The following is a 113,864-nucleotide window of genomic DNA, read 5'->3' as shown; positions in this document are numbered from 1 at the left end:
GCGTCTGGCCGGTGATCGCGGTCTCGACCGGGGTGCGTTCGAGCGACGAGGCCCCGTAGAACCCGTGCACGCCGGTGGTGTGCTTGAGGACGTGGGCGACATCGCCCGGCTCGGCGAGCGGGCCGCCGTGACACAGCACGAGAACGTCGTCGCGGACCGCGTGTGCCGCGTCGGCCCATTCCTGCAACAGCTCCACGCTCTCGTCCAGCGTCGGACCGCCGACGGCGCCGATCGTGCCGCCGACCGTGAGGCCGAGGTGGCAGACGACGACGTCGGCGCCGGCCTCGGCCATCGCGGCGGAGTCCTGAGCGGAGAAGACGTACGGCGCGGTGACGAGGTCGAGCCGGCGAGCCGTCGCGATCATCTCCACCTCCACGCCGTAGCCCATGCCGGTGGCTTCGAGGTTGGCGCGGAAGTTCCCGTCGATCAGCCCGACCGTGGGGAAGTTCTGCACACCGGCGAAACCGAGCCGGGCGAGCTCCGGCAGGAAGACCTCCGGCGAGTAGAACGGGTCGGTGGCGTTCACACCGGCCAGGACCGGCGTGCGCGTCACGACGGGCAGGATCTCCCTGGCCATGTCGACCACGACCTCGTTGGCGTTGCCGTACGCCAGCAGGCCCGCGAGCGATCCGCGGCCCGCCGTCCGGTAACGCCCGGAGTTGAAGACCGTGAGCAGGTCGATGCCGCCGGCCTCCTGCGACTTGGCCGACAGGCCGCTGCCCGCACCGCCGCCGATGATCGCCGCACCGCGCGATGCCTTGGCGCGCAGGCGTTCCAGCACCTGCGCGCGAGTGAAGCCCACCGTCACTTCCCGCGGACGTGGTTGAGCACGGCGCTGATGTCGTTCTCCGCCAGGCCGTCCGCGACGGCCGCGGCCAGCTTCTCCTGGGCACCGGCGGCCACACCGTTCGCGACACCGCCCGCGTCGAGCACGAGCCGGAGGTCCTTCTCCGCGAGGCCCAGGGAGAACTGCGTGGAACCGGGGTTCTCGAGCTTCGCGCGCACGCGCGGGATGAGGGAGCCGACGGCGGTGCCCTCCAGTGCGGTGAGGGCGGCGTCGGTCTCGACGCCGAGCTCATCGGCGAGCGCCAGCGCCTCGGCCACCATGACGAACGACGACCCGAGCACCAGGTTCACCAGCAGCTTCACCGACGCGCCCGCGCCGGTGGGGCCGACGTGCTTGACCTTGCCCAGCACGGCGAGCACGTCCGCGGCCTCCGCGAGGTCGGCGTCGGCCGCGCCCGCGTAGATGCCGAGCTCACCGGAGCTCGCGGCGGGCAGGCTGCCCTTCACCGGCGCGTCGATGAGGCGGACGCCGTCGGGGAGGGTCTCCTTCAGCTCCGCGACGGCCTGCGGGCCGATCGTGGACATCTCGACGACGATCGTGCCGGGCTTCAACGCCTCCGCCGCGTTCGTGTACACCTCGCGCACGGCCTCGGGGCCGAACAGCATGGAGATGACGAGTTCCGCGCCCGCCACGGCCTGCGCCGGAGTGCCGGCCGCGGTTGCACCCGCCTCCACGAGCGGCGCGGTCTTGTCCGCGGTGCGGTTCCACACGGTGAGGTCATGTCCGGCTGCCGCCAGTCGGGTCGCCATGAGTGCGCCCATGCGGCCGAGTCCCAGAAACGCGATGCGAGTCACGTGGCCGGACAGTACAGGAGGGGTCCAGGCGTGCTACTGGATTTGGCGAACCTCATATGTCGCAACGACTCACGTCCCGTTCACCGGAACGTTCGAAGCACGTGCTCACTCTGTCACCGGCAGTCCGTGGTGGACTCGTTCTGCCGACCTATTCGTTTCCTTAATTGCCACGAATGGTCTATTGGGCGTTCACCTTCCGTTCACTAGCGTTTCTCCTCACGTGACGGTGGGGGGTCGCGCCGAGGAGGGGTGCTCGGGCCTGGGAGGGGCCGAGCACGGGTGGTGCAACCGTCATAACTGGGCTTTCAGGGGAGAATCGTGGCGTTTTCGGACGCGCGCAGTGGCTGCTGCGTGCCCGCACTCGTCCGTGCCCGGGTTGATCAACTTCCATCCGCTGAGGCGGTGGTCGACCCGGTGACCGGCGAATCCTTTACATATCAACAACTTTGGCACCTCTCCGGAGGGGTGGCCGCCGAGCTGGCTGAACTGGGAGTCGCTCGGGGAGAGATCGTCGCCGTCGGAGGTGGACGGTCCGTCGGCATGATCGTGGCGATGCTGGGAATCGCTCGCGCTGGTGCCGCGTACCTCCCGTTGGACGCGCACGCGCCCGCCGAACGTCTGAGCGTGCTGCTCGAAGAGGCAGGCACGCGGTTCCTGGTCGGCGGTGGCCCGGACCTGCCGGGCGTGCGCAGGGTGATCGTTGACGAGGGGAAGTCCTTCAGCGACAACGAAATCGATCAGGACGACCCGTTCTACGTGAACTACACGTCCGGTTCGACCGGGCGTCCCAAGGGTGTCGTGGTGCCGCATCGCGCGGTCGTGCGGCTCGTGTCGAACCCGGTGTTCTGCACGATCGAGCCTGGTGACCGCGTTGCGAACCAGTCCAACCCCGCGTTCGACGCGACGACGTTCGAGCTGTGGAACACGCTGACGTCGGGCGGCACCGTCGTGGTGCTGCCGTCGATCACCGAACTGCGCATCGACGACTGGATCGCGCTGGTCAGGGACTCAGGTATCGCCACGATGTTCCTGACCACGTCGTTGTTCCACCTGGTCGCGCGGGAACGGCCCGCGGCGCTGCGGGCGTTGAAGACGGTGATCGCGGGCGGCGAGCAGATGGACCTGGCCGCCACCAGGCGAGTGCTGGAGTCGGGACCGCCCGCGAGGCTCGTCAACGGGTACGGCCCGACCGAGACCACCACGTTCGCCACGTACTACGACTGCACGCTGGAGAGTCTGGCGGGCCTCGACCGGGTTCCGGTCGGGTTCCCGTTGCAGGACACGACGTTGCACCTGGTCGAGGGCGAGCTGTGCATCGGCGGGCCCGGTGTCGCGCTGGGCTACCTGCACCGGCCGGAGCTCACCGCGGAACGGTTCGTGCCCGATCCCGTGTCGGGAAAGCCCATGTACCGCACCGGAGATCTCGCCAGAGAACTGCCGAACGGTGCGCTGGAGCTGCTCGGCAGGCGGGACCGGCAGGTGAAGCTGCGCGGGTTCCGCATCGAGCTGGAGGAGATCGAGCAGGCCGTCCTCGCGACAGGGCTCGCCGACAGCGCGTTCGTGGAGAAGGTGGGAGAGGGGCCGGCGGCGTCGCTCGTCGGGTTCGTCCTGCCCAGGTCCACGGTGGACGGTGCGATGATCAGCGATGCCTTGCGCGCCAAGCTTCCCGCGTACATGGTGCCCGCGCGCTGGGTCCTGCTCACCGAGCTCCCGTACGGCCCGACCGGCAAGGTCGACAGAACGAGACTTCTTTCTCAAATTTCTGCGGACTCAGTGGTATCAGAGGCCGATGAAGTAGCTCCTACTGATGTGACGGAACACGTAGGGCTGATCTGGCGGGAGGTGCTGGGGGTTCCCGGCGCCGATCCGGCGGACAACTTCATCGACTCCGGCGGGAACTCGATCCTCGCGATCCAGCTGGCCTCGCGCCTGCGGGAACGACTCGCGATCGACCTCGGCCCCACCGACGTCCTGCTGGCCGACTCGCTCGCCGAACTGGCGGAGCGCGTCCGCGATGAAGTAGCCGCTCGGTAACCAACGGCTTTTCCCTTCAGCACACACCGGTCTCTCGGTCGTGTGCGGTTTCCACGCGCTCTTTTTCCGACTATCACGGAGTTTCGCGAGTGACTGAGACGCATCCGCTGTCGTTCGCGCAGGAACGGCTGTGGTTCATCGACGCCGCCGCACCTGCCGCGCCGACGTACAACGTGCCGCTGCTGCTGACGTGGCGGGAGAAGGTCGACGTGCCCCGGCTGACCGCCGCGCTGCACGCGGTCGCGGCCAAGCACGAGGTGCTGCGGACCCGCTACGAGCTGCGCGACGGCCGTCCGGTCCAGGTCGTCGGCGGGCCGGACGTGCCGCTCGAGGTCGTGTCCGATGTGGACGACGTGCGGGCCGACGCGCTGCGCAGGGCTCGCCTCGGGTTCGATCTCGCCGCGGCACCGCCGATCCGCTGCACGCTGTGGCAGGGCGACCAGAACGTGTTGCTGGTCAACGTGCACCACATCGCCATCGACGGCTGGTCGCTCGCCGCGTTCTTCGACGACCTCGCCGCTGCCTACGCCGGTGCCGCACTGCTGCCTCTCCGGTTGCAGTACAAGGACTTCGCGCGGCAGGACCGGGCGTCGTTCGACACCGCGGCGATGAAGAACCTCGTCGTGCGCAGGGTCGAGGAGCTCAGCGAGTTCCCGACCGACCTCACCCTCGGCTCGCCGCGCCCGGCCACCGGACCGGTCAGGCCGGGTGAGCAGCACGTCTTCGTGATCCCGGACGAGCTCTGGAACCGCGTGGGCGACCTGGCGAAGTCGTTGCGCGCCACGCCGTTCGTCGTGTTGTTCGCCGCCTACCAGGCGGTGGTGCAGCGCTGGTCCGGCCGCGACGAGTTCGTTCTCGGCACGGTCACCGCGAACCGTCCGCACGCCGACGCCGAGTCGCTCGTCGGGTTCTTCGTCAACACCGTGCCGCTGCGCTGCCTGCCGCAGCCGGACCAGACGTTCGCGGCGCTGTGCAAGCAGTCCCGCGTCGAGGCGTTCAAGTCGCTGACGTACCAGGGCATCCCGTTCGACCAGCTCACGGCCAACGGTGCCCGCGGTGTGGTCGACGTCGGCTTCGCGCTGCAGAACACGCACCCGCCCAAGGCCGGCACACCGTGGAGCACGCCGGAGTTGCTGCCCACCGGCACGGCGAAGTTCGACCTGATCCTCATCGTGGAGGACGACGCAGAGGGCAGGCGCGGGCGGATCGAGTTCGCGACGGACCAGTACACGGCCGAGATGGCCGCGTGTCTGGGTGACAACTTCCTCACGCTGCTGCGGGCCGCGGTCGACTCACCTGAGACGCCGCTCGCGAAACTGCCGTTGACAACTGATGGTTCCGTTGTTCTCGGTGCGCCGCAGGACCTCGATGGCGCCACCTCGGTGCTCGATGTCGTGGGCCGTGCGTACACATCGGACGCTCCGGCGGTGAGCGTCGCGGGTGACAGCGTGTCGTGGCGCGAACTGGACGAGTGGTCGTGGGCTCTTGCGGACCAGGTCGCCGGCGAGTTCGTACCGGTGCTGTCCGCACGCAGTCCCGCGCTCGTCGCCGCGTGGCTCGGCGTGCTCCGTTCCGGTGCCGCCTACGCACCGTTGAGCCTCGACACCCCCGCCGACCGCCTGGACCACGTCCTGGCGGAGCTGGGTGCCCGGATCGTGCTCGCCGACGAGGCAGGAGCGGACCTGATCGCCCGCCACGGCACCGACGTCGAGGTCGTGCGGATCGAGGACTTCCGCGGTGTGTCCGGCACTCCGCGCACGGTCGACCTGATCGGCCAGGAACCGGCCGTGGTGATCTACACGTCCGGCACGACCGGCCGCCCCAAGGGAGTGCTGGTCCCACACAGCGGCATGCTCAACACCTGCGTGTGGTGGGCGCGCGACATCGACCTCGGCCCCGGCGACCGGGTGCTGTGCACGTGGTCGACGTCGTTCGACGGCGCGACGCACGAGGTCTTCCGCGCCCTGATCGCCGGTGCGGAACTGGTGTTCGCCGACGACGTCGAACGACGCGACCCACCGGCGCTCGCCCGGTTGCTGCGCGAGGTCACCGTCACGTCGATGACGCCGAGCCTGCTGCGCGCGATCCTCGACGCCGACGAGGGCGGCCCGACTTCCCTGCGCACGCTGTACGTGGGCGGCGAAGGACTGCCGACCACGCTCGCCGAGGAGTGCACACGTCGCTGGGGCGTGCCGATGCGCAACATCTACGGCCCCACCGAAGCCAGCTGCATCAGCACGTTCGCCCCTGTCGAGCTCGACGGCCGCCCGCCGGCCATCGGTGTGCCGGTGCCGAACACCCGCGCGTACATCCTCGGGCCGCGACAGGAGGAACTGCCTGTCGGCGTGCCCGGCGAGCTGTGCGTCGCGGGTGCCGGGGTGGCGCTGGGCTACCTCGGTCAGCCGGAACGGACCGAGGCCGCGTTCCTGCTCGACCCGGCCGGTGGGCGGATGTACCGCACGGGTGACCGCGTGGTGTTGAGGGACGGGCAGATCGAGTACCTGGGCCGGGTCGACGACCAGGTGAAGGTGCTCGGGAACCGGATCGAGCTGGGCGAGGTCCGCAAGCTCCTGGAGGACCAGCCGTCGGTGAAGACGGCGGCGGTGAAGGCGGAGGGGACGCCGCTGAGGCTGGTGGCGTGGGTGGAGCTGGCAGCCGAAGCTCCGAATCGCGACGAACTCCTCAAACCCCTCCTCCGCTGGCTCCCGGCCGCCGTCCTCCCCAGCGAGGTCTACGTCGTCGACGCCATTCCCATGACCGGCAACGACAAGATGGACTTCACCGCGCTCGACAAGATGCGCGACACGCGACTGCCGGACGCCGTCCGCGGCACCGTCGAGCTCACCCCGGACCAGCACCGCGCGGCCGAACTGTTCGCCCAGGCCCTGGAACGGGACTCCGACGAGCTCCCACCGGACGGCGACTTCTTCACCCTCGGCGGCCACTCGCTGCTCGCGGTCAAGATGCTCGCCGACACCCCGGTGGCGTTGCGGGACTTCCTGGCCGATCCGACCGTGGCCGGGCTCGGCGCGTTGCTGGGCACCACCGCCGACAACGCAGTCGAGGTCGTCGGTGACGAGCACCCGGCGACCTCGGTGCAGCAACGGTTCTGGTTCATCGACAAGGTGTCCGCGTTGCGCACCGCCTACCTGGCACCGGTCCTGGCCGAGTTCACCGGCGAGGTCGACGTCGAACGCCTGCGCGAGGCCACCGAACTGGTGCTCGGCCGGCATCCCGCGCTGCGCTCGCGGTTCACGTTGAACGCCAAGCAGCGCAAGGTGTTCTACCGCACCGACGGCAGCGCGCCGGAGGTGCACGTGACCGACGCGGAAGACTGGCCGGAAGCGGACCTCGCCGAGCACCTCGCCCAGGTGTGCTGGACGCCGTTCGACCTCGCCACCGAAGCCCCGGCCTACGGCGAGATCGTCACGACGAAGGACCGCACGCTGCTCGTCCTCGTCACCCACCACATCGTCGCCGACGGGTGGTCGCACCAGGTGCTCGCCGAGCAGATCTCCCAGGCCTACCGCAACGAAGACCTGGCCGAACCAGTCCACCCGGCGGCCATCACCGCGGCCGAGACCAGCCCGGACGAGATCATCGCGAGCCTTAAGGACGCCCCGACGGACATCGAACTGCCGCACGACCGTTCGCGCGGCGCGATGCAGGAGACCGCGGGTCAGACCCGCACCACCACGTTGCCCGCGGACGTCACCGCGAAGCTGCGTGACCTGGGCAGCACGACGTTCATGACCGTGGCCGCGGTGCTCGCGGTCGCACTCGCCCGGCGCGGCACGCAGAAGGACTTCCTGCTCGCGTTCCCGTGGGCGGGCAGGGACAAGGCGCAGGACGCCGTCGGCATGTTCGTGAACACGCTGGTGCTGCGCGTCGACCTGCGCGACGAGCCGACGTGGCGGCAGCTGCTGGACCGGGTGCGCGAGCACAGCACCACCTGCTACCGCAACGCCGACGTGCCGTTCGACGCGATCGCCACGGCGCTGCACCCCGGCCGCGACCTCAGCAGGCCCGCCGTCACGCCCGTGTACGTGACGGCGCTGCCCGGCCACGCGGCACCGCCGGACCTCGGCGTGCCCGCGCGGTACCTGACGCCGGAACCGTTGCACATCAAGTACGAGCTCGAACTCACCGCCACAGACGCACCAGAACTGGAGCTGTCGCTGGCCTACGCGACGGGCCTGTTCGACCGATCCACTGTGGACGATCTACTCGCGTCGCTGGTCACCGCCGCGACCGACCTGGCCATCGATCCCGATGCGCCCGCACTGAAGGAGATCTGAGTGAACACAGCGACGCGCGACCAGGTGCGCCTGGCGTGGGCCGAGGTGCTGGACGTCGAGTCCGTACCGGACGACGTCAACTTCTTCGAGCTCGGCGGCGACTCGCTGCTGCTCATCGTCCTGCTCGAACGGCTGAACGGGATGACCGAACGTGACCTGGAGGCGGCCGACCTGTTCCAGCACAGCACCGTCACCGCGCAGGTCGAGCTGCTGACCTCACCGGAGACGAAGCGCGAGCTCGTGGAACTGGGCGCGACCAACCGGCGTGGCCTGATCGGCCGCGCCCGACAGGGGAACTGAACGTGAGCGACACCGACATCGCGGTGGTGGGCGTCGGGTGCCGATTCCCGGACGCCTGGACGCCGCAGGAGTTCTGGCACAACATCGGCAACGGCGTGGTGTCCACGCGTGAGCTGCCGGAGGAGGCGTTGCGCGCGGCCGGGGTGTCCGACGCGCTGCTGACCGACCCCGGTTTCGTCCGCGTCGGCGCCACCCTTCCCGGCGTCGCCGACTTCGCCGCGGAGTTCTTCTCCTACCCGCCCACCGAGGCCGAGCTGATCGACCCGCAGCAGCGGGTCTTCCTCGAGGCCGCGTGGGAGGCGCTGGAGACCGCAGGTCACCCGCCGCGCCTCGACGGACCCGTCGTCGGCGTGTTCGCGGGTGGTGCGTCGAGCACCTACACCTCGATGTTGTTCGCCGCCAAGGCACAGGCGGAGGGCCTGGCCGCGGCGATCGACGACGTCGACCTGCACCTCGGCGGCCTCGGCGACTTCCTGACCTCGCGGGTGGCCTACAAGCTCGGCCTGCGCGGACCCACCGTCGGCGTGCAGACCGCGTGTTCGTCCTCGCTCTACGCCGTGCACTACGCGACGCTGAGCCTGCTCTCGGGGGAGTGCGACATCGCGCTCGCCGGTGGCGCGACCGTGCTGGAACCCCTGGCGGGTTACCGGTACCAGGTCGGCGGCCTCATGTCGGCGGACGGCCTGTGCCGCGCGTTCGACGCGAAGTCCACCGGCACGTCGTTCAGCTCCGGCGTCGGAGTCGTTGCCCTGCGCAGGCTTTCGGACGCGCTCGCCGACGGTGACCGGATCCTCGCGGTGGTCAAGGGAAGCGCGGTCGGCAACGACGGCTCGGACCGGTCCGGCTTCACCGCGCCCAACCCGTCCGGTGTGGCCGAGGTCGTGGCCGGTGCGCTGCGGATCTCCGGTGTCAGCGCGGACGAGCTGCGGTACGTCGAGGCGCACGGCTCCGGCACGTCGCTAGGCGACCACATCGAGCTGCGCGGTCTCACCGAGGGCCTGCGGGCGAGCTCGAAGGGCACGAACTTCGTCGGCCTGGGCAGCGTGAAGGTCAACATCGGCCACACCGGCCCCGCCGCCGGCATCGCGGGCTTCATCAAGGCTGTCAACGTGGTCGCGACCGGCGACCTGCCCGCGCACCCGCTGTTCGAACGCCCGCGCGACCCCGGTGTGCTGGCCGAGAGCCCGTTCTTCCTGTCCTCGGAGGCAGGGCGCACGGACGATCGCGACCGGCACGTATTGATCAACTCCATGGGTCTGGGCGGCACGAACGTCGCGGCCGTCATCGCCCCCGCGCCCGCGCCCACGCGGCCGAGCGCCGAGGCGTCCGACGTCGTGCGGCTGGTGCTGTCCGCCCGCACCCGCACCGAGCTGGACGCGATGTCGAAGCGGCTGGCCGAGGCGATCGACCCGGCAGAGGCGGCCGACGTCGCGCACACGTTGCGGGTGGGGCGCAAGGCCTTCCCGGAACGCCGCGTGGTCACCGCGCCCGCCGGGAAGCTCGCCGCCGCGCTGAAGCTGCCGCGCCCGCCGTTCGCGAAGACGGTCAAGGCCGTGTCGCGCAAGGCCGTCGTGGTCGGCGCGGAGAACCTCGACCTGTACCGGCTCGCGTTCGGCGCGAACGTCGAGGTGCGTGCGGAGGAAGGCATGCTGCCGGAGGGCGTGCACGTCGTGTCCACTTCGGACGAATTCGACGAGGCCGTCACCACGGCGTGGCTCCACGGCGTCGAGGTGAACTGGGAGGCCCTCGCGGGTGACACCGGTCGGCGCGTGCCGCTGCCCGCGTACCCGTTGCCGCGCAAGCGGTACTGGGCGCTCGACCGGCTGCCCGCACTGGGTCAGGCGACCGCGGCTCCCGCGTGTGCCGTGGCGACCCCGCCGGTAGCGGCGTCCGACGACGTCGAGGCCCAGCTGCTGGACGTCTGGCGCGACCTGTTCGGTGCCGGCTCCATCGGCGTCGACGACGAGTTCGGCATGCTCGGCGGATCGTCGCTGCTGTCCGTCCGGATGGCCCTGGAGGTGCAGCAACGCACCGGCGTGCTGGTGAACGTCCACCGCGCCGGCGGCAGCAAGGCCACCGTGCGGCGCATCGCGGAGATCGTGCGCGGTGTCCAGGCCGGTGCCGAACGCGGTGCCGCCGACATCGACCCGATCGCGGACGGCGACGGCGACCTCGTCGACATCGACATGGCGCTGCCGTTGGGTGACCTGGCCGTGCACGAGGCGGCGGGCAAGGACGTGCTGCTCACCGGCGCGACCGGGTTCCTCGGCACGTTCCTGCTGCACGAGCTGCTCGCCGCGACCGAGGGCCGGGTCTACTGCACCGTCCGCGCGGACGACGAAGAGCACGCCCGCAAGCGGTTGCGCGAGGCGTCGGAGAAGCTCCTGCTGCCGGAACCGGACCGCGAGCGCGTCCGGATCGTGCTGGGCGACCTCAAGGACGGCGTGCTGGAGTCCTACCGGGACGGTGAGCTGTCCAGGCGGATCGGGTACGTCCTGCACTGCGCGGCGAAGGTCGTGTTCACCGAGCCGTACCGGGTGCTGCGCGAGGACAACGTGCTCGCCATGGTCGACCTGCTGCGGTGGATGCGCGGCCACGGCATCCGCGACTTCAGCTTCGTGTCGACGGTCGCCGCCACGCACTACGCGATGGGCACCGACAACAAGATCCTGGAGACCCGGCAGCAGCCGCTCGACCCGCAGCAGGGCGGGTACGGCGTCAGCAAGTGGGTCGCCGAACGGATCCTGGAACGCGCCGAGGAGGACGGCATGCGGGTGCGGATCTTCCGCCCCGGCTTCATCCTCGGGTCGACCAAGACGGGCGCCTGCAACGACAAGGACCTCATCTGGAACGTCCTGACCAGCGGCCTGGCCGTCGGCGCGCACCCGCTCGACGACCGCGCGATGCCGATGGCACCCGTGGACGTCGTCGCGCGCGCCATGGCCGAGCTGACGGTGTCGCCGGGCTCGGTCGGCCGGGTCTACCACCTCGTGGACCAGCTCGCGTACAGCCCGCGCCGGATGTTCTCGCTGCTCGACGAGGCCGGCCTCGCGACCGAGGCCGTCACGCCGAAGACGTGGCAGCAGCGCATCGCGGACAAGGCGCTCGACAGCGGTAGCGCGCTGCTTTCCACCATGGCGCTCTACGAGCTGGAGGGCCATGAACTGGCCGACGACGGTCTCGAAGCCGTCGCCTGGCGTCCGTGGCTGGAACGCGCGGAGCTGTCCAGCGCGCCGACGGGTGAGCTGCTGCGCCGCTGCCTGACCTTCCTCGCCGAACGGCACGACAAGTTCGGCGAGCTCATCACCGGCGTTCTCGGCGCCGACCTCGTGGAGGCATGAAGATGAACCACCGCATCGGTGTGCTCGGCGCGGGCGTCATGGGCGCCGCGATCGCCACGCTCGCCATCGGTCACGGCGTCCCCGTCGTGCTGGTCGACGTCGACGACGAGACGCTCGCCAAGGCGCGCAAGGAAGTCCGTCAGCAGCTCAAGCTGGCCCGGTTGATGGGCAAGCTGCCCCGCACCGGCGAGGCCGAGCTGATCACCACGACGGACTACGCCGACCTCGCGGACGTGACGTCGGTGATCGAGGCCGTCACGGAGAAGCCGGAGCTGAAGGCGAAGGTGCTCGCCGAGGTCTCCGGCGTCGTCGAGCCCGGCACGGTGATCGTGTCCAACACCTCGGCCATCCCCGTCGACGAGATGGCCGACTCGGTGGCGCGCCCGGAGGACCTGTGCGCCATCCACTTCATGAACCCGCCCTACCTGATCCGCGCCGTGGAGGTGATCCGCGGGCCGCGCACCGGCGACGAGACGATGAGCAAGGTCACCGACCTGCTCGCGGCACTCGACCGCGACGGTGTCGTCGTCGGCGACGGGCCCGGGTTCGTGATCAACCGCATCCTGCAGCGCTCGATCAACGAGGCCGCCCGCATCGTCGAGGAGGGCAGGGCGACGCCGGAAGCGGTCGACGCGGCCTTCGAGGGATGCCTCGGGCACCGCACCGGCCCGCTCGCGACGGCCGACCTGATCGGTCTGGACAACGTCGTGGACTCGTTGCGGGTGCTGCACGAACGCACTGGGGACCGGGGTTACGAGCCCTGCGACCTGCTGGTGGCGAAGGTCGCCGCCGGAGATTTCGGCCGCAAGACCGGCCGCGGATTCTACGAGCACGGAGGAGCACTGTGACCACGTCCGTCAACCACGCAGCCGAGATCGAGCGGCAGCTTCTGGGGTTCGTCGAGAAGCACACGAAGAAGACGTGGACGCCGGACGACGACTTCTTCGCGGCCGGTGCCGTGTCGTCCATGTTCGCGATGCAGCTCGTCGTCTTCATCGAGAGCACCTTCGACGTGGAGGTGTCCGGCGACGACCTGGTGATCGACAACTTCCGGACCGTCGGTGCGATGACCTCGCTGGTGTCGAGGTTGCGCGGTGAGTGACGAACTACGTGCGCTGGTCACCGGGCTGGTCGGTGACCGCGCGGACGAGTGGGACCGCGCCGGGGTGATCCCCGCCGACCTGGTCCGCAAGCTGGGGCGCGCGGGTGCGCTTTGCCCCGAGGTGCCGGTGAAGTTCGGCGGGCTCGGCCTGTCGAGCCTCGACAACGGCGAGTTCACGGCGCACGTCGGTGCCCTGTGCAGCTCGTTGCGCAGCCTGATGACCTCGCAGGGCATGGCGGCGTGGGCGATCCAGCGGTTCGGTTCCGCCGAGCAGCGGGCGCACTACCTCGCCAGGCTCACGTCGGGTGAGCTGGTCGGCATCGCGTTCAGCGAACGCGGTGCCGGCAGCGACCTCGCCGCGATGGGCACCACGATCCGGGCCGAGGGCGACGAGGTCGTCGTCGACGGTGCCAAGATCTGGGTCACGGGGGCGGGCTACGCCGACATGATCGTGGTGATCGGCCGGTTCGGTGACGGCGCCGCCGCGGTCGTCGTGCCGGTCGACGCGCCGGGCGTGAAGGTCAGCAGGGTCGCGAACCCCATGGGCTGCCGGGCCGCCGGTCACTCCAATGTGGACCTGCACGAGGTGAGGCTGCCCGCCGGCGCGTTGCTGCGCGGTGCAGGCCAGCCGTTGTCGATGCTGGTGACCTCGGCGCTCACCTACGGCCGCGTGTCGGTCGCGTGGGGCTGCGTAGGGATCCTGCGGGCCTGTCTGGGCGCCGCCGCACGGCACGCCAAGGCGCGTCAGCAGTTCGGCAAGCCGCTCGCCGAGCACCAGCTCGTCGGCCGTCACCTGGCCGAGCTGCTGGTGGCCGAGCAGATCGCGACCCGCGCCTGTGAGCACGCGTCGCGGTGCTGGGACGACAACTCGCCCGAGATGATCACCGCCGCCGTGGTGGCCAAGCACGTCAGCGCGGGCAACGCCGCGCGCGGTGCGTCCAGCGCGGTGCAGGTGCTCGCGTCCTCCGGTGCGCACGACGGCCACGTGGTCGCCCGCGCGTACCGGGACGCGAAGCTCATGGAGATCATCGAGGGCAGCAACGAGATCTGCCAGCTGGTGCTGGCGGAACACGCTCTGGCGGTGGCGTCGTGACCATCGGCATCGGTGCGATCCACTGCCTGCTGCCCGAGGAGCGGGCGAAGGTCGTCGACCTGCCCGAGTTCGGGTTGCTGGGCCACGACGAGCAGGAGTTCGCGCGAGCGTCCGGAGTGGACACCGTCTCGGTGTTCGAGGACGAGGCGACCACCGATCTCGCGGCCCGCGCGATCGCCGGGCTCGGCCCCGTCGACCCGGACGTGCTGATGGTCGTCGGCGCGCGCTCGCCGGAGGTGCTGCTCGGCTCGGACTCCGGTTCGGTCGAACACCAGGCAGGACTGAAGAAGGCGTTCTCGTTCACCGTGGACGGCCTGGGCTGCGCGGGTTCCAGCGCCGCGTGGGCGCTCGCGGCGGACCTGCTCAAGGCCGATCCGAGCCGCGAGTCCGTGGTGATCGCGCACGCCAGCCGGCCCACCGGCGCGGACCGGATCCGGTTCCCCGTCACGGTGATCGGCGACGGCGCGTACGCGATGACGATGGTGCGCGGCGGACGTCCGGTGCTGCGCGCACACCGGCAGGAGACCGACGGGTCGTTCCACGACCTGTTCCGCGTCGACTACAAGCAGGCGCCCTGGTACGAGTGGCGCGAGGAGTGCGACTCTGCGGACCGGTACCGCTTCGAACTGGCCATGCACAGCCAGAAGAGGCTCGGCCGGCTGGTGCGCGAGGTGCTCGCTGATGCGGGCGCGACGATCCCCCAGGTCGCCGCGACCATCATGCAGAACGTCACGGCCAGTGCGTACGGCTTCTACGAGACGTTGCTGGGCACGCCGATCCACCCGGTCTGCGGGCAGCACCTGAGCGAGCTCGGGCACCTCGGCGCGATGGACGTCGTGCTGAACCTCAACGCGCTGCTGCGTTCCGGTGAGCTGAACCAGGGGGATCTGGTGCTGGTGCTGAACAACAGCCCGGTCGCCGCGTGGGCGGTGACCCTGTGGGAGGTGTGACCGTGACCGAGACCGTCAAGTGCCTGGTGTGGGACCTCGACCACACGCTGTGGCAAGGAATCCTGCTCGAGGACGGCGATGTCGTGCTGGCCGACGAGATGCGCGCGGTGATCGTCGAGCTCGACTCGCGCGGCATCCTGCAGTCGGTCGCGAGCCGAAACGACCACGACAACGCGTGGGCCAAGCTGGAAGCGCTGGGTCTCGCGGAGTACTTCGTGCACCCGCAGATCGGGTGGGGCCGCAAGTCCGACTCGGTCAAGGTGATCGCGGACTCGCTGAACTTCGCGCTGCGCACCATCGCGTTCATCGACGACACGCCGACCGAACGCGCCGAGGTCGAGTTCCACCACCCCGAGGTGCGTTGCTACGAGGCCGAACGGGCGCTGGAACTGCCGAGCCTGCCCGAGTTCAGCCCCGCCGTCGTCACGGTCGACGCGCGCCGCCGCCGGGAGATGTACCAGGCCGGCTTCCAGCGCGAGGCCGCGCGGACCGAGCACGACGGGCCCGACGAGGAGTTCCTGCGTTCGCTGGGCCTGGAGCTGCGCATCCACCGCGCGGGCGACGAGGAGATCTCGCGCGTCGAGGAACTCACGTTGCGCACCAGCCAGATGAACGCGACCGGCGTGCACTACTCGGACGCGGACCTGCGCGCCCTGCTCGCCGACCCGCACCACGAGGTGCTGGTCACCACGCTGACGGACCGCTTCGGCCCGCACGGCGCGGTCGGTGTCATGCTCATCGAGAAGCACCGTGACGTCTGGAACCTCAAGCTGCTCGCGACGTCGTGCCGCGTGGTGTCGTTCGGCACCGGCGCGGTGATCCTGCGGTGGCTCACCGACCAGGCCGCCCGCGCGGGCGTGCACCTGGTGGCCGACTTCCGCAAGACCGACCGCAACCGCATGATGGAGGTCGCGTACCGGTTCGCGGGCTTCACCACGGCGGACTGTTCCTGCCGGGCAACGCTCGCGGCGACCGACGTCGAGCGGCTGCACCTCGTGCCGACGCGCCAGGTCGAGTCGACGACGATGACCGTCCACGCACCGGAACTGGGTGGCCGCACGCTCTACGAGTGGTTCACCGGATCCGTGCGGCGGTTCCCGGACGAGCCCGCGCTGGAGGTGCGCGGCGAGTCGATCACGTACGCCGAGCTGCACCGGCGCGTGGTGTCGCTGGCCGACCGCGTGCTGCGCGAGCACGGCAAGCCGCCACAGCGCCTCGGCCTGCTCGCGGCCCGCAGCCTCGTCGCGTTCACCGGCTACCTCGCGGCACTGCGACTGGGGGCGACGGTCACGCCGCTCAACCCCGGCTATCCGGGGCAGCGCAACCGCATGGTGGCCGAACTGGCCGGCATCGACGTGCTGCTGGTCGACGAGTCCGGTCTCGCGCAACGCACCGCGGAGCTGGACGAGCTGGTGCCGACCGTGCTCCCGTTGACGGAGACCGACATCGTCGACACCGGTGTGGACGAGGACGTGCTGCCGCCGTACGACGTGTCGCTGGACGACGTGGCGTACGTGCTCTTCACGTCCGGTTCGACGGGCAGGCCCAAGGGCGTGCCGATCAAGCACCGCAACCTCTCGCCGTACGTCGCGCACAACATCGAGCGGTACGAGGTCACGCCGGGCTGCCGGATGTCGCACACGTTCGACCTGACCTTCGACCCGTCGGTGTTCGACCTGTTCGTCACCTGGGGCGGCGGGGCCACTCTGGTCGCACCGCAACGCAACGAGCTGCTCAAGCCGGTCGACTACGTGGTGAACCACGGCATCACGCACTGGTTCTCCGTGCCGTCGGTGGTCTCGGTCAGCGCGGAGCTGGGCAACCTGCCCATGGGCCGCGTGAGCACGTTGCGCTACAGCATCTTCATCGGCGAGCAGCTGACCATGCGGCAGGCCGGCTTGTGGCACGGCGTCGCGCCGGACGCGATCATCGAGAACGTCTACGGCCCGACCGAGCTGACCGTGGCGTGCACCGAGTACCGGCTGCCGCAGGACCCCGGCGACTGGCCGCGGACGTCGAACGACACGGTCCCGATCGGTCCTGTCTACGACTTCCTCGAACACCAGGTCATCGACGAGGAGGGCAGGCCGGCGCAGGAGGGCGAGCTCGTCGTCCGCGGCTCGCAGCGGTTCGACGGCTACCTCGACCCCGGTGACAACCAGGGCAGGTTCGTTGATCTGACAGACGAGCTCACGCCGGAGCACTACTACCGCACGGGTGACCGCGTGCGCGTGGAGGACGGCGAGTGGGTCCACCTCGGACGGTTGGACAACCAGGTGAAGGTGCGGGGCTACCGCATCGAGCTCGGTGAGGTCGAGGCCGCCATGCGCAAGCACCCCGACGTGTCGCAGGCGATCGTGGTCGCGGTGCGCGAGGGGGACGAGACCGAGCTGGTCGGGTTCTACACCGGCGCACAGGTCGAGGCGACGAAGTTCCTGCTGTGGCTGCGCAAGCAGATCCCGGTGCACATGGTGCCGCGCAAGTACCGGCACCTGGAGGCGTTGCCGTTGAACGCCAACGGCAAGGTCGATCGGCCCGAGCTCCGCGACATGATCGCGGCGGAGAGGTAAGAAGATGTCGTTCCTCCGTCATCTGGTCCCGCCACCGGGACCGATCCGGATCCTCGCCGCCAGCAGCCTGGGCCGCAGCGTCGGCAACGGCATGCTGCTGTCGGTCAGCGTGCTGTTCTTCACCAGATCGGTGGGGCTGCCCGCGACCCAGGTCGGCCTGGGGCTCACCATCGCCGCCGTCGTCGGGATGCTCACCAGCATCCCGGCCGGGCACGCGGCGGACGTGCTGGGCGCGCGGAACACGGCGACGTTCTTCGTGGCGCTGCAAGGCGTTCTGATCTGCGGGTACGCACTGGTGGGCGGGTTCGTGGGGTTCCTGATCGCGGCGAGCCTCGTCGTGATGGCGGAGGCCGGCTCGGACGCCTCCCGCGGCGCGCTGGTCGCCGGGGTCGTGCCGAAGGAAGAACGCGTGCAGGCACGGGCGTTCATCCGTTCGGTCAACAACATCGGCATCTCGCTCGGCGCGGTGAGCGGTGGTGTCGCGCTGCACTTCGACACCAGGGCCGTGTACGTCGGCCTGCTCATCACGTGCGGCCTGATCTACGTCGCGGCCGGGTTGACCTACCTGGTCCTGCCGCAGGTCGAGGCCGCGGCGAAGAAGAAGGAAGACTCCGACGGCCCGCGCTGGGTCGTCCTGCGCGACCACCCGTTCGTCGTGGTGGCGCTCATCAACGCGGTGCTGGTGATGAACGGCGGCATCCTGACCGTCGCGCTGCCGATCTGGATCTCCCAGCGCACCAACGCTCCGACATGGGTCTACGCGGCGATCCTCGTGCTGAACACGGTGATGGTCGTGCTGTTCCAGGTGCGGGTCAGCCAGGGCACCGACACCGCCGCGGGTGGTGCGCGGGCATTGCGTCGCGCTGGTGTGGCCCTGGCGGCCTGCTGTGCGTTGTTCGCACTGGCCGCCGGACAGCCCGCCTGGGTCGCGGTCGTCGCGCTGGCGGCTGGGGCTCTGGTGCACGTGTTCGGCGAGCTGCTGGGTGCAGCCGGCGGCTGGGCGTTGGCCTACGAGCTGGCGCCAGAGCACGCGATGGGGCAGTACCAGGGTCTGTTCGGCATGACCGACCAGCTCGCGGCCGCGGTCACCCCACTGGCCGCGACCGTGCTGATCATCGGCATCGGCTGGCCGGGCTGGCTCGTGTTCGGCGCGCTGATGCTCGCCGCCGGTGCGGTCGCGCCGATCGCCGAGGGCTGGGCGTCGCGCACCCGCGAGCGGTTCGGGGTGGTTGTCCACAATGGATGAGAAGGGGAGAGAGTTGAACCGGAGCTGCTACGGGTTCCCGGTGGAGTGTTCGGCAGACCCGGACGCGGCCCACGTGATCGACGGGTTCTTCGGCACCGCGGCGGGACCCGTGGTGCCCGGTGCGCCGGTCGTCCGGGTCGAGGTCGGCGTCACCGAGGAGAGCGGCGACCAGGTGGAACCGCCGTACTTCCCGGAGGACTGGGAGACCGCCGACGAGATCGTCATCAACGTCGGCCGCACGCAGGCGCTCGTCGACCCGGCGGCCTGGACCGTGCGGATCTCGTTGGCGCGCCACGACCTGCACGACCAGATCGTGTGGGGCCGCTGGATCCTGGAGCGCGCCTTCATCTACCTGGTCTGCCGGTCGCAGCGGCACTACCCGCTGCACGCGGGCGCGGTGGCGGTCGGTGGCCGCACCGCCGTCGTCACGGCGGACAGCGGCGTCGGCAAGTCGACGTTCTCCGCGTGGGCGTTGCGCCGCGGAGCGGACTTCGCGGGCGAGGACATCGTGGTGCGGCACATGGACGACGAGTCCGGCACGCTGTGGGGCTACCCGCGCGTGACGTACCTGTCGCCGCAGCTGCTGGAGCTCTGGCCGCAACTCGACGGCGCGCAGAGCGCCGAGGTGCCGAAGCGCGACAAGTTCCGCGTGATCCTGCCGTCGTCGTTCGAGCCGCGGATGCTCGCCGGTTCGGTGCCGCACTGCCTGCTGTTCCTGGCGCGCGGTGACGGCTCGATGCGGGACGTGGACGTCGACGACGCCGTCGAGCGCACCCGGTCCGACTGGAACACCGGCAAGATCGGCACCTCGTTCGAGGCGGACGTCGAGAAGGACCTGCGCGGCCTGCTGGAGGGCATGCCGGTGTGGGAGCTCGCGCTGACCCCGGACTTCGACGCCAATCACGACACCCTGGTCGCCGCGCTGGAGAGGAGCTGACGGTGGACTTCAGCCTGTTCTACTTCGCCAACAACAGCCGCGAGCTCGACAGCAACCGTTACGGGTTGCTGCTCGACGGCGCGAAGTTCGCCGACCGCAACGGTTTCGCCGCCGTGTGGACCCCGGAGCGGCACTTCCACTCCTTCGGCGGCCTGTACCCGAACCCGTCGGTGACCGGTGCCGCGGTCGCCGCCGTGACCGAACGGATCCAGATCCGCGCGGGCAGCGTGGTCGCGCCGTTGCACAACCCGTTGCGCATCGCCGAGGAGTGGTCCGTCGTGGACAACATCTCCGGCGGCCGCGTGGGCCTCTCGTTCGCTTCCGGCTGGCACGCGGTGGACTTCGCGTTGAAGCCCGAGAACTACGAGAACCGCCGCCAGGTGCTGATCGACTACACCGAGCAGGTCCGCAGGCTGTGGCGTGGCGAGAAGATCGACGTCGTCGACGGCACCGGAAAGCCGCAGCAGGTCGGCGTCTTCCCTCCGCCGGTGCAGCCCGAGCTGCCGGTGTGGATCACCAGTGCCGGTGGCGTGGAGACGTTCCGCAACGCGGGTCGCGCCGGCGCCGGACTGCTGACCCACCTGCTCGGCCAGGACCTCGGCGAGCTGGAGGCGAAGATCGCCGAGTACCGCGCGGCCTCCGTCGAGCACCACGGCAAGGAAGGCCACGTCGTGCTGATGGTGCACACGTTCCTCGGCGAGGACGAGGACGAGGTGCGCGAGCTGGTGCGCGGCCCGATGTCGGACTACCTGCGCAGCTCGCTCGGTCTGCTGCTCGGTTCCCAGCAGGGCAGTGCGCGCAAGATCGACCCGTCCACGTTGCGGGAGAAGGACGTCGACTTCCTGGTGCAGCGGGCGTTCGAGCGCTACTACGAGGACGGCGCGTTGCTCGGCACGGTCGACAAGACCCGCAAGATCGTCGACAGGGCCGCGGCCATCGGCGTCGACGAGATCGCGTGCCTGATCGACTTCGGACTGCCGCAGCAGACCGTCCTCTCCGGACTGAACCACCTGAACGCCTTACGACAGTGCACGTCTTTTTTGGGCAAGTCGTGAGCAGCCGCTTCCGCAGCACCGCGGCGACGTTCCCGACCGGCGTGACTGTGCTGAGCACTGTGTCCGACGGCGAACCGCACGGCATGACGGTGAACTCGTTCGCGTCGATCTCGATCGATCCGTTGCTGGTGCTCGTGTCGGTGAACAGCTCGTCGCGCACCTACGAACGGATCGTGCAGTCGGGCTCGTTCGCGGTGACCGTGCTGAGCGACGGCCAGCAGGAGGTCGCCCGGTGGTTCGCGAACTCCCAGCGGCCGTCCGGCGCCGACTCGTTCGCCGGCGTCTCGTGGAAACCGGCGCCGCACTCGCGGTCGCCGGTCCTGCTCGACGGGATCAGCTACTTCGACTGCGAGCTCGACCAGGCGTACACGGCCGGTGATCACACGATGCTCATCGGTGCCGTGCGCGCGTACGACGTCTTGTCCGACCGGCCGCCCCTGCTGTTCGTGCGCAGCCGGTTCACCGAACTGAGGAAGTGAGCATGGAACTGGTCAAGGAGTGCTACGGGTTCCGGGTGGTCTGCTCGGTGCACCCGGAGGCGCGCGACGTCGTCGAGGCCTTCTTCGGCCCCGGTGAGCCACCGGCGGACGCTCCCGAGGTGCACCTGACGTTCGGCGTGGTCGACGGAGCCGGTGTGCCGTCCGAGAACCCGCCGCACACGTTGGAGGTCATCGCCTCGAACCCGATCACCATCGACACGGGCAACTCCCGCGCGGTGATCGTCCCGGACGAGTGGAAGGCGACCGTCACGCTGGCGCGGGGCGACCTCGACGACCAGATCGTCTGGGGCCGCTGGATCCTGGAGCGCCTGTTCCTGTACCTGGTGTGCCGTTCGCCGCGGCACTACCCGTTGCACGCGGGCGCGGTCGGCGTGGACGGCCGGACGATGATGCTGTCCGCGCCCACCGGCACCGGCAAGTCCACGTTCACGTTCTGGTGCCTGCACCGCGGTGCCGAGCTGTTCGGCGAGGACATCATGGTGCGGCACATGGACGATCCGTCGCGCACGGCGTGGGGCTACTCGCAGGTCGTGTACCTGGACGAGGAAACGATCACGCGTGCCGGACTCACCGGCGCTGACGTCAGTTCCGTCGCACCGGGCGAGAAGGCTCGTGTGCAACTGCCGGAGTCGTTCCGGGAACGGTTGCACACCAAGGCAGATCTCGACGCGGCGGTGTTCCTGGTCCGCGACGGTTCGACCGGCAACCGCCCGTTGTCCCTCGACGAAGCCGTGAAGCGGTGCTGGGACGACATCACGACGGGCAAGACCGACCAGGCCGTGCTCGACGCGGTCGACGCCGACCTGCGCACGCTGCTCGCAGACCTGCCACTGCACGAGTTCTCACTCGACGGCGACCTCGACTCCTGCTACGACAAGCTGCGCAACCTGCCCTGACACGCCCGCGATGAACGGCGCATTTGTCCACCTCAGGTGAACGAATGCGCCGTTCATCCATGTCGGCCCGGGGTGCCGCCGTGGGTGAGGAAGTACCGGAAGTTCGAACTTCCTGCCGGAACTTCTTCGTGGTGGCAGGATCGATCTTGTGATTACGTCGAGATCGTCCAACTCGGGACCAGCTGGCCGAGTCCTGAATTCAAGAGGGTGGATTCGGTTGTGACCGGAGTTGTTCCCCGGCGAGTCCTGTGGCCAGGCGTGGTCGGCGCCGTGCTGCTCACCGCCGGTGGTCTGGGGGCCGGTGCGATCGTCCGCAGGGATCCGTTGCTGAGTGGCACGATCCTGAACGCGTTGAGGTACGGCCACGGTCACGACCTGGCGTTCCTGGTTCTGTTCACCGGCCTGGCTTTCCTGGTGGTGTCGTGGGTCCGGCTCGGCCGTCTGGTCCTCAGGGGCGAGGCCGGTGGGCGGATCGTGGCGCTCGCCGCGGCGGCGTGGACCGCCCCGCTGATCATCGCGCCGCCGCTGTACAGCCGTGACGTGTACAGCTATTTGGCGCAGGGCGCCGTGGCGTTGCGCGGCTTCGACCCGTACGTGCACGGCGCGTCCGTCTTGGATCTTCCCTTGCGCGGCAACGTTGCGGGGCTGTGGCAGGAGACGCCGTCGCCGTACGGGCCGCTGTTCCTGTTGCTGGGCAAGGTGACTGTCTTCATCACCGGTGACAACGTGATCCTGGGCGCGATCTTCATGCGCCTCGCGGTGCTCGCCGGTCTGGTGCTCCTCGCGTGGGCGATTCCCGGTCTCACCCGTCACCTCGGTGGCCGCACGTCGATCGCGATGTGGCTCACCGTCGCCAACCCTCTCGTGCTCGCACTCGGCATCGGCGGCGCGCACAACGACATCCTGATGGTCGGGCTGATGGCGGCCGGTGTGCTGATGGTGCTCGATCGCAGGCACGTCACCGGGTTCGCGTTGCTCGCCCTCGCAACCGCGGTCAAGGCAACAGCTTTTCTCGTCGTGCCGTTCCTGGTGTGGGTGTGGGCGGCTCGGCTGTCCGGCCCGGCACGGCAGCGCTTCCTGACGGCGGCCGGGGCCGGGGGAGCGGCGTTCGTCGTCGTCTTCGCCGCGGCCACCGTCGTCGCGGGCGTCGACCTCGGCTGGATCGACGTGCTGCGGTCGCAGGGTCCGTTGCTGACGTGGATGTCGTTGCCCTGCGCGGCGGGGGAGTTGCTGTACTACTCGGTCGGCCGTTACGTTCCCGGCTTCACGTACCTGGGTGTCCTCAGCGTTTTCCGCGCGCTGGGAGTCGTCGTGCTCGCCTTCGTCCTGGTGCAGCAGTGGTGGCTGGCACGCGTCGGTGGTGTCGAGGCGATCAAACGGGCCACGATCGCCCTGCTCGCGGTGTCGTTGCTCGCTCCTTCCGTGCTGCCGTGGTACTTCACGTGGGCGCTGGCGCTGGGGGCCGCGTTCGCCTGGAAGGAACGCTGGATCGGGGTCTTCGCCGGCATCTCGGTCTGGATGGTCCTGGTGACGTTGCCCGACGGCACGATCGTCGCCCGCTGGACCTACGACTCGATGAACCCCTGGGTGTGGTGGCCGTACTTCGCCGCGACGGTCGCGGCCGGCGCGTGGGTCGCGCGGGAGCTGCGGCGGCCAGAGCCGGTGCTCACGCCCGTTGCTGGAGGAACCGGTGGTTGAGCAGTTCGAGAACCGGGTGCTGAGGTTCGCGCCACTGGTGCTGTGCCTGTCGCTGGGCGTCTACGCCTGGACGCTGGGGAATCCGGCCGACTGGGGAATGATCGACCTCAAGGTCTACTGGAGCCTCGCGCCGAACCTGCTGACCGGTCAGCTGTACTCGATCAACATGCCGTTCACGGCGGACTTCCCGCTGCCGTTCACCTATCCGCCGTTCGCGGCGATGGTGTTCCTGCCGATCTCCGCGCTGCCGTGGATCGCGGCACGCGTGCTGTGGCAGGTGGTGTCCCTGATCTGTCTGTGGTGGCTGGTGCGCACGGCGCTGAAGTTGCTGGCGGACAAGGTGGAGCAGCCGTTCGACGTGACGTGGTCGCGCCGCGCTCTGTTGTGGACGGCACTGTGCGTGTGGTGCGAGCCGGTGCGCAAGACCCTCGACTTCGGACAGATCAACCTGGTTCTGGTCGCCGGGGTGTTCGCGGCGATGGTGGCGGTCCGGCAGTCCGTGGCGGGACTCGGCGTCGGTGTCGGCGCCGGGATGAAGCTGACGCCGGCGATCTCCGGGCTGTACTTCCTCGTCACTCGACGGTGGCGGGCAGCGGCGTGGTCGATCGCGGGTTTCGCCTTCACCGTGGCGCTGGGCTTCGTCGTGTCGGCCTCGGATTCCTGGCGCTACTGGTTCGAGCTGCTCGGTGCCGCCGATCGCGTCGGGCCGGTGGGGTCGGCGATCAACCAGTCGTTGCGCGGTGCCTTGTCGCGCACGCTCGGGTACGACGTCGAGACGTCGTGGCCGTGGCTGCTCGCCGTGGCGGTGTCGGGCGCGCTGACGTTCTTCGCCCTGCGCAACGCCGTTCGCGCCGCGGACGCGTTGGCCGCTGTCGTCATCGTGCAGCTGTTCGGGTTGCTGGTCTCGCCGATCTCGTGGAGCCACCACTGGTTGTGGGCGATCCCGGTGGTGCTGTGGCTGATCTACGGGATCAGGCACCGGCGCGCGCTGGTGCTCGCTCTGGTGTGGGTGGTCGCGACCGGTTCGGACGTCATCACGTTCCTCATCAACCAGCAGCCGTCGATCTGGGAGATCCCGAGACCTTGGCCACTCGCGGCGCTCGGATGGGTTTACCCGGCGCTCGCGCTGATCACCCTCGCCGCCACGCCCGCGCTGCTCCGCGATCAGGAAAGGAGGCCGCAATGGGCACACTGATGAAGGTGGAACGGCGGCTGCTCGCCGTCGCCCCGTGGCTGCTCGCGATCTCCTCGGCCGTGCGCACGTGGGTCCTCGTCACCGGGTTCGGCAACGAGTCGATCGACCTCTACGTGTACTGGTCGCTGGCTCCGCACGTGCTCGACGGCGACCTGTACGCGGTGACGTCACCGCACTCGCCGCCGGACTTCCCGCTGCCGTTCACCTACCCGCCGTTCGGTGCGCTGGTGTTCCTGCCGATGACGTGGCTGTTCTGGGGCGCGGCGCAGTGGAGCTTCCGCGTGTTGTCCGTGCTGTGCCTGTACTGGATGGTGCGCGTGACGCTGCGCCTGGTCGCCGGTGACGCGTGGTCGAAGCTCTGGAACCAGCGGGCGATCCTGTGGACCGCGGTGCTGCTGTGGATGATGCCGGTCTTCCACACGTTCGAGTTCGGTCAGATCAACCTGGTGCTGGCGGCGCTCGTGCTGGCCGCGATGGTGGCCCGTGACTCGCGTGTCGCGGGTGCCGGGCTCGGCCTGACCGCCGGCGTGAAGCTCGTGCCCGCGATCTCCGGCCTGTACTTCCTCGCCACGCGCAGGTGGGCGGCCGCGGCGTGGTCCGTCGTCGCGTTCGCCGTGAGCGTCGGCCTGGGATTCCTCGTGGACTTCGGCCAGGCGAAGCGTTACTGGTTCGAGCTGCTCTTCGACCCGTCGCGGGTGGGCCCGCTCGCCACCGCGCACAACCAGTCCCTGCGTGGCGCGTTGTCCCGCACGCTCGGCTACGACGTCGGCATGACCTGGCCGTGGCTGATCGCCGCCGTGGTGTCCGTGGTGCTGTGCTGCTACGCCCTGCGGTCGGCCGTGCGGGCGGGTGACGCGTTGATCGGTGTGGTGGCGGTGCAGTTCCTCGGCCTGCTGCTCTCGCCGATCTCCTGGGACCACCACTGGGTGTGGGTCGCGCCGTTGCTGATCTGGCTGGTGCACGCCCGGTTGGTGCCGTGGGCGAAGACTACGCTGCTGGCGCTGTGGGTCCCGGTGATGTTCCTGGACGTCATCGCGTTCCAGCTCGACCGGCAGACGACGATCTGGACCATCAGCCGGCCGGGCTGGCTGTCGCTGGTCGGCTGGGCCTATCCCGCGCTGGCGTTGCTCACGCTGGTCGTGGCCGGGCTCGCGGTGAAGACCGCGAAACCGCGAAGCGTGCCCCGGAGCCCGGATCTCGCCCTGGCCAGTTAGGCCATTCGGGTGCTCACCCGCAACATTCGGTCCCGTTCCGGCGATTTCATCAACGGGCGGGGATCGAGGGGATGAGCGACCATCATTTTCGTCAGCTACACCAGGAAAGACGAGTCGACAGTGCAGGCGCTGCGAGAGGACCTCGAGCGACTGCACTGGCCGGTGTGGATGGACCACGAGATCCACGGCGGCGAACAGTGGTGGCGCGAGATCATCGAGACGATCCAGCAGACCAAGGTGTTCCTCTTCGCGCTGTCCGACGCCTCGTGGCGGTCGCGGCCGTGCCAGGAAGAGCTCGACTACGCCAAGAGGCTCGGGATCCCCATCCTGCCCGTGCAGGTCGGCCCGATGCTCCACACCCGCATCCCGCTCATGGAGACGCACGCGATCGACTACCGCGAGCGCACGCCCGAAGCCGTGCTGTCACTGGTGGCGGCCCTCGCGGACTTGGGACGGCGCCAGGTGCGGCTGCCCGAACCGCTGCCCGAACCGCCGAAGGTGCCGTTCGAGTACCTGTACCGCATGGCGGAACGGCTCGGGCCGAAGCCGATTCCCGCTGACGACCAGGAAATGCTCATCGTCCAGTTCCGCAGCAAGCTGAAGAACGAGGACGACGCCGTCGCGCGGGCCGACATCGTCAAGCTGCTGAAGGAACTGCGCGGCCGCAGGGAGCTCACCGTCGGCAACGCCGAGGAGATCGACTCGCTGCTGGAGACCGCGGAGTCCAAGGTGGCGGAACCGGACGACGGCGCGACCCGGTTGCCGCCGACCGACCACTGGCGCAAGGGCAGGGTGGAGACGGCGCCGCCCAAGCCGAAGCCGGAGCCGGAGACGCCCGTGCCTCCGCCCGCCGATCTACCGCCCCGCGTGCGCAAGCCGGATCCGCCGATCTCACCACCGGAGCCGGTGCACCGCTGGCCCGCGCCCGAGGCACCTCAGGCGGAGAAGGCCGAGCCCGTGGAGGAGCAGCCTGCTCCCACACCGCAGGAAGAGCCACAGGGGGACGCGGCACCGGCGTGGTTGCGGCAGCTCGTCGCGAACGGGCCCGCCGAACAGCCCCGCCAGAACGCTCCCGTCACGCCGCCCGCCGAGCCGACCCAGCGTTGGTGGGGAGCTCAGGAGCAGCAGCGCGAAACACCGCCACCGCAACCAGAGCCAGAGCCTTCCCCACAACCAGGGCCTCGCCCGCCGTCGAAGGGGCGCGGGCTGGCGTTCGCGAGCGCCGTGCTCGGCGCCACGGGTCTGCCGTTGCTGTACTTCGGACCGGCCTGGGGCAGCAGTGGAGCGCTGCGAGCGGGCGTGGTGATCCTGCTGATCGTCGTCGTGCTGGGGGTGTCGCTCGCCCTCGTCTCGGTGACGCGCAAGGAGAAGCACGCCCGAGCCGCCGTGACGATCGCCGTCGCCGGACTGCTCGGCGTCATCCTGTTCGCCGCGACTTCCGGCGTGTTCTAACCGGATCTGCTGCGCCGCAGGAATCCCACGATCATCGTGACGATCGCCGCCAGCACGCCGAACAGGGGTGTGACCTCCGTGTCCCCGTCTGCCGCGTCAAGCACGCTGTACGCCAGCGCGCCGACTCCGAAGTAGGCCGCGACGGCAAGAAGCAGGACGAGCCAGACAGCCGGTGTCTTCTTCTTCCGTTGCTGCGGTTGCGGCACGGATGCGGCCGGGCGCTGACCGGCCGCCTCCCACCAGTTGCCCGTCGCGGGCCTCTGGGGGACGGGCTGCGGTCGTTGTGGTGGTGGAGGTGGTATTTCGGGTATCTGCGGCGGTGGCGCCTGGTGCCTCGCACTCCCGGCGACCACGGTCGTCGTGCGCTGCCACCACGGCACCTCCACGGGACCGAGCAGCGCTTCGAGGCCGCCCGCCGCGACCCATCCCGGCGTGCAACAGCTCTGCAGCCGCAGCGCGAGCTCGTCGACCTGCGGGTCGCCGAGGCCCTTCAGGTGCCGCCACACCGGGGTGTCGAACGACCGGAAGTCCTGCTGGGTGAAGAGGAGGTTGTCGTCGGTGTTGAGGGTCGCCCACGTGGGGCGGCGCGCCAGGGCCGACAGCGACAGGTAGATGACGAGGCCGGGGAACGTGTCCATCCAGCGTCCCCACGGCCGGTCGGGCGGCTGGTAGTTGTGGTGCCCGGTCTCGGGCGGTGGCGGGTCGCCGGCGAAGTCCTCGATCCACGCGCAGTCGAAGTCGACCAGCCGCAGCCCGCCCCGCGTGTCGACGAGGACGTTGCCGTGCTGCAGGTCGCCGTGCGCGAAACCGGCCCGCTGCAACCGGTCGACGAGACCGCGCCACGAGTGCGCGAGATCGGTGAGGGCACCGACGTCCTGGCGCGTCACGAGGTCGTCGACGTGCCGGTTCAGCGTGTGCCCCTCGATCCACGGCATCTCGACCACGGGCCAGGTGCTGCCGTTGACGCGGATGCCGTCGTCGATCCAGCGCGGCAGTGCGACGGTGTCGGTGAGGCTCTTGGCGGTGAAGTACCCGTGCAGCGCGTCGTACCGTGCGCTGTCGCTCGCGTCCGCACGCGTGAAGAACCGCAACGCACGTGCCTCGGTGCCCGCCATCGCCTTGAACACCACCGCGCTCGCACCGGACGCCGGTGAGGGGATCTGGAAGATCGGGTGCACGACCAGTTCGAGAGCGCGCAGCTCCTCGGTGGTGAACGCGTCGGGCTTCTGCACCGCCTTCATGTAGTCGTCGAACCGGGGGAATCGCATCAGACGCACACCACCAGCTGGTCAGGCCACGAGGCCGCGACGCTGATCCGCATCAGCGTGACGTCGTCGTTGGTCATCTCCCGCGCGGCACGGCGGTCGTCGACGAGGGTCTGGAAGCGCTGCGGGTGGTTCAGTCCGGAAAGGACGGACCACAGCCGGCCCTCGTCCTTCTCGCGCTCACGCACCATCCAGTGGGCGAACGCGTCCGTCGCGAGGTAGACCAGGTCGCCGGGCGCCAGGTCACCCTGGGCGAACCGCATCTGGCCGATCACGCCCGGCAGCGCGTCGCGTGCGGTCGGCATCCCTTCGGGGTTGACGCCGAAGTCGTCCGCGGACATCTCCGGGAACTGGGCGACGAGCCGGTGGTGCCGCACGTGGAACAGCACGGTGTCGCCCAGCGCGACGGCCCGCCAGTGCGGGCGCCCGTCCAGATCGGCGAACTCGCAGCCCAGGAACGTGGCGAACGCGCCGACACTGTCCAGTTTGTACAGTTCGAGCCCGGACGCGCCCGACAGCAACGGATCGTGCCGCCACTCGTGCTGCGCGCGCGAGGCCCAGTCCAGCAGCGAGCGTCCGGTCAGCTCGACCTCCGGTGCGACGAACCCCTCGGCGAGCCGCATCGCCCACCGCGTCGAGCCGAAGCCCTCGGTGGCGCCGTCCGCCACCGCGAACCGGGGCCCGCGGCCGTGCACGTCCGCCGGTGCGGAGGCCGCGCCGTCCTCCCACTCCCAGGGGTCGTTGCCCTTCTTGGCAGTGGAGAAGACGACGGGCCAGGCGTGCATCGGCGTCACCGGGACCGATCCGGCACCCTGGTGCCGATCTGCAGCACCCGCAGCAACGTCGACTGGCCGACGTTGAACGCGAGCCCGCGCGCACCGGGCCTGACGTCGTAACCGTCGGCCCTGGCGTTCTCGACCATCGGTGGCGGCAGCTCACTGCTGAGCGCGAACAACTCCGGCCCTGGCAACGGAAGTCCCGCCGGACCGGACGGGAACACGATCTCCTGGGACGTGGTGGGGGACAGGAACACGTTGAAGAACAACGCGGGCCCGTCGCTGGTCTCGATCGACGTCAGCCGCTTCACCCAGTCCTGCAGCGTCGCGCCCTGGTGCGGGCTGTCGGTCACCATGCCGTCGGTGATGTTGATGATGATCGGCGGGAACGAGTTCGGATGCGCCGACACCCAGTCGAACACGTGTGCCCCCGCCACCTCGACGGCCTGGCACATCGGCGTGCGGTAGCCGTGCACGGGATCCACCCACACCGGCATCTTCACGCTGACCGGCATGACGTCGATGGACGGTTCCTCCCGCACCGCAACGGGATTGGCCGCGAGCTCCGGCAACGGCACCAGCCCGCGCCCGGTCAACGCACCACCGAACGCGCTCTCCACACCCTCACCGCCGGGCCCGGTGATCCGCGCCCCGTAACTGAAGACGCCGACGTCGAAGTAGTGCCGCACTGGCGCGTTGACCTCGATCGTCGCCTTGACGCACATGTCGAGCAGGATGTTGTTGACCGCCAGCGCCGCCCCCGAGGCGAGCGACCCGCTCGTGGCGCCCCAGGCGAGCTTCATGGAGTCCGACCGGTCGAGCAGGATGACGACACAACCGGGTGTCGCCCGGGAAACCCATTGCCGGTAAGTGCCCGTGGTCATCTTCGCTCCCCTTCGGCAGAGGCGGCCATGATCAGGTTGTGCCGCACGACGGTCGCCGGCCACGCGGTACCCGGCAGCCACTCCCACCGGTTGCGGCAGTGCGGGTTGTGGCACTCGAACGTGTATCCCCGCCCGTCACGCCGCACGTCGAGCTCGAACCCCGCGCACCGCGGGCACTGCGCGATCTGCACCCGGTGCGCGTCGAAGTCCTTGAGCGGCACCGAGTTCGTCTCGGGCTGGGCTGGTGGCGCGGCGGCGGGTTTGCCGGTCTGGGTCCACCACTGGTCGTTCGCTTTGGGGGTCGGGGCTGCGGCGGGGAGCGGGGGTGGCGGCACGTGCATCGGCTGCGGCACAGGTGGAGGTAGCACGACCTGTTGCGGCTCAGGAGTTTCCTCTTGGGGTGTCCCGAGGAAGAGCAAGACGATCGTGCTGGCGAACAAGGCGCTGAACATGATGACGAGCAGCTTCTGCCCGGGCTGGAGCCCGTCGGTGAGGGCGACGCCGAGCACAGCGCCCACCACCGCGAGCACCACGGCCGCGGCCAGGACCAGCCAACCGGTGACCCGTTCGGACAAGATCAGCCCTCCTTGACCTTGAGCTCGATGGGTTTGTCAGCGGGCTTGACCCAGCACGGCGAATGCAGCGTGCCGCCGGTCGCGTCGACGCCCACCCACTTGTCCGAGAGGTGTACGCACACCGTCAGCGATCCGTCCGCGACGGCGGGACCCGTGACCGCCCCGTCCGCACCGACGGTGAGCGGCTTGCCGGACTGGATCGTCACGGCGGTCCCGACCAGCTCGGTCGCGGGGTTCGAGATCGTGCCGGCCTTGAGTGTCTTCACGACCTTCAGCTGGACCTTCACGGGGTCGGGCTCCTGCGGCGCCTGCTGGTTCATGCTGAAGCCGAGCACCAGCGCGACCGCGAGCGAGATCAGCAACGCGTACGCCGGTGCCATGAACTGGCTGCGCATCCACTCAGGCATAGCGGTTCACCGGACGCCTCCCTGCGGTCAGGCGAGTCCTCACCTGTGAGTCGCACGGGAGTGCTGAAGCGTGTCAGTGGACGCGTCCCATTCCCACGAATGGCCCAACGCCGACATGATCACTAGCCTGGGCGGCGTGCCGGGGAGGAAGAAGCGCGCGGGTGGACTGCCGCGCTGGGCGGGCCCGTTCTACCTGGCAGCAGGCGCGATCACGCTGATCTGGGCCGGAGTGCTGTTCAACGACTTCTTGAACGTGCCAGAACGCTGCCCGGACACGAGGGTGCGCTGCGGGGCGTTCCTGACCACGTCGCTGCGCCAGTACACGATCTCCTGGGTCGTCTTCGACATCGCGCTCGCGACGATGCTGGTCGTCACCGGCTGGCTCGCCCTGCGCAGGCGGGACCACGTGCAGCTGCCCGCGTCGGTGACCGGTGCGTTGCTGTTCGTGGACGCCTGGTTCGACACGATGTCCAGCCCGCGTCGCGACCGGCCGCTCGCCTGGGCGCAGGCACTGTTCGTCGAGCCGATCGAGTGCCTGTATCAGACAGATTCTTTGGCGCGAAAAGCACGTTCGGGCCATCTATCGGCCCGAACGTGCTTTTCGCGCCAAACAGCAGGCGCTCGGTGCCGACCTCGATACAGGCACAGTGCGGCGGCGTGCGGGCGACGTCGTCGTGGCGGAAGAGGAGGGCGTTGTCGTGGTCCCGAAGGGCCGGCAGGGGCAGGTCCTTCGGGACGCACGGGCCAAATTGGAGGAAGAAGCCTCCCAGTCGCTCGACGACTGGGAGGCCGAGCACCGCGCCCGCATCGAGAACGCGTTGCGGGACAACGGTTTCGTCGACTAGCGCGCCGGACCGGTCCAACCGGCGCTGATGCGGGCGATGCGCACGCGCTGCGGGTGGTCGCCCACCGGCACGGAGACGGTCTTCTGCCCGGTGCCGAAGTCGATCGCGGTGACCTGGTCGGAGCCGCTCTCGGAGATCACGCACGCGCGGCCGTCACCGCTGACGGTGGCCCAGTACGGCTTCGAGGCCGTGACGAGCGGGCCTTCCTGCAACGTGCCGCGGTCCACGATGGTGGCGTAGTCGTCCATCGTTCCCGCGACGCACAGCTTGCTGCCGTCGGGGCTCATCGACAGGCCGTGGTGGCGCGAGTCGTTGACGAACGTGGTGCGGTCGTCGCTCGTGTTCGGGTTCTTCGGCAGGGTCTTGACCCGCGTGACCTTGTCGGTGGCCACGTCGTATTCGACGAAACCGTTGAAGAACGACACCTGGAAGTACAGCTTCGAGAAGTCCGGGCTGAACATCGCGGGCCGCACGGCGTTCGACAGGTCCTTGCGGCCGAAGGCGTCCAGCCTGGCGCGCATGTCGATGGTCCTGACGATCTGGAAGGTGTTCGCGTCGACGACCGTGATGTGCCGGTCGCCCTTCATGAAGTCCTGCCAGGGCGCGTCGAAGTTGTTGTTGACCTCGCCGATCGACATGTTCCAGATGTAGCGGCCGCCGTTGGTGAAGACGTTCTCGTGCGGCTTGTCACCGGCCTTGAACGAACCGAGCTGCCTGCCGGTGTTGATGTCCAGCACGTGCACGGTGTTCGAGGTCGACGCGGAGACCGCGATCTTGGTGCCGTCGGGGGAGACGGCCATGTGGTCGGACCGGAAGCCCGACACCGGGAAGCGCCACTTGATCTGCCCGGTGGCGAGGTCGAGCGAGACGACGTCGGCGAAGCTCGGACGCGAGACGACCATGGCCGTGCCGTCGGGCGTGGCGTACATGTCGTCGACGAACTGGTCGTGTCCCTCACCGGGACCCGACCGGATGCCGAGGAAGAACGCCAGCTTGATCGGGTTGAGGTAGATCTCGGTCAGCCGCGCGTCCTTGTCGGGGATGACGTTGAGCCTGCCGATCTTGGCGAAGTCACCGGTGGACTTGATGACGTCGGCGGTGCCGTCCCAGTTGTTGCCGACGAACATCACCTCACGCAGTGGCGCCGCGGAGGCCGCCGGGGCGGTGACGCAGGCCGTGAGGACAGCCGCCGCAGCGACGGCGTGGGTGAGGCGACGGCGTGTGAGAGCGCTTCCGGAAGCTTTCCGTGCAGGGTGCATCGCTACTTCTCCGTTGAAGTCGGCGCCCGCGAGGGAAGGCGCGTGCCGCAGGGAGAATCTGAACTTGGCCAAGTTCAGATTCTGGCTACTGGATAGTAGGCTCCGCGTGATCCGTGCCACAAGACCCAGTGGGGGAAACTGCCGTGCGGAACTGATGGAGGTGCGGTGGCAGGCAGGATCACCCCGGCGGAGGGCCGTTACGGGGGCAAGGACGCGGCCGAACGCCGGGACGAGCGGCGCAGGCGGTTCCGGGAAGCGGGCCTGGACGTCTTCGGTGCCGGGCCGGGGTACCGCGGCACCCGCCTGGGCGACCTGTGCAAGGCCGCCGGGCTGTCGAGCCGCCAGTTCTACGAGGAGTACCGCACTCTGGAGGACCTGCTGGCCGACCTGCACCTGTACGTCAACGACGTCGCGGGGAAGGCCGTCGCCGACGCGTTGCCCGGCATCGGGCACCTGAGCCTGCCGGAGATGCTTCCGCTGCTGGTGCACGCCTACGTGAAGGGTGCCTGCGCCGACCTGCGGCACGCCCGCATCGCCTACGTCGAGGTCGTCGGGGTCAGCCCGCGCATGGACCGCCAGCGCCTCGAACGCCGCTCCGTCTGGGTCGAGATGATCAGCCGGCTGGCCGCGGACGCCGTCTCCCGCGGCGAGATCCCTCCCGGCAACTACCGGATCACCGCCGCAGCCATCATCGGCTCCGTCAACGGTCTCATGCACGACTGGGTCGTCGGCTGGGTCGACGCGACGCTGGACGAGATCGCGGACGAGCTCGCCCAGCTGGTGCTCGGCCGGTACAACATCGCCGGCTGAGGCGATCGATCCACACGGGACAGACCACTTCGCGGGCATGCTGGTCCCATGGTTGAGGATTTCGCCCTGCACCTCGTGTCCGACGGACCGGGCGACGCACCGCCGTTCGTGCTCACCTCGGGGCTCGGAGGCGCCATCGCCGACTGGGACGCCGTGACCCGGTTGCTCGTGCCGCGGGCGCGGGTGCTTCGGTTCGACCGGCCGGGCAACGGTTCCAGCGTCCCGTCTCGCGAGCCCGTCACGCTGCGGCGCGAGGTGGCCGTGCTGGACGCGGTGCTGGACGCCGCGGGAGGTCCGGCCGTGCTGGTCGGGCACTCGCTCGCCGGGCTGCACGTCGAGGGCTACGCCCGGCTGCGTCCGGCGCGTGTGCGGGGTGTGGTGCTCGTGGACCCCAGTCTCGTGCCACCGGGAGTCGGACGGCCGTTCGACGTGGGTGCGCTGGTGGCCACTGCCTTCGTCCGATGTGGACTGACCGCTCTGGCGGCGAGGTGCGCCGGACCGTTGCTCCGCCTGGCCGGCCGGCCGCCGGTGCGTGCCGCCGTGGTGGCGGAGCTGGCCGCGTATCCGGAGATGGCCGCCGAGCTGGACGCGGTGCGGGGCGCGCATCCGTTGCCCGACGTGCCGTGGCAGGTCCTCACGGCAGGCGAAGCACTCGGGCGTTTCCCCAGGCGTGTACTTGCCGCGCACGAGTCGATGGCCGGCCTGTCGCCGCGAGGGGTGCATCGCGTGGTGCCGGGCTCGACGCACATGATGCAGCTCGACGAACCGGAGGTGGTCGCCGAGGCCGCCCTGAGGTGCCTCGCGTCCCGGTGAGCCACCCGGCTGGAGTCAGCCGTTGTTCATCGCCTGCGGTACGCGCCTGGTCCACGTGGACAGCTCGGTGATGTCGTGAACCCTCGCGCCGAAAGCCTTTCAGAGCCCCGGCAAGGTCGTGTTGTTGCTGGTAGGGCCTAACTGATTGGCGTCTGCAAGTACCACCAAGTCTTGATCGAACCGCCGCCAACCACACCCAACTGCGTTCTGCTCGCCCACCGAAGCCAGTTGGTGGTAGCAGAACGCCCGATGATCTTGAGTTGGTGGTACTTGCAAACGCCATGAGTACAGGTCCGACACGGTCGCCCGACTTTGCCGGGGCCTGGCCGTTGGTGCTCACTCAGCCGCGCGGGAGGGGTGACTTCTCCGAAGTCCCAGCAGTGCTCGCGGAGTCCGGGACAGGCGGCACGCTCGCGAAGGTCTCCTCCACCCAGTCGGCGACGAAGTCCCGCACGTGCGGCAGGTGGTCCAGGCCGATGTGCTCCGCGCCGCCCTCTTCCGCGGTGAAGATCCGCAGTTCGCGCTTGGGGCTGTTGACCGCCTGGTCGTACGAGCGGTGCGCGTAGGCGAGTGGGATCTGCCGGTCGTTCTCGCCGTGGCAGATCAGGAACGGCACGGTGATCTTCTCCACGACTCCGTCCAGCCGCACGTCGTCGGCGTGGGTGAGGAAGGAGTCGAGGTCGTCGAAACCCCACACCCACAGGACGTGCTCCCAGTAGTGGGGGACCGGGCGTTCGCCCTCGCGTTCGACGCGGCGGCGCTGCACCGCGCCCCAGTCGTGGTTGGCACCCCAGGCGACGACGAGTGCCAGGCGCTTCTCGAACGCGGCCGCTCGTGGAGCGTAGTACCCGCCGAGCGACCATCCGGCCAGGCCGATTCGCCGCGGGTCGACGTCGTCGCGAGTTTCCAGGTGGTCGACGCACGCGGCGGCCCACACCTCCGTCTCGATCCGCGACGTCAGGCCGCCCAGGCGCAGCGCCTCGCCGGAGCCGGGGGTGTCGACCATGAGCGTCGAGATGCCGCGTGCGGCGAGCTCGTCGGAGATCCCGGACAGGTAGATGTGCTCCTTCGTGCTGTCCAGGCCGTTCCACATGATCATCACGGGCGCCGGGCCGTGGTCGGCCGCGGGTGCCTTGGTGAAGTACGCGGGCAACGTGGTGCCCTCGAAGGGGATGGATACCCGGCTGGTGCGGGGATCGGCCAGGCTGAAGGACTTCTGCATGAGGTCGAGGCACCGCTCGTAGGTGGCGATGCGGTCGGGGGAGGACGCGCTCTGCATGCGTTCGGCCTGCACCAGGTAGTTCGTGGCCCGCGCGTAGAGGCGGCCCGCGTTGCGGGTCCGGCCGGCTTTCTCGGCTGCCTCCGCCTGACTGACGAGGGTGTCGGCCAGCTGTGTCCACGCCTGGAGGAACTCGGCGGTGCCGGCGTCCTCACCGCGTCCGGCGGCCTCGCGGATCGGCCGGCAGGCGCGGTCGACCTCGTCGATCAGGCCGCCGCTGTTGAGCGTGGCCACGACGCTCAGGTTCCACACGTAGTTGCCGGGGAAGTACTCGAACACGGTCGGTCCTTTCGTGCTGGTGTCAGGGGCGGAGGGCGTCGCTGATCGACTTCACTCCGCCGTGGGCGGTCAGGCCGCCGTCGACGGGGATCTCGGCGCCGGTGATGAACGAGGCGTCGTCGCTGATCAGGAACACCACCAGCGGTGCGACCTCGTCGGCGGATCCGGTGCGGCCCAACGGTGTCTCGGCGATGTTCGCGTCGCGGAACGCCGGGGACGCCGACGCGGTCATGGGTGTCTCGATGTAGCCGGGGTGCACGGCGTTCACGCGGATGCCGCGACCGCCGAGCTCCAGGCAGGCGCTCTTCGTCAGTCCTCGCACGGCCCACTTGCTGGTGGTGTAGGCGAGCGGGTAGTGCCCGGTCAGCGCCGCCGCCGAGCCGAGGGTGACGATCGAGCCGCCGGCGTTCATCAGCGGCAGCACGGACTGGACGGCCAGCAGGACGCCGCCGACGTTGATCGCGTGGACGCGGGCGAGGTCCGCCGGATCCACCTCGCCCAGCCGCGGGCGCAGCGTGATGCCCGCACTGGTGACCAGGCCGTCGATCCGCCCGTACCGCCGGGTGACGTCGGCGGCGAGATCGGACCAGTCGGCCGGGTCGGTGACGTCGAGCCGACGAAAGTCCACATCGGACTCTTCGGAGGTCTCGAGATCGACGCCGATCACCTCGGCGCCCTCCGCGACGAGCAGACGTGCGACCGCCGCACCCAGTCCACGACCGGCTCCGGTGACGAGCACGACCTTCCCGGCCACCCGGCCCGTCACCGGGCACGCGTCCGGGAACGGGCAGCGCGGACCGGCGGCAGTTCGATCCCGGCGACGACGCGGTTGCGGATGGTCCCGATGCCCTCGACGGTCATCTCGACGACGTCACCCGGCCGCAGTGCCGGCGGGTCCTGTCCGCCGCGCCTGCCCCACAGCTCGGCGAGGCAGCCGCCGTTGCCGCAGGTGCCGGACCCGAGCACGTCGCCGGCGCGGACCCACGTGCCGCGGGAGGCGTAGGAGACCAGCTCCTCGAACGGCCAGCCCATGTTCGACAGCAGGTCGTGGCCGACCTCGACGCCGTTGACCGAAACCCGCATGTCCAGCGCGAGAAACCCGTCCTCGTCGCGGAACGGCGCGAGTTCGTCGGCCGTCACGAGCCACGGGCCGAGCGTGGTGGCGGAGTCCTTTCCCTTGGCCGGGCCGAGGTTCACCTTCATCTCGCGGCGTTGCAGGTCCCTGGCGGACCAGTCGTTGAACACGGTGTAGCCGAAGATCGCGTCACGGGCCTGGGCGGGCGTCAGCGAAGACCCGTCGCGGCCGACGACCGCCGCCACCTCGAGTTCGAAGTCGAGCAGCCGTGAGCCGGGTGGTACCGGGACGTCGTCGTGGGCGCCGATCAGGGCGTAGGGGTTGGTGAAGTAGAACGTCGGCGCTTCGTACCACTCCGCGGGTACTCCGGAGCCGCCGGACACGCTGGCGACGACGCCTTCCACGTGCTCCTCGAACGCCACGAAGTCCCGGATGGTGGGCGGCGTCAGTGGCGGCAGAAGTCGAACCCTGTCAAGAGGTGTGGGTGGGCCGGTCAGCGCTGCGGTGCCGGCGGTCAGTGCCGCCGGCAGTCCGGCGCGGACGAGGTCGAGCACGGTGGTGCCGGAAGGCAGGGCGTGCAGGCCGTCGTCCGCGACCACGCCCGCGTGCACCAGGCCGTCCAGCTCATAGGTGGCGAAACGCATCGGGAGTCCTCACACGGGAGGGGCGACGAACAGGCCCTTGTCGGGGTCGTTGAAGGACTTCTGCGCGACGAACTCGTTCATCGCGTTGGCCGTGCCCCACTGGTCGGAGACCTCGGGCCGGCTGAAGTCGTAGAGGTGCGGGTGCCAGGTGTCCTCGTCGACCTCTTCCAGTTCGGTCGTGTACTCGACGGTGTTGCCGTGCGGGTCGAGGAAGTAGCTGAAGGTGTTGTTGCCCGCGAGATGCCGGCCGGGACCCCAGATCTTCTCCACCCCGGCCCGCAGCAGACGGCCGGTGCCGCGCATGTACTCGTCGAGGCCGCGCAGCTCGAAGGACGCGTGGTGCAGCGACGGGTGCGGGCCGCGGGCGATGGCCATGCTGTGGTGCCACGAGTTCACCCGCAGGAACCACATCATCTCGCCCATCCGCGGGTGCATCAGCGTGTCGGACAGCCGGAAGCCCAGGTGGCGCTCGTAGAACGCGACGGTGCCCTCGGGATCCGCGGAGTTGACGACCACGTGCGACAGTCGCACCGGGACGGACTCGCCCTGCTCGACCTTGCGGTGCTTGCGGATCGCGACGTCGGCGCTCACCTCGATCGTGCGGCCCTCGTTGTCGAAGAACCGGAACCCGTAGCCGCCGCCGGGGGTCTGCAGCACGCCCGGTTCGCTGACGAGCGTGACGCCCGAGACGGCCAGTCGTGCGGCGAGGGCGTCGACGTCGGACGGGCTGGCGGCGCCGAAAGCGATCAGGTCGATCCGCTTGTCGGCGGCCTGGCGCAGCCGGACCACGTACTGCTCCGGCGAACCTTCCGCGGCCAGGAAGGAGATGCCGGTGTCGCCGTGCTCGGCGGTCAGACCCCAGGCGCCGGTGAAGAAGTCCTGCTGACGGGCGAGGTCGGGCACGGCGAGGTCGACGTGCCTCAGGTGGGTGATCAGGCGGTCGGTCACGGTGATTCCTCCAGTGCGATCACGCGGGGTGGGACACGAGGGCGGCGGTGCGGCGGACGAGGCCGGGGACGTCGCCCTGCTCGTGGTCGAGCAGCCACTGGGCGATCTGGTTCGACGCCGCCACGACCTCCGCGGCGCGGGCGTGGCGGCGTGCGGTGAACGCGTCCCACAGCTCGTCGTTCAGGGCGTGGGCGTCGATCAGCAGCTCGGTCAGCACGGCCGCGTCCTCCAGTGCCTGGGCGCCGCCCTGCGCGAGGGTGGGCGGGCACGAGTGGGCGGCGTCGCCGATGAGCACGACCCGGCCGCGGTGCCACGGCGCCGGCAGCAGGTGGGTCTCGAAGTTGGTGTAGTTCACCCGGCTCGGGTCGGTGAGCGCGGACCGGATCTCGTCCCACGGTCCGTGGTAGGCCGATGCGAGCTCTCGCACCCGCGCCAGCCGCTGCTCCGGTGTCAGTCCACTGTGGTCACCCGAGTCCTCGACGACGTAGGCGTAGAGCGAGTCCTCGCCGGTCGGGGTGTACCCGGCGAGGTAGCACGGTCCGCCGTAGTACAGGTCGGTGCGGGTGACGCTCGCCGGGCGAGGGCCGAACACGCGCCAGATCCCCATGCCCACGGGTCTCGGCTCCACGGTGATGCCGAGCATCCGGCGGGTCGCCGAACGGATGCCGTCCGCACCGACCACGAGGTCGTACCTGCCCGCCGAGCCGTCGGTGAACGTGACCTCGACTCCGGTGGCGTCCTGCTCCAGCCCGGCCGCGGTGACGCCGAAACTGGTCTTCACCCCGGCCACGGCGGCCTGGTCCAGCAGGATCCGCGCCAGCAGCGGGCGGGGCATGCCCATCGTCGCCGGCAGGTCGGGGCCGCCGCTGCGCACGTCCGGGAACTCGACGAGCAGGGTGCCGTCGGGTGCGCGCAGGCCGAGGCTGTCGTACGCGAACCCCGCCCGGCTGACCCGGTCCCACACCCCGAGCCGCCGCAACTCGCGCAAGGCGTTGCCCTGCAACGTGATCCCGGAACCGATGGCGGCGATGTCGGGCTTGACCTCGACGAGGTCGACGGCCACACCGTGGCGCGCGAGCTGGATCGCCGCAGCCGTCCCGGCGAGACCACTGCCGATCACGAGCACGTTGTTCACCGCGGGCATGAGGGACTCCTTTGTCCGTGCGGTCTACTTGACTGCGATGGGGGCGACCGGGGCGCCGACCGCGCCGGTCACCGGCAGCGGGGCGGCGGTCAGCCAGAACTCGTGGACGCCGTCCGCGGCACAGTCGGCGGCGAGCGCGTCGAGGTCCCACATCTCGCCCAGGAACAGGCCGATGTGCGGGATCGCCACCTGGTGCAGCGGCTGGAACGCACCGTCGAACTCGTTGGGCCTCACCTCGACGCCCCACGTGTCGGTCGCGATCCCGGCGATCTCGGTGCCGTGCAACCAGTCCAGCGTGGTGAAGGACAGGCCGGGGGAGTCACCGCCCGCGTAGTCGCCCCAGCCCTCGCGCCTGGCCCTGGTCAGCCGTCCCGTCCGCACCAGCACGAGGTCACCCCTGCCGACCCGGGCACTGGGCCCGTGGGCGGCGATCGCGGCTTCCAGGTGTTCGGTGGTGATGGCGAAGCCGTCGGGCAGCTCACCGTCCACACCGGACACTCGGCCGACGTCCAGCAGCACGCCGCGGCCCGCGATCAGGCCTTCCGTCGTCTCGATGCCGGTGATCCGGTCGCCCTCGCTGGTCACGACGTCACCGGCACGGCGGCCGTTGTAGGCCAGCCCGTGGTCGAAGATGTGGCCGAGGCCGTCCCACTGCGTCGAGGCCTGCAACGGCATGAAGATCACGTCGTCGGCGCCGCCGATGCCGTGCGGGAAGCCCTGCGTGCCGCGCTCGGCGTCCACGCCGGTGTCGAGCATCGTGTGCACGGGGTTGGTGCGCCGCCGCCAGCCCCGCTGCGGGCCGTTCGCGTCGAACCGCTGGGCCAGCGAGAAACTCGCACCCCTGCGGACGAGCGCCGCGCCTTCCCTGCGCTTGGCGTCGGTGAGGAAGTTCAGGGTGCCCAGGACGTCGTCGGCGCCCCAGCGGCCCCAGTTGGAGCACCGCTTGGCCGCCGCCGCGATCGCGCCCTCGGGATCGTTCCGGTCCATGACCAGACGATCGCGGTCAGCGTGCGCATCAGGGAAGCCGAATTCTTCTATGCGCCGTATCACTGCCGTTGATACCGTTCCGGCCGTGAACCTCGCGCGCCTCGACTTGAACCTGCTGGTGGCGCTGGACGCGTTGCTGCAGCAGCGCAGCGTCACCCGTGCCGCCGAACAGATGGGACTGAGCCAACCTGCGGTGTCGGCCCAGCTCGCCCGGCTGCGCAGGCACTTCCACGACGACCTGCTCGCGCGGGCGGGCAACCAGTACCGGCTCACCCCGCTCGCCATCCAGCTCAAGGAACGCGTGCGGGTGGTGCTGGCCGGTGCGGAGCGGGTGTTCGCCGCGGAACCGGACTTCGACCGGGCGTCGTCGACCCGCGAGTTCTCCGTGCTGATCAGCGACTACGCGGTGGCGACCCTCGGTTCGGCGGTGGCGCGGCTGCTCGCGGACGAGGCGCCGGGCACCCGGCTGCGGATGATCTCCAACACGACCAACCTGGTCGACGACGCCGCCAGGACGCTGGTCAACGTCGACCTCATGATCATGCCGCACGGGTTCGTGGAAGACCTTCCCCACCACGACCTCTACCGCGACGAGTGGGCGTGTCTCGTCGCGGCCGGCAACGACGAGGTGGGGGACGCGCTCACCGTCGAGCAGCTGGCGACCATGCCGTGGGTGGTCACCTACCACGGGCCGACCGCGTACACGCCGGCCCTGCGGCAGATGCGGATGTCCGGGATCGAGCCGCACATCCAGGTGATCACCGAGACGTTCCTGACCGTGCCGGGGCTGGTCCGCGACACCGGCAGGGTCGCTCTGCTCCAGCGGCGCCTGGCAGACCGCGTCCCCGCCGAGCTCGGCGTGCGCGTGCTGCCGTGCCCGGTCGAGGTCAGTCCGCTGGTGGAGGCCATGTGGTGGCATCCGATGCACGACGACGACCCCGAACACCGTTACCTGCGCGACCTCTTCGTGCGCGCGACCGCGGTGATGATCGGCGACGAGATCCACATCGACGGCACGGATAAGCCACTTAGGCAGAAGTGATTTCCCTGGCCGTTCACGGCTGCCGACACTTTCGGCGTGACGCAGGTCATCGAGGACCGGCGCCTACCCCCCGGAGATGCCCGTGTCGGACCACACGCTTTCCGCGCACCCCGTCGCCGCGCCTGTCCAGGACCCTGCCACCGGCAGACCCGCCGGTACCGCACAAGCCGTGGTGCTCCTGCTGTCCAGCTGCCTGTCGGTGCTCGGCGCGGTGCTGCTCGCACCCGTTCTCCCCGCCATCCAGAACGCCTTCGCCGGCACTCCCGGCGTCGCCACGCTCACACCGGTCGTGCTGACGGTGCCCGCCCTCGTCATCGGCCTCACCGCGCCACTGGCCGGCCGCATCATCGACCGCCTCGGGCGCAAGCGGTTGCTCGTCGGCGCTCTGCTCGTCTACGCGTTCGTCGGCACCGCGCCGCTGTGGCTGCCGTCCCTGGAGCTCATCGTCGCGAGCCGCGTGCTGGTCGGCCTCACCGAGGCCGCGATCATGACCTGTTGCACGACCCTGCTCGCCGACTACTTCCACGGCGCCCAGCGCCAGCGCTACTTCGGGCTCCAGGTCGTGTACACCACCGTCGCGGCGACCGCGTTCTTCGCCCTGGGAGGACTGCTCGGCGCGAACGGCTGGCGCACCCCGTTCTGGCTCTACGCGGTCAGCCTGCCGCTCGCGTTCCTGGCCGCCCGCCACATCTGGCAGCCGCCCGCCCAGCCGCGGGCGAAGCTGCCCGCGCTGCCGTGGCGGACCCTGCTGGTCCCGGTCGGCGTCAGCCTCGTCGGTGGACTCGTGTTCTACGTCCTCATCGTCGAACTGTCCTATGTGCTCGATCGCATCGGCGTCACGTCCACCGCCACCATCGGCGCGGTCAGCGCCATCGGCTCGCTGGCGACCGCGATCGCCGCCGCCTTGTACGCCCGCGTGGCCCGCTTCGGTCCGGCGATCACCGTCCCCGCCGCGTTCGTCCTGTGCGGGCTCGGAATCCTCGGTCTCGCACTCGCCGGCACCGTCCCGGTCGCCGCCGTCAGCGCCGTGGTCGCCGGACTGGGCAACGGCCTGATGCTCCCCGCGCTGCTCACCTGGGCGCTGGGCTCGCTGACCTTCGAACAACGCGGCAGGGGAACGGGAATCTGGACCTCGGCCGTGTTCATCGGCCAGTTCGCCTGCCCGCTCGCCGTGCTGGCTCTCGCCGGCGCCTTCGGTGGCCTGTCCGCGGCCCTGCTCGCGGTGGGAGCCGTCGCGCTTCTCGTGGCCCTCACCGTCCGGTTCCTCCGCATCACCTGAGCTCGCTTCGAGCTCATGGCGTGGTCTGCCTCGCCGCGGTGAAGCTGTACCGACCGGAACCGACTGTCACGACGGTGGCGTTCCTGCCCGGATCACGAGTGACGCCGAGGATTCCGGGCGCCGCGTGCAGCGGCCTGCCGGACTCCCTCACCGAACCGGCGCCGTCAGAAGGGATCACGACTTCCGCGGTCGTGTTGGCCGGCACGGTGACGGTCATCGTGAGCTCGTTGCCCTTCAACGACCACGTGTTCGCCAGCGTGCCGTACACGGTGTCGATGCTGCCTTCGGCGTGCGTGAGCCCGCCGCCGATGTGCGGTTCGACGACACTGCGGCGGTACCCGGCTTCCTTGATCCGGATGCCGCCGATGTACTGGTGCATCCAGTCCGCGACCGCGCCGTAGGCGTAGTGGTTGAAGGAGTTCATGTCCACCGGGCCGAACGAGCCGTCGGGCTGGATCGAGTTCCAGCGCTCCCAGACGGTCGTGGCGCCCTTGCCGATCTCGTAGCCCCACGAGGGATAGTCCTCTTTGGACAAAAGAGCGTGGGCGAGGTCGTCGCGGCCGATGTTGGACAACGCCACGAGCAGCCACGGCGTACCGATGAAACCGGTCCTGAGGTGGTTGTCGCTCTCCGCGAGTTTCGCCACGTACTTCGCGCCGGCCTTCGCCTTCAGGGCGGCGTCGGTGACGAGGTCCATGCCGAGGGCGAGGGCGTAACCGGTCTGCGAGTTGCCCAGCACCGTGCCGTCCGCTGCCACGTAGGCGTTCGTGAACGCGGTGCGCACGTCCTCGTGGAGCCGGGCGTACTCGGCGGCTTCGGCGTCACGGCCGACTGCCTTGGCCATGTCGGCCATCATCCGCACGTCCTGTGCCCAGATGGCCGTGCCGATGACTCCCTGGTTCGACGGGTCGTCGAGGTTCAGCCAGTCGCCGGTGAAGAACGTCAGCCGCCCGGTCTCCAGGTTGTCCGGTCCGGCGCTCGCCCTGGCGTGGGCGAAGAACCGGCTCATCGCCTCGTAGTTGTCCCGCACGACCCGGGTGTCCCCGTAGGCACGCCACAGGGCGTGCGGGACGGTGATGATCGCGTCCTCCCAGCCGACTCCGCTCTCGTCGAACGCGCCGTTGGTGGACGGCACGACGGCAGGGATGGAGCCGCTGCCCTTCTGCTCGTCGCGCACGTCGGCCATCCACTTGCCCAGGAACGCCCGCATGTCGCTCAGATAGGTGGCGGTCGGCGCGAAGATGTTGATGTCGCCCGTCCAGCCGAGCCGCTCGTCGCGGGCGGGAGTGTCGGTCGGGATCGACAGGAAGTTGCCCCGCGCACCCCAGGTCACGTTGCTGTGCAACTGGTTCAGCATGCCGTGGGAGGTGCTCAGCGTTCCCGTGCGCTTCAGGTCCGAGCCCCAGACGACACCCTTCACGTCCGCCGCGGCCGGCGAGGTGCTCAGACCGGTGATCTCGACGTAGCGGAAGCCGTGCTGGGTGAACGTCGGCTGGTAGGTCACCGTGCCGTCGGCCGCGAACCGGTAGTGGTCGGTGGCGGTGGCAGCGCGGAGGTTCTCCACGTACATCGTTCCGTCGCGGTTGAGCACCTCGGCGTGCCGGATCCGGGCCGTTTGACCCGCCTTCCCCGCGATCTTCACCCGTGCGACGCCGACCATGTTCTGGCCGAGGTCGTAGATCGTCACGCCGGGACGAGGGGTCGTAACCGCCACCGTGTCGAGCACCTGAGTCTCGCGCACGGGCTCGTCCGGTTGCGGCGTCAGCTTCGCGGTGTCGGACGGCCGGACGACCACCGGCCGCCACGACGAGTCGTCGAACCCGGCGTCCGTCCAGCCTCGCTGTGCGAACCGGGCGTCGTAGGTCTCGCCGATCTGGTTGTCGGTGGCGGCGAACGGTCCCTGCTGCCAACGCCAGCCCGGTGCCGTGTCGACCCACTGCACGGTGCCGTCGGTATAAGTGATCTTCAACCGTGCGATCAGGGCCAGGTCGTTGCCGTACTGCCCCTTGCCCGCCAGTCCGACCTTGCCCGCCCACCAGCCGTCACCCAACGCGGCCCCGAAGCCGTTTCCTCCGGCCTGGACGAGGCTCGTCACGTCGTAGGTCTGCGACTGGATGCGCTTGGCGTACTCGGTGTAACCCGGTGCGAGGAACTGGTCGCCGACCTTGCGGCCGTTGAGAGTGAGCTCGTACACGCCGTGCGCCGAGGCGTACGCCCTCGCCTGCGCGACCTTCTTCCCTTGCAGGGTCCGGAACGACGTCCGCAGCAGCGGCTCGTAGGAGTCGTTGCCCACCAGCAGTGCGTCGGTGGTCCCCGTGACGGTCAGCTCGTGGTTCTCAACGCTGCCACCGGTGAAGGGGTTGGGCACGGCGAGTTCGGGAGCGGCCAGCACGGTGCCGTCGGGCTTGGTCGCGGTGAACGACGTCACCGTCACCGACTCCTTCTCCCAGGTGCGCAGGCCCGGCCGTCCGACGGGGAAGTCCGTGACGGTGCGCGTGTCGACGGTGGTGCCGTCCAGCACCGTCCGGATGATGTCGCCCTGGACGGTGTAAGCGACCGTGTGGTCGCCGGCTAGCAGTCCGGCACGCGTGAACCCGAACGGCCGCAGGTCGACCTCGGCGAGCAACGCGTAGCCGCCGTTGAGACGCCGGTGCGGTCGCAGCATCGGGGCCGACGCGGTGGACGTGCCGACGTTGAGCTGCCACATGTACGCGTTGCCGGCGTCCTTCGCGCGCAGGAACGTGCCGAACGCCTCGTTGTTCAGCCGGAACTTCACCGTCGCCGTGTAGTCGGTCCACTGGTCGTAGGTCGGCGCGGGGTTGCCGATCCAGGCCGCCGATCCCCAGTCGGACGCGGTGAGCAGACCCGTCTCGAACCACGCCGGCCGGCTCCAGGCGCTCGGAACGCCCTTGTCGTCCCAGATCCGCACGCGCCAGTGGTATCGCGTCGCCGAGACCAGGGCCGGTCCGCCGTAGGCGATGTCGACCTGGTGGGACGACTTGACCTTCCCGGTCCGCCACACGTCGGCCGCTCCTGGTGAAGACCCGAGCCGCAGCTCGTAGGCGGTCTGCGTCATCGCCCTGCGCGAGGACGCGGACTTCCAGCCGAACACCGGCATCGCACCGGGGAGACCGAGCGGGTTCACCCTGCCGTTCGTGGTGAGCCCTTCGACCGTCGCCGGCGGTGCCGCCACGCTCGCGGGTGTGATCCCCGCGAGCAGAGCAAGGCACGCCAGCACAACCAGGAGAGGGCGTGCTCGCCAGGACATGGTCAGCTCCGATCTGCGATGGCTCGGAGCGGTGCCGTGCCAGTGGAGTGAGCGCCTGCGTGCCGAAGCGGCACGCAGGCCGGGGATCTTGTCCGTCAGCTCGTGCTGCCGGTCACCGAAGTGCCGGACTTGGTGAGGTAGTAGGTGATCTTCGTGCCGCTCCAGAAGTGGAACGTCAGGGTCACCCGGCCGTCGGCGACCTCGTCGAAGAACGCCGGCTTGAGGATCATCCCGCCCGCGGTGTAGTCGGGCTGGAAGTGCTGCCAGAACTCCTTGAACGTGGTCCAGTTCGCCGGTCCCGCGGGGCGTCCGTCGGCGTACTTCGCCTCCATGGTCGCGAGTTGGTCGCCGTGGAACTGGGTGGGGATGGTGAACGAGGTGGTCGTTCCCGTGGCGTCGGCCTGCGTCGGCGGGTCGTAGCTGATGATGCTGATCTGCCACGGCACGCCTTGGGAGAACTGGGCTTCGATGGTGGCGTTGACGCCGTACGCGCGATTGCCGGCGAGCCGGGTGAGTGCGGCCGCGGTGAGCGTCAGGGTGGTGCCGGACACGGTGTAGTCGCTGCCGTTGACGAGGTTCGTGTTGCCCTGCCTCAATCGCCGGAACGACGTGCCGTTCAGGTTGAGCGTCAACGACTGGGCGGTGATCGCGCCGGTGCGGGGCAGGTAGACCTGGTCGGACGAGGCCGTGCCGGACCGCGTCGTCCAGCTCTTCCTGATCAGGTCGTGCAGACCCTGGTCGCGCCAGCGAAGTTCGTTGCGGTTCAGGAACTGGCCGGCGTCCCAGATCATCGTGGTGAGGTTGCGGATGCGGGCGTGGTAGCCGACCGCTTCCAGGAACTTCAGGAACTCGCCGCGTTCGATCACGCCCGGCCGGGTGTGGTCGTAGTTGAGCAGCGCCCATTCGCCGATGATCACCGGGATGCCGCGGGAGACGAACGTGTCGTGCACGCGGTCGAAGGTGCTGACGAGGTCCTGTTCCACCTCCGCGTTGTAGCGGGTGAAACCGGCGATGTTCACGCTGAACGGCCAGAAGCCGTAGAAGTGGACCGTCGCGGCGATGTTGGTGTCGCGCAACTGGTTGTAGCTCGCCAGGAACGCGTCCAGCCGGGGCTGGTCGGAGGCGGTGTGCACGGTCGGCAGGACGAGCAGGCGGGTGGCGTTGCGGCCGCCCGAGCCGCGGACGATCCGGTGGAACTCCGCGTTCAGCTCGTGCAGGGCCCTGGCGTCCTCCTCGGTTCCGGAGGTGCCGGCGAACTGCGGTTCGTTGATGCTCTCGAACACGAGCTTCGAGGGGTGGTCGCGGAACGTCGTGGAGATCTGCGACCACAGGGCGGTGTACCTCGCCAGCACGGTCGCGCGGTCGCTCGGATACGCGTTGATCCACTGCCACGAGTCGTGGTGCAGGTTGATCATCACGTAGAGGCCTTCGGCCAGGGACCAGTCGACGATCTCGCGGACTCGGCTCAGCCAGGCCGCGTCGATGGTGTACCCCGGTGCCGCACCGTGGTGGTTGCTCCACGTCACCGGGATGCGGATGCTCTTGTAGCCCTGGGAACGCACGTGCCGCAGCAAGGTCTGTGTCGTGCGCGGATTGCCCCACGACGTCTCGTCGGGGATGGCGTCCATCGTGTTGCCCAGGTTCCAGCCCGGCTGCATCGCGGCGACGGTCCTCATCGCATCACCCGGCTGCGGCTCAGCCCGGGCACCGGTCGCCGTGAGCGCCCCGGTCAGCAGCAGCGCGGCCAGAGCACAGGCGGTGAGACGAACTCGGTGCGCGGTTCTGCGTGCGTTGAACAGACTCAACACTTCACTTTCCCTTGCTGTAGATGGATCCGCGGCGCGGCGAGGCGTGCCGGTCGATCCGATCCGTCTGTGAAGGCGAGGCGACGTGGCCCGAAATCTAAGCGCTTAGATTTGGGTGGTCAAGGTTGGTGCCGCTGATCGACGAGCATTCGACAAGGTCAATTCGAGGAAAGGCAGCCACAACTGGCTCGAATGAGGGGCTCGGTCGGCAAAGGCCCGGCCTCTCCCGCTTCCTCCTCGAGAAGGAGCCGCACCGCCGTGCGGCCGATGGCCTCCATCGGTTGCTGCACGGTGGTCAGCGGAGGCGACGACAGGCGCGTGGCGATGATGCCGTCGAAACCGGTGACCGCCACCCTGCCGGGAACGTCGATGCCGGCCTCGCGCAGCACGTTCAGCACGACCAGTGCTTCCTGGTCGGTCGCGCACACGAGGACGTCGGGAAGGTGTCCGCGGGCCAGAACGGGTGCCAGCGCGGCACGGGTGGTCGCCTCCTTGACGGGTGCGCTCGGCAACGGCGGGTCGACCGCGAGCCCCGCGGCGGTGAGGGCGTCGGCGTAGCCGCCGAAGCGTTCCGCGAACTCCTCCGTCACGTTTTCGTCGCCGACGTAGGTGAATCGCCGGTGTCCGTGCTCGCGCAGCAGGTGTTCGACCAACCGGCGCATGCCCGATCGGTGGTCGACCAGGACCGTCCTCGTGCCGGCCGCGGTCGTCTCACCACCGAGCTCGACCACGGGAATCCGGCGCGCGATGCGAGCCAGGGTCTCGGCAGGCGCGGCGCCGGCGAACGCGATCAGGCCGTCGACGCGTCCGGCGACGTCGACCACGGCGGGCAGGTCGTCCGGCACGGTCCCCGATCCCAGCATCAGCGCCAGACCCCGGCGGTGGCACTCGAGTTCCACGCCCCGCTGGACCAGGTCGGAGTACAGCGGGAACAGACGGGCGTCATCGGTCGCACGCGCCCGCAGTTCGTCCACGGCGTCGCGTTCTCCGTCGTCGAGCAGATAGCTGAAGGAGTACAGGCCGATGGCGCCGGTGCGTCCCTTCGCCAGCCCGCGAGCGCTCACGTTCGGCACGTAGCCCAGGGCGGCAGCGGCGGCCAGCACGGTGTCGAGCGTCTTCTTGCGCACCCGTTCCGGTTGGGCGAACGCGAACGACACCGTCGCGATGGACACCCCGGCCCTCTCGGCCACGTCGTACACCGTGGGCCTGCGCGCCATCAGGTCGCACTCCTCGGCTCGGTCACCCCGGACATCGTGATCCACGGCGACCACGGCGTCAAAGCCGCGGCCCACTTCGTGGCTCAGGTCGTCGGTCGTCGGAAACAGATTTCGACGGTGTCACCAAATGATCCATCTCATTCCCGGGATTCTTCCTCAATCTGCGGAAGTGCTGGGAACGTGCTGGTCGGAGACTTACCGTCGAGACATTCGGTTCCCCGTGCAGAACGGAAGAAAAATGACGCGAAAGATCTGGTTCCTCGTCGGTGCGACGGTGCTCGCCACGTCGATCCTCGGGACGCCGGTGGCGTCTGCCGCCGAAGGAGAGATTCGCGCCCTGGGGGCGGCCGAGAAGATTCCCGGCAGCTTCATCGTGAAGCTGAAGCGCGACGGTGCGTCTGCGGACGCACTCGCCGGTCGCTTCGGCGCCGCGGTCTCGCGGCACTTCACCGGTTTCGGCGGCTTCAGCGTGAGGCTCACCGAGAAGCAGGCGCGCAGACTCGCGGCTGACCCCGCTGTCGAGTACGTCGAGGCGAACCAGGCCGTCCACGTCGAGACCACGCAGTCGAGCCCGCCGTCCTGGGGCCTCGACCGCACCGACCAGCGCGACCTGCCGTTGAGCAGTTCCTACTCCTACACCTCGGCGGGCGCCGGGGTGAACGTGTACGTGATCGACACGGGCGTGCGGGTCAGCCACTCCGCGTTCGACGGCCGCGCGGTGGACGGTTACGACGCGGTCGACGGCCGGCTGCCCGCCCAGGACGGCAACGGCCACGGCACACACGTGGCGGGCACCATCGCCGGCTCGCAGCACGGCGTCGCGAAGGCCGCGAAGATCGTCGCGGTGCGGGTGCTGGACGACGAGGGTTCCGGCTCGACCGAGGGCGTCATCGAAGGCATCGACTGGGTGGCGAAGAACGCCGTCAAGCCGGCCGTGGCGAACATGTCCCTCGGCGGGCTCGTGAGCTCCTCGCTCGACGACGCCGTCCGCAAGGCCATCGCGGCCGGCGTGACGTTCACGATCGCCGCGGGCAACTCCAGCGTCGACGCCTCGACCGCTTCTCCGGCCCGTGTCACCGAGGCGATCACCGTGGGCGCCACGGAACGTACCGACGCGCGCGCGACGTACTCGAACTTCGGCTCGGTGCTGGACATCTTCGCGCCAGGCAGCGCCATCACCTCGGCGTGGAACACGAGTGACTCCGCGACGAACACCATCTCCGGCACCTCGATGGCCGCGCCACACGTCGCGGGTGCGGCTGCCCGGTACCTCTCGGCGAATCCGTCGGCGACGCCGGATCAGGTGGCGTCCCACCTGATCGAGCAGTCGACACCGGCGAAGGTCGGAAATCCCGGCGTGGGTTCACCGAACCGGCTTTTGCACCTCGCGCCGACCGCCTGAGGCGATCGTCCACGAACGGGAGGAGCGTCGGCCGTGCCAGGTCCTCTTCTCCTACGCCAGGGTGCAGGCGTGCCCGTTGAGGGTGAAGGCGCGTGGGTCGGCGTTGGTGCTGCCGCTCCCGGCGGTGAACCCCATCAGCAGTGTCTCGCCAGGACGGATGGTCTGGTTGTACGACACGGCGGTCGCGAACACGTCACCGCCTGCCTGCTTCGGCGTCGCGTTCCACATCTCGGAGACCGTCTGGCCGTTGGCGAACGTCCACTTGAGCGTCCAGCCGTTGACGTCGGTGTTGCCGGTGTTGCCGATGGTCACGTCGGTGCGGAAGCCGCCGGGCCAGGTGTGCGTGACGCGGTAGGCGACCGAACAACCGTTGACCGGCTTCGGTTTCGCGGTCGTGGTGCGAGTGGTGGGGGCCGGCGCTGCAGGGGCCGGTGCGGCCGGGGATGGTGCCTCGGTCGCCGGCTGGACGCAGGGTGGCCCCCAACGGCCGAGCCGCTTCTCGGAAGCGGACGTCTCTGCCTCCTGCAGCAGGCGGTCGTCGGTCGTCTCGCTGCGCACCATGCCGAGTTCGACCGCGATGACCGCGTAGTCGGTGCCGTCCGCCAGCCGCAGGGAGCCCGCCGGCGTCGTGTCGACCGGCTTGTCGAGGAGCATGGTCTTCGCGAACGTCGTCGCCGCGTCGCTCCAGCACTCGTCCGGTGCGGCGAGCCCCTTGACCTTGATCTCCTGGCCGTCGGAGAGCTGGACGGTCCGCACGTCGACCACCTTCCGGACGGTGACGTCCTGCGCCTCGGGAGGCTCGACGAGCGTGGGGAAGTCCGGTGGGGACGTCGTGGCCAGGGCCGGTGTCTGCTGCTCGCCGCCTCCGCACGCGCCTGCCGCGCTGACGAGGAGGAGGGCGGCGACCAGGAGCCACCTGCCGGGTCTGGCGCTCACGGCGAAGTGCGGTCGTCTCATCGTTCCCCCGGTGCCCAGAAGTCTTCGGGCGAACGAACCAAGAGGTGTTCACCCGAACGGCTGATCTCGTCTCGGCAGGCTACGACGCTTCCATTGAATGCGGAAGAACCTTCCGCAATTATCGACTTGTGCGTTCGACGCATTTCGAGTCGAAACACGTCGAACAGGCGGAGTAATCGTTTTCAGGGCTCCCTGAAACGCGGAAACGGTCTCGTCGTTCGCGCATGGTGCACGCCCTGGTGCGCGTGATCGGATCGGCTTCTCGTGCTTTGACTGCGTGGTGGTGACCCGATGTCGATTCTGGATGCGGTGCCGGAGACCAGTGGCCGCAACCTCGCGTCGCTGGACGACGCCTTTCAACTGTGCGAGGTGACTGAGGGATTCGCGGCCCAGTTCTGCTGTGCGTCCGACGACCTCGTCGGGGTGGAGTTCGTCCGCCTGTTCGGAAGCGACGCCGAAGTGCTGTTGCTGGCGCAGTGTCTTTCTTTGCAGGCGAAGGGCGACGGATTCTTCCGCGAGCACCTGAGCGTCCGCCGGCAGCGAATGCGCCAGTTGCTGAAGGTGGTGGTGCACGCCGGTGGTGGTGTGCTCGTGGCCGCCGTGCAGCCGTCCGGTCAGCCGCACACGGGGTTCACCCTGAGCAGGTCGGACGCGCGGATCCTCGAACGGATCGCCGAAGGGTGGACCGTCGAGCAGGTCGCAGCCGGGATCGAGATGACGACTCGGTCGGTCCGGTACCGGATGGCGACCCTGTTGAACCTCTTCGAAGCCGGCAGTGGGCCGTCGGCGATCTCGAACGCCTACCTGTGGGGTGTGCTCGACCCGGTCGCGTGGCCACCCCGCGTTGCCCACGGCGTGGTCAACCAGTCGTGGGCCGGATGAGCACCGTCGCATGAGTCGCGCGCGGACGTTGGAACAGGTCCTGGCAGGTGTGCACGCCGCGGCCGCGGGCCGGATGGGCCTGCTCCACCTGCGCGGACCACGCGCCATCGGGAAGTCCGCCCTGGTCGGGCGGCTGTGCGACGAGGTGCGTGACGAGGCGGACGTGCTCGTGACCACCTGCCGGAGCCGGGAGGGCTTCGCCGCCGCGAGAGGGTTGTTCGGTGCGGAGACGGTCGACGCACTTCTGACCGCGCCGGACGAGTTCGCACGACGGCACGCGTTGAACGATCTGGTGGCCGGGCGCACGGCGGACCGGCCGTTGGTGCTCGTTCTCGACGACGCCCACCACTGCGACAGCGCCACCGCCCGATGGCTGAGTGCGCTCGCACGTCGCATTCCCCAGCCGCGGGTGCACGTCCTGCTCGTCTACCGGTGTTCCGAGCGCGTGGCCGCCCAGGCGGTGTTCGCCGATCTCACCGGCGCGCTGGACGCCACCAGCGTCGACCTGGGGCCGCTCGACGAGTCCGACGTGGCGGAGCTGCTCGCGCGGGAGTGCGGACTCGTGCCGGAGCGGGAACTCGTCCTCGCCGCTCTGGAGGCCACCGCCGGGCTGCCGGCCGTCACCTCGTCGTGGGCCGAGAAGTTCCGGGTCCTCGGAACGGCACCCGACGTCGAGGCGGAGTCCGCCGCCTGGCACCTCGCCTGGCTCGAAGACCAGCCGGAGCCGACGCGCGCCCACGCCACGGCCGTGGCCGTGCTCGGCAGCGCCGAGCCCACGAGCGCGGCCACGCTGGCTGGGATCTCTCCGGCCGCGGCAGCGTTGATCCGCACGGAGCTCACGGCCGTGGGTGTCCTCACCCGGAGCGGACGGTTCCGGTCTGCCTCGCTGCGCAAGCGGTTGCTCGACGCCGTGGGCCCGGATGAGCTGTGTGCGCTGCGCACCAGGGGCGCCAGGCTGCTCACGGACGAGGGCCGCGGGCAGGAGGAAGTCGCCGAACTGGTCGTGACGCTGCCGGCGCTCACCGAGGCGTGGATGACCTGCGCGCTGCGTGGCGCGGCACGGGCGGGCTCGCTGAGACCGGAACTGGCGATCAGCTACCTCCGCCGGGTGCTGGACGCCGTGCCCGGTGACGTCGGCACGCGACTGGAACTGGCGACGCAGCTGACCGCTGTCGACCCTTCGGCGGCCGTGGACGTCTACACCGAGCTCCTCTCCGACGTCTCCAGTCCGGACGACCGCGCGTCGGTCGCGGTTCGCTGTGGCGCGGTGGCACTGCGAGCGGGACGCGGGCCGGAGGCGTTCCGGTTGCTCGGGGGTCTCTTCGCGGACTCCGGCTCCGACCGGTTTCCGGTGATCGATCCCGACTTCCGCGCCCAGGTCGGGGCGATGGCGCTGGTCAACGGGTTCAGCAGCTCGGCGACCGTCGGTCAGGCGATGGACCTGGCGCGCGGCATCACGCCGCCCCGGGGCAGGGCGCAGGGCGGACGCAGGCTGGTGCAGCAGCTCGCCCGCGCCGAGGTGCTGCGCGGGGAGTCGCTGTCCACGGCGCTCGCCCACCTCCGTTCCGCGTTGCCGGCTCCTGGTGGCGAGAGGGAGCTCTGGGACGTCTTCCCGGTCACGTCGCTGCACTTCTGCGGCGCACGTGCGGAGGCGATGACGCTCGCGGACGAGATCGTCGCCGCTGCGGAGGGAAGCGACGACACCCAGATGAGGAAGGTCGCGCTCGCGGTCCGAGCAGGCCTGGCGTTCGAGGCGGGTGAGCTCTTCGACGCCGAACGGGACGCCCGCGCCGCGCTGGCGATCGCGGGCCACGACGGGGACTGCGCGGCGGCGACCGTGCTGGCGTCGGTGCTGGTGCGGCGCGGTGACGTCGACCTGACCGAGCAGCTCTTCGAACGAATGCCGGCACCGCGGGACCCGGTCGAGTACGGCTGGGCGTTGGACGCCAAGGCCCACTGGTTGTGGAACCGCGGCGACGGCGACTCGGCGATCGAGGTGCTGCTGCGTTGCGGTCGTGAGTTCGACGAGATGGGTGTGCACAACCCGGTGCTCGTTCCGTGGTGGCTGCACGTGGTCACCGTGCTGGTGCGGCTGGGCCGTTTCAGCGAGGCGACCGAGTTCGCGGAACGCGGTGCCGACGCCGCCCTGCGCTGGGACACGCCGGCCGCACGTGGTTACGCCCTGTACGCCGCCGGCGTGGTCACGACAGACGTCGAGCCCCTGAAACAGGCGGTGGTCGAGCTCGGCGCGGCGGGGGCTCAGCTGGACGAGGCGAGGGCGCTGGTCGCGCTGGCGGTGATGCTGATGCGCACGGGGGACGACAAGACGGCGCGCAAGCACCTGCGTGCGGCGATGGACATCGCGGTGCGGTGCGGCTCGACCCTGCTCGCGAACCGGACGCACGAGCTGCTGACGGCCGCCGGCGGCCGGATGAGTGCGGTGCACACCTCGCCCAAGGACGCGTTGACCGCCGCCGAGCGCAGGGTCGCCGCGCTGGCCGCGGACGGGCTGACGAACCGGGAGATCGCCGAGAGGCTGTACGTCACGATCGGCACCGTGGAGAGCCACCTGTCGAGCGCCTACCGCAAACTCGGGGCCCAGACCCGAGCTGAGCTCGCGGCGGAGCTGGAGTGAATCCGGCCGTACCATCACTCTCCGCAACGCCGCACCGAACCGCAGGTGGAACGGCACCCCAAGGTTTGGCCCGGAGCGTTGACCCGTCTTCTGCTTCTCTCTAACCTTTTCGTAGATCGTCAGAAATGTTCGTGAACCTCAGGCTCTTTTGTGGCCTTTGAGGAAAAGACTGGCATTAAACGTGTTTCGTCGACACGGCCGTGTCATCGGGAAAGGTGGATCGACAATGACGGAAAGCGCGGCTGAGTGGGCGTCTCCGGTGGATGTCAGAGCCACGTATCCGGGTTTGCGACCGGTGCGCGACACCCCGTCCGAGGCGGCGGATTTCCTGGCCGAAGTGCGTTCCGCCGGCGAGAAGTGGGCAGACGGCCACCACGGCGACGTGGTGAGCGTCCTGCTCGAGGCCGCCGGTGACGATCCCGAACTCGCCGAACTGGTGCGCGGCAGCGGCTCCATCATCGAGGAGTTCCTCGAAGGCTTCCGCCGCAACGCCGTGAAGCCGCAGAAGGATCTCGCTGCCGACCTGGTCGCGGGCCGCGAGGTGCCGAAGTCCGTGCTGCACGGTCTGGCGCCGCGCTATCTCGTCGTCATCGCTCGCGGCTCCGTGGCGGAACAGTTCACCGGCGTTCCGGACGAGATCGCCGGTCCGGGAGTGCTCAGCACCTCTCACGACGGTGACCTGGTGCTGCTGGTGCCCGACACCGACGCCGGCCGCAGGAGCCGCATCACCGAACACCTCGCCGGCCGGCTGGACGGCAACGGGTGGATCGCTGTCGCCAGGCGCGGCAGGGCCAAGCTCGCGGACGGTTTCCGCGAGGCGGCCGACGTGCTGCGACTCGTTGCCGCGGGCAGGCGCCCCAGCGGGATGTACAGCGTCCCCGACGTTCTCGTCGAGTACGCGGTGATCCGCCACCAGGAGGTCGCCCAGAACCTGGTCGACGTGATCAAGCCGCTGCGTGCCCACACCGCGCTGTGGGAGACGCTCGCCGCCCTGATCGCCGCGGACTACAACCGCAACAAGGCGGCGAACGACCTCTTCATCCACCGCAGCACGCTCGACTACCGCCTGCAGCGGATCGCGAGCGTCACCGGCTGCGACCCCACCAGCGGCCGCGGCGTGCAGGTGCTGACCGCGGCTCTGATCGCGGACTCGGTGCGCTGACCGCTTCTCCGTTCCGGGAATTGCGGGCGACGATTCTCGTTCGGACGTCTCGAACAATGTCGAAACTCCGGCAGCCTTGTGTTCGATGCATTCGACGCCTATGTTTCTGCTCCAGTTGAAGCGCTTCGATTGCTTCGGGAGTTCTTTTCCGGTCAAAGATGTTCGGAAGGGGTTTTGTGATGAGCAGGATGCTTCGCGCCCTGACCGCGATGACGGTCGCGGTTCTGCTGGGGCTGCTGGGTTCGGGAAGTGCCCAGGCGGCGACCTGGTGGACCTCGGACCAGTGGGGAACGTGGTCGAACGGCGGTTACACGCTGCGCAACAACATCTGGGGCAGCGGCGCCGGACCTCAGACGCTCTGGGCCAACTCGTACAGCAACTGGGGTGTGTGGGCCGATCACCCCAACACCGGCGGGGTGAAGTCCTACCCGCACGCGGCGAAGGCCGTGAACAGGAAGCTCAGCTCGATCGGCGGCGTGTCGAGCAGCTTCAACGTGAACGCCCCCGCGGGAGGTGCCTACACGACCGCGTACGACATCTGGGCCGACAACTACCGGTACGAGATCATGCTGTGGATGAACAAGTTCGGTCCGGTGGGGCCGATCGGGTCGTACCAGACCTCGACGTGGGTCGGCGGACACGGCTGGGACGTCTACCGCGGCACCAACGGTCACAACGAGGTCTTCTCGTTCGTTCGCCAGGGCAACACCGGCTCCGGCACGGTCGACATCAAGGCCGTGATGAACTGGATCAAGGACCGCGGCTGGTACGGCGACGTCACGCTGGGCGAGGTGCAGTTCGGTTACGAGATCACGTCGTCGAGCGGGGGCCTCAACTTCGGCACGAACAGCTTCTCCATTTCGTCGTGGTGATGTGACGCGAGCCGGAACAGGGTGTCAGCGAGGCCTGGAGACCTCGCTGACACCCTGTTCTTCTTGTGGCCGTTGCCCGGGACTCACACAGCCTGGAAGAACCATGCGACAAAGCCGGTTCCCGAATCTTCCCCAGCGGTCCTCGTTGCGCGTGCTGGTCATTCACGACTGCCGCTCCGCACCACCGGCGGTCGGCGGTTTTCTCCGTTCAGCCGGAATTCAGGTCGAAGCGGTCCCGCTCGGGGATCAGGTGCTGAACCAGATTCGCGCTCACACCCCGGACGTCGTGCTGCTCGCGGCAGGTGGACAGGAGGCGGCGGGCGCCCTGTTCGTCAGGACGCTGCGCGGTCTCCCCGGACGGCCCGGGATCGTGCTCGTGGCCGACGGCGGGCCCGCTGAGCTCTGTTTCGCCGACGACTTCGTCTCGCCCGGCGTGGCTCCGGCAGAGCTCGTGCTGCGCGTCGAGGTGCTGGCGGCCAGGCGCGCGCTGTCCGGAGCGCACGCGTCGTTGCAGGCAGGGCCGGTGTGGATCGACACGGAGGCCCGGCGGGTCCGGGTGGACGGACGCCCGGTGAGTCTGACGACGACCGAGTTCGAGCTGCTCTGCCTGTTGGTGCGCAACGCGGGCCGCGTGGTGACGAGATCGGTGATTCTCGATCACGTGTGGCGCTACGACTTCCAGGGCGAGTCGAACATCGTCGAGGCCAACATCTGCGGCCTGCGCCGCAAGCTGGCCGACGCGGACCGCTCGGTCATCAGAACGGTCCGCGGCATCGGATACCTCCTGGCCGCGGACGACCGCACCGAGATCTGAGGAACGGTTTTCCGAAAGATTTCCTGAACCTCCTTTCATGTGCCGCACCCGGCGACGTGTTGTAGTTGTCACACAGTTGAGGGGATGCGGATTCGAGAATCGACCGGCTCCCCGGACAGTACCTGAAACATTAGGAGCTGGTGGATCGTGAAGATGCGCCTCGGAATCGGCGTTGCTCTCAGCGTCGCCTCGGTCGCCGCAATGGCCGGAATGGCGGCACCCGCGTCCGCGGGTGTGCACGACTGTCCCGACTGGGGTGTGGCGTGCGCGTTCATGGACGTCAACTACGGCGGCAAGCCGATCTGGCAGGAAAGCCGGCCGGGCTACTACTCGTACACGGGTTCTTTCCAGAACACCACGTCGTTCATCAACCGGACCGGGTACACGGTCAAGCTGATCGGGCGTGAGGAGTACCTGGGTCTCTGCTTCAGCCCCGGCGTCGCCGTGCGCGACCTCCCCGACAACTGGGACGACAAGCTGCGGGCCATCGAGATCGAGCCCCACAACTACAACGGCTGCACCCACTGGGCGTGATGACCATGCGAACCAAATTCGTGCTCGGTGCGGTGGCTGCGGTGGCAGGTGTCGTGGCGGGACCGGTGAGCCCCGCTTCCGCGGCCCCGATCGACGACTGCCGCGGTCTGCAGCTGGTGTGCGTCTTCGAACACCCCAACCACGGCGGTGACGCCGTCTGGACGGGCGTGGAGAACGGCACCTACAACACCCAGTACCGCACGCGCACCACGGCGTCGAACGTCGTCAACGCGACCACCGACCGCTACGTGATCCTGCGCCCCGCCAGCGGATGGGGCGAGTGCAAGGTGTGGCCCAGGTCCGAGATCAACCTCCCCGGTCACATCAACGACAACCTCGGTCAGATCGTCATCGGCGGCTGGACCGACGTTCCGAGCTGCTGACCCCGCTCATCACAACCCGCACTACAAGTTGGAGGTAGCACGTGGAGTTCGGACGTTCTGTGCGCAGGTTCGCCGTGGGCGCGGTGGTCGCCGGGGTCGCGGTGGCGGGCGTGGTGACGCCCGCGCAGGCGGCGCCGTCGGATTCGGTCCAGGGTGCGTCGTCGTGCTCGTACTTCAAGCGCGCTCAGGTGGTCAACAAGTGGGAGGTCCTGCACAAGCTGCTCGACGGCGAGCTGCGCAACCGCACGCCGGAGACCCAGCAGATGGTGCTGGAGCGCTGGGTGAACGACACGCGGTCGACGGCGAACGAGTTCAGGGCCGAATGGAACATGTTCCAGGCCGTGTTCACCGCTCAGGTCTCGCAGACGGTGACCCAGGAGCACTCGGTCCAGCAGTTGGCGCGCAACCACGTCAACGTGCCGGGGTGGCGGACCTACTACGCCAAGGGCTCGGCACGTCAGTGGTACGTGGTGACCGACGTGACCGAGCGCCAGTCGAACTGCAGTTACCGGTCGTGGCGGGTGGAGGGCATCGTCGCCACCACCGACAGCATCGTCTGGGAGAACTGGGACGCCGGCCCTGCCTGAGCGCCGGTCGGCACCTGACTCGGTGATGATTCTGGAGATTTGAGATGAAAAAACTGCGCATCCTTTTGCTGTGCTTGGCGGCGCTGGTGACCCCGGTCGTCTTCGCGAGTCCCGCCCAGGCGGACGACAGGTGCGACCAGGCCAGGTTCTGCCTGTGGGAGCACCCCAGCTTCGGCGGGTACAAGTCGTACTGGTGGGAGAACGACCTCCAGCGCAACTACCAGTACGACATCCGGAGCTGGCCGCAGTCGAGGACCACCTCGTCGATCAAGAACAACACGGCCTACTACCTGCACATCTGGAACGCCGAAGGCAGTCACCGCTGCCTTCCTCCCGGCTACAACTTCTGGCACGTCGGCTCGGAGTACGAGGACAGGGTCACCCACCTCGGGTTGTACACCCACTGGTGCTGACCACGTCGTGACACAACGGGAAGCGCTCGGCGGGAGAGTTCCGCCGAGCGCTTCCTCGTTCAGCGCAACGTTTTTCCGTGATCGACGGAATGTTTTGGAAGATTTCTGAGTCAACCGTGGGAAAGATGACTGAAGTTCACATGCGGCTGTGGTCAAAGCCTGCTCCGGATGTAATTGTCACAACGGTGACTGGTTCAGGTGGCTTGGTCCTGTGGAGCGAACGATGAACGAAACCGGAACTGCCGTGGAGTCCGCCGAGGCGTTCGCAAGACGGGTGTTGCCGGTGTACACGGCGGCGCTGGCCGGTGACAGCTTCTGGGCGGCGGAGATCGCGGCGAAGGTGCGCCAGGTGGGCCTGCTGTGGGCTCGATCGGGGGGTGACCTCGACGTCCTGCTCGACACGGTCAACCAGATGGCCGGTGAGCTGATGGACTCGGCTCTGCGCGATCACCGCGGTCTGCAGCGGCGGTGTTCGGTGCTGCGCCGGTTCGGCGACGCCTGCGGCCGGGTCGCCGTCGAGCTGCTCTGGGGTTTCCGGCAGGCGAACCAGGACGCCTCGGCTTCCACCGGCCTCTCGCGGTCCTCGCGTGATCTCGCCCTCGCCCTGCTCGCCGGTGAGACCCGGCAACTGCGGTCGGCGGACGACCGGATCGCGCTCGGCTACGCCGTGGTCGCCGTGCGCACGAAGGGGGCGCCGGCGAACGCGGTGGAGAGCGCGTTCCAGTGGTGCGGCAGCCCCGGCACGTTGACACTGCTGCGAAACGGACGCGGCTACGTGCTGATTCCGGTGCACACGGAGCAGGAAGCCGCGCGGGTGTGCGAGCGGGTTGCCGTCGCGCTCCAGCCGCACGGCGTGTGGACGGCGGTCACGTGGGTGCGCAGCGCGCAGGTGCCCGACGGCAGGCAGACGGTGTCCGATGTGCTCGCGCTCGTGACCACCCTGCGACTGCCTCCTGGCGTCTATCGCCGTCAGGACGTGCTGCTCGAGTACGCGGCGATGCGTTCGCCCGGAACGGCCCGCGCCTTCCGGCGGCTGATCGAACCCGTCATGACCTCCGACGCGCTGCGCGAGACGCTGGAGGCTCTCATCGCCGAGGACGGCAACCGCAGCAGGGCGGCCGAACGGCTCGTCATCCACCGCAGCACCATCGACTACCGGCTCGACCGCATCGAGCAGCTCACCGGTCAGTCGCCGGGCACGTTGCCCGGTATGCGCACGCTGACGTCCGCGTACGCGTTGTGGTCGCTCTCGGAGGAGGAACCGGTGCGCGACTTCGACTTCGCAGAGCTCGGGCGGGCCTGAGGTCCTGATGTCCGGGCCGGTCAGTTGCCCGTGTTCTCGCGTGGGGCGGCACAAGTCGCCAGCGCGATGGCCAGCAGCTGCACGCCGCGGTCACTGGTGGGCTGGCAGCCCGTCAGTTGTTCGATGCGGCCGAGCCGGTAGTCCAGGGTGCTGCGGTGGATCTTCAGCGCGTCGGCCGCCTTGCTGCGGTTGCCGTTCGCCGTGATGAACGCCTTGAGCGTGGCGTGCAACAGGTCCTGCCGCAGGACAGGGGTGATCAGCGCGGTGAGCTGGTCCACCGTCGAGGGGTCCTGCAGCACCGCGTACTCGACGAGAACGTCGTCGAGCTGGTAGACGCCGGGTTGCCGCGCGCCGTCGCGCACCAAGTTCAGCACCGCATGCGCCTCCTCCCGGCGAAAGTCCACTTCGGACGATGAGCACCAGGACACGGCCAGCCAGGCTTCACCACCAAGACGTTGGTGAACCTGCCGGCACAGGTCCACGGCGCACTGCTCGTCCCGCGCCGGGACGAGCACGTAGCTGCCGTCGCCGGTGACGAGTGGGACCGCGTCCGGAACACCGCAGGCGGTGAACGCGTCGTCCAGCACGGTGGTCAGGTCACCGGAAGTCGTTCTGTCGCAATGCACTGCGACCACCGCGTAGTTGCTCGCCGCTCGTCCGTGCAGGTGCCGATCCCAAGCCGAACCGCTGGGACGTGGTTCCTGCTCGGCCGCGTACCCCTCCTGGAAGCCGGTCAGCAGCGCCTGCACGAACGCGGTGCCGGTGGCGCGGACGCGTTCCGCGAGCTCCGTGGTGTCGCCGATGGCGTGGCGCGCGGACAACGTCGCTTCGACGACGTTGTCAGTGACTTCGTGCAGCGCGGCGAGCACGGGGTCGAGCGGCCCGCGGGCGGCGGCTCGGCGCGCGCCCAGCTCGCGGAGCCTGGCGAGCTCGCGCTCGGGTGGGACGCCGGTGGCGATGGCCTCGCTGTGCGCCGTCACCGCGAGCAGCACCATCGGCCGCACGTCGGCCGGGTGGCGGCTCATCTCCAGGTCGAGCGCCGACAGCTGGTCCGCCACGATCCCGTCACCAGCCGGCGGCTCGTCGAACTGCGCACCGCTCGTGCCGGTGGTCGGTTCGCAGACCTGAGTCATGGCACTCCTTCGGTGTCCAGCCGCAGACCGGAGTCGACGGGTGACTCCTCGTGACGATGGTAGGTCCGTTTTGGCGGGTTTCCGGCTTCCTCGGGTGAGGTTCCGTGGAACTCGGGGACAGGTTGGGAATGTGCGAAACCGCCAGGCCGCCCTGGTTCTGTCCGGCCTGTTGGTGGTAGCTGGCGTGATCTGTAAGTGATTACATCAGCAGTTGTCTACTGCCAACCCGGTTCCGCTCACCGCGCTGTTCGGACTGTTCTCCGAATGTGTCGGAAAGATCATCGCGTTGCGGTGCCGGTCAATAGCCTGAGGAGCGAGTCGAGCTCGTGCGGTGAAGCTTCGGGAGGTGGGCGTTCAGTGGCGAAGCCCGTGTGCGGTGCAGAGGGTTCGCTCCTCTCCGGAGAGCGTGAACGGACGTGAAAGAACTCCACGGTGTCATCGCCGCCACCGTCATCCCCTACCTGCCCGACGAGCGCGCGCCGGCCGGGCTCCGGGTGGCCGTCGACCGGTACGAGGAACACTGCCGGTGGCTCGTGCGCAGCGGATGTTCTGGCGTGGTCGTCAACTCCTCGATGGGGGAGAGCGGTTCTCTCACCGTGCGCGAACGGAGAACGGTCACGCGTGCCGCCGTGCGTGCCCTCGAAGGGTCGGCGGACGTCGTTGTCGGTGTGCACGGTGGCGGTGGCCACCAGGTGGCGGAACGCGCGAACCACGCGGCCGAGGACGGCGCGGACGCGGTGATGTGCCTGCCACCGCTCGGTTATGAACCGACGTTCTCCGAGGTGCTGCGCCATTTCGGGGCGGTCGCGGAGGTCGGGGTTCCGCTGGTGGTCTGCAACGACCCCTGGATCTGCCAGGTGGATCTGACTCCCGAGATGCTCGCCGAGATCACCACTCTCGACAACGTGGTGGCGGTGTGCGACTTCTCCGGTGAGCCCGAGCGGACGTGGAGAACCGCGGCGCTGGTTCCCGAGGTGGTCGTGATGACGGGAACGGACAGGACAGTCGTCGAGAACGTCATCTCCGGCGCTCGTGCGTGGGTGGCGGCGTTGCCGAACCTGTGGCCAGAGCAGGCGGTGCGGTTGTTCGACCTCGTCGCCTCCGGACACCTCGCGCAGGCGCAGGCGCTGAGGCTCGCGCTCGACGGACCGCTGAGGTGGAAGGGCACGAGGGGAGAGGTGCAGATGGTCAAGTTCGGCATGGACTACTCCGGCCGGTACGGAGGTCCCTGCCGCCCGCCCCGTGACGCACTGGCCGTCGACGTGTTCGCCGAGGCCCACCGAGACGTGCAGAACTCGATCGCCGCACTGAGTGCGCGGGGGCGGTGCGAGGAGCACCGGTGACGTGATCACGCGGAACCACTACTGAGGTTGAACGTTCAGGGTCCATCAACGTGTCGCCTCTTGTTGTTTGGCGCGAAAAGCACGTTCGGGCCGATAGATGGCCCGAACGTGCTTTTCGCGCCAAACGCAACACGGGCGCGGTCAGGGCCGGTCGCGGCTCAGGCGCACGCCTTGCCGTTCATGGCGGGGGAGAGGAACGGTGGGGTGCCGCCGTTGTAGCTCGCGTTGTAGCCAACGGTCGCGGTGCCGCCGGTCGCGAGCTTGCCGTTCCAGGACTCGCTCTGGACCCGCACGGCGTCGCCCGTGTCGGTCCAGGTCCCGTTCCAGCCCTGGGTGACGGTCACTCCCGGCGCGGAGAACGTCAGCGTCCAGCCGTCGACGGCCGGACCGCCGTTCTCGATGACGATCTCGCCGGTGTAACCGGACGACCACGAGCTGACCACCCTGTGGGTCACCTTGCACGTACCCGGACCCTGCGGGGTGGTCGTGGTCGTGGTCGTCGTCGTGGTGGAGGTGGTTGTCGTCGTGCTGGTGGTCGTCGTGGTGGTCGGCTGCCAGTTGCCGGCGGCAGCCAGGTCGTACGCGCGCTGCGGGACGAACTGGCCGGCAGGCGCGATGCAGCCGTCGGCCTCACCCGGCAGCTTGACCCACAGGAACGCCGCGATCTGGCCGTCACCGGTCTGGTCGGTGCTGGGCGTGCCGATCGCCCGCCCTGCCGGGTCGCACCACTCGCTGCCGGCGGGGCCGTTGCCGTTGCGGCTGGTGTCGACCACGGCCTTGAGCCGCGAGTCGCCCACCGCGTTCAGCACCGACTTCGCGTAGGACACCTCGTCGCCGGTGAACCGGTAGTTGGAGACGTTGGTGGCGATGCCGTCGGCGCTGTTGCTGATGTCGGCCGCGCGCAGTCGTGAGGCGGCCTCGCCCGGCGACAGCCACGCCGAGTGGCCGATGTCGAAGTACACCTTGGTCTGCGCCGAACCCGACTTGAGCTTCTTGCCCGCGTAGGCCATCGACGCCTTCGTCTGGTTCTGCTGGTCGGCGGACTGGCAGTTCGACATCAGCGGCAGCACGTCCGGTTCCAGCACAATCGCCGCCGGACGTCCCGCGATGCCCGCCGCCACCTGGTCGACCCACGCCCGGTAGGCCTCGTGCGACGGCGCGCCGCCACCGCTCGGGCCACCGCAGTCGCGGTTGGGGACGTTGTAGACGACCATGATCGGGATCTTGCCCGCGGACGCGGCGGCGCCCACGAAGGCGTCGACCTCTCCCCGCACGGTGCCCGTGTTGGTGGTGGTGAACCACCTGGCCTGCGGGGTGGCCGCGAGGCGTTCCCGGATGATCGGTGCCTTGGAGTCGCCGGGGTTGGCCGCGACCCACTTGGCCGCGCTGGTGTCCGGATCCACGTAGAACGGTGACGGGGCAGCCTGAGCGCTGCCCCCGGCGGCGAGGGCGGCGACACCCGCGAGGAGTGTCGCCGCCACCACGCCGCTCGCAACAGCCTTGTTGCGCATGCGACGTATCCCCTTACAGAGCCGGGTAGGCGTTCTCGACGAGCATCTTGAACTGGGCCGGGAACCAGACACCGGCGTGCGGTGCGTTCGGCATCGCGCCGGTCAGGTTGCCGCCGTTGGACTGCTGGTCGCCGCGGAAGGCCGGGTCGCACATCGGGTCGTGCTGCTTGCCTTCCTCGTTCGGGCCACTGGTCTTGGTCGCGATGCCGTCGGACTCACCCGGCGGCTTGACCCAGACGTAGGCGTCGAAGTTCGGCCGCGGCGCGGCCACCGGGCGAAGGCCGATACCGGCACCGACCTGGTTGCACCAGTTGCCGCGGTGCAGCCGGCGGTCGACGCGTCCGGAGTTCACGTAGTCGTCCACAGTGGACCCAGTGGCTCCGGCGGGACGGTTCGCGCCGCCCCAGCCGTTGCGGGAGGTGTCGACCAGCATGCCGATGCTCGACGGGAAGCCCGCCGCCACGAATCGCCGGTGCAGTTCGGCGCCGAAGTCGGCCTCGTCGAAGTACGGGTTCCACTCGTAGAACTTCGCGGACTTGAGCGGCTGGCCGCCGACCGTCTTCATCGGATCGGCCAGGTGCGGTTCCTCGACCGGGGTGTAGTTCGCGGTGTCGGTGATGAAACCGTCGACGCTGCCGAAGCCCTTGGTGGTGCCCCTGACCACGTCGGTGTACAGCTGCACGGCCGGCACGATGTTGCTGTCCCAGCCCAGCCACGCGGAGTGCGCGATGTCCAGGTAGTTGTAGACGTTCGAGATCGCGCTCAGCTTGTTCAGCGCGTACTGGATGCCTTGCACGTACGCGCCGCTGGACTTGGCCTCGGCGCACTTGGGCTTGGCGGTGTTGGTGACGAGGTTGGGCAGCGAGTCGGGTTCGATGATCGCCACGATGCGCAGGTCGCGGTACTTCGTGTCACCGAGGATCGAAGCGATCGGGTCGATGTACTCGGCCTTGTAGCGCGCCAGACCGTTCTTGCTGATCTCGAGCTCACCGTTGGAGGCCAGCGCCGAGCAGTCGCGGTTGGGCAGGTCGTACACGACGACCTGGAACACCAGGGGCCGGCCGGCCGCGGCCTGCTGACGCAGTGCCTCGTCCAGGTGACCGCGCAGGCCGCGGCCCGCCGTGATCGCGCCGATGCGGTCCATCCACACGGCCGTCGAGTTCTCCGCCACCTTGCGCATCGCCGTGCCGAGTGCGCCACCAGTGCTGGTCGCCAGGGTGTTGACCTGGGTGACGTAGTCGGGGTTGAGGTAGCCGGCGGCACCCGCGTAGGGGTTGGGCACGTGGTCGCCCGGGTTCCCCGGTCCGGGGTCCTCCGAGGTCGTCGTGGTGGTCGTCGTCGTGGTGGTGGTGGTCGTGGTCTCGACCGGACCGCCCGTGCACGCCGTGCCGTTGAGCTTGAAGCTCGACGGCTTGTCGTTCGTGCCGGAGAAGGAGGCCTGGAAGCCGAGACTGTGCGACCCGCCGGTCGCCAAACCCTTTGCCCAGTCGGGGTTCTTCGCCGTGACGTGCTGACCGGACTGGGTGATCGTGGCGTTCCAGTGGTTCGTGATCCGCTGGTTGCCGCCGAAGTCCCACTCCAGGGTCCAGCCGTCGGAGATCGCGTCACCCAGGTTGTTCACCGTGACGTTCGCGGTGAATCCGGAGTCCCACTGGTTGGCTTGGTAGTCCACCGAACACCCGGCGGCCGCACTGGCCTGGTTGCCCACCAGTACCAGCGCACTCGCGCAGAGCGTCAGTGCCGCGACGGCTGATCCGCCGCGCACCAGATTCGTTGATCGCATGAGGGGTCCTCACAGCATCGTTGCCGGGGCTGATCTGGGAGCGCTCCCAGTGAGGTCGGGACAGTAACCAACAAAGACCAATTCAGGAAGAATTCGTCGAACTACGAATCAACGATCAGTGGTCGGTACCTTTGCACGCTCAGTGGTGCTTTGGGGTCAAGCCTCCTGCGGGGAATTGGCGTGTAACGATTTCCTTGCACGTGCAAGTTACTTTCCGTAGATGCGCCGTGTGTGGTGTTGGGCCGTTTCGGTGACGGATAACGTCCCGGAAACTTTTGTCCAATCTGTTTCGAGGGTGCTGCAGCTCGTGTCGAGTGGCGGAAATGGCAAGGCCATACGGCCTAGTAAATCTTAATTAGCCGATGTAACGGTTCGCCGATGTGAACTCGTCTCGCCCTGTTGTGGGCCGAACGGCGGCACAAGCGTTGGTGCTCGTATCGATTCAGCGTCGGCCGGTCTTCACGCTTGTGAACCGACCTGAGGGCTCTGCCCGCGTTTGCCCGCCCTTTGGCGTAGCGCGGGCGAACAATCGGCGGATGTTCGAGGGTTTGATGTCGGCAGTTGGACCAAATTGTGGGTTGACCCTCTTTTGGTGAGGTTTCTTGTCCGTTACAGTCCGCATTCTGGGAGCGCTCCCAGGTCGGCCTCTCGCAATCCCCCTGTCATTGGAGGCTCACATGCACCGGCGCATGTCGAGAGCGACATCAGCGACTGCGGCAGTCCTGTTCGCGCGGTCGGCCCCGGCTGAACCCGGGTTGTCGGGCAGACCATTCCGGTTCTGCGCGCTCACCCCGCTCACTCCCATCGGCTAGCTCCACCGCTTCGCGGGCACCTCCCGCGGCAAGCGCAGCTCCTGCACCACCCGGCGCGGCGGACTTCGCCACGGCTGCCGGGTGAGCAGTGACTTCACACCTCGGTGCGGGACGTTCGGCGTGCGCAGGCGTCCCGCACCGAATCCAGGCCCGCGGGTCAACGGCTGACCCGTGACGGAGGAGGAACGAATGAGGTACCGGACCAGAGCGGGACGGTTGCGCAGTGGGCCCGTCGCCCTTGTCGCGGCTGCGATCGTCACCGCGGCGGTGATGCCGGCCGTCGCGCAGGCCGCGGTGGCGTGCTCGGTGAACTACAGCATCACGAGCGACTGGGGCAACGGCTTCGTCGCTGACGTCGCCATCAAGAACGAGGGCGACCCCATCAACGGCTGGACGCTCAGCTGGACGTTCCCGGACGGTCAGCAGATCACCAACCTGTGGAACGGCAGCCACACGCAGTCCGGTGCCAAGGTCAGCGTCACGCCCGTGGACTGGAACAAGAACATCCCCGCCGGCGGTTCGGTGGCCTTCGGTTTCCAGGGCACGCGAGGCGGGGCCAACGGCAAACCGACCGACTTCGCGGTCAACGGTGTGTCCTGTGGTGGCGCCAACAAGGCGCCGTCGGTGGCGGTGACCTCGCCGACGGCCGGGCAGTCCTTCCAAAGTGGACAGACGATTCCGCTGGCGGCCACCGCGTCCGACAGCGACGGCACGGTGTCGAAGGTCGAGTTCATCGCCGACGGCGTCGTCCTGTCCACCGACACCACCGCTCCCTACGAGGGATCGTGGACCGGGGCGTCCGTCGGTGACCACGCCGTCGCCGCACGCGCGACCGACAACCTCGGCGCCGTAACGACGACTGCGCCGGTGCCGGTGAAGGTGCTGGCCGGGGCGACGATCGTGGCCTCCCCGGCGACGATCAACGTCAAGCAGGGCGACAAGGCGACCTTCGCGGTGACGCTGGCCAGCCAGCCGTCGTCCTCGGTCACCGTCGCGGTCGCCCGGTCGTCGGGCAGCGCGGACCTCACCGCGGCGCCGACGTCGCTGACGTTCAGCACGACCAACTGGAACACGCCGCAGAACGTCACCGTCACCTCCGCTGCCAACGGCGGTGATCTGGCGTCGGCCGTCTTCTCCGCCACCGCGCCCGGCTTCACGCCGGCTTCGGTGACGGCCAAGGAGATCTCCTCGACGATCCCGAAGTTCCAGGAGGCGTTCCTCACCCAGTACAACAAGATCAAGGACCCGGCCAGCGGCTACTTCCGCAAGTTCGGCGAACTGCTGGTGCCGTACCACGCGGTGGAGACGCTGAACGTCGAGGCGCCCGACCACGGGCACCAGACGACTTCCGAGGCGTTCAGCTACTACCTGTGGCTGGAGGCGAGCTACGGCAAGATCAGCGGCGACTGGGCTCCGTTCAAGTCGGCGTGGGCGTCGATGGAGAAGTTCATCATCCCGGCCAAGGCGGACCAGCCGACCAACGACAAGTACAACGCGGCCAAGCCCGCGACGTACGCGCCGGAGCACGACAAGATGACCGGCTATCCGTCCGAACTGGACAGCAGCGTCCCGGTGGGAGCCGATCCGATCGCGGCCGAGCTGAAGGCGGCGTACGGCACGGACGACATCTACGGCATGCACTGGTTGCTGGACGTCGACAACACCCTCGGCTTCGGCCGGTGCGGTGACGGCACCACGGCGCCGTCGTACATCAACACCTACCAGCGCGGGTCGTCGGAGTCGGTGTGGGAGACCATCCCGCAGCCGTCCTGCGACACGTTCAAGCACGGTGGCCCCAACGGTTACCTGGACCTGTTCACCAAGGACAAGTCCTACGCCAAGCAGTGGAAGTACACCAACGCGCCGGACGCGGACGCCCGCGCGGTGCAGGTGGCGATGTTCGCCGAGCAGTGGGCGACCGAGCAGGGCAAGCAGTCGCAGATCGCGCCCGAGCTCGCGAAGGCCGCGAAGATGGGCGACTACCTGAGGTACGCGATGTTCGACAAGTACTTCAAGAAGATCGGCAACTGCACCAGCCCGACGACGTGCCCCGCGGCCACCGGCAAGGACAGCGAGCACTACCTGATGTCCTGGTACTACGCCTGGGGCGGTGCGACCGACACGAGCGCCGGCTGGGCGTGGCGCATCGGTGACGGTGCCTCGCACCAGGGTTACCAGAACCCGTTGGCGGCGTACGCGTTGGCCAACGTTCCTTCGCTGAAGCCGAAGTCGGCCACCGGCCAGCAGGACTGGGCCAAGAGCATGGACCGTCAGCTCGAGCTCCTGCAGTGGCTGCAGTCGTCCGACGGCGCCATCGCCGGAGGTGTCACGAACAGCTGGGAAGGCCACTACGGCACGCCTCCCGCCGGCACGCCGACCTTCTACGGCATGTTCTACGACGCCCACCCGGTGTGGCGCGACCCGCCGTCGAACCGCTGGTTCGGCTTCCAGGTGTGGCAGATGGAACGCACGGCCGCCCTGTACCAGAAGACCGGCGACCCGCGAGCCAAGAAGATCCTCGACAAGTGGGTGCCGTGGGCGCTCGCCAACACCACGGTCGGTGCGAACGGGGCGTTCCAGATCCCGTCCGACATGGAGTGGACCGGCGCGCCGGACAACTGGAACCCGACCTCGCCGGGCGCGAACGCGAACCTGCGGGTGAAGGTGCTCAACCACAGTCAGGACGTGGGCGTGGCGGCATCGTTCGCCAAGACCCTGCTCAACTACGCGGCCAAGTCGGGCAACGCTCCGGCACGGACCACGGGTGAGGGTCTGCTGACGGCGTTGCTGTCCCACCAGGACGCCAAGGGCATCGCCATCCCGGAGACGCGGACCGACTACAACCGGTTCGACGACAAGTACAACGCCACCACCGGTGAGGGCGTGTACGTCCCGCCGGGCTGGACGGGCACCATGCCCAACGGCGACAAGATCGGCCAGGACTCCACGTTCCTGTCGATCCGCTCCTTCTACAAGAACGACCCGGACTGGCCGAAGGTGCAGCGCTACCTCGACGGCGGTCCTGCTCCGACCTTCACCTACCACCGGTTCTGGGCGCAGGCCGAGATCGCCACGGCGTTCTCGCTGCACGCGGAGCTCTTCGGATAGCAGGTCGGCGCCGGCACCCTCACCCCCGATCAACAAAGGAGTTGTTCGCGATGCGTGTTCGAACCCTCCGGCCGGCGGCACTGCTACTGGCCGCCGTCACGGCGGTGGCGGGGCTGGTGGTCGCTTTCAGCCCACCCGAGGCCACCGCTGCCACGACGATCTGCGAGAAGTTCGGCTCGACCAAGATCCAGGGTGGCCGGTACGTCGTCCAGAACAACGAGTGGGGCGCGAGCGACGGCCAGTGCATCAGCGTCTCCGACAACGGTTTCGCCATCACCTCCGGCAACCACAACGTGCCGACCAACGGAGCGCCCGCCGCCTACCCGTCGATCTACGCGGGCTGCCACTACGGCAACTGCTCCAGCGGCAGCGGACTTCCCTTGCAGGTCAACAGGTTCGGCACGCTCTCCTCCAGCGTCTCCTACAGCACCGCGAGCGGTTCCTGGAACGCCTCCTACGACCTGTGGTTCGACCCGAACCCCAACCAGTCGGGGCAGAACACCGGCGCCGAGCTGATGATCTGGGGCAGCCACCAGGGTCCGCCGCAGCCCATCGGCAGCAAGGTCGGTACCGCGTCCCTCGCCGGTACCGGCTGGGACGTCTGGGTCGGCAACATCGGCTGGAACGTCATCTCCTACGTCCGCCAGCAGACCACCAGCTCGCTCAACCTGAACCTCGCCGAGTTCGCGAACGACGCCGTGCGCCGAGGCCAGGTGCAGACCTCCTGGTACCTGACGAGCGTGCAGTTCGGGTTCGAACCCTGGCAGGGCGGACCCGGGCTCGCGGTGAACTCCTTCTCGTTCTCGCCCTCCGGTGACGGCGGTGGTGGTGGCCCCACCACGACCACGACCACCCCGAACCCCGGCGGTCCTGCGGCCTGCCGTGCCTCGCACAGGATCACCAACTCGTGGGGGAGCGGCTTCACCGCCGAGGTGACGCTCACCAACAGCGGATCGTCGACCGCGAACAACTGGCGGTCGACCTGGACCGCGCCGTCCGGTGTCTCGGTGACCAACGGCTGGAACGCGACCGTGTCGCAGAGCGGCTCGACGGTCACGGCGACCGCGCCGGGCTGGAACCCCGACCTCGCTCCCGGCCAGAGCGTGACGGTCGGCTACCAGGCCAACGGACAGGCCGCGGCGCCGAACGGCTTCACGCTCAACGGTGCGCAGTGCTCGTGAACCTGTCCTGAAGCCGTCCCCGATCCCCCGCAGGCCGTTCGCGCCACCCGCCCGGTGTGGACGGCCTGCGGGCCCTCGGCGTGCCCAGCTCTTTCCGAATCCGCGTGAACGCATTTCCGGTGAACATTGTTCGATTCGAATGTGGTCGAAGCGCCTGTGAATGACTTGACCCGCACCTGATTAGGCACCAGCGTCGAGTGCGGGGAAATTCGACGCAATGACGCGAGAGGAAGACTCTGTGGCGAACAATCGGCGATTACGGAAGTCGCGAACGCTCGTGGCCACTGGTGCGGTGGCGTCTCTGGTCGCGGCGGCGTTCACCGTCCAGACAGCCGGGAGTGCGGCGGCGGCGGCGACCGCCGGACCCGCGCTGTCGGTGGACGTCGCGGCGGCCCGGCACGCGATCAGTCCCGGCATCTACGGCCTCAACGGTGGCGATCCGGCGTTCAACGCCGAGATCGGCCAGACGGTGGCGCGCTGGGGCGGCAACGCGTCCAGCCGGTACAACTTCAAGAACCGCACCTACAACACCGGCAGCGACTGGTTCTTCGAGAACATCGTCGCCGACGAGGCTCACTCCGTCGAAGGCGTGGTCGGCTCCAACCTCGGCCGCGGCATCAAACCGGTCGTCACCGTGCCCATGGTCGGCTGGGTGGCCAAGGACTCACCGTCGTCGCACCCGTTCGCGTGCGGCTTCCCGGCGACCCGGTTCCCCCAGCAGGACAGGTTCGACGAGTGGGACCCCAACTGCGGCAACGGTCAGCTCGACGGCAAGAACCTCACCGGCGTGCCGACCGACAGCTCGATCCCCGCAGGCGCGGCGTTCGCGGGTGAGATGGTGTCGCACCTGGTGAACAGGTTCGGCACGGCGGCACAGGGCGGCGTGCCGATCTACGAGCTCGACAACGAACCGGTGCTGTGGGCCCACACGCATCGCGATGTGCACCCCGAGCTGGTGTCGATGGACGAACTCGGCGACAAGGGCACCGCGACCGCCGCGGCGATCAAGGCCGCCGATCCGAGCGCGGCGGTGCTGGGCCCGTCCGGCTGGGGGTACTGCGAGTGGGTCGCGTCCGGTGTGGACGGTTGCGGGCCGGGTGCCGACTCGGCCGCGCACGGCGGGCTCAACCTCTCCCAGTGGTACCTGAAGAACATGAAGGACTACAGCGACGCGCACGGCGGCACGCGCTACCTGGACTACTTCGACCAGCACTTCTACCCGCAGATCAGCGGTGACAAGACGCCCGAGGCCAACGCCCTGCGGCTGCGGTCCATCCGGTCGCTGTGGGACCCGACGTACGTCGAGGAGTCCTGGATCGGCCCCGGCGGGGTCAACGCGCCGCCGCTGCAGTTCATCCGCACGATGAAGTCGTGGATCAACCAGTACTACCCCGGCACCAAGACCGCGATCACCGAGTACAACTGGGGTGCGCTGGACGACATCAACGGCGCGCTGGCGCAGGCCGACGTCCTGGGCGTCTTCGGGCGCGAAGGCCTCGACCTCGCCACGATGTGGGGTGAGCCCAAGCCGACCGATCCGGGCGCCTACGCGTTCCGGATGTACCGCAACTACGACGGCGCGGGCAGCCGGTTCGGCGACGTCAGCGTGTCGGCGAGCTCCGCGGACCAGGGTCAGCTGTCGGTGTACGCGGCGGAACGCACCTCCGACAAGGCGCTGACCGTCGTGGTCGTGAACAAGACCGGCGGCGACCTGACCTCGCCGCTGTCGCTGGCCGGGTTCGACAGCACCGGTGCGGCGCAGCGGTTCACGTACGGCCCCGCCGATCTGGGCCACATCGTGCGCGGCGGCGATCTCCCGGTGGCGGGTGGTCGTGTCGACGCGACCTATCCCGCGAACTCCATCACCCTGCTGGTTCTGCCGCAGGCCGGGTGCTCGGCGAGCCTGCAGGTCAACGGCGACTGGGGCACCGGGCACGTCGCGACGGTGACCGTCACCAACAACCGCGCCGCGGCGCTGACCGGCTGGCGGGTCAGCTGGACGTGGCCCGCCGGTCAGCAGGTCACCAACTCGTGGAGCACGACCCTCAAGCAGGAGGGCACGCGCGTGGTCGCAGGTGATGCCGGGTGGAACGGCTCGGTCGGTGCGGGTGGCAGGACCACCTTCGGGTTCCAAGCCACCGGCAGAGCAGCCGCACCCACGTTGACCTGCATCCCCGTCTGAGCAGGCCCGCTGTGAGGCCGGTCTGCCCGACCGGCCTCACAGCCAGGTGCGGGTGTCGCGCCTGGCGAGGCGCTCCAGCAGCAGGTCGACCTCGTCCCGTTCGGTCCTCGTGAGGGTCCGTTCCGGCTTGCGCTGGGCGTCGCTGCGCAGGAGTCCGCGCCGGTGCAGGACGTGCTTGCGGACCGCGAGCCCCACCCCTGGTTGCTGCTCGTAGCGGATCAGCGGCAGGTGGGCGTCGAAGAGCTCGTGCCGTTCGTCACCGGTGAGACGGACGACGTCGACCAGGAGCTCGGGGAAGCAGTAACCGGTCATGGCGCCGTCCGCTCCCCGTGCCATCTCGAAGTCGAGGAACAGGCCGCCGTTGCCGCACATGATCGACAGGCGCGGCATCTCACCGTTCTCCTCCGCCGCGCGCAATGCGCTGATCTTCTCCAGCCCCGGCCAGTCCTCGTGCTTCAGCATGACCACCGACGGCGTCTCGCACGCGATCCGGCGCAGCGCGGGCACGGACATGACGACGGAGAACGTCAGCGGGTGGTCCTGCACGACGATCGGGACGTCGGGACCGAGCGCCGTCGCGGCCTGGGTGTAGTAGCCCACGATCTGGTCGTCGGTCCGGAGAGTGGTGGGCGGCGCGATCATCACGCCGGCCGCGCCCCTCGTCATGACCTGGTCGGTGAGGGTGCGCATCGTGCCGAAGCCGGGGGCGGACACGCCGACGACCACCGGCAGGTCGGTCCGGTCCAGAACCGCCCAGGCGATCTCGACCGACTCGTCCTGGGTCAGCTTCGGCGCTTCGCCCGTCTGCCCCAGCACGGTCAGGCCGTCGACCCCGACCGCGGCGTAGAAGTCGACGAGCCGGCGGAGCGAGTCGAGGTCCAGCCGCCCGTCGGGGTGGAACGGGGTGGGCACGATCGCGTAGACGCCTCGGGTGGACCGGTTGATCAGGCTCATGGGTCGGTGTTCCTCGCGATCAGGTGCTGGGGACGAGGCCGCCGTCGGCCCGCACGAGCGACCCGGTGACTTGGGGGGGACTGGCGAGGAACGCCACGACCGCGGCGTGCTCGGCGGGGTCTCCGCAGCGGCCGACGGGGATTGAGGCACTGGTGCCGATCCGGCCGGGGACGACGACGTTGACGGTGACGCCGACGCGGCCGACCTCGCGAGCCAGCGTCTTCGACAACCGCCCTGCCGAGCGCTCCGCCGGCACCCGGCCTGCGATCCCGAGATCCATCGCGCCCCTTCCGTTTTCCCGATGAGACGGAACCGGTTTCCGTGCCGGGCGCGCAAATACCAAAATCGTGTTCTCCGGATGGTTTTTGCCTATTACCGTCGGTGACGGGAAACGGCTGTCCGAGGTTGCGGAGCTCGGCCCTGGACACCCGTGATTCGCGGCTTCAAACCGGGTCTTCGAACTTGGCCGGGCACGGCAACCGGGATGGTGACGCAGAGTGCACAGAGGTCAGCCATCGACCCTGTCGCCAGATTGATGAGGGGAGCTTTCCCGAACCTCAGGTTCAGGGCTCCGGCAAAGTCCTCAGTCCGCCCGATATGTCCGGTGAGAGCGTGCACACACGCCAGGCGTTGTTGATGAACGGAACTTTTATCGACCTGGGGTGGATGAAGGTTCCGTTCATCCACCACCACAGGGCTCATTTCCCGCCCCTCATCAACACCGGACGGGACGGCACCAGCCCCCGCGATTGCGACAGCGACGGTTGCGCGACGCGCAGTTCGTTCGCGGCCCTGTTGAAGGAACCGGCTTCGCAGATCGCGACGAAGTACTCGAGTTGACGCAGGCGCACGGCAGCGGTCAGCCCGCGAGGCCGGGCAGGAGGTGGTCCGCCGACTCCTGGAGTTGTCCCCGCAGCGCGTCGAGGTCGACGTCGACGAGGGCGTGCTGCCGCTTGCGCCAGCGCCCGGCGACCATGACCGCCTCGATGTCACCGGCGCCCGCGTACAGCGCCGTCGCGACCGGATCGGTGACCGGCCACGTCCTCGGCGCGGAGCCGTCGATCACGACGAGGTCGGCCTGCATGCCCGCCTCGAGCCTGCCGACGCGGTCGTCGAGGCCGAGCGCTCTGGCGCCTTCGACCGTTGCCCAGGCCAGCGCCTGCTTGGCGGTGATCGTCGCGGTGAGGGAGAACGTGCCGCTGGTCTGCCGGTGGTGGTCGTGGTCGCGGCCGCGCTGGTGGGCCAGTGCGATCCGGGCGGCGGAGAGCACGTCGGCGGGCGCGATCGCGTCGGTGTCGGTGCCCAGTGACGGCGCGGCACCCAGCTGGAGCAGGTGACCGGTGACGGGGGAGCCGTGGCCCTGGCCGAGCTCGTTCTCGGGTGTGCAGGTGATGCTCGCTCCCTCGTCGACCAGGATCTTGATCCACTCGTCGGTGAGTCCGGCGCCGTGCACGACGTTGGCCGAAGGGCTCAGCAGCCCGGCAGTCCGCACGGCCTCCCACCCCGGTCCCGGTGCTCCGCCGCTCTGGTGCATCGACACGACGATCCCGCGCTCGGTGGCGGCGCGGAAGTCGGCGACCGCGACGTCCGGAGTGGACAGTTGCGGGCCGCGGACCGCCAGGCCGAAGGTCAGCAACGCGTGGGTGCCGGCCGGTCCGTCGAGCAGCCGGTCGATCTCGCTCACGGGGTGGGCCGCGTCGGCGGCGGAGTACGGGGTGCCGTGCAGGAAGACCCCGCGGATGCCGGACGACAGCAGGCCGTCGATCGCCGCGTCGGTGTGGTCCGGTGTGGGGGTGTTGTGGCACCAGTCGCCCAGGGTCGTGGTGCCGCGGTCGAGCTGGCTCAGCGCGCCCGCGAGCGTGCCGGTGCGCATGTCTTGCGGGCGGTAGTGCTGGGCCACGGCGCCGTGCATGCGACCGAGGTAGTCCGCGAGCGTCCAGTTGACGCCCACGCCGCGCAACGCGGTCTGCCACGTGTGCAGGTGCGCGTTGACCAGGCCGGGCATGATGATCCGGTCCGTGACGTCGACGATCTCCGCGCCGGTGTCGTCGAGGTCGGTGCCGATTCCGGCGATGCGGTCGCCGTCGACGAGGACGTCGGACCGTTCGGCGTCGGGCCGGTGCGGTGCCATGGTGATCACCTGCGCGCCGCGCAGCAGGACGCGGGTCATCGGACGCTCTCCTGCCGGGCCACTGGCGTCATCGCGCGAGCGGCTGTCTGCGTCGACGCGAGGAAGTTCCGCGTGGCGATGTGCCCGATGTAGCCGTCGGGACGGATGAGCAGCAGGGTGTCCCCCTTGATCCCGTAGCTGCGGCAGAAGTCTTCCCCGGCATCGACGACGACACGCCGCAGCGGCGCTCCCGTGGCCGGCCAGTCGAGTTCCTCGCCGGCGGCAGCAGCGTTCGGGCCGTGGGCGACGAGCGTGAAGTGCGGACCCCGGAAGGAGTCGAACAGGTGCTCCGGTGCGCCGTCCGTGCCGAGCAACTCGGCGTCCGGAGCACGATCACCGACCTGCAGCGTCGCTGTGCGGTCGCAGTCGGTGGGTGCGAGCGGGCCGCCGTAGTAGGTCAGCGACAACTGTTGCTCGTCCTTGCCGCGGCGCAGGCTCGACGGGTCGAGCTTCGCGATGCCTTCGTACTTCTGCGTGGACAGTCCGAGCACACCCGCGGCGATCGGCAGGCGTTCGGCTTCGTAGCTGTCCAGCAGCCGCGCGTCGGCCCCTGCGAGGACCTGGCCGAGTTTCCAGCCGAGGTTGTAGGCGTCCTGGATACCGGTGTTGAGGCCCTGTGCGCCGGCGGGGGTGTGCACGTGCGCGGCGTCGCCGGCGAGGAAGACCCGGCCGCGGCGGTAGGCCTCCGCCAGGCGGATGTTGGGCCGGAACACCGACCGCCAGCGGATGTCGTGCAGCTCGATGTTGCGGTTGCGGGTGTGCGCCTGGATCCGCCGGGTGATCGCCTCCGCGCCCTCTGGCGGGTCCTCGTCCGGGGCCAGGCGGATCATCCACTGGAACAGGTCGCTGTGCGGCAGCGGGCAGGCGCCGGCGAACCGGCCCTTCACTCCCGGCCAGATGTGCCAGCGATCGCGGGACACACCGGTGGTGACCGCGTCGACGATCAGCATCCGGTCCTGTTCGTCGGTCGTGCCGAGGAAGCTCAGGCCGAGCTGGCTGCGCACGGCGCTCGAACCACCTTCGGCTCCCACCAGGTAGCGGGCCGTGATCCTCTCGGTGCCGCCGTCCCCGATCACCGTCGCGGTGACCGACGTGCTGTCCTGGACGAACTCGACGAGCTCCTGGCCGTACTCGACCCGGCCGCCCAGCTGTTCGAGCCGGTCGTGCAGCACGCTGTCGGTGCGGTACTGGGGAATCAGCCGCGTGTTCGGGTGGGGAACGTCGGTGGTGCGCTCGCGGTTGCGGAACATGCGCCACGGTGCGGCGACCGGTCCCAGGTGGATGCCGAGACGCGGGTAGTCGCTGCTGCCGGCGAGGATGTCGTCGATCGTGCCGAGGTCGTCGAACACCTCCAGCGTCCGCGGCTGGATGCCCTTGGCGCGTGAGCCTTCGAAGGAATGCGGTGCCTTGTCGATGATGCGGACGGTCACGCCGCGACGCATCAGGTCGATCGCCAGTGTGGTGCCGGTCGGGCCTGCGCCGGCGATCAGCACGTCGATGGTCCGGGAGTTCTCGAGGTCGTTCATGGTCAGAGCCGATCTGGGTGGGGAACGGCGAACGCGGCGAGCAGATCGCCGACGTCTCGGGGCCGTTCAAACGGGGCCATGTGGCCGCATTGGGTGATGACGTGGGTCTGTCGTGGCCGCAGCAGCTCGGTGACGGTGCCGAGGTGGGTGATCGGGGTGACCTGGTCGTCGTCGCCCCACACCAGCAGGGACGGGATGCCCAGCTCGCCCGTCGCGCGGAAGAGCTCCTGCCGCTCGTACAGCGGGAAGTCCTGCAGGGTCTGGAAGAACGAGTAGAGCGAGCCCTCGAACCGGTAGGCGTCGCGCACCATCGCGACCAGTTCGGCGGACAGCGCGGGGTCGCGGACGTTGTGCCCGAGGTGTCCCTCCAGCAACTTGCGGCCGAAGCGCTGGGCGACGAACCCGCTCACGAAGTCGTTGCGCAGCAATTGTTGTGGCAGGGGACGTTGACCCAGGCCTGCTGGTCCGACGACGGTGAGCGTGGCCACGGCTTCCGGGTACCGGTTCGTGTAGGCCATCGCGACGAGAGCACCCATGGAGGTGCCGACGACGTGCCACGGGGGAGTGAGGTCCAGCGCGGCAGTCAGTTCGGCCAGCTGCCGGACGAACAACGCCTCGTCGTAGGTGCGGCGCACCCGGTCGGAACCGCCCCGGCCGTAGGCGCTGCAGACAAGAGTGCGCAGTCCTCGGGCGTGCAGCTGCTCGACGGCCCTGTCCCAGTAGAACAACGGGATCGTGATGCCGCCGACCAGCACGACGAGCGCGCCGTCTTCGGGGCCCGCCAGCTCGTAGTGCGTCACACCGTCGGACAACTCGACGTAACTGCCGCGCAGCGTGCGCCGCGTCGTCTCGTCGAGCCGACGGTCCTCATCGGACGCAACGAAGTACCTCATCGCCGCTCCTCCTTCGTGCGCAGGAACTCCGCGATCGCCGTCGCCACCCAGTCCGGGTACTCCTCCGGCAGCAGATGCCCGCCGTCGGGGTGCACGCGCTCCTGGGCGTTCGGGATGTCGCGGGCGAAGTGCTGCCCGTCGATCTCGGCGCTGCGCAGGACCAGTGTCGGGGTGGAGATCCGTGTGATCTCGCCGCTGCGGTCCGGCTGGCTCGTGTTGGCGAAGTCGACGAACGCCGACCGGTTCCCGGGACGGCTCGTCAACGCGTGCACCCGATCCACCATGGCGTCGTTCACGATCGCCGACTTCGGGCCGACCGCTTCACGCAGCCCGCGTTCGGTCGCGCTGCGCGGCAGCCATCGCCGCAACACGGGGCGCAGCAAGGGATTGCGCGCCAGTCGCAGCCCGGCGGGCAGCGACTTGCCCGGATAACCCGTGGCGTTGACGAGCACCAACCCGTCGACCCGCTCGGGCGCGTCCAACGCCAGGTTCCACGCGATGTTGCCGCCCAGCGAGTTGCCGGCCACCGCGAAGTGCGGCACGTGCAACGCGGTCATGAAGCGGGCGATCGTTCTCGCGTACGTCCCGACGCGGTAGTCGCGGTCCGGCCGCGGCCCCGTCCGTCCGAAGCCGGGCAGGTCCGGGCGGATCACGTCGTAGGACGACGACAACAGCGCGGCCACCCGCTCGAAGCCCTCCAACGACGAGCCGCTGCCGTGCAGCAGCACCACCGTCGGCCCCTGACCTGCTCGTTCGTAGTGAACGCGCAGGCCGTCCACCGAGACGACCTCGGTGCCGGAGGTGGGGTTCTGGTTGCTCTTCATAATGGCTACAGTGTTGCCGTTATTGTGGGGGGTGTCAACCGGAGGTGAATACTGATGCGTGTGACCAGTTCGTCTCTGCATGCCGCCGGCGGCACCGAGTCCACTCGGCGCTCACGTGGCCGTCCCGCCGTCCCGCTGGACCGGATCCTCGCCACGGCGTTGCAACTCGTCGACGAGGAGGGCGCCGAGGCCTTGTCCATGCGGACTCTCGCGCAACGGCTCGAATCCGGCACGGCCACGCTGTACCGCCACTTCACCAACCGGGCGGTGCTCGTCGGGCACGTGGTCGATCGCGTTCTCGGTGAGGTCGAGCTCGATGACGAGGCGCTGGCGAAGATGAGCTGGGACCAGGCCTGTCAGGCGCTCGCCCAGGCGATGTTCGACACGCTGGGCAGACACCGCAAGGTCGCGCCCCTGCTCGTGGAGCAGACGCCGATCGGGCCCAACGCGATGATGCTGCGGGAGCGCAGCCTGGCCGTCCTGCTCGGCGGTGGCCTGTCTCCGAGTCTCGCGGCACGCGCCTACGCGACGCTCGCTCGTCACGTCCTGGGTTTCGCCATCCAGCTCGCCGGATCCGAGAACGCGGCCGAGCAACAGCAGGTGTCGGCGTACTTCCACAAGCTGCCGCCCGCCGACTTCCCGGCCACGCTCGCGGTCGCGGACTCGTTGCCGGTGCCGCTGGAGGACGAGTTCGCCTTCGGGCTGGAGCTGATCATCAACGGATTGCGTCAGCTGCACGCCCGCTGACTTCTCCTGGCGAACGCCGGCATCGAGTCGATTCGACACGAATGCGTCTCGGAGGAATTCGGTTCTGTGTCACGCTCGCCGCGAGCTGCCGCGGCGTGGAATCCCGAGTGGTGTCGGGGAAATCCGGGCTGGTTCAGCTCGACGTCCTGGCATCACCGAGCTCGGGAGAAGTCATGCTGAAACGCTGGCTGATCACGTCCGTGGTCACCGCACTGCTCATGACCGCGGCGGCGACCGGCGCGACCGCCGCCACAGCGCCGCTGGCGGGAAGGATCAAACCGGGTGTCACCTACAGCGGTCCGGGAACGTGGTACGACAGCGACGGTGACGGCGCGTGCCTCTTCGGGCCCTACAACGACCGAATGACCGTCGCGATGAACCAGACCGACTACGAGACGTCGAAGGCCTGCGGCGCCTACCTGGAGGTGCGGGCGTCCAACGGCAGGACCATCCAGGTGCGGGTCAACAACCTGTGCCCGTCGCCGTGCCGGGTCGGCCAGCTGGACCTGACCAAGGAGGCCTTCGCCCGCCTGGCCGACCCGGTGGTCGGCGAGATCTCGGTGACGTGGAGATTGCTCAGCCCTGCCATGTCGAGCGGGATCTCGTTGCGGTACAAGGACGGTTCGTCGCAGTGGTGGTGCGGGATCCAGGCGGTCGACCACCGCAACCCGGTGGCGCGGCTCGAGGTGCAGACGAGCGGTGGGTGGTGGAAGGAGTTGCGCCGCACCGACTACAACTACTTCCTGTCCGAGGACGGGGCCGGGTGCGGTGGCGCCATCGCGATCACCGACATCTACGGGCAGCGGCTCGTGAGCAACCCGCTGCCGATCCGGCCGGGCGTCGCCCAGTCGACGAACCTCCAGTTCGCGCAGCGCTGACGGCCGCCTCGGTTCCGAAGTGGATGGTGGTGGCGAGCCCGGTCGTCACCACCCGTCCGCACTGTCACCGTGCTGGTACCGGCCTGTTTCGACTATTTCGACGCCGATGCCGAAAAGCTTTTCAGTCCTGATCGGTTCATTCCGTACGAGGCTGCCGTGAAAACTGGCTCTTGTCGGCGACGTGATCCAGGCAATAAACTTCCCAGAGCGAGATGTTAGCGCTAACATTCGGAGGTGGTGCAATGACGCACAACCGCAGGACTTTTCTCACCGCCGGTGCCGCAGGAATGGCGGGTGTCGTACTCGGAGGCCGTGCCGACGCCGCGGTGTGGGAAAACGTTCTCTCTGGAACGTTCGCGAACTACAACACGCTGGAAGCGGCGTGGAACTACCGCTATCCCTGGGGGTCGGACCACAACGGCACCGCGCGGATGTACGGCAGCCCGAGCGACCACAACCACGTCTACCTGGAGGGAGGGGGAGTTCTGGTGGTGAAGGCGACCCGCATCACCTGGGACGAGGGCAACAGCTCCGCCGACCCGCACCTCCCGATCCGGTACCACTCGGGCGCGATCCACGCGAAACAGCACGTCCTCGTGAACGACCAGTTCCCGTCGTGGGAGGTCAAGGGCGAGTTCCAGGCGCCGTCCGCCCGCGGGACCTGGCCCGCCTTCTGGCTCACCGGCGCCACGAGCTGGCCGCCGGAAAGCGACATCCTCGAGTTCAAGGGTGACTCGCGGAACTGGTTCAACACCTACCGCAACGCCAGCGGTGGATGGTCGAACACGGTCGTGAACGTCAGCAACCCCGGCGGCTGGCACGGCTACCGGGCGTGGATCACCAAGGTGAGCGCGACCGACGTGGACATCCACTACTACCTCGACGGCAACTGGGTGGGGCAGCACCGCGGCGCCGGCTTCGTCGGCAAACCGATGTGGCTGATCATCAACCTGCAGATGGAGGGCTCGTCCGGCTCGCCGGGGCCCTCGTCGGACACCTACTACCGCGCCCGCAACGTCTACATGGGGCGCAACCGCGTCTGACCCGCCCGGCGTGAGGCTTGCCGAGACCGTGTTTTCCGAAGAATGCGCGTGCCGTCACTGACGTGGTGCGGGCCGCTGAAAACGTAAACAGCTTGTCATCACAAATACCTGACGGCTGTTGAGCAGTCCCGCATTGATTCAATAATGTCGTCGAAACGCTTCGACGTGAGTGCCGAGGAGGCGGTGGAATGATCACCATCTGCGACGTTGCGCGGCACGCGGGTGTCGCCGCGAGCACTGTCTCCTACGTGCTCACCGGCAAACGACCGATCTCCGCTGCGACCAGGTCGAGGGTTCTCGAAAGCATCCGCGTGCTCGGCTACCACCCGCACGCCGGTGCGAGGACGTCGGCGGCCAGCCGGACCAACGTGGTGGCCGTGGCGGTGCCGTTGCGGGACGGTGTGCACGTGCCGGTGCTGATGCGGATGGTGGCGGCGGCCGTCACCACCGCCAGACGCCACGGCCTGGACGTCCTGCTGATGACCGCCGATCAGGGTGTGGGCGGTCTGCGCGGGATCGCGGGCAGCGCGCAGGCCGACGGTTTCCTGGTGCTGGACGTCGAGATGGACGACGAACGGGTACCGCTGCTGCGTCAGCTCGCCCAGCCCTCGGTGCTCATCGGTCAGCCCGCGACCACCGCCGGGCTGACGTGCATCGACTTCGACTTCGAGGCGGCGGGTGCCGCCTGTGTGGAGCACCTGGCCGACGCGGGACACCGCTACATAGGTTTTCTCGGTGCGCCCACGGCGGTCTACCAGCGCGGGACGGGGTTCGCCCATCGTGCGATGGTCGGTTTCGGCGCGGCAGCCATGCGCAGGGGCGTCACGTCGACGATCAGACCGACCTCGGGTGACCACCGTTCCGTGCTGAAGGCCACCGGGGCACTCCTGCGGGCTCACCCGGCGACGACGGCGCTCGTGGTGCACAACGAGGCCGCGCTCGGCCGGGTCGCCGTCAGCCTGCGCGCGCAGGGCCGCAGGGTGCCGGAGGACGTCGCCGTGGTCGCCATCTGCCCGGACGAGCTCGCCGAACAGGCGACACCGTCGTTCACCTCGGTGGGGGTGCCGGTGGAGGAGCTCGGCCGGCGCGCGGTGGAGCTCCTGGTCGGCAAGCTCAACGGGCAGACCGTTCCGTCGCTGACCCTGCTCGAACCGAAGCTGTCCGAACGCGCGAGCACGGCCGGGGTGCCCGGCCGTGCACTTGCCCGACGAACGAACCCGTCGAGAAGCGCCTGAGTCAGGCGCTCTCGCGGAACACCATCGCCGTCGGCAACAGCACCGATGGCGGCAGACCCTCCTCGCCGGCCAGCTCCGCGAGCAGCCGCCACGTCATCGTGCGGCCCAGTGCCTCGACCTCCTGCCTCACGGTGGTGAGCGGAGGCACCGCCGTGGAGGCCAGCACGGAGTCGTCGAACCCGACGACGGCGACGTCCTCGGGTACCTTCCTGCCACCGGCGCGCAGGACCCGCAGTGCGCCCAGCGCCATGATGTCGGCGGCCACGAACACCGCGTCGAGGTCCGGCGCCCTGCTCAGCAGCTCCTCCATCGCCGAAGCTCCGCTGTCGGGCGTGAAGTCGCTGTGCACCACCAGGTCCGCGGGCCGCTGCGCCTCTCCGACACCGCGCCGCCACCCGCTCAGCCTGTCGATGCCGACGGTCATGTCCTGCGGTCCGGCGATCGTCGCGATCCTCTTGCGCCCCAACGAGACGAGGTGGCGCGTCGCGTGCAACGCGCCGGTGAAGTTGTCGGCGTCGACGAACGGGACGTTGCCGATGAGGAGGGGACGGCCTCCGACCACCACCGGCAGGCCCCTGGCGCTCAGGATCTGCGGCAGGGGATCACCTCCGTGCAGACTCAGCACGAGCGCGCCGTCCACGTGCCCGCCGCTCAGGTAGGCCACCAGGTCGTGGTTGTCGTCCGGCTGGCTCATCATGACCAGGAGCTGGATCCTCCTGCCGGTGAGCTCCGTGTGCACGCCGCGCAGCACACCGGCGAAGAACGGGTCCGCGAGCACGCGGCTGCCCTGTTCGGACACGACCAGCGCGATCGCGTTCGCCTTGCTGCCGGCCAGCGTCCGCGCCGCGTGGTTGGGGCTGTAGCCGAGGCGCTCGATCGCGAGGTGCACGGCCTGACGGGTCCGGTCGCTGACCTGCTCCCCGCCGTTGAGCACCCTGGACACCGTGGACTTCGACACCCCGGCCGCGAGCGCGACCTCCACGATGCGCGGGCCGGGGCGTCTGCCGGTGTCGGTCACGGAGTGGCGACGAGCGCGTTGCCGCGTGCGACCTGCGCGAACCACTTCGCGCTCAACTTGGGTGTGCGGACCTGGGTGTCGTAGTCGACGTGGACGATGCCGAACCGCTTCGCGTATCCCTCTGCCCACTCGAAGTTGTCGAGCAGTGACCAGCAGAAGTAGCCGCGCAGATCCACTCCCATCTCGATGGCGTCGTGTGCGGCGCGCAGGTGGGACTCCAGGTACGCGGTCCTGTCCAGGTCCTGGATCCCGTTGCCGTCGATCTCGTCGCGGAAGGCCGCGCCGTTCTCCGTGATGTAGAGCGGCAGCCGCGGGTACTGCGCGTGCAACCGCAGGAGCACCGACGTGAGCCCGTCCGGCCGCACCTCCCACCCCATGTCGGTGACCGGCGCGTCACGGCGGGGGAACGAGTGGTCCCCGACACCGACCCACGGCGACGGCGCGGTCTCGCCGGGTTCGGCGCTGACGAAGTGCTCGGTGTAGTAGTTGACGCCGAGCATGTCGAGCGGCGCCGAGATGAGACCGAGGTCGCCGTCCCGGACGTGCCGGGTGAAGCCGAACGGCTCCAGGTCGGCCAGGACGTCCGCCGGGTACCTGCCGCGGAACAGCGGGTCGAGGAAGATGCGCTGCTGCAGGCCGTCGAGCCGCCGTGCGACGTCCTGGTCGGCAGGGGACGACGGGTCGGCGGGGATGATCGGGTACATGTTGAGCGTGATACCCACGCGCGTGTACGGCGTGGCGGCCCGGATCGCTTCTGCCGCAAGGCCGTGCCCGAGCAGCAGGTGGTGCACGGCCGCGGCGGCGGCACCGGGTTCGGTGCGCCCCGGGGCGTGAACTCCGGCCGCGTAGCCGAGAAACGCCGAGCACCAGGGTTCGTTCAGCGTGGTCCAGGTGGTGACGCGGTCACCGAGCGCCTCCGCGGCGGTGGTGGCGTAGTCGGCGAACCGGAACGCGGTGTCGCGCTCCGCCCAACCGCCGGCTTCTTCCAGCTGCTGCGGGAGGTCCCAGTGGTAGAGCGTCGGCCACGGCTGGATGTCGTGCTCCAGCAACGTGTCCACGAGCCTGCTGTAGAAGTCGAGCCCGGCCTTGTTGATGGCGCCACCGTCCGGGCGCACCCGCGGCCAGGCGATGGAGAACCGGTAGGCCCTCAGCCCGAGGTCGGCCATCATCCGGACGTCCTGCGCGAACCGGCGGTAGTGGTCGGCCGCGGGCTCACCGCTGTCACCGCCGACCACCTTGCCGGGCTGCCGGCAGAACTCGTCCCAGATGGAGTCCGTGCGACCGTCCACATCGGTCGCTCCCTCGACCTGGAACGCGGCGGTGGCCGCGCCCCAGAGGAATCCCTGCGGGAAAACGATGTCCGTCACATTCATCCCTTCACGGCGCCCTGCATCACACCGGCGACGATCTGCCGCCCGAGGACGAGGAACACGATCAGCACCGGAACCGTCGCGAGAGTCGTTCCGGCGAGCACGAGCGAGTAGTCGACGTAGTAGCCGCTCTGCAGCTTCTCCAGTGCGACCTGGAGAGTCGGGTTGTCGGGGGTCAGCACGATCAGCGGCCACAGGAAGTCGTTCCAGGACTGCATGAACGTGAACACGCCGAGCATCGCGGCCGCCGGTCGGGCAGCGGGCAGTGCGACGTGCCAGAACGCGCGCCACAGGCTGCAACCGTCCATCCTGGCGGCCTCGACCAGCTCGTCGGGCACGGTGTCGACGAGGTACTGCCGCATCCAGAAGACCCCGAACGCGGTGACGAGGTTCGGCACGATCACGGATTCGAGCTCGCCCGCCCAGCCGAACTCCGCCATGGCCATGTACAGCGGGATGATCCCGAGCTGGGTCGGCACCGCCAGTGTCGCGACGACGAACAGGAACAGCACGCCGCGACCGCGGAACCGCAGCTTGGCGAAGGCGAACCCGGCCAGCGTCGACAGCAGCACCACCGACACCGTCACGGTCCCGGACACGATGAAGCTGTTGGCCAGCCCCTTCCAGAACGGGATGGTGTCGAACACGCGCACCGCGTTGGCGAAGAAGTTCCCGCCGGGCACCAGCGTGAAGTCGCCGGTCAGCACCGAGTTGTCGCGGCTCGCCACCAGGAACGACCAGTAGAACGGGAAAGCCGAGCCCAGCACGAACGCCGCCAGCAGTCCGTAGACCACGAAGGAAGGACGTTTCATCGCACGGCCCTCCTCGTGAGCCAGAAGTTGAGGCCTGCCACCGCGATCACGATCAGGAACAGCGTCCACGCGATCGAGGCGGCGTAGCCGAGGTCGAACTGCTGGAACGCCGACTGGTACAGGTAGAGCACGACGGTCTGGTACTGGTGCACGGCGCCGCCGCCGCTGCCGCCGGCGGGATCGAACAGCTTGGGTTCGGTGAAGATCTGCAGTCCGCCGATCGTCGAGGTGACGATGACGAAGATCAGCGTGGGTTTCAGCATCGGCAGCGTGATGCTGAAGAACTGCCGCACGGGGCCGGCGCCGTCCACCACCGCGGCCTCGTACAGGTCGCGGGGGATCGCGAGCATCGCGGCCAGGACGATCAGCGCGTTGTAGCCGGTCCAGCGCCAGTTGACCATCGACGCGATCGCGACGTGGCTGCCGAAGGTGTCCGCCTGCCAGTCGATCGGCGGGATCCCCACCACCGACAGCACGGAGTTGACCAGTCCGAACTGAGGCCCGAACAGGTTGCCGAAGATGATCGTCAACGCGACCAGCGACGCGACGTAGGGCAGCAGCACGCCCATCCGCCACATCGTCCTGGCCCTCAGGTTCGCGGCGAGCAACGCGGCGAGCACCACCGCGACGATCACCTGCGGCACGCTGGAGAGCAGGAAGATGCTGAAGGTGTTGAACAGCGCGTTCCAGAACTGGCCGTCGGCGAACAGCGTCCGGTAGTTCTCGAGACCGACGAACGCCGGGTCGTCCGCGCCCAGGTCCCAGTCGAACAACGACACGTAGGCCGTGTACAGCAAGGGGAAGAGCCCGATCGCCCCGAACAGCACGAAGAACGGCGCCACGAACAGGTACGGCGACACCTTGCTGTCCAGTTTGGACAAACGATGCCGGAAGGGCGGGCGCTTGCGAACCTGCTCGGCTCGCTCGCGCCGCACCTCCCTGGTGAGAAGGGTGGTCACTTGGCCGCCTTCTGGGCTTCCTGCACGGCGGTCTTCCAGGCCTCGTCGGCGTTCTTGCCCTGCTCGATCGACTGCAGTGCCGGGCTGAACACGTTGTCCTGGATCTGGCCGTCCTGAGGGCCCTTGTACTGGGCGGCCGCGACCTTCTTGGCTTGCGTGGCGAACAGCGCGCCGGCCTTGACGTCACCGAAGTAGGCGTTGGTCTGCTCCAGCAGAGCAGGGTCGCTCAGGGCCTTGACCTGGCTCGGGAACGTGCCCTTCGCCTTGAACGCCTTGATCTGCTGCTCCGGAGCCGTCAGCCAGGCCGCGAGCTCGGCGGCCTTCTGGGCGTTCTTGCCCTGCTTCGGCACGGTCAGGTACGAACCGCCCCAGTTGCCGCCACCGTTCGGGAACGCGTCGGTGACCGCCCACTTGCCCTTGTTCTCCGGACCGGCCTGGGCCTCGATCACGCCCAGCATCCACGACGGGCACGTCTTCGTGGCGAACGCACCGGCCTTGAACCCGGTGTTCCACTCGTTGCTCCACGCGACGAGCTTGGCCGACTGCCCCTTCGCCACGGCCTTCGTCACCGCGTCCCAGTCACCCCTGATCGCGGCGTTGGACTCGACGACCAGCTTGTCGCTCTTGTCGAAGTAGCCGACCTCGTGCTGGTTGTGCATGGCGTTGAAGATCTGCGAGGCGCTGTCGAACCAGGCGACGCCGCCGGACTTCGCGATGAACTGGTCACCGGCGGCGAAGTAGCTGTCCCACGTGGCGAACAACGACTTCACGGCCTCCGGGTCCGAGGGCAGCCCCGCCTTCTCGAACAGGTCCTTGCGGTAGCACATGGCCAGGGGACCGATGTCGGTGCCGTAGCCGATCAGCTTGCCGTCCTTGGTGGTCGCGGCATCGGTCTTCCACTTGAGCCAGCGGTCGCCCGCGACGTCCTTCGGCCCGATCGCGCCGAGGTCGTTGAACTGGCTCGCCTTCGACATCACCTGGCTGAGGTAGCCCTCCTCGATCGCCTCGACGTCGGCCAGGCCGGATCCCGCACCCAGCTTGGTGAAGAGGTTCTGGTGGTGGGGAGAGGCCTGGCCCGCCTTGCGCTGGGTGATCTTGATGTCGGGGTGGGACGCCTCGTACTCCTTGAAGAGGTCCTCGTAGCCGAACTCGTTGAACGTCGCGACGGACAGCTCGGTCTTGCCATCGGCGGTCTGGCTCGTCGCTCCGCCCGAACCACAGGCGGTGATGGTCGCAGCGGACATGGCGGCGAGGGCCAGGACGCTGGTCAAACGGCGGGGACGCACGGGAGAACTCCTCTGGTCTCAGCGGCGGATTCTGGGAGCGCTCCCAGACGGGCAGAGTCTGATTCAGTGCGCTTCGAGGTGTCAAGGAATCCTGATCCACTTGTAACTAAGGTCCAGGTGCTCCTGTCGTCGCGATCGCGGCCGAATCTGCCCTGAGCTGCTCTTATAGCGTTCCTGATGGGTGGCCTGGTTGCTCGTTCCGGGTCGCGCGGCAACTGGGTCCGGTGTCCGGAACGTCGCTGTCGTTCGCGCGTTTCCTGGGAGCGCTCCCAGACTTTGGGAGGCTGAACCCGTCGGCAAGATCGCGATAATCTCCGGTCAGGCGGCGGCGAGGATGCGGAGTTCCCGGTGGATCTGCGGCAGATGGAGTACGCGGTGGCGATCGCCGAGGAGCTCAGCTTCACCAGGGTCGCCGAGCGCTACCACATCGCGCAGTCCGGTCTCAGTCACCAGATCAACCAGCTCGAACGCGAGGTCGGGTCGTGGTTGTTCGACCGCACCAGCCGCCGGGTCGAACTCACCGCGGCGGGTGAGGTGTTCGTCGCGTGTGCACGGCAAGTGCTGCGCGCCGTGCAGGAGACGACTGCCGAGATCGCTTCGCTCGACGAACGCGTCCAGGGCCGCCTGCGCGTCGGCGCGCCGACGATCACGGCTTCGGACCTGGACATGCTCGGACTGTTCAGGGAGTTCCAGGAGTCCTGTCCCGCGGTCGAGCTCGTCATGTCCGACGTGGGTGGAGTGACGGCCGCGAGTCACCTCGTGACCGGTGAGCTCGAGATCGCGCTTCTGGGACTGCACGAGCACCAGTTGCCCACCGGGCTTGCGCACCACCTGCTCCGGTTGCATCCGCTCGTGGTCGTCGTCGGCAGGCGGCATCGCCTGCGGGGGACCGGCGCCACCGGTCTGGGGGAGCTGGCGAACGAGCGTTTCCTCGACTGCGGCACGGACACCTCGCTCCGCGTCCAGGTGGACGCGGCGTTCGGCAGGGCCGGTGCCCGCCGCCGGAGTGCCTGCGCGTTGCAGAGCACCGCTGACCTCACGTCGCTGGCCCTGGAGGGAATCGGCGTGACCGTGGTGCCGCGACCCGTGGCCGACGCGGTCGTCCCTCCCGATCTCGCGGACTGCGTGCTGCGCATCGACGATCCTCATGCCCTGCAGCCCATGGCGCTCAGCTACCGCGCGCCGGTGCCTGCCTCACCGGCGGCCCAGGCGTTCCTGCGAACGGCTCTCGCCCGCCTGACGCCTCGCTGACGCGGGATCGAAATCCTCGATCGTTGGCTGCACGTATTGATATTGGTCTTGGTCGTGCCGATCGGGATGATCTCAGCAGGTCGACCGAAAGGGCGTTCATGCCGACTGAGACCATGAAAGCGGTCCGGCTCACCCGGCAAGGCCCACCGGACGTCCTCAGTTGCGATGAGCTGCCTGTTCCCTCCATTCGTGCGAACGAAGTGCTCATTCGCAACGAGGCGGCGGGCATCACTTTCACCGATGTCGAGCGTCGCCGTGGCGGTTATTGTCCTTTGGCCACCCGCCTGCCCCGCGTTCTGGGAGGTGAGTTCTCGGGAGTGGTGACCGCGGTCGGTGACGAGGTCACCGGCGTGCGGGTAGGAGACCGGGTCTTCGGGATCGCCCATCCCGCCCGGTCCGGTTGTTACGCCCAGTACGTCGCGGCACCCGCCGGCGAGGTGTTCCCCCTGCCGCACGACCTCGGATTCGCCGAGGCGACGGCGTTGCTGGTGCAGGGTCTGACCGCGTACCTGATGCTGCGCGACGGCGTGCGACTCGCGAAGAACGACTCCGTCCTCGTGCTCGCCGCCGCGGGAGGCGTCGGTTCCCTCGCCGTGCAGCTGGCGCGGATCATGGGAGCGAGCCAGGTCGTCGGCGCGGCGGGCACGCCCGAGAAACGACAACTCGTCCTCGGCCTGGGCGCGGACTCCGTGGTCGATTACACGCAGCCCAGGTGGCACACCGAAGTGCTGCGCAAGACCGGCGACCGGGGTGTCGACGCGGTGATGGTCTGCGGTGGTGGCGAGATGCTCGCCGAGGCGACGGCCGGCCTGGCTCCCTTCGGCCGTCTCGCGGTGCACGGCACGGTGAACGGGGAGATGCCGGTCGTGAATCTCACGGCGGGGCTGGCCAGCCAGGTCCTGATGAACCTGTCGTTCACCTTCTTCGCTCTGCACTTCTACTTCCTGTACGCCCGCTCCGAGTTGGCGCTGGCACTGGAGGAGATGGTCCGTCTCGTGCGAGAGGGCCGGCTGCGGCTCGTCCTCGATCAGCAGTTCCCGTTGTCGGCCGCGGCAGAGGCGCACCGGCTTCTCGAGGGGCGGCGGAGCACGGGAAAGATGGTTCTGCTGCCCTGGGCGGACTGACTCGTCGAACGGATTCGACGATGGAGCGGCAGCGTTCGACGACGCATTCGACGAAACCACTTCCGGTGAAAATCGGAGCTTTCCCCGAAACGCTGCTCGATCGACGTCGAAATGGTCGAAACCTGGGCTCTGAAGCCTGGTCAGTCGCGTGCCTGAATCGGTCTGGGCATTGTCTTCCCGGTTGGATGCTCTTTAGCATCTGAGTTCCTGAACATCAGGTTTTGGAGCGTTGATGACGACACCGGGAATGTCTCGCCGCGGCTTTCTGGCGGCGCCGGGCGTCGCACTGAGAAGAACCGTCCTGGCCCTGCTGGCAGCTCTGTCCGTCACAGCCGCGACGGCGTCGCCCGCCTCGGCCTACCCCGGACCGGGCCGGGTGACGGGAGACGTCGGTGTGCACGATCCGAGCGTGGTCAAGCGCACCGACGGCAGCTACCTCGTGGCGCACACCGGCGACAACATCTCGCTCAAGACCTCCACGGACCGGATCGCCTTCCGCGACGCCGGGCCGGCGTTCCCCGGCGGCGCGCCGTGGACCACGGGCTACACCGGCGGTGGCCGCCACCTCTGGGCGCCTGACCTGTCCTACCACCACGGCCAGTACTGGCTGTACTACTCGGCTTCGACGTTCGGGTCGAACAAGTCCGCGATCTTCCTGGCCACCAGTCCCAGCGGCAACTCCGGCACCTGGACCCACCGCGGCCTCGTCGTCGAGTCCCGGACGTCGGACGACTTCAACGCCATCGACCCCGACCTGGTCGTCGACCACCAGGGCCGCTGGTGGCTGAGCTTCGGATCGTTCTGGTCCGGCATCAAGACGGTCGCTCTCAACCCGTCGAACGGCCTGCGGTCCGACTCCGTGATCCGTTCGATCGCCGGCCGCAACGGCGGTCCGATCGAGGCGCCGACCATCGTCAGGCGCGGTTCCTACTACTACCTGTTCGTCTCCTTCGACTACTGCTGCCGAGGCGCGTCCAGCACGTACCGGGTGATGGCCGGGCGCTCGACCAGCGTCACCGGGCCGTTCCACGACCGCAACGGCACTCCCATGACCTCCGGCGGCGGCACGGAGATCCTGGCCGGTCGAGGCAACGTGCACGGCCCGGGACACCAGGACGTCTTCGCCGACGTCGACAGCGATGTCCTCGTGTACCACTACTACGCCGACAACGGCGCTCCACTGCTCGGCATCAACCTGCTGGCCTACGACGCGGCAGGCTGGCCGTTCGTCTACTGAGGACACTGTGAGGCAATCTTGGGATCAGCTACCGCGCGACACCGTGGGCGCGCCACCGTCGTCCTGGCCGCCACGGTCACGCTGCTGGGTGGAACCACCAGCGCGCTGCCGACGACGGCGTCCGCCGCGATCGTCGACACCAGCGCGTCGTACGTGCTGGTCAACCGCAACAGCGGCAAGGCTTTGGACGTCTACGAGCTGGCCACCGCCGACGGAGCGCGGATCTCGCAGTACACCCGCAACGACGGCGCGTGGCAGCAGTGGCAGTTCGTCGACTCCGGCGGCGGCTACTACCGGCTGAAGTCCAGGCACAGCGGCAAAGTCCTCGACTTCCCGTCCACCGCGGACCGGACGGGCCTGGTGCAGACGACCGACGCCAACCGGGCCGGCCAGCAGTTCCGGCTCGTCGACTCGCCGGACGGGCGGGTCCGGCTGGTCAACCGCGCGAGCGGCAAGGCCGTCGACGTGCTCGGCTTCTCCACCGCCGACGGCGCCGAGGTTGTCCAGTGGCCGGACACCGGGGGCACGAACCAGCAGTGGCAGCTGGTGAAGCTCGGCGCGGCCCGCACCTTCACCAACCCGATCAAGCGCAACGGCCCCGACCCGTGGCTGCAGTACCACAACGGCTACTACTACCTGGCCACGACGACGTGGAACTCCACGATCACCATGCGCAGGTCGCGGACGTTGGCAGGACTGTCGAGTGCCGCGGACACCGTGGTGTTCACCCTGTCCGGCAGGCCGAACGGGTGCTGCAACATGTGGGCGCCGGAGTTCCACCTGCTGAACGGCCGCTGGTACCTGTACTACGTGGCCGGCCAGAACGTGCCGGACTTCAACCCGACGCAACGGTTGCACGTGCTGGAGAGCTCCGGCAGTGACCCGATGGGGCCGTACACGTTCAAGGCGGACCTGGGCGACACGTGGGAGATCGACCCGAGCATCCTGCAGCACAACGGAAAGCTCTACCTGCTGGGCAGCGCGATCGACGGCACCCAGAGCCTGACGATCACACCGCTGTCCACCCCGTACACGATCGGCGGCGCCCGGCGCACGATCAGCCAGCCCACCCTGGCGTGGGAGAACCAGGGAGGGCAGGTCAACGAGGCCGCGGAACCGCTGTACCACAACGGCCGCACGATGATCGTCTATTCCGCCAGCGCGTGCTGGGGGCCCGACTACAAGCTGGGCCTGCTCACCCTGACCGGCACGGATCCGCTCAACCGCGCGCACTGGACCAAGTCGCCGAGCCCGGTGTTCCAGCGCAACGACGGCAACGGCGTGTACGCACCGGGCCACAACGGGTTCTTCAAGTCACCGGACGGCACCGAGGACTGGATCGTCTACCACGCCAACGACTCGGCGTCCGGCGGCTGCGACATGAACCGCTCGACCCGCGCGCAGAAGTTCACCTGGAACTCCGACGGCACGCCGAACTTCGGCGCCCCTGTCCGGTTGGGCACCACTCTCACCGCTCCCTCGGGCGAGACGGGCTGAGACATCGAGATGAGGAACGAGTTGATCTACATCCCACGACTGCGGTGGTGCGTCAGTGCGGCGGCGCTGTCGACGGCGGCGTTGGCGGCAGCCGCCCTCGTGTTGTTCCCGGGACCCGCTGAGGCGGCGAGCACGCCCGGTGCCGCGGCAGCCCAGAGCGGGCGGTACTTCGGCGCGGGAATCTCCGGTCATCTCGACGAGGCCGCGTACGTGAACACGTGGACCACGGAGTTCAACGGCGTCACGCCGGGGAACGAGATGAAGTGGAGCACGACCGAGCCCAGACGCGACCAGTTCAACTTCGGTCCCGCGGACGAGATCGTCAACCGGGCCCGGGACAAGCGCATGACGATCCGCGGGCACACGCTGGTCTGGCACGCGCAACTCCCCAGCTGGGTCAACGACCTCGACGCCACCAACCTGCGTTCGGCGACGCGCAACCACATCAACCAGGTCATGGGCCACTGGAAGGGGCAGATCTACGCCTGGGACGTGGTCAACGAGGCGTTCCTGGGAGACGGCACCCGCCGCCAGTCGGTCTTCCAGCAGAAGCTCGGCGACGGCTACATCGAGGAAGCGTTCCGCGCGGCCCGCGCGGCAGACCCGAACACCAAGCTCTGCTACAACGACTTCAACACCGACGGCGTCAACACCAAGAGCACGGCGATCTACAACATGGTGCGGGACTTCCGCAGCCGTGGGGTGCCGATCGACTGCGTGGGCTTCCAGAGCCACCTCAGCTCGAACTCCTCACTCGGCACCTATCAGGCGAACCTGCAACGGTTCGCCGATCTCGGCGTCGACGTGCAGATCACCGAGCTCGACGTCGGCGGCAGCGGCTCAGCCCAGGCCGACGTGTACCGGAAGGTCACCCAGGCCTGCCTGGCCGTCTCTCGCTGCACCGGCATCACGGTGTGGGGCATCACGGACAAGTACTCGTGGCGCAAGGAGGAGACACCGCTGCTGTTCGACGGCAACTACGCCAAGAAACAGGCCTACTACGACGTGCTCTACGCGCTCAACAACCCACGCGGCCCGGTGCGCGCGGTCGGGGCGGACAAGTGCCTGGATGTTCCGAACGCCTCGACCACGACAGGCACACAGCTGCAGATCTGGGCCTGCTCGACCGGATCCAACCAACAGTGGACCCGCACGACCGCGGGCGAGCTGACCGTCTACACCGGTGACTCGCGACGGTGTCTCGACGCCTTGGGCGCCGGCACCGCCGACGGCACGGCGGCGATCATCTGGACCTGCCACGGCGGTGCCAACCAGAAGTGGAACCTGAACGCCAACGGCACCATCACCAACGCCCAGTCGGGGCTGTGCCTGAGCGTGAACGGCGCCGCGACCGTCAACGGCACCCGTGTGGTCCTGGGAACCTGCAACGGCGGCGACCACCAGCGGTGGTCCTTCTGAGAAGTTGTGATCCAGAGGTCGTGTCCCCGAGCTACCGCACGGGGACACGGCTGTTCTGGACGCAGGGTGCTCCCTAGTAGGTGCTGGCGAATTGGCCAGTACCCTGGACGTAGCGGGCGTTGTACGTCGAGCAGTAGACGTACGACGTCCCGCTGCCGCCGCGGATCATCGGCCCCCTGTACTGCTGGCCGTTGGTGCAGTCGGCGATCGCCTGGAAGTAGAACTCCTTGTTCCCTTCGCACCGGACGCCGTAGGTGTGCTGGTCGTTCCAGGCGTAGCAGCTGACCTTCAGCGGCTCGGACGCGGAGGCGGGGACAGCGAACCCGCTCAGCACCGCGGCGAGCCCCAGGACGGCCAGAGCGCGATTTCTGGTCTTCGACATGGTTTCCTCTCGGTCGACACCATCAGGCCTTCCGGCCCTGCGTGCCAGGATGCAAGAGAATCCTTGCCGGACAGCGATTTCCCGAGAAGTGCGCAGAGGATTGTCCGAAGTGGCGGAGTAAGCGCTCGTCTTGCGCGAAGAGGCCCATGTCGTCAGCCTTTGAGGCGTGGGAACAGTGCCTCGGCATTGCCGCGGTCGATCGCCTCGCGCAGCTTCGCGTCGAGCGGGTAGTTCTCGTACTGCTTGGTGAGGAAGCCGATCGCGGGTGCTGGTGCGAACGGGAAGTCGCTGCCGTACGTGATGTGGTCGGGGTCGGCGACCTCGAGCAGGCTCGGCAGTGCGGCGGGCGTCGAGGACAGCGCGATGTCGTAGTAGAACTGTTTCAGCACCGCCAGGTGTTTGGGAACTTGGTGCTTCTGGTCGATCAGCGCCCACGCCTGCTGGAGCTTGTTCTTCTCGTTCAGCATCGTCAGCAGGATGCGGTAGGCGATGTAGGGGACGAAACCGCCGGCGTGGGCGAGGATGAACTTGATGCCGGGGTAGCGCTTCATCGACCCGGACAGGATCAGGCTGATCGCGGTGCGGGTGGTGTCGAGCAGGAAGTCCGCGGTGAACGAGGGGATGCCGGGGACGTCGGGCGCGGGCAGCTCGCCGGGGTGGATGAACACGGTGGTCTCCCGCTGGTGCAGGAACTCCAGCAGTGGCTGGAAGCCGGGGTCACCGAGGTAGCGGCCGTCGTTGTTGGCGAGCAGCACGATTCCGTCCGCGTGCAGGACGTCGAGCGCGTACTCGGCTTCGGCGAGCGCACCGTCCACATCGGGCAGTGTGAGGGTGGCGAAGAAGCCGAACCGGTCGGGGCGTCGCTGCACGAGTTCCGCGCAGTACTGGTTGATCTCCCTGGCCCAGCGGCGGGCTTCCGGCACGTCACCGAAGTACACGCCGGGAATGGTGAGCGAGAGGATGCCGGTCTGGATGTCGTTGCCGTCCATGAACTTCAGCGCGGAGTTCTCCGACCAGGCCGGCAGGTCCACGCCGCCGGGCCGGATGCCCTTCTCGTGCAGCCACGTCGCGTAGCGGGGAGGAACGACGTGCTGGTGGGTGTCGATCCGGCGTGCGCGGCTCATGACGTTTCCCCCGTCTTCGGTGTGACGAGCGCCGCCAGCACGCGTGGCAGAACCTCGGTCAGGAAGCTGTTGTCGGCGGTGCTGGGAGATTCGTTCAGCAGAGCGCGCTCCAGCATGGTCTCGTAGAGCGCGATGACCGTGATGACGGCGGCGTGGGGATCGACCGTCAATCGCAGGCCGAGGCGGTCGACCATGTCCTGCAGCACAGTCGCCAGAGCGTCGTGGAAGACCTGCTCGGCGGCGGCGGTCGCCGCGCGCAGCTCGGGTTGCCGCAGGGCTTGGGCGCGGAACTCGGCGTTGAGCAGGTACCACGTCTCATCAGCCGCCGGTGATTGCATGAACTGAGCCGCCGCGGTCAGCAGCACCCTGGTCACGGAGTCGCCATCACCGGGGTCCACAGTTGCCAGGCCGCTCTCCACCGCGGCGCGCAGCCGGTCCGCGCGGTCACCCATCTGTGCCTCGTACACCGCGAGGAAGAGCTCCTCCTTGCTGGCGAAGTTCGAGTAGAACGCGCCGCGGGTGAAGCCTGCCCGATCGCAGATCTGCTCGACGGGAGCGTCGCGGATGCTGGTCTCGCTGAACACCGCGTAGGCGGCTTCGACCAACCGCTGCCGCGTCTCGGACCTACGCCGCGTAATCCCTCTTGCCATCACACCAGCCCTATGAGTGACGCGATGCACGATGCATCGGATACATCGTGTATTTACGATACACGGTGTATCCGCTCTGATGGGAGCCCCGCATGTCGTCGTTCCTCTACCGGCTGGGCCGGACAGCGGCCCGTGCCCGCCTGCTGGTCGTGGCACTGTGGGTCGTGCTGCTCGCGGTCTGCGGGGGAGCGGCGTTGCTGGCGAGCCAGGGCACCGACGACACGTTCGCCATCCCGGGCTCGGAGTCGCAGGACGCGCTCGACCACCTCGGCCGGGTCTTCCCCGAGGTCAGCGGAACCTCGGCCCAGCTCGTACTGGTCGTGCCCGAGGGGCGGCAGGTCGACACGCCCGGCAACCGGGCCGCGGTCGCGGCAGCGGTCGAGCGCATCGGCTCGATCGGCCAGGTGGCCGCGGTGGTCGACCCGTTCGGGCAGAACGTCACGGGCGCGGTCTCGGGTGACGGACGCGCGGCGTTGATCGCGGTGCCGTTGAAGGTGCAGCTGGCCGACGTGGAACCGGCGACGAAGGCCGACCTGTCGGCCGTCGCCGGCGATCTGGCGAAGTCGGTGGGCGAGGGCGCGAAGGTCCACACCGGTGGCGACGCGTTCTCCAACCGGGTGCCGAAGCTCAGTCCCACCGAGGGCATCGGACTGCTCATCGCGCTGCTGGTGCTGGTGCTGATGTTCCGGTCGCTGGTCGCGGCCGTCATGCCGCTGGTGACCGCGATCCTCGGCGTGGGCGTGTCGATCGGCCTGGTGTACCTGGCCACCGTCTTCACCCCGATCTCGTCCACGGCGCCGATGCTCGCGGTGATGCTGGGGCTCGCGGTGGGCATCGACTACGCCCTGTTCCTGCTGTCCCGGCATCGCGACCAGCTCGCGGAGGGACTGGAGGTGGAGGAGTCCATCGCCCGCGCCACCGCCACCGCGGGGTCCGCGGTGATCTTCGCCGGTCTGACCGTCGTGATCGCCCTGCTCGGGCTGTCCGTGGCCGGAATCCCGTTCCTCACCACCATGGGGGTGGCGGCTGCTGTCGCGGTCGCGCTGGCCGTCGCGATCGCGGTCACGCTCGTGCCCGCCCTGATGTCCTTCGCGGGGCCGCGCTTGCGTCCACGCTCACCGAAGCCCCGCAAGCGCGCCAAACCGCAGGTGGCCCGGTGGTGGGTGCGCACGGCCACCAAGGCGCCGCTGGTGACGGTGATCGTGATCGTGATCGGACTCGCGCTGTGCGCGGTGCCGGCGCTCGAACTGCGGCTGGCGTTGCCGGACAACGGAACCGAGGAGGAAGGCAGCCCCGCCCGCGACACCTACGACGTCGTGGCGGAGCACTTCGGGCCCGGTTACAACGGTCCGCTCATCGTCACCGCCGACATCATCACCAGCACGGACCCCGTCGGGCTGGTGAACAGGCTCGCCGACGACATCCGCGGCCTTCCCGGTGTCGCGTCGGTGCCGCTGGCGACGCCGAACCCCAAGGGGGACACGGGAATCATCCAGGTCGTTCCCGCGACCGCACCCGACTCGCCGCAGACGGACGAGCTCGTCAACCGGTTGCGTGACCGCGAACAGCACTTCCTGGACGCCTTCGGAACGAAGACGGCGGTCACGGGCATCACCGCCGTGGGCATCGACGTCTCCGCCCAGCTCGGGAGTGCGTTGCTCCCGTTCGGAATCCTGGTGGTCGGGCTGTCGTTGGTGCTGCTGGCCATGGTGTTCAGGTCGATCTGGGTGCCGATCAAGGCGACCGCCGGATACCTGCTGTCGGTCGGCGCGGCGTTCGGCGCCACGTCGTTCGTGTTCCAGCAAGGACACTTCGCCGAACTGCTGCGCGTCACGCACACCGGCAGCGTCATCAGCTTCCTGCCCATCATCCTGATGGGTGTCCTTTTCGGACTCGCGATGGACTACGAGGTGTTCCTCGTCTCGCGCATCCGCGAGGACTACGTGCACCACGGCGATCCGCACCACGCGATCGAGACCGGTTTCGTGTCGGCGGCCCGCGTCGTCGTCGCGGCGGCGGTGATCATGTTCGCGGTGTTCGCCGCGTTCGTGCCCGAAGGCAGCTCCACCATCAAGCCCATCGCGTTCAGCCTCGCGGTCGGCGTGTTCGTCGACGCGTTCATCGTGCGCATGACCCTGGTCCCCGCCGTGCTCGCGCTGCTGGGCCACCGCGCGTGGGGCCTGCCGCCCAAGCTCGACCGGGCGTTGCCCGTGTTCGACGCTGAAGGCGACGGTCTGGTTCACGAGCTGCGGCTGGCGGACTGGCCGGGCACCGACGAAGCAATCAGTGCACGCGAGCTGAGCCTCGACGACGACCGCGGGCAACCGGTCTTCCGGGACGTGGACCTCCACCTGCCACACGGCGAAGTGCTCGTCCTGCACGGTGTGGGCGCGACCGGCAAGACCGCGCTGCTGTTCACCCTCGCCGGACGCGTCACCAAACACCGTGGTGATCTGAAGGTCCTGGGCCGTGTTCTGCCACAACACGCCCACGCGCTGCGCCGGGAGGTGGCCGTCATTCCCTGCCGTGCCAACACCAACCCCGTCGGTGAGGCCGCCGCCGCTCTCGCCGACGGTGTCGGCCTGGTGCTGCTCGACGACATCGACGTCGTCCTGCGCACCGATGCCCGGGCCGCACTGCGCGGCCTGCTCGCCCGGCGCACCGCGTCGTTCGTGGTCACCTGCCAGGACCCCGAGCGCATCGCCGACCTGCTGCCCTCCACCGCCCACGTGCGCGCCGTGCGCCCGCAGCCCGTCGAGGTCTTCTGATGCTCAAGCCGTTCGCCAACTCGGCCCGCGCCCTCGCTTCCGGCCCGCTGACGTGGAAGACCTGGACCGGGCTGATCCTCGTGCCGGTCGTGATCACGGGTCTGCTGGCCTGGGCGTTCGCCACGCCCGACCGCAACCACGGCACGGCCACCGCCGCCGTGGTCAACCTCGACGAACCCGTCACCGTGAACGGCCAGATCATCCCGCTGGGCCGGGAACTGGCCGGAAAACTGACCCACAGCACCGATTCGCCGTACAGGTGGGTGCTCACCGACTCCACCGACGGCGCGGACGGCCTCGCCGACGGCACCTACACCGCCGTGGTGACCATTCCGAAGGACTTCTCCGCGCGCGCCACCTCCACCGCCACGGCGAAACCGCTGGAGGCGACCAGGGCCGTGCTCAGCGTGCAGACGACGTCGTCCGCGGGCGTCATCGACCCCGAACTGTCCGAAGAGGTCGCCCGCACCACCCAGCAGTCTCTCGACCAGCAGGTCGTGGAAACCTACCTGGACAACGTCTACATCGCCTTCGGCACGATCCACGACCAGATCGGCAAGGCGGCCGACGGCGCCCGGCAGCTCGCCGACGGCACCGGCCAGCTCGTCCCCGGTGCCCGGCAGGTCGCCGACGGCTCGGCTCAGCTGAGCACCGCCGCCACCCAGCTCGCGGACGGGGCAGCTCAACTCGCGTCCGGCACCGCTCAGCTCGCCACCGGCTCGTCGCAGCTGGCCGCAGGCCTCACGCAGGCACAACGCGACACCGCGCAACTCCCCGCGCTGACCAGGCAGCTCGCCGACGGCGCGAACCAGGTCGCCCAGGGCAACGAACAACTCGCCGCCACCGTCGTGCCGCTCGCCAACCGGATCATCGCCGCGATCGACGCCCTGCCCTCCGCCGCGGCCAGTGCCGCCGAGTTCCAGCGGCTGGCCGGCCAGTGCGCCGGCACACCGGAGTTCTGTCGCGACCTGTCAGCGGCCGCCGACAGGTTCACCGCGGACGCCGGACGCATCGACGGCGCCAAGGCCACCGTCCGCGACGCCGCCGTGCGAGCGCGCGACTCCGTGCAGGCACTCGCTTCCGGCGCCCGTCAGGTGGCGAACGGCAACGCCACCCTCGCCGCCCGTTCCGCAGAGCTCGCCACCGGCATCGCCGACGCCGCCACCGGCGCGCGGAGGCTCGACGCGGGAGTCCGTCAGGCCAACACCGGCGCGCAGCAGCTGTCCACCGGCGCGGGACAACTCGCGACGGGAGCCACCCAGCTCGCCACCGGAGCCGGGCAGCTCGCCGACGGCGTGAACAAGGTCGACGAGGGTGCACGACAGCTCGCGACGGAGCTCGACAAGGGCCGCAACCAGGTGCCGTCCTACACCGATGCCGAACGCGCCCACCTCAAAACCGTTGCGGCCGACCCCACCACCGCCACGGTCGAGAGCACCTCTGCGGGCAACCTCGGCATCCCCTTGTTCGCCGCACTGGCGTTGTGGGCACTGGCCCTCGCCACCTACCTGGTCACCCAGGCCGTGCCGGGAGCCGTGCTGACCGCCCGCGAACCGACGTGGCGCATCATCGTCCGCGCCGCCGTGCCCGGTGCCACCGCCGCCGCACTGGCAGCGCTGGCCATCACCGCCGTGGCCGTACCCGCCCTGCACCTGAACTTCGCCCGCACCCTCGGCTTCCTGGCGGTCGCACTGCTCGCGGCCTGCGCGTTCGTCGCGCTGAACCAGGCGATCACCGCCCTCTTCGGCCGAGGCGGCCGGCTGGCAGCCCTCGCCGTGCTCGTGCTCACCGCCGCCACCGGCATCGTGTCCACCCTGCCCGGACCACTTCACGCGCTCGCGGACTACCTGCCGACCCGTGGAGCGGTGATCGCTCTGCGGGCTGTGGCGACCGGAGGGCCGGGCCTGACCACGGGAGTGGCGCACCTGTGCGCCTGGCTGCTCATCGGCGGCCTGGCCACCGTGCTGATCACCGACCGCCGCCGCTACCTGTCCACCCGGCGGCTTCGCCTGCGCGCCGACCACCTGGCCGTCGCCGCCGCGTGACGCCTTCCTCGAGCTGTGAAGGCCCTTAACGGGGTGCTAGAGCTCCCGTCGCTGTGCATCGTTGTCACGCAGCCGCACTTGCCGACTCGCGCTGGTCCTCGGACCGCAGCCGGCCCCCCTTCGAATACGACCACAACATCCGCCGGTACCACTGGGCCGGATACGTCATCCCTGCCGTTCTGGTCGCGTCGTCGATCGCCGGAGCTGCAGTCGTCAGTGTGGGAACAACGACGCCAGGACCAGGCATCTCCGGTCAGGGCTTGAGCCAGCGGTCGAACCAGGCACGGGTGCGATGCAGGACGTCGAGTTGGTGGTTGCGTTCCTGGATCGAGTGGCCCTCTCTGGGGTAGATCACGAATTCGTGCTCGGCGCCGAAGTGGCGCAGTGCCCGGTGGAAGTACACGGCTTGGCCGAGGGGGACGTTGGTGTCCTCGGCGCCGTGCAGGATGAGCACCGGGGTGCGGACACGGCTGGCAAAGGAGACCGGGCTGACCGCGTCGTGCGGGTGTGGGCCGATCCCTTCCCACCCGATGCTGCCGCTGAGCGCGCCGTCGAGCTGGCCGTGCTCCCCGGTCGCGGCGAGCATCCCCCAGTCGGTGATACCCGCGTCGACCAGCGCGGCGCGAAACCGGTTGGTCTGCCCGATCGCCCAGGCGGCCATGAATCCGCCGTGGCTGCCGCCGGCGATGCCCAGTCGGTCGGGGTCGGCGATGCCCTCGGCGATGAGCAGGTCGATGCCGGTCAGGATGTCGGTCCATTCCTCCCGGCCGACCCTGCCCGCGACGCTGGCCGCGAACTCGTGGCCGTGGCCCTGGCCGCCGCGCGGGTTGGGCAGGAACACCGCGTATCCGGCGGTGGCCAGCCACTGTGGCCGTGCACTGTGGAACGAGAACAACTGGAGGCGATCGGCGTACCGGTCGTCGGGGCCTCCGTGCACGATCGTGACGAGCGGGAAAGGGCCGTCCGAAGCGGATTTCCCGGCCGGCAGTACGAGCAGACCGTCCAGATCGAGGCCGTCGGCGGCTCGATAGGCCAGCGGTCGCTGGGTACCGAATGCGATGTCGTCCAGTTCGGGGCGGGTGTCCGTGATCTTCCGCAGCGGCCCGGTCGGTGGCCCGACATGAACGTTCGTGGGTTGGTAACGGGTGCCGGTCAGTGCCGCGACTGTCTTGCCTGCTGGGGTGGTGGTGAGGGCGTCGAGGTGGCCGGGGTGCTGCGACAGTGGTGTGGGACCGTCGACGTCGAGCCGGGCCAGGGTCGTGTTCAGGCCGTTGGCGAAGACCACCAGCGGGGCGGCGTCGGTCTGGCACAGTTCGGTGGGGCACATCGGCAGGTCGGCGGTGCGGTTGCGGCGGACGCGGCTGCCCATAGCCAGGTCGAACACGGCTGTGCCGGCGTGGAGGACCGGTGGGGTGAGGGCGACGTAACCGAGGTGCCAACCGTCTTCAGCCGGCCACCAGGCCAGGGAGTGTGCGTCGACCTCGACCGGTCCAAGGTCTTCCGCAGTCCCCGTGGCGGGGTCGAACAGGTGCAGCTGGCCGGTGCGGGGGCCGTAGTCCTTGTCGGCGCTGGCCTGGGTGAGCACGGCGAGCGGGCCACCGTCGGGTCGTTGCCGCAGTTCCACGACGTGCCGGCCGTCGAACACGTTCGGGGTGGTGACGTGGCCGGTGCGCAGGTCGAGCAGGCGCAACCGGGCACGCGGTTCGTGCTCACCGACGACGATGGCGTCATCACGGTCCTGGGCGCGACGCGTGTCCTGTTCGGTGGGCTCGTCCTCGGCGAGCAGCGCGATCAGGTGGGGATCGGCGAGCGGCAGGTGGTCGACGATGCCGGCGCGCCAGTTGGTCACCGCGATCACCACGCCGTCGGCGGGGCTGAGCCGGTGCAGTTGCGGAGTACCCCGCTCGGCGCGGTCGGACAGGAAGTACAGCGTGCGCGAGTCCGCGGACCAGCGGGGCAGGGACTCCGTCGCGGTGTCGGCGGTCACCCGGCTCCACACACCGTCGCCGTTGATGTCGGCCAGCCAGAGTGCGGTGTCGAGGTGGTCACTGATTCGGCTGATGGGGGCGAGGACGTAGCAGAGCAGATGCCCGTTCGGAGCGAGAACCGGTGTCTGCGGGACGCGACCCTCGACCACGAGTTCAGCGGTCAAGCCTGTCATGTGATCAGTGTGCCAACGTCAACAGCACACCACGTGGACGAGTCACTGCGCTCGGAAGTACTACGACCTCGGCGACGGCTACTGCACCCACGACTTCTTCGCCAAATGCCCGCACCGGCTCGCCTGCGCCCGCTGCCCGTTCTACCTCCGCAAAGAATCCAGCAACGGGCGCCTGCTCGAAGTCGAAGACGGCGTCGACCAGATGCTCGAACGCCTCATCCTCACCAGCGAAGAACGCGCCGCCCTCGAAGGCGACCGCGACGCGCTGACCGCGTTGGCCGAGCGACTGGCCAAGATCCCCACGCCCGCAGGCCCCTCGCCGGAGCAACTCGGCGTCGACCGCCCATTCATTGCCCTGCCCACAGTCGCGGACAGCATCGCCGGAGGTTCACCATGAGTTGGTCCAGTGGCCGGCCCCGACTGGCACCTCACACGACTCCGGTGTTCCGGGCCGACCTCGGAGTTTCTTCGCCGGTCAGGACATCACGCCAACGACTTCCGCATCACCGTGCAGACGGTCTCATAGCGGCGAACAACACCGTCCGGTCCTTCCGCATCCCAGGCATCCGGCTTCCGGTCGTAACCCACGTAGCCCAACCGTTCATACAGTGCGCGGGCGCGACGATTGCTCTCCTCGACGCGCAACTCTGCGCGGTGCAGTCCGCGATCGAGAATGCGCTGCTCAGCTGCTTGAACCAGGAGAGTTCCGACGCCGCAAGACTGCAGAGCAGGGTGCACAGCGAGCTGCCACAAAGTTCCAGCGCCCGGATTCACCTGGTAGTCGACTCCGCCGATCGCCACGGGCATGTCCGACGGCGGACACACCGCCAGGTAGTCCACCATCCCGGCCTGAGCGCGCTCCAGTTCCCGGGCGACCTGCGTCAGATGCAGAGCCGAACCAGACCACGAGCACCACTGCAGATCTTCCTGACTCAGATCACGCACCGACAGCTTCACGACTACCTCGGCCACCCGACGCACCTCCTGCTGATCAGCCTGACCACCACCGCGACCACCGGCAACGGAATTTCCCACGAGATGCAGCTTGTCTCCGGGTCGATTCGTGTCCTGCGACCAACCGATCGTTACCGGATGTCCGCAATAACTTGCCCGTTCCACGGCGACGCGGGCTGGCGATGGATCCGTGACCACGACCCTGATGTTGGGGCGCAAGCAGTGGAGTTCGACAAAGCCATCCGCCATGACTATCCACACGCGACCGACCAAGGCCAGCCGTTGCGCGGACAGTACTTTCTTCACCGCTCCTGCAGACCACTGAACGAAGTCGATCTCGAACCGCGCATCAGTTCGCGGCGCTCTTGTCAGTCTGCGAGCGGCGAGTCAAGCAGCTTCGGGTTCGCCGGTCAACGAGACCTCGCGTGGAACGGTCACGCCGTAGAGCTCGTTCGGCGTGCATCGCAGAGCGGTGCACAAGGCCTGCAAGGGTTCGGTCTTCACCTGGGTCGGCTCGTTGTTCATCAGCGCGTACACCGACGGCGCGGACAAGGTGAAGTTGGCACGCTGAGCCAGTAGCTCTCGCAGGTCTTTGCCTGTCGCCGCCGTTGATCTAACTCGGCCGCGGGAAGGTAGCTGTCTGTCCGCGAAATGGCCAACGGCCCCCGCCGGTGGCCCCTTCGGCTCTGTTCGCGCGTATGACGAGGGCCAAGAGTGGTGGTGGCCGGGGGGCGCTGACAGGGCGCACCTCACAATCCAGACTGGGGATCGACGTGTACAAGGTGGCATGGAGTTCCTTACCCGCGCTCTGCGGTGCCGTGATCATGGCTGCGAGCGGTGTGGCGCCGGTGGTCGCCCGTGCCCAGCCGGACGCGGCGGCTGGGCGGTTCACGATGATCGAGCTCGAGGTGCCTGACGGTACGACCAGCAGCCAGGCATCCGGGGTCAACGATGTCGGCATGGTCGTGGGCACAGTCCAGTCCGCCAACGGATACCAGCAAGCCGCCATGTGGGACCGCGACGGGCGGTTCGCCACGTTGAAGGTCCCTTCGGGGTTCTCGAGCTCCGCGATCGACATCACCGACACCGGTGTGATCACAGGCATGGCGTGGAACGAAGTCGTGCAGCACTCGGTCCGGTGGAACCGCTACGGAGTCATGACGGTCCTGCGGCCGTTGGTGCAGGACGGCGGCACCGGCGTCGGGCCGGTCAACCACCACGGCGTCGTGGCTGGGTTCGCCCGCGCCGCCGACGGCCTGTCCGACGCGGTGCGCTGGGACCAGCATGGACGACCCACCGACCTGGGTACGCTGCCTGGTGGGCAATCGAGTGTCGCCAACAGCATCAACGACCACGGTGTCGTCGCGGGCATCGCGACCACGCCGGACGGCTTCGGCCGCGCCGTCACCTGGGACCGCGACGGCGGCATCACGGAACTGCCCACGCTCGGCGGCTCCACCGGACTGGGGCAGTGGATCAACGACCACGGAGTGGTCGCGGGAGGCGCCAGCACCGCTGGAGCGGACGAAATGCACCCCGCGCGGTGGGATCGCACCGGTCGGGTGACAGCTCTGCAACTCCCGTCGTACGGCCATTTCGGTATCGCCTACGCGGTGAACAACAGCAACACCGCGGTGGGCGTGACCGACGGCCGCGCCGCCCGGTGGGACAACAACGGCAGGGTCCAGCTGCTGCAGGGAGGCATGGGTGGAATCGCGTTCAGGATCAACGACCGGGGCGTGGCCATCGGCCGCACCGATGAGACGAGTTCCCACGCCGTGTCCTGGGACCGCAACGGCATGATGACCGACCTCGGGATGCTCCCCGGAGACGAGTGGAGCACCGTCCGCACGATCAATGACCGCGGCGACATCGCGGGATACTCCATCGGTTCAACCACCAGGGCGGTGCTGTGGCAGGCACGGACCGGTTAATCATCAGGCGTCTCACCCTGCCCATCACTCGCCCCACCGCGCGGTTCCAGAACCTGCCCTGTGGGCCGTGGCCTGCGGTGATCGCGGCTTGGACTACCGTAGTCACCCGATGCTCGGTTGCCCGGTCGCAGTCGTAGCACCAACGACTCGCTCTTGTTGCGGGAGCTGCGGAGACATCAGTGGTCTATTCCTGCCGAAGGAGTCCGACTGGCCGTGTAGACCCCGTTTGTGTACAGATTTGTGTCCCGCAGGCCGATGCGGGCAGTTGTTGGTGTGCGCGAAAAACCGAACGGCCCCTCATCTGTGCTTGGGTTCTAGGAGTCGTCGCAACATCCCAGTTCAGGGGATGCGATGGACTTCGAGATCCGGGACCGGTCGATCAACCAGGGCCGCCGTCGTCTGACCCGCGAGCGTGAGGCCTATCTTGCGCTCGTGAGCAGTCGGGAAGCGTGCAAGATCGTCGGGATCAACGTCCGGACCGGCAAACGCTGGCGCAACGGCAGTAACCCGACAAGTGGCAGAGCAGGGGCGCCGCCGATCACCTCGGCGGCGCCTTCTGTTGTGCGGGGCCGGTTTCTGGCGTCGTCGATGCCCACGGCAGCGCGGTAGGAGACGGCACGTTCGGAGTGCAAGGAGTCCCAGCACCTGAGGACGGCGTCGACGAGTTGGTCTGCGCCTTCGACGTCGAGGTAGGTGTCCTGCTGGCCGGCGAAGCTGGCGTCGGGAAGGTCCTCGGCGGTGGTGCTGGAGCGCACCGCCACCTTGCCGCCACCGAGCTGCTCGTAGGCGTCGATCAGTTCGGATTCCAGCAGGTGCCGCGACCGGTAGGCCTCGACGGTCAGGCAGAACCCGTCCGGGACCCGCTCACCCGCCTTGGTCATCTCGCCCAGTCGGGCGGCCTTGCTGCCGACCAGGTCGAGCAGGGAAGAGTCGATCTCCGACAGGCGGATCAGGTTCATGTCCGAGTCCTCCTCGCGGGTCAGGTCAGTTCCACTACCCGTTCGACCTCGGAGGCGTGAGCACAGCAAGTACGTAGGACCTCGCTCATCGACGCCGAAGTCTCAGATCACTGGTGGCCCGCGTCGGCCCTGGGAATGGCCCCACGGTCGGCGGTGGGTGTACGCAGCAGATGGACTGCCACGACGATGGTCCAGCTGAATCCGGCGAGCAGGGAGAGGTGTTCGAGCAAGCCCGCAGGAGCGGGGCGCCAGATGTCCATGGTGTCGAGGCGGTAGGCGATACCGGCGGCGAAGGCGAAGATGATGACGAGGGCGCCGGACAAGCGGGAGTAGATCGCCCAGTTGCGGCTGGTCTGCCCCAGCCGTCGAGCCAGGATGAAGGCCGCCGCGCTGAGCCCGGCGAACAGCGCCAAGCCCGCTACCTGGTGGACAGCCCCGCCGGCGGTGACTCCGGTGGCCTGTTGCCCAGGCGGATAGCCGAGCGCGGGGTCGGTGGGCACGAGCCCGGCGAGGACGAGCCCGGCTGCCGCAGCCGCCAGCATGAGCGGGCCCCAGGTGGCGCCAGGGCCCGACTTCAACGTGCGGCGTAGTCCGAGTGCGAAGGCGGCCAGCAGCAGGCCCCCGAGGACGAAGTTGGCGGTCTGGAGCCAGGCGTGGTCGCCCGTGCCGAGTTGGCTGGCGCCGTGGTGCCACAGGCTGTAGCCGGTGCGGGTCGCGCCGTCGGCCCACAGGATCACCTCCAGGAGCGCGCCTGCGGCGATGCCGCTGGCCAGCAGCGCTCGTGAGCCGGATTGGGGGCTGGTCACCGGAACGGCCTCCTGTTCTTCGCGACAGCGAGCATCGCGCGCCGACCAGACTTCCCGGCTCTCCTGTTGGTACCTCCCACGAACCCGTGGCGGTACAGTTATTTTAGCTTATTCTGAAACTTCTGTAAGAAGGTGTTCGGGCGGCTGGACGTGAGCCGTTTGGTGGACCTCCCAGGCGGCGGCGAGAACAGGGCCACGGGTGAACATCAGCGCCAGGTGTCTGCCGCGGCCGCCGACGAGGACCTCGCCGGTGCGGAACTCCGGTGGGATTTCATGGGCGACCGGGGAGGTGGTGACCACGGTCATGGCGTGGTCGCGCGAGTCGGTGGACCCGCCGTCGACCGGACCGAGGCCCGGCCCGTTCCGGTGGAAGCGGATGCGGTGAATCCGGTTGCCATCGGTCTCGGCCTGGCCCCGGCGCCAGCCGTGGAGGCGGACAGCGCGGACGCGGCGGCCCCACCTGACGAGGCCGATCACCCCTGGCGGCAGCAGCGTCGCCGACAGCACGAAAGCAACCACGGTCAGGAGATTGGGCAGGAACGGAGCGTTGGACACTCCCGGGGCTGCGATGCGCTCCGGGTCGTCGCGGTCGTAGAACACGGTGATCGGGTCGCCCGCCTCCAGCGCCGGGCTGCTGTCGTCGAGGTTCATCGAGCGGGTCCGCTCCACGCCCGCGACGGTGAAGCGCACGTCGATCGTGCCCGCCGCACCACGCAGGCCCGGATGCACGCCGACCACGACGCCCGGAGTGGGCTCGCCGGTCGCGAGCAGCGCGTCGGCCCTGTCCACCAACAGGTTCGCGCCCACGACGAATCCGGCGAACAGCAGCAGGCCGATCAAGGCCATCGCGCGGCCACGACGACGCAGGCGCCGCACCGCCACCGTGGCCACCGGCTCCGGCACGGAGTAGCTGCCGGGCCGCGTCAGATCATCCATGCCGCGCACGCACACCGTGCGAAGCCGCAACCGGCGCACGTCCTCGACCCCGGCTTCACGCATCTCCGCCCCACCTCCGTTCCTGGCGAAACTCATCACCCCCGCGACGGGTTTCGCAGCACCTCGCCGCCAAGCCTGGTGATGACTTCGGCCACTCGGGCCGGTGCGAGGGTGTTCGCGGCGTGGCCCTGGCGGTGCAACCGCACGCGTTCGGTGTTCGGCATGGCGTGTTCCAACGCGTCCAGCCGTTCGCCCAGGTGCGCCGGGCTGCGTTCGCCGCCGAGCAGCACCACGGGCACGTCTATCCGCGCGTACGCATCCAGCCGGAGGCCCACCTCGTCGATGGCCGCACAGTCGTCGAGCTGGTGCCGTGCGAGCCGCCGCAACCGGGGAATCAGCGGGATGGATGCCCCCGACATCCAGGCGACCCACGCCGGAGTTCGTACGATGTCGCGCAGGAAAATCGCCATCGCCTTGCCGGGGTGTCCGGCAGTGATGGCGGCTTGCGCTCGCCTCAAGGCTTCTCCGCCGAGGAGTGGTCCGATCACGCAGGGCGGTTCGTACAGCACCGCGCCGGCGAACGCCTCGGGCAACGACACCAGTGCCTCGAGCGCGAGCACCGCACCGGAGGAGTGCCCGACGATGAGCATCGGTTCGTCGATCAGCCGCACCAGGGTGCGGACGTGCTCGACTTCGGCGGCCATCGTGCACGCTTCGCCGGTCTTGAGATCCAGCCGGTACTGCCGGCGGTGCAGTCGCAGCACTCTGAACCGCGACCTGAGCCGCGCGGCGACACGTGCCCACGACGCACCGTCGTCCATGCCACCGTGCAGTAACAGGATCACCGGACCTCGTCCTTCGTCGTACGCATGCACGCTGCTGCCGTCGGGCGCCGTCGTAGTGATCATCGGGGGACCTCCGGATAGTTCGTAGTCGCGCTCGTTCCTGTCCGCGCCCCATGCGTCAAGCGGGTGCTGCCGACGCGATCGCGATCTGCGAGCTGTCGATCATCGGAATCGTGCGCGGAACGAGCACCACGACACACCTCGCCCCAAGAGACCAGCGGCATGAATGCCTTGCAAGACAAGAGAAAGAAGAGCAACTCGGTATCCGGGTGCTGGTGAGGCCGGACGAACGCACGGATCAGCGTTCGGCCGGGTGTCCCGTCTTGCCGGACTGGGCGGGGGAGAACGCGGAGGATGATGGCAGCCGGGGCATGGCACCTCGAGTCGTGTAGCCGCCGCCACCGTGTTGTGACGAACGGGCCGACCAGGCTTCCCGGCGCTCCACCCGTCAAGATGCCGTAAAAACACGTCGGAGGCAAACCTCAGGTGACGTGGAGGCACAGGTTGAGCTGGCAGCCGACGCGCAAAGACGGCGTAAAGATCGCGTCGGAGCGGGGTCTGTCCAGGTATTGATGAGACGTGGCGCGCTGAGGAGCCGCGTGTCATCGCTCGGTCTCGCCGGGTGCGTCCTGGACCCCTGCGTGGTGGAGCTTGGTGACGTCGCTGTTGTTCCGTACCGGGTTTGATGGAGACCATCAAGCCTGGATGATGAGGACTGATGGCCCCACCGAAGAAGTACCCAGACGAGCTGCGTGAGCGGGCGACCCGGATGGCCGTGGAAGCGCGCCGGGACCCGGCGTCCGCGACCGGGGCGATCAAGCGGATCGCCGAGCAGCTCGGGATCCATCCCGAGGCGTTGCGGACCTGGGTCAAGCGTGCGGAGACCGACGCCGGGGACCGGCCGGGTACCACCACCGGTGATGCGGAGCGGCTCGCG

95 protein-coding genes and 3 pseudogenes are annotated in these 113,864 nt (G+C 68.9%); 54 read left to right on the top strand and 44 right to left on the bottom strand.

The window, feature by feature from the left end; all coding sequences use genetic code 11:
• Together ACFOWZ_RS30415 and ACFOWZ_RS30410 are read right to left on the bottom strand one after the other, a co-directional pair.
• Positions 1-802 (bottom strand): phosphoenolpyruvate hydrolase family protein (locus ACFOWZ_RS30415; RefSeq protein WP_382377343.1); only part of this gene is annotated, 802 nt, incomplete at its 3' end.
• Positions 803-804: 2 nt separating this feature from the next.
• Positions 805-1,641: an NAD(P)-dependent oxidoreductase gene (locus tag ACFOWZ_RS30410; protein ID WP_382377342.1), complete on the bottom strand. Its 837-nt coding sequence runs from the start codon at positions 1,639-1,641 to the stop codon at positions 805-807.
• Between the two features lie 318 nt (positions 1,642-1,959).
• Between ACFOWZ_RS30410 and ACFOWZ_RS30405 the strand changes: the two genes are divergently transcribed.
• From ACFOWZ_RS30405 to ACFOWZ_RS30315, 19 genes and pseudogenes are all read left to right on the top strand, one after another.
• Positions 1,960-3,675, top strand: coding sequence for a non-ribosomal peptide synthetase (locus ACFOWZ_RS30405; RefSeq protein WP_382377341.1), 1,716 nt, complete (start codon positions 1,960-1,962; stop codon positions 3,673-3,675).
• A gap of 89 nt (positions 3,676-3,764) precedes the next feature.
• Positions 3,765-7,973, top strand: coding sequence for a non-ribosomal peptide synthetase (locus ACFOWZ_RS30400; protein WP_382377340.1), 4,209 nt, complete (start codon positions 3,765-3,767; stop codon positions 7,971-7,973).
• Entirely contained in the window at positions 7,974-8,273 is a 300-nt protein-coding gene (locus ACFOWZ_RS30395; RefSeq protein WP_063756985.1) for a phosphopantetheine-binding protein, read from the top strand.
• A 2-nt stretch (positions 8,274-8,275) separates the two neighbouring features.
• Entirely contained in the window at positions 8,276-11,614 is a 3,339-nt protein-coding gene (locus ACFOWZ_RS30390) for a thioester reductase domain-containing protein (protein WP_382377338.1), read from the top strand.
• Complete coding sequence (locus ACFOWZ_RS30385) at positions 11,611-12,462, top strand: 3-hydroxyacyl-CoA dehydrogenase family protein (protein WP_382377337.1); 852 nt, start codon at positions 11,611-11,613, stop codon at positions 12,460-12,462. The genes ACFOWZ_RS30390 and ACFOWZ_RS30385 overlap by 4 nt, the downstream gene beginning before the upstream one ends.
• Positions 12,459-12,716, top strand: coding sequence for an acyl carrier protein (locus ACFOWZ_RS30380; RefSeq protein ID WP_030466400.1), 258 nt, complete (start codon positions 12,459-12,461; stop codon positions 12,714-12,716). The genes ACFOWZ_RS30385 and ACFOWZ_RS30380 overlap by 4 nt, the downstream gene beginning before the upstream one ends.
• The gene (locus ACFOWZ_RS30375) at positions 12,709-13,809 is read left to right on the top strand and encodes an acyl-CoA dehydrogenase family protein (protein WP_382377336.1); all 1,101 of its coding nucleotides are present in this window, start codon (positions 12,709-12,711) and stop codon (positions 13,807-13,809) included. Before ACFOWZ_RS30380 ends, ACFOWZ_RS30375 begins: the two co-directional genes overlap by 8 nt.
• Positions 13,806-14,759, top strand: coding sequence for a 3-oxoacyl-ACP synthase (locus tag ACFOWZ_RS30370; RefSeq protein ID WP_382377335.1), 954 nt, complete (start codon positions 13,806-13,808; stop codon positions 14,757-14,759). The genes ACFOWZ_RS30375 and ACFOWZ_RS30370 overlap by 4 nt, the downstream gene beginning before the upstream one ends.
• Before the next feature lie 2 nt (positions 14,760-14,761).
• Positions 14,762-15,808, top strand: a pseudogene (locus ACFOWZ_RS30365) (HAD-IIIC family phosphatase); the annotation flags it as partial.
• Entirely contained in the window at positions 15,785-17,329 is a 1,545-nt protein-coding gene (locus tag ACFOWZ_RS30360; protein WP_382377634.1) for an amino acid adenylation domain-containing protein, read from the top strand. The pseudogene ACFOWZ_RS30365 and the gene ACFOWZ_RS30360, both read left to right, overlap by 24 nt.
• 4 nt (positions 17,330-17,333) lie before the next feature.
• Positions 17,334-18,575, top strand: coding sequence for an MFS transporter (locus ACFOWZ_RS30355; RefSeq protein WP_382377334.1), 1,242 nt, complete (start codon positions 17,334-17,336; stop codon positions 18,573-18,575).
• Between the two features lie 13 nt (positions 18,576-18,588).
• Positions 18,589-19,512: a hypothetical protein gene (locus ACFOWZ_RS30350; protein WP_382377333.1), complete on the top strand. Its 924-nt coding sequence runs from the start codon at positions 18,589-18,591 to the stop codon at positions 19,510-19,512.
• Between the two features lie 2 nt (positions 19,513-19,514).
• Complete coding sequence (locus ACFOWZ_RS30345) at positions 19,515-20,567, top strand: LLM class flavin-dependent oxidoreductase (RefSeq protein ID WP_382377332.1); 1,053 nt, start codon at positions 19,515-19,517, stop codon at positions 20,565-20,567.
• Positions 20,564-21,046, top strand: coding sequence for a flavin reductase family protein (locus ACFOWZ_RS30340; RefSeq protein ID WP_382377331.1), 483 nt, complete (start codon positions 20,564-20,566; stop codon positions 21,044-21,046). The genes ACFOWZ_RS30345 and ACFOWZ_RS30340 overlap by 4 nt, the downstream gene beginning before the upstream one ends.
• A 2-nt stretch (positions 21,047-21,048) precedes the next feature.
• On the top strand, positions 21,049-21,963 hold the full coding sequence (locus tag ACFOWZ_RS30335) for a hypothetical protein (RefSeq protein ID WP_382377330.1): 915 nt from the start codon (positions 21,049-21,051) through the stop codon (positions 21,961-21,963).
• Between the two features lie 219 nt (positions 21,964-22,182).
• The gene (mptB, locus tag ACFOWZ_RS30330) at positions 22,183-23,661 is read left to right on the top strand and encodes a polyprenol phosphomannose-dependent alpha 1,6 mannosyltransferase MptB (RefSeq protein WP_382377329.1); all 1,479 of its coding nucleotides are present in this window, start codon (positions 22,183-22,185) and stop codon (positions 23,659-23,661) included.
• On the top strand, positions 23,654-24,856 hold the full coding sequence (locus tag ACFOWZ_RS30325; RefSeq protein WP_382377328.1) for a mannosyltransferase: 1,203 nt from the start codon (positions 23,654-23,656) through the stop codon (positions 24,854-24,856). Before mptB ends, ACFOWZ_RS30325 begins: the two co-directional genes overlap by 8 nt.
• On the top strand, positions 24,844-26,070 hold the full coding sequence (locus ACFOWZ_RS30320) for a glycosyltransferase 87 family protein (RefSeq protein ID WP_382377327.1): 1,227 nt from the start codon (positions 24,844-24,846) through the stop codon (positions 26,068-26,070). Before ACFOWZ_RS30325 ends, ACFOWZ_RS30320 begins: the two co-directional genes overlap by 13 nt.
• Before the next feature lie 81 nt (positions 26,071-26,151).
• Positions 26,152-27,522, top strand: coding sequence for a toll/interleukin-1 receptor domain-containing protein (locus ACFOWZ_RS30315; protein WP_382377633.1), 1,371 nt, complete (start codon positions 26,152-26,154; stop codon positions 27,520-27,522).
• Here the strand turns inward: ACFOWZ_RS30315 and ACFOWZ_RS30310 are convergent.
• The 6 genes from ACFOWZ_RS30310 to ACFOWZ_RS30285 form a co-directional block, all read right to left on the bottom strand.
• Positions 27,519-28,790, bottom strand: coding sequence for a phosphotransferase family protein (locus tag ACFOWZ_RS30310; RefSeq protein WP_382377326.1), 1,272 nt, complete (start codon positions 28,788-28,790; stop codon positions 27,519-27,521). The genes ACFOWZ_RS30315 and ACFOWZ_RS30310 overlap by 4 nt on opposite strands.
• A complete protein-coding gene (locus ACFOWZ_RS30305) occupies positions 28,790-29,572 on the bottom strand; it encodes a hypothetical protein (RefSeq protein WP_382377325.1) in 783 nt (260 codons plus the stop codon). The genes ACFOWZ_RS30310 and ACFOWZ_RS30305 overlap by 1 nt, the downstream gene beginning before the upstream one ends.
• Before the next feature lie 5 nt (positions 29,573-29,577).
• Positions 29,578-30,447: a hypothetical protein gene (locus ACFOWZ_RS30300; protein WP_382377324.1), complete on the bottom strand. Its 870-nt coding sequence runs from the start codon at positions 30,445-30,447 to the stop codon at positions 29,578-29,580.
• A complete protein-coding gene (locus tag ACFOWZ_RS30295; RefSeq protein ID WP_382377322.1) occupies positions 30,444-31,022 on the bottom strand; it encodes a hypothetical protein in 579 nt (192 codons plus the stop codon). The genes ACFOWZ_RS30300 and ACFOWZ_RS30295 overlap by 4 nt, the downstream gene beginning before the upstream one ends.
• 2 nt (positions 31,023-31,024) lie before the next feature.
• Positions 31,025-31,429: a hypothetical protein gene (locus ACFOWZ_RS30290; protein ID WP_382377321.1), complete on the bottom strand. Its 405-nt coding sequence runs from the start codon at positions 31,427-31,429 to the stop codon at positions 31,025-31,027.
• A gap of 189 nt (positions 31,430-31,618) precedes the next feature.
• Complete coding sequence (locus tag ACFOWZ_RS30285; RefSeq protein WP_382377320.1) at positions 31,619-31,894, bottom strand: hypothetical protein; 276 nt, start codon at positions 31,892-31,894, stop codon at positions 31,619-31,621.
• A 182-nt stretch (positions 31,895-32,076) separates the two neighbouring features.
• Here ACFOWZ_RS30285 and ACFOWZ_RS30280 point away from each other — a divergent pair, with 182 nt between their 5' ends.
• On the top strand, positions 32,077-32,274 hold the full coding sequence (locus ACFOWZ_RS30280) for a hypothetical protein (protein WP_382377319.1): 198 nt from the start codon (positions 32,077-32,079) through the stop codon (positions 32,272-32,274).
• On the opposite strand, the gene ACFOWZ_RS30275 is transcribed toward ACFOWZ_RS30280, so the two are convergent.
• Positions 32,271-33,533, bottom strand: a complete 1,263-nt coding sequence (locus ACFOWZ_RS30275) for a YncE family protein (RefSeq protein WP_382377632.1) — start codon at positions 33,531-33,533, stop codon at positions 32,271-32,273. The two genes, ACFOWZ_RS30280 and ACFOWZ_RS30275, sit on opposite strands and share 4 nt — an antisense overlap.
• A gap of 165 nt (positions 33,534-33,698) precedes the next feature.
• Between ACFOWZ_RS30275 and ACFOWZ_RS30270 the strand changes: the two genes are divergently transcribed.
• Together ACFOWZ_RS30270 and ACFOWZ_RS30265 are read left to right on the top strand one after the other, a co-directional pair.
• Positions 33,699-34,343 (top strand): TetR/AcrR family transcriptional regulator, encoded by a 645-nt coding sequence (locus ACFOWZ_RS30270; RefSeq protein ID WP_382377318.1) that lies wholly within the window; start codon positions 33,699-33,701, stop codon positions 34,341-34,343.
• 48 nt (positions 34,344-34,391) lie between these two features.
• A complete protein-coding gene (locus ACFOWZ_RS30265; protein WP_382377317.1) occupies positions 34,392-35,156 on the top strand; it encodes an alpha/beta fold hydrolase in 765 nt (254 codons plus the stop codon).
• Between the two features lie 340 nt (positions 35,157-35,496).
• Here ACFOWZ_RS30265 and ACFOWZ_RS30260 read toward each other — a convergent pair whose 3' ends face one another.
• The 6 genes from ACFOWZ_RS30260 to ACFOWZ_RS30235 are packed head-to-tail and all read right to left on the bottom strand — an operon-like array spanning position 35,497 to position 41,512.
• A complete protein-coding gene (locus ACFOWZ_RS30260; RefSeq protein WP_382377316.1) occupies positions 35,497-36,714 on the bottom strand; it encodes an alpha/beta hydrolase family protein in 1,218 nt (405 codons plus the stop codon).
• Positions 36,715-36,736: 22 nt separating this feature from the next.
• Positions 36,737-37,480, bottom strand: coding sequence for an SDR family NAD(P)-dependent oxidoreductase (locus tag ACFOWZ_RS30255; RefSeq protein ID WP_382377315.1), 744 nt, complete (start codon positions 37,478-37,480; stop codon positions 36,737-36,739).
• Positions 37,477-38,433 carry a fumarylacetoacetate hydrolase family protein gene (locus ACFOWZ_RS30250; protein WP_382377314.1) on the bottom strand — a complete coding sequence of 319 codons (957 nt, stop codon included), beginning with the start codon at positions 38,431-38,433 and terminating at the stop codon, positions 37,477-37,479. The genes ACFOWZ_RS30255 and ACFOWZ_RS30250 overlap by 4 nt, the downstream gene beginning before the upstream one ends.
• A gap of 9 nt (positions 38,434-38,442) precedes the next feature.
• Complete coding sequence (locus ACFOWZ_RS30245) at positions 38,443-39,381, bottom strand: VOC family protein (protein ID WP_382377313.1); 939 nt, start codon at positions 39,379-39,381, stop codon at positions 38,443-38,445.
• Between the two features lie 19 nt (positions 39,382-39,400).
• On the bottom strand, positions 39,401-40,525 hold the full coding sequence (locus ACFOWZ_RS30240; protein ID WP_382377312.1) for an FAD-dependent oxidoreductase: 1,125 nt from the start codon (positions 40,523-40,525) through the stop codon (positions 39,401-39,403).
• A gap of 24 nt (positions 40,526-40,549) precedes the next feature.
• Positions 40,550-41,512, bottom strand: coding sequence for a cyclase family protein (locus ACFOWZ_RS30235; protein ID WP_382377311.1), 963 nt, complete (start codon positions 41,510-41,512; stop codon positions 40,550-40,552).
• An 85-nt stretch (positions 41,513-41,597) separates the two neighbouring features.
• Here ACFOWZ_RS30235 and ACFOWZ_RS30230 point away from each other — a divergent pair, with 85 nt between their 5' ends.
• Both ACFOWZ_RS30230 and ACFOWZ_RS30225 read left to right on the top strand, forming a co-directional pair.
• Positions 41,598-42,554 (top strand): LysR family transcriptional regulator, encoded by a 957-nt coding sequence (locus tag ACFOWZ_RS30230; RefSeq protein WP_382377309.1) that lies wholly within the window; start codon positions 41,598-41,600, stop codon positions 42,552-42,554.
• Between the two features lie 76 nt (positions 42,555-42,630).
• Positions 42,631-43,833 (top strand): MFS transporter, encoded by a 1,203-nt coding sequence (locus ACFOWZ_RS30225; RefSeq protein WP_382377308.1) that lies wholly within the window; start codon positions 42,631-42,633, stop codon positions 43,831-43,833.
• A 13-nt stretch (positions 43,834-43,846) separates the two neighbouring features.
• Here the strand turns inward: ACFOWZ_RS30225 and ACFOWZ_RS30220 are convergent, their stop codons facing one another.
• From ACFOWZ_RS30220 to ACFOWZ_RS30210, 3 genes are all read right to left on the bottom strand, one after another.
• Complete coding sequence (locus ACFOWZ_RS30220; protein ID WP_382377307.1) at positions 43,847-47,101, bottom strand: alpha-L-rhamnosidase; 3,255 nt, start codon at positions 47,099-47,101, stop codon at positions 43,847-43,849.
• Between the two features lie 95 nt (positions 47,102-47,196).
• On the bottom strand, positions 47,197-48,909 hold the full coding sequence (locus ACFOWZ_RS30215; protein WP_382377306.1) for a cellulase family glycosylhydrolase: 1,713 nt from the start codon (positions 48,907-48,909) through the stop codon (positions 47,197-47,199).
• A gap of 155 nt (positions 48,910-49,064) precedes the next feature.
• Complete coding sequence (locus tag ACFOWZ_RS30210) at positions 49,065-50,168, bottom strand: LacI family DNA-binding transcriptional regulator (protein ID WP_382377305.1); 1,104 nt, start codon at positions 50,166-50,168, stop codon at positions 49,065-49,067.
• A gap of 193 nt (positions 50,169-50,361) precedes the next feature.
• Between ACFOWZ_RS30210 and ACFOWZ_RS30205 the strand changes: the two genes are divergently transcribed.
• Positions 50,362-51,525, top strand: a complete 1,164-nt coding sequence (locus ACFOWZ_RS30205; RefSeq protein WP_382377304.1) for a S8 family peptidase — start codon at positions 50,362-50,364, stop codon at positions 51,523-51,525.
• Between the two features lie 51 nt (positions 51,526-51,576).
• On the opposite strand, the gene ACFOWZ_RS30200 is transcribed toward ACFOWZ_RS30205, so the two are convergent.
• The gene (locus ACFOWZ_RS30200; RefSeq protein ID WP_382377303.1) at positions 51,577-52,482 is read right to left on the bottom strand and encodes a cellulose binding domain-containing protein; all 906 of its coding nucleotides are present in this window, start codon (positions 52,480-52,482) and stop codon (positions 51,577-51,579) included.
• Between the two features lie 291 nt (positions 52,483-52,773).
• Between ACFOWZ_RS30200 and ACFOWZ_RS30195 the strand changes: the two genes are divergently transcribed.
• The 10 genes from ACFOWZ_RS30195 to ACFOWZ_RS30150 all read left to right on the top strand — a co-directional run bounded on the left by ACFOWZ_RS30195 (position 52,774) and on the right by ACFOWZ_RS30150 (position 62,067).
• Positions 52,774-53,364: a hypothetical protein gene (locus ACFOWZ_RS30195; protein WP_382377302.1), complete on the top strand. Its 591-nt coding sequence runs from the start codon at positions 52,774-52,776 to the stop codon at positions 53,362-53,364.
• Between the two features lie 10 nt (positions 53,365-53,374).
• Entirely contained in the window at positions 53,375-55,999 is a 2,625-nt protein-coding gene (locus ACFOWZ_RS30190) for an AAA family ATPase (RefSeq protein WP_382377301.1), read from the top strand.
• 226 nt (positions 56,000-56,225) lie between these two features.
• Complete coding sequence (locus ACFOWZ_RS30185) at positions 56,226-57,161, top strand: PucR family transcriptional regulator (protein WP_382377300.1); 936 nt, start codon at positions 56,226-56,228, stop codon at positions 57,159-57,161.
• A 188-nt stretch (positions 57,162-57,349) separates the two neighbouring features.
• Positions 57,350-58,033 carry a glycoside hydrolase family 12 protein gene (locus tag ACFOWZ_RS30180; RefSeq protein ID WP_449280287.1) on the top strand — a complete coding sequence of 228 codons (684 nt, stop codon included), beginning with the start codon at positions 57,350-57,352 and terminating at the stop codon, positions 58,031-58,033.
• 103 nt (positions 58,034-58,136) lie between these two features.
• Entirely contained in the window at positions 58,137-58,847 is a 711-nt protein-coding gene (locus tag ACFOWZ_RS30175; protein WP_382377298.1) for a response regulator transcription factor, read from the top strand.
• 153 nt (positions 58,848-59,000) lie between these two features.
• Complete coding sequence (locus ACFOWZ_RS30170; protein ID WP_382377631.1) at positions 59,001-59,381, top strand: peptidase inhibitor family I36 protein; 381 nt, start codon at positions 59,001-59,003, stop codon at positions 59,379-59,381.
• 5 nt (positions 59,382-59,386) lie between these two features.
• Complete coding sequence (locus ACFOWZ_RS30165; protein ID WP_382377297.1) at positions 59,387-59,764, top strand: hypothetical protein; 378 nt, start codon at positions 59,387-59,389, stop codon at positions 59,762-59,764.
• A gap of 41 nt (positions 59,765-59,805) precedes the next feature.
• On the top strand, positions 59,806-60,351 hold the full coding sequence (locus tag ACFOWZ_RS30160) for a hypothetical protein (protein WP_382377296.1): 546 nt from the start codon (positions 59,806-59,808) through the stop codon (positions 60,349-60,351).
• Positions 60,352-60,395: 44 nt separating this feature from the next.
• Positions 60,396-60,764 carry a peptidase inhibitor family I36 protein gene (locus ACFOWZ_RS30155; RefSeq protein ID WP_382377295.1) on the top strand — a complete coding sequence of 123 codons (369 nt, stop codon included), beginning with the start codon at positions 60,396-60,398 and terminating at the stop codon, positions 60,762-60,764.
• A gap of 223 nt (positions 60,765-60,987) precedes the next feature.
• Positions 60,988-62,067: a PucR family transcriptional regulator gene (locus tag ACFOWZ_RS30150; RefSeq protein ID WP_382377294.1), complete on the top strand. Its 1,080-nt coding sequence runs from the start codon at positions 60,988-60,990 to the stop codon at positions 62,065-62,067.
• 20 nt (positions 62,068-62,087) lie between these two features.
• Here ACFOWZ_RS30150 and ACFOWZ_RS30145 read toward each other — a convergent pair whose 3' ends face one another.
• On the bottom strand, positions 62,088-63,200 hold the full coding sequence (locus tag ACFOWZ_RS30145) for a PucR family transcriptional regulator (RefSeq protein ID WP_382377293.1): 1,113 nt from the start codon (positions 63,198-63,200) through the stop codon (positions 62,088-62,090).
• Positions 63,201-63,616: 416 nt separating this feature from the next.
• Here ACFOWZ_RS30145 and ACFOWZ_RS30140 point away from each other — a divergent pair, with 416 nt between their 5' ends.
• Positions 63,617-64,543, top strand: a complete 927-nt coding sequence (locus ACFOWZ_RS30140; protein ID WP_382377292.1) for a dihydrodipicolinate synthase family protein — start codon at positions 63,617-63,619, stop codon at positions 64,541-64,543.
• A gap of 158 nt (positions 64,544-64,701) precedes the next feature.
• On the opposite strand, the gene ACFOWZ_RS30135 is transcribed toward ACFOWZ_RS30140, so the two are convergent.
• Both ACFOWZ_RS30135 and ACFOWZ_RS30130 read right to left on the bottom strand, forming a co-directional pair.
• A complete protein-coding gene (locus ACFOWZ_RS30135; RefSeq protein WP_382377291.1) occupies positions 64,702-66,054 on the bottom strand; it encodes a glycoside hydrolase family 6 protein in 1,353 nt (450 codons plus the stop codon).
• A gap of 13 nt (positions 66,055-66,067) precedes the next feature.
• On the bottom strand, positions 66,068-67,837 hold the full coding sequence (locus tag ACFOWZ_RS30130; protein WP_382377290.1) for a glycoside hydrolase family 6 protein: 1,770 nt from the start codon (positions 67,835-67,837) through the stop codon (positions 66,068-66,070).
• A 1,001-nt stretch (positions 67,838-68,838) separates the two neighbouring features.
• On the opposite strand from ACFOWZ_RS30130, the gene ACFOWZ_RS30125 reads away from it, so the two are divergent.
• The 3 genes from ACFOWZ_RS30125 to ACFOWZ_RS30115 all read left to right on the top strand — a co-directional run bounded on the left by ACFOWZ_RS30125 (position 68,839) and on the right by ACFOWZ_RS30115 (position 75,120).
• Positions 68,839-71,757: a glycoside hydrolase family 48 protein gene (locus tag ACFOWZ_RS30125; RefSeq protein ID WP_382377289.1), complete on the top strand. Its 2,919-nt coding sequence runs from the start codon at positions 68,839-68,841 to the stop codon at positions 71,755-71,757.
• A 50-nt stretch (positions 71,758-71,807) separates the two neighbouring features.
• A complete protein-coding gene (locus ACFOWZ_RS30120) occupies positions 71,808-72,938 on the top strand; it encodes a GH12 family glycosyl hydrolase domain-containing protein (RefSeq protein WP_382377288.1) in 1,131 nt (376 codons plus the stop codon).
• A 292-nt stretch (positions 72,939-73,230) separates the two neighbouring features.
• Positions 73,231-75,120 carry a glycoside hydrolase family 44 protein gene (locus ACFOWZ_RS30115; protein WP_382377287.1) on the top strand — a complete coding sequence of 630 codons (1,890 nt, stop codon included), beginning with the start codon at positions 73,231-73,233 and terminating at the stop codon, positions 75,118-75,120.
• Between the two features lie 36 nt (positions 75,121-75,156).
• Here the strand turns inward: ACFOWZ_RS30115 and ACFOWZ_RS30110 are convergent, their stop codons facing one another.
• From ACFOWZ_RS30110 to ACFOWZ_RS30080, 7 genes are all read right to left on the bottom strand, one after another.
• Positions 75,157-76,074 (bottom strand): dihydrodipicolinate synthase family protein, encoded by a 918-nt coding sequence (locus tag ACFOWZ_RS30110; RefSeq protein WP_382377286.1) that lies wholly within the window; start codon positions 76,072-76,074, stop codon positions 75,157-75,159.
• A gap of 19 nt (positions 76,075-76,093) precedes the next feature.
• Complete coding sequence (locus ACFOWZ_RS30105) at positions 76,094-76,354, bottom strand: SDR family oxidoreductase (RefSeq protein ID WP_382377285.1); 261 nt, start codon at positions 76,352-76,354, stop codon at positions 76,094-76,096.
• A gap of 418 nt (positions 76,355-76,772) precedes the next feature.
• Complete coding sequence (locus ACFOWZ_RS30100) at positions 76,773-76,925, bottom strand: LysR family transcriptional regulator (RefSeq protein WP_382377284.1); 153 nt, start codon at positions 76,923-76,925, stop codon at positions 76,773-76,775.
• A gap of 8 nt (positions 76,926-76,933) precedes the next feature.
• Positions 76,934-78,244, bottom strand: coding sequence for an amidohydrolase family protein (locus ACFOWZ_RS30095; protein ID WP_382377283.1), 1,311 nt, complete (start codon positions 78,242-78,244; stop codon positions 76,934-76,936).
• Positions 78,241-79,770 carry an FAD-dependent oxidoreductase gene (locus ACFOWZ_RS30090; protein ID WP_382377282.1) on the bottom strand — a complete coding sequence of 510 codons (1,530 nt, stop codon included), beginning with the start codon at positions 79,768-79,770 and terminating at the stop codon, positions 78,241-78,243. Before ACFOWZ_RS30090 ends, ACFOWZ_RS30095 begins: the two co-directional genes overlap by 4 nt.
• Before the next feature lie 2 nt (positions 79,771-79,772).
• Complete coding sequence (locus tag ACFOWZ_RS30085; RefSeq protein ID WP_382377280.1) at positions 79,773-80,663, bottom strand: alpha/beta fold hydrolase; 891 nt, start codon at positions 80,661-80,663, stop codon at positions 79,773-79,775.
• On the bottom strand, positions 80,660-81,487 hold the full coding sequence (locus tag ACFOWZ_RS30080) for an alpha/beta fold hydrolase (protein ID WP_382377279.1): 828 nt from the start codon (positions 81,485-81,487) through the stop codon (positions 80,660-80,662). The genes ACFOWZ_RS30085 and ACFOWZ_RS30080 overlap by 4 nt, the downstream gene beginning before the upstream one ends.
• 54 nt (positions 81,488-81,541) lie before the next feature.
• Here ACFOWZ_RS30080 and ACFOWZ_RS30075 point away from each other — a divergent pair, with 54 nt between their 5' ends.
• The 4 genes from ACFOWZ_RS30075 (at position 81,542) to ACFOWZ_RS30060 (ending at position 85,390) form a co-directional block, all read left to right on the top strand.
• A complete protein-coding gene (locus tag ACFOWZ_RS30075; RefSeq protein ID WP_382377278.1) occupies positions 81,542-82,234 on the top strand; it encodes a TetR/AcrR family transcriptional regulator in 693 nt (230 codons plus the stop codon).
• A 173-nt stretch (positions 82,235-82,407) separates the two neighbouring features.
• Entirely contained in the window at positions 82,408-83,112 is a 705-nt protein-coding gene (locus tag ACFOWZ_RS30070; protein ID WP_382377277.1) for an expansin EXLX1 family cellulose-binding protein, read from the top strand.
• A 242-nt stretch (positions 83,113-83,354) separates the two neighbouring features.
• On the top strand, positions 83,355-84,155 hold the full coding sequence (locus tag ACFOWZ_RS30065; RefSeq protein WP_382377276.1) for a family 16 glycosylhydrolase: 801 nt from the start codon (positions 83,355-83,357) through the stop codon (positions 84,153-84,155).
• A gap of 188 nt (positions 84,156-84,343) precedes the next feature.
• Positions 84,344-85,390 (top strand): LacI family DNA-binding transcriptional regulator, encoded by a 1,047-nt coding sequence (locus ACFOWZ_RS30060; RefSeq protein WP_382377275.1) that lies wholly within the window; start codon positions 84,344-84,346, stop codon positions 85,388-85,390.
• Between the two features lies 1 nt (position 85,391).
• On the opposite strand, the gene ACFOWZ_RS30055 is transcribed toward ACFOWZ_RS30060, so the two are convergent.
• The 5 genes from ACFOWZ_RS30055 to ACFOWZ_RS30035 are packed head-to-tail and all read right to left on the bottom strand — an operon-like array spanning position 85,392 to position 90,835.
• On the bottom strand, positions 85,392-86,408 hold the full coding sequence (locus tag ACFOWZ_RS30055; protein WP_382377274.1) for a LacI family DNA-binding transcriptional regulator: 1,017 nt from the start codon (positions 86,406-86,408) through the stop codon (positions 85,392-85,394).
• Entirely contained in the window at positions 86,405-87,781 is a 1,377-nt protein-coding gene (locus tag ACFOWZ_RS30050) for a GH1 family beta-glucosidase (protein ID WP_382377273.1), read from the bottom strand. Before ACFOWZ_RS30050 ends, ACFOWZ_RS30055 begins: the two co-directional genes overlap by 4 nt.
• Positions 87,778-88,590, bottom strand: a complete 813-nt coding sequence (locus tag ACFOWZ_RS30045) for a carbohydrate ABC transporter permease (RefSeq protein ID WP_051782954.1) — start codon at positions 88,588-88,590, stop codon at positions 87,778-87,780. The genes ACFOWZ_RS30050 and ACFOWZ_RS30045 overlap by 4 nt, the downstream gene beginning before the upstream one ends.
• The gene (locus ACFOWZ_RS30040) at positions 88,587-89,549 is read right to left on the bottom strand and encodes a carbohydrate ABC transporter permease (RefSeq protein ID WP_382377272.1); all 963 of its coding nucleotides are present in this window, start codon (positions 89,547-89,549) and stop codon (positions 88,587-88,589) included. The genes ACFOWZ_RS30045 and ACFOWZ_RS30040 overlap by 4 nt, the downstream gene beginning before the upstream one ends.
• A complete protein-coding gene (locus ACFOWZ_RS30035; protein ID WP_382377271.1) occupies positions 89,546-90,835 on the bottom strand; it encodes an ABC transporter substrate-binding protein in 1,290 nt (429 codons plus the stop codon). The genes ACFOWZ_RS30040 and ACFOWZ_RS30035 overlap by 4 nt, the downstream gene beginning before the upstream one ends.
• A gap of 348 nt (positions 90,836-91,183) precedes the next feature.
• On the opposite strand from ACFOWZ_RS30035, the gene ACFOWZ_RS30030 reads away from it, so the two are divergent.
• From ACFOWZ_RS30030 to ACFOWZ_RS30010, 5 genes are all read left to right on the top strand, one after another.
• Positions 91,184-92,086, top strand: coding sequence for a LysR family transcriptional regulator (locus ACFOWZ_RS30030; RefSeq protein WP_382377270.1), 903 nt, complete (start codon positions 91,184-91,186; stop codon positions 92,084-92,086).
• Positions 92,087-92,184: 98 nt separating this feature from the next.
• Positions 92,185-93,210, top strand: a complete 1,026-nt coding sequence (locus ACFOWZ_RS30025) for a quinone oxidoreductase family protein (protein ID WP_382377269.1) — start codon at positions 92,185-92,187, stop codon at positions 93,208-93,210.
• Between the two features lie 232 nt (positions 93,211-93,442).
• Entirely contained in the window at positions 93,443-94,447 is a 1,005-nt protein-coding gene (locus tag ACFOWZ_RS30020; protein WP_382377268.1) for an arabinan endo-1,5-alpha-L-arabinosidase, read from the top strand.
• Positions 94,448-94,465: 18 nt separating this feature from the next.
• Entirely contained in the window at positions 94,466-95,944 is a 1,479-nt protein-coding gene (locus tag ACFOWZ_RS30015; protein WP_382377267.1) for a family 43 glycosylhydrolase, read from the top strand.
• A 9-nt stretch (positions 95,945-95,953) separates the two neighbouring features.
• Positions 95,954-97,363 carry an endo-1,4-beta-xylanase gene (locus ACFOWZ_RS30010; protein WP_382377266.1) on the top strand — a complete coding sequence of 470 codons (1,410 nt, stop codon included), beginning with the start codon at positions 95,954-95,956 and terminating at the stop codon, positions 97,361-97,363.
• A gap of 73 nt (positions 97,364-97,436) precedes the next feature.
• Here the strand turns inward: ACFOWZ_RS30010 and ACFOWZ_RS30005 are convergent, their stop codons facing one another.
• The 3 genes from ACFOWZ_RS30005 to ACFOWZ_RS29995 form a co-directional block, all read right to left on the bottom strand.
• On the bottom strand, positions 97,437-97,745 hold the full coding sequence (locus ACFOWZ_RS30005) for a hypothetical protein (RefSeq protein WP_382377265.1): 309 nt from the start codon (positions 97,743-97,745) through the stop codon (positions 97,437-97,439).
• Positions 97,746-97,897: 152 nt separating this feature from the next.
• The gene (locus tag ACFOWZ_RS30000; protein ID WP_382377264.1) at positions 97,898-98,869 is read right to left on the bottom strand and encodes an amidohydrolase family protein; all 972 of its coding nucleotides are present in this window, start codon (positions 98,867-98,869) and stop codon (positions 97,898-97,900) included.
• A complete protein-coding gene (locus tag ACFOWZ_RS29995; protein WP_382377263.1) occupies positions 98,866-99,519 on the bottom strand; it encodes a TetR/AcrR family transcriptional regulator in 654 nt (217 codons plus the stop codon). The genes ACFOWZ_RS30000 and ACFOWZ_RS29995 overlap by 4 nt, the downstream gene beginning before the upstream one ends.
• A gap of 92 nt (positions 99,520-99,611) precedes the next feature.
• Here ACFOWZ_RS29995 and ACFOWZ_RS29990 point away from each other — a divergent pair, with 92 nt between their 5' ends.
• Together ACFOWZ_RS29990 and ACFOWZ_RS29985 are read left to right on the top strand one after the other, a co-directional pair.
• A complete protein-coding gene (locus tag ACFOWZ_RS29990) occupies positions 99,612-102,287 on the top strand; it encodes an MMPL family transporter (RefSeq protein ID WP_382377262.1) in 2,676 nt (891 codons plus the stop codon).
• The gene (locus ACFOWZ_RS29985) at positions 102,287-104,332 is read left to right on the top strand and encodes a YhgE/Pip family protein (protein WP_382377261.1); all 2,046 of its coding nucleotides are present in this window, start codon (positions 102,287-102,289) and stop codon (positions 104,330-104,332) included. Before ACFOWZ_RS29990 ends, ACFOWZ_RS29985 begins: the two co-directional genes overlap by 1 nt.
• Before the next feature lie 253 nt (positions 104,333-104,585).
• On the opposite strand, the gene ACFOWZ_RS29980 is transcribed toward ACFOWZ_RS29985, so the two are convergent.
• Positions 104,586-106,493: a S9 family peptidase gene (locus ACFOWZ_RS29980; protein WP_382377260.1), complete on the bottom strand. Its 1,908-nt coding sequence runs from the start codon at positions 106,491-106,493 to the stop codon at positions 104,586-104,588.
• 7 nt (positions 106,494-106,500) lie between these two features.
• Here ACFOWZ_RS29980 and ACFOWZ_RS29975 point away from each other — a divergent pair, with 7 nt between their 5' ends.
• The gene (locus ACFOWZ_RS29975) at positions 106,501-106,890 is read left to right on the top strand and encodes a hypothetical protein (RefSeq protein WP_382377259.1); all 390 of its coding nucleotides are present in this window, start codon (positions 106,501-106,503) and stop codon (positions 106,888-106,890) included.
• Between the two features lie 86 nt (positions 106,891-106,976).
• On the opposite strand, the gene ACFOWZ_RS29970 is transcribed toward ACFOWZ_RS29975, so the two are convergent.
• Positions 106,977-107,753, bottom strand: a complete 777-nt coding sequence (locus tag ACFOWZ_RS29970) for a GNAT family N-acetyltransferase (RefSeq protein ID WP_382377258.1) — start codon at positions 107,751-107,753, stop codon at positions 106,977-106,979.
• A gap of 81 nt (positions 107,754-107,834) precedes the next feature.
• The gene (locus ACFOWZ_RS29965) at positions 107,835-107,951 is read right to left on the bottom strand and encodes a hypothetical protein (RefSeq protein ID WP_382377630.1); all 117 of its coding nucleotides are present in this window, start codon (positions 107,949-107,951) and stop codon (positions 107,835-107,837) included.
• 320 nt (positions 107,952-108,271) lie between these two features.
• Here ACFOWZ_RS29965 and ACFOWZ_RS29960 point away from each other — a divergent pair, with 320 nt between their 5' ends.
• Together ACFOWZ_RS29960 and ACFOWZ_RS48035 are read left to right on the top strand one after the other, a co-directional pair.
• Positions 108,272-109,381 carry a hypothetical protein gene (locus tag ACFOWZ_RS29960; protein WP_382377257.1) on the top strand — a complete coding sequence of 370 codons (1,110 nt, stop codon included), beginning with the start codon at positions 108,272-108,274 and terminating at the stop codon, positions 109,379-109,381.
• A 351-nt stretch (positions 109,382-109,732) separates the two neighbouring features.
• A pseudogene (locus ACFOWZ_RS48035) lies at positions 109,733-109,960 on the top strand (IS30 family transposase); the annotation flags it as partial.
• Between the two features lie 59 nt (positions 109,961-110,019).
• Here the strand turns inward: ACFOWZ_RS48035 and ACFOWZ_RS48030 are convergent.
• The 4 genes and pseudogenes from ACFOWZ_RS48030 to ACFOWZ_RS29940 form a co-directional block, all read right to left on the bottom strand.
• Positions 110,020-110,262, bottom strand: a pseudogene (locus tag ACFOWZ_RS48030) (PEP/pyruvate-binding domain-containing protein); the annotation flags it as partial.
• 185 nt (positions 110,263-110,447) lie between these two features.
• A complete protein-coding gene (locus ACFOWZ_RS29950) occupies positions 110,448-111,146 on the bottom strand; it encodes a DUF998 domain-containing protein (RefSeq protein ID WP_382377255.1) in 699 nt (232 codons plus the stop codon).
• A 108-nt stretch (positions 111,147-111,254) separates the two neighbouring features.
• Positions 111,255-112,145: a DUF3592 domain-containing protein gene (locus tag ACFOWZ_RS29945; RefSeq protein ID WP_382377254.1), complete on the bottom strand. Its 891-nt coding sequence runs from the start codon at positions 112,143-112,145 to the stop codon at positions 111,255-111,257.
• 32 nt (positions 112,146-112,177) lie between these two features.
• Positions 112,178-112,927, bottom strand: a complete 750-nt coding sequence (locus tag ACFOWZ_RS29940) for an alpha/beta fold hydrolase (protein WP_382377253.1) — start codon at positions 112,925-112,927, stop codon at positions 112,178-112,180.
• Between the two features lie 718 nt (positions 112,928-113,645).
• On the opposite strand from ACFOWZ_RS29940, the gene ACFOWZ_RS29935 reads away from it, so the two are divergent.
• On the top strand, positions 113,646-113,864 hold a 219-nt coding region (locus ACFOWZ_RS29935), incomplete at its 3' end, for a transposase (RefSeq protein ID WP_382377252.1).

The sequence above is a fragment of the Lentzea rhizosphaerae genome (assembly GCF_042649515.1).
In the GTDB taxonomy this organism is placed as follows: domain Bacteria; phylum Actinomycetota; class Actinomycetes; order Mycobacteriales; family Pseudonocardiaceae; genus Lentzea; species Lentzea aerocolonigenes.
The sequence above is the reverse complement of the archived record's forward strand: the minus strand, read 5'-3'. Positions and strand labels throughout refer to the sequence as shown.

Coding starts and splice junctions, on each gene's coding strand:
- ACFOWZ_RS30175 (WP_382377298.1), top strand. CDS start 58,137: ATGCGACAAAGCCGGTTCCCGAATCTTCCCCAGCGGTCCTCGTTGCGC.
- ACFOWZ_RS30075 (WP_382377278.1), top strand. CDS start 81,542: ATGCGTGTGACCAGTTCGTCTCTGCATGCCGCCGGCGGCACCGAGTCC.
- ACFOWZ_RS30065 (WP_382377276.1), top strand. CDS start 83,355: ATGACGCACAACCGCAGGACTTTTCTCACCGCCGGTGCCGCAGGAATG.
- ACFOWZ_RS29985 (WP_382377261.1), top strand. CDS start 102,287: ATGCTCAAGCCGTTCGCCAACTCGGCCCGCGCCCTCGCTTCCGGCCCG.
- ACFOWZ_RS30235 (WP_382377311.1), bottom strand. CDS start 41,512: ATGGACCGGAACGATCCCGAGGGCGCGATCGCGGCGGCGGCCAAGCGG.
- ACFOWZ_RS30150 (WP_382377294.1), top strand. CDS start 60,988: ATGAACGAAACCGGAACTGCCGTGGAGTCCGCCGAGGCGTTCGCAAGA.
- ACFOWZ_RS30305 (WP_382377325.1), bottom strand. CDS start 29,572: ATGCACGCCTGGCCCGTCGTCTTCTCCACTGCCAAGAAGGGCAACGAC.
- ACFOWZ_RS30070 (WP_382377277.1), top strand. CDS start 82,408: ATGCTGAAACGCTGGCTGATCACGTCCGTGGTCACCGCACTGCTCATG.
- ACFOWZ_RS30205 (WP_382377304.1), top strand. CDS start 50,362: ATGACGCGAAAGATCTGGTTCCTCGTCGGTGCGACGGTGCTCGCCACG.
- ACFOWZ_RS30085 (WP_382377280.1), bottom strand. CDS start 80,663: ATGAGGTACTTCGTTGCGTCCGATGAGGACCGTCGGCTCGACGAGACG.
- ACFOWZ_RS30300 (WP_382377324.1), bottom strand. CDS start 30,447: ATGACCACGGGCACTTACCGGCAATGGGTTTCCCGGGCGACACCCGGT.
- ACFOWZ_RS30145 (WP_382377293.1), bottom strand. CDS start 63,200: ATGACTCAGGTCTGCGAACCGACCACCGGCACGAGCGGTGCGCAGTTC.
- ACFOWZ_RS30225 (WP_382377308.1), top strand. CDS start 42,631: ATGCCCGTGTCGGACCACACGCTTTCCGCGCACCCCGTCGCCGCGCCT.
- ACFOWZ_RS30185 (WP_382377300.1), top strand. CDS start 56,226: ATGACGGAAAGCGCGGCTGAGTGGGCGTCTCCGGTGGATGTCAGAGCC.
- ACFOWZ_RS30020 (WP_382377268.1), top strand. CDS start 93,443: ATGACGACACCGGGAATGTCTCGCCGCGGCTTTCTGGCGGCGCCGGGC.
- ACFOWZ_RS30130 (WP_382377290.1), bottom strand. CDS start 67,837: ATGCGATCAACGAATCTGGTGCGCGGCGGATCAGCCGTCGCGGCACTG.
- ACFOWZ_RS30110 (WP_382377286.1), bottom strand. CDS start 76,074: ATGAGCCTGATCAACCGGTCCACCCGAGGCGTCTACGCGATCGTGCCC.
- ACFOWZ_RS30080 (WP_382377279.1), bottom strand. CDS start 81,487: ATGAAGAGCAACCAGAACCCCACCTCCGGCACCGAGGTCGTCTCGGTG.
- ACFOWZ_RS30005 (WP_382377265.1), bottom strand. CDS start 97,745: ATGTCGAAGACCAGAAATCGCGCTCTGGCCGTCCTGGGGCTCGCCGCG.
- ACFOWZ_RS30310 (WP_382377326.1), bottom strand. CDS start 28,790: ATGCGATTCCCCCGGTTCGACGACTACATGAAGGCGGTGCAGAAGCCC.
- ACFOWZ_RS30240 (WP_382377312.1), bottom strand. CDS start 40,525: ATGCCCGCGGTGAACAACGTGCTCGTGATCGGCAGTGGTCTCGCCGGG.
- ACFOWZ_RS30275 (WP_382377632.1), bottom strand. CDS start 33,533: ATGCACCCTGCACGGAAAGCTTCCGGAAGCGCTCTCACACGCCGTCGC.
- ACFOWZ_RS30045 (WP_051782954.1), bottom strand. CDS start 88,590: ATGAAACGTCCTTCCTTCGTGGTCTACGGACTGCTGGCGGCGTTCGTG.
- ACFOWZ_RS30195 (WP_382377302.1), top strand. CDS start 52,774: ATGTCGATTCTGGATGCGGTGCCGGAGACCAGTGGCCGCAACCTCGCG.
- ACFOWZ_RS30290 (WP_382377321.1), bottom strand. CDS start 31,429: ATGCCTGAGTGGATGCGCAGCCAGTTCATGGCACCGGCGTACGCGTTG.
- ACFOWZ_RS30220 (WP_382377307.1), bottom strand. CDS start 47,101: ATGTCCTGGCGAGCACGCCCTCTCCTGGTTGTGCTGGCGTGCCTTGCT.
- ACFOWZ_RS30170 (WP_382377631.1), top strand. CDS start 59,001: ATGCGCCTCGGAATCGGCGTTGCTCTCAGCGTCGCCTCGGTCGCCGCA.
- ACFOWZ_RS30060 (WP_382377275.1), top strand. CDS start 84,344: ATGATCACCATCTGCGACGTTGCGCGGCACGCGGGTGTCGCCGCGAGC.
- ACFOWZ_RS29995 (WP_382377263.1), bottom strand. CDS start 99,519: ATGGCAAGAGGGATTACGCGGCGTAGGTCCGAGACGCGGCAGCGGTTG.
- ACFOWZ_RS30355 (WP_382377334.1), top strand. CDS start 17,334: ATGTCGTTCCTCCGTCATCTGGTCCCGCCACCGGGACCGATCCGGATC.
- ACFOWZ_RS30165 (WP_382377297.1), top strand. CDS start 59,387: ATGCGAACCAAATTCGTGCTCGGTGCGGTGGCTGCGGTGGCAGGTGTC.
- ACFOWZ_RS29990 (WP_382377262.1), top strand. CDS start 99,612: ATGTCGTCGTTCCTCTACCGGCTGGGCCGGACAGCGGCCCGTGCCCGC.
- ACFOWZ_RS30250 (WP_382377314.1), bottom strand. CDS start 38,433: ATGCGTTTCGCCACCTATGAGCTGGACGGCCTGGTGCACGCGGGCGTG.
- ACFOWZ_RS30025 (WP_382377269.1), top strand. CDS start 92,185: ATGCCGACTGAGACCATGAAAGCGGTCCGGCTCACCCGGCAAGGCCCA.
- ACFOWZ_RS30095 (WP_382377283.1), bottom strand. CDS start 78,244: ATGACCCGCGTCCTGCTGCGCGGCGCGCAGGTGATCACCATGGCACCG.
- ACFOWZ_RS30125 (WP_382377289.1), top strand. CDS start 68,839: ATGAGGTACCGGACCAGAGCGGGACGGTTGCGCAGTGGGCCCGTCGCC.
- ACFOWZ_RS29980 (WP_382377260.1), bottom strand. CDS start 106,493: ATGACAGGCTTGACCGCTGAACTCGTGGTCGAGGGTCGCGTCCCGCAG.
- ACFOWZ_RS30155 (WP_382377295.1), top strand. CDS start 60,396: ATGAAAAAACTGCGCATCCTTTTGCTGTGCTTGGCGGCGCTGGTGACC.
- ACFOWZ_RS30010 (WP_382377266.1), top strand. CDS start 95,954: ATGAGGAACGAGTTGATCTACATCCCACGACTGCGGTGGTGCGTCAGT.
- ACFOWZ_RS30385 (WP_382377337.1), top strand. CDS start 11,611: ATGAAGATGAACCACCGCATCGGTGTGCTCGGCGCGGGCGTCATGGGC.
- ACFOWZ_RS30090 (WP_382377282.1), bottom strand. CDS start 79,770: ATGAACGACCTCGAGAACTCCCGGACCATCGACGTGCTGATCGCCGGC.
- ACFOWZ_RS30320 (WP_382377327.1), top strand. CDS start 24,844: ATGGGCACACTGATGAAGGTGGAACGGCGGCTGCTCGCCGTCGCCCCG.
- ACFOWZ_RS30105 (WP_382377285.1), bottom strand. CDS start 76,354: ATGGATCTCGGGATCGCAGGCCGGGTGCCGGCGGAGCGCTCGGCAGGG.
- ACFOWZ_RS30135 (WP_382377291.1), bottom strand. CDS start 66,054: ATGCGCAACAAGGCTGTTGCGAGCGGCGTGGTGGCGGCGACACTCCTC.
- ACFOWZ_RS30000 (WP_382377264.1), bottom strand. CDS start 98,869: ATGAGCCGCGCACGCCGGATCGACACCCACCAGCACGTCGTTCCTCCC.
- ACFOWZ_RS30050 (WP_382377273.1), bottom strand. CDS start 87,781: ATGAATGTGACGGACATCGTTTTCCCGCAGGGATTCCTCTGGGGCGCG.
- ACFOWZ_RS30190 (WP_382377301.1), top strand. CDS start 53,375: ATGAGTCGCGCGCGGACGTTGGAACAGGTCCTGGCAGGTGTGCACGCC.
- ACFOWZ_RS30120 (WP_382377288.1), top strand. CDS start 71,808: ATGCGTGTTCGAACCCTCCGGCCGGCGGCACTGCTACTGGCCGCCGTC.
- ACFOWZ_RS29960 (WP_382377257.1), top strand. CDS start 108,272: ATGGCTGCGAGCGGTGTGGCGCCGGTGGTCGCCCGTGCCCAGCCGGAC.
- ACFOWZ_RS30335 (WP_382377330.1), top strand. CDS start 21,049: ATGGAACTGGTCAAGGAGTGCTACGGGTTCCGGGTGGTCTGCTCGGTG.
- ACFOWZ_RS29945 (WP_382377254.1), bottom strand. CDS start 112,145: ATGCGTGAAGCCGGGGTCGAGGACGTGCGCCGGTTGCGGCTTCGCACG.
- ACFOWZ_RS30360 (WP_382377634.1), top strand. CDS start 15,785: ATGACCGTCCACGCACCGGAACTGGGTGGCCGCACGCTCTACGAGTGG.
- ACFOWZ_RS30265 (WP_382377317.1), top strand. CDS start 34,392: ATGGTTGAGGATTTCGCCCTGCACCTCGTGTCCGACGGACCGGGCGAC.
- ACFOWZ_RS30180 (WP_449280287.1), top strand. CDS start 57,350: ATGCTTCGCGCCCTGACCGCGATGACGGTCGCGGTTCTGCTGGGGCTG.
- ACFOWZ_RS30200 (WP_382377303.1), bottom strand. CDS start 52,482: ATGAGACGACCGCACTTCGCCGTGAGCGCCAGACCCGGCAGGTGGCTC.